109 protein-coding genes and 2 pseudogenes are annotated in these 109,342 nt (G+C 66.8%); 54 read left to right on the forward strand and 57 right to left on the reverse strand.

Annotation, left to right across the window (positions count from 1 at the left end; translation table 11 throughout):
- Positions 1 to 210 precede the first annotated feature (210 nt).
- Positions 211 to 1,194 (forward strand): aldo/keto reductase, encoded by a 984-nt coding sequence (locus AB4Y67_RS11235; RefSeq protein WP_441405855.1) that lies wholly within the window; start codon positions 211 to 213, stop codon positions 1,192 to 1,194.
- A 20-nt stretch (positions 1,195 to 1,214) separates the two neighbouring features.
- Positions 1,215 to 1,865, forward strand: a complete 651-nt coding sequence (locus tag AB4Y67_RS11240; protein WP_441405856.1) for a uracil-DNA glycosylase — start codon at positions 1,215 to 1,217, stop codon at positions 1,863 to 1,865.
- 26 nt (positions 1,866 to 1,891) lie between these two features.
- Here AB4Y67_RS11240 and AB4Y67_RS11245 read toward each other — a convergent pair whose 3' ends face one another.
- The 4 genes from AB4Y67_RS11245 to uraD form a co-directional block, all read right to left on the reverse strand.
- Positions 1,892 to 2,614, reverse strand: a complete 723-nt coding sequence (locus AB4Y67_RS11245) for an SDR family NAD(P)-dependent oxidoreductase (RefSeq protein WP_441405857.1) — start codon at positions 2,612 to 2,614, stop codon at positions 1,892 to 1,894.
- Positions 2,615 to 2,733: 119 nt separating this feature from the next.
- Positions 2,734 to 3,387 (reverse strand): nicotine blue oxidoreductase, encoded by a 654-nt coding sequence (nboR, locus tag AB4Y67_RS11250; RefSeq protein ID WP_441405858.1) that lies wholly within the window; start codon positions 3,385 to 3,387, stop codon positions 2,734 to 2,736.
- 147 nt (positions 3,388 to 3,534) lie between these two features.
- On the reverse strand, positions 3,535 to 3,876 hold the full coding sequence (uraH, locus tag AB4Y67_RS11255) for a hydroxyisourate hydrolase (protein WP_441405859.1): 342 nt from the start codon (positions 3,874 to 3,876) through the stop codon (positions 3,535 to 3,537).
- Positions 3,873 to 4,370: a 2-oxo-4-hydroxy-4-carboxy-5-ureidoimidazoline decarboxylase gene (gene uraD, locus AB4Y67_RS11260; protein ID WP_441405860.1), complete on the reverse strand. Its 498-nt coding sequence runs from the start codon at positions 4,368 to 4,370 to the stop codon at positions 3,873 to 3,875. Before uraD ends, uraH begins: the two co-directional genes overlap by 4 nt.
- A 92-nt stretch (positions 4,371 to 4,462) precedes the next feature.
- Between uraD and AB4Y67_RS11265 the strand changes: the two genes are divergently transcribed.
- The 3 genes from AB4Y67_RS11265 (at position 4,463) to AB4Y67_RS11275 (ending at position 5,974) form a co-directional block, all read left to right on the forward strand.
- Positions 4,463 to 4,705, forward strand: coding sequence for a hypothetical protein (locus AB4Y67_RS11265; RefSeq protein WP_441405861.1), 243 nt, complete (start codon positions 4,463 to 4,465; stop codon positions 4,703 to 4,705).
- A gap of 75 nt (positions 4,706 to 4,780) precedes the next feature.
- Entirely contained in the window at positions 4,781 to 5,785 is a 1,005-nt protein-coding gene (locus AB4Y67_RS11270; protein WP_441405862.1) for a serine hydrolase, read from the forward strand.
- Between the two features lie 45 nt (positions 5,786 to 5,830).
- On the forward strand, positions 5,831 to 5,974 hold the full coding sequence (locus AB4Y67_RS11275; protein ID WP_441405863.1) for a hypothetical protein: 144 nt from the start codon (positions 5,831 to 5,833) through the stop codon (positions 5,972 to 5,974).
- A 151-nt stretch (positions 5,975 to 6,125) separates the two neighbouring features.
- On the opposite strand, the gene AB4Y67_RS11280 is transcribed toward AB4Y67_RS11275, so the two are convergent.
- Positions 6,126 to 6,962 (reverse strand): alpha/beta fold hydrolase, encoded by an 837-nt coding sequence (locus AB4Y67_RS11280; RefSeq protein ID WP_441405864.1) that lies wholly within the window; start codon positions 6,960 to 6,962, stop codon positions 6,126 to 6,128.
- Between the two features lie 178 nt (positions 6,963 to 7,140).
- Here AB4Y67_RS11280 and AB4Y67_RS11285 point away from each other — a divergent pair, with 178 nt between their 5' ends.
- Entirely contained in the window at positions 7,141 to 7,308 is a 168-nt protein-coding gene (locus tag AB4Y67_RS11285) for a hypothetical protein (protein ID WP_441405865.1), read from the forward strand.
- A 97-nt stretch (positions 7,309 to 7,405) separates the two neighbouring features.
- Here AB4Y67_RS11285 and AB4Y67_RS11290 read toward each other — a convergent pair whose 3' ends face one another.
- Positions 7,406 to 8,314: a serine hydrolase gene (locus AB4Y67_RS11290; RefSeq protein WP_441405866.1), complete on the reverse strand. Its 909-nt coding sequence runs from the start codon at positions 8,312 to 8,314 to the stop codon at positions 7,406 to 7,408.
- Positions 8,315 to 8,594: 280 nt separating this feature from the next.
- On the opposite strand from AB4Y67_RS11290, the gene AB4Y67_RS11295 reads away from it, so the two are divergent.
- The 7 genes from AB4Y67_RS11295 to AB4Y67_RS11325 all read left to right on the forward strand — a co-directional run bounded on the left by AB4Y67_RS11295 (position 8,595) and on the right by AB4Y67_RS11325 (position 17,488).
- Positions 8,595 to 9,515, forward strand: a complete 921-nt coding sequence (locus AB4Y67_RS11295) for a 2-hydroxyacid dehydrogenase (RefSeq protein WP_441405867.1) — start codon at positions 8,595 to 8,597, stop codon at positions 9,513 to 9,515.
- Between the two features lie 106 nt (positions 9,516 to 9,621).
- Positions 9,622 to 10,431, forward strand: a complete 810-nt coding sequence (locus tag AB4Y67_RS11300; protein WP_441405868.1) for an MBL fold metallo-hydrolase — start codon at positions 9,622 to 9,624, stop codon at positions 10,429 to 10,431.
- A gap of 150 nt (positions 10,432 to 10,581) precedes the next feature.
- Positions 10,582 to 11,607 (forward strand): DUF808 domain-containing protein, encoded by a 1,026-nt coding sequence (locus AB4Y67_RS11305; protein WP_441405869.1) that lies wholly within the window; start codon positions 10,582 to 10,584, stop codon positions 11,605 to 11,607.
- Between the two features lie 318 nt (positions 11,608 to 11,925).
- Positions 11,926 to 12,321, forward strand: a complete 396-nt coding sequence (locus AB4Y67_RS11310; RefSeq protein WP_441405870.1) for a hypothetical protein — start codon at positions 11,926 to 11,928, stop codon at positions 12,319 to 12,321.
- Between the two features lie 39 nt (positions 12,322 to 12,360).
- Positions 12,361 to 13,545, forward strand: coding sequence for a cation:proton antiporter (locus AB4Y67_RS11315; protein ID WP_441405871.1), 1,185 nt, complete (start codon positions 12,361 to 12,363; stop codon positions 13,543 to 13,545).
- A gap of 182 nt (positions 13,546 to 13,727) precedes the next feature.
- Positions 13,728 to 15,467 (forward strand): ABC transporter ATP-binding protein, encoded by a 1,740-nt coding sequence (locus AB4Y67_RS11320; protein WP_441405872.1) that lies wholly within the window; start codon positions 13,728 to 13,730, stop codon positions 15,465 to 15,467.
- Positions 15,464 to 17,488 (forward strand): ABC transporter ATP-binding protein, encoded by a 2,025-nt coding sequence (locus AB4Y67_RS11325; protein WP_441405873.1) that lies wholly within the window; start codon positions 15,464 to 15,466, stop codon positions 17,486 to 17,488. The genes AB4Y67_RS11320 and AB4Y67_RS11325 overlap by 4 nt, the downstream gene beginning before the upstream one ends.
- Before the next feature lie 457 nt (positions 17,489 to 17,945).
- On the opposite strand, the gene AB4Y67_RS11330 is transcribed toward AB4Y67_RS11325, so the two are convergent.
- The 6 genes and pseudogenes from AB4Y67_RS11330 to AB4Y67_RS11355 form a co-directional block, all read right to left on the reverse strand.
- Entirely contained in the window at positions 17,946 to 18,668 is a 723-nt protein-coding gene (locus AB4Y67_RS11330) for a hypothetical protein (RefSeq protein WP_441405874.1), read from the reverse strand.
- Positions 18,669 to 18,674: 6 nt separating this feature from the next.
- Positions 18,675 to 19,223: a helix-turn-helix domain-containing protein gene (locus tag AB4Y67_RS11335; RefSeq protein WP_441405875.1), complete on the reverse strand. Its 549-nt coding sequence runs from the start codon at positions 19,221 to 19,223 to the stop codon at positions 18,675 to 18,677.
- 119 nt (positions 19,224 to 19,342) lie between these two features.
- Positions 19,343 to 20,140, reverse strand: a complete 798-nt coding sequence (locus tag AB4Y67_RS11340; RefSeq protein WP_441405876.1) for a TIGR04255 family protein — start codon at positions 20,138 to 20,140, stop codon at positions 19,343 to 19,345.
- A 786-nt stretch (positions 20,141 to 20,926) separates the two neighbouring features.
- Complete coding sequence (locus tag AB4Y67_RS11345) at positions 20,927 to 21,547, reverse strand: hypothetical protein (protein WP_441405877.1); 621 nt, start codon at positions 21,545 to 21,547, stop codon at positions 20,927 to 20,929.
- A gap of 117 nt (positions 21,548 to 21,664) precedes the next feature.
- A pseudogene (locus AB4Y67_RS11350) lies at positions 21,665 to 22,365 on the reverse strand (SCO1664 family protein).
- 13 nt (positions 22,366 to 22,378) lie between these two features.
- The gene (locus AB4Y67_RS11355) at positions 22,379 to 23,044 is read right to left on the reverse strand and encodes a histidine phosphatase family protein (protein ID WP_441405878.1); all 666 of its coding nucleotides are present in this window, start codon (positions 23,042 to 23,044) and stop codon (positions 22,379 to 22,381) included.
- 92 nt (positions 23,045 to 23,136) lie between these two features.
- Here AB4Y67_RS11355 and AB4Y67_RS11360 point away from each other — a divergent pair, with 92 nt between their 5' ends.
- The 6 genes from AB4Y67_RS11360 to AB4Y67_RS11385 all read left to right on the forward strand — a co-directional run bounded on the left by AB4Y67_RS11360 (position 23,137) and on the right by AB4Y67_RS11385 (position 29,370).
- Positions 23,137 to 24,525 (forward strand): sigma 54-interacting transcriptional regulator, encoded by a 1,389-nt coding sequence (locus AB4Y67_RS11360; protein WP_441405879.1) that lies wholly within the window; start codon positions 23,137 to 23,139, stop codon positions 24,523 to 24,525.
- Positions 24,526 to 24,550: 25 nt separating this feature from the next.
- The gene (locus AB4Y67_RS11365; protein ID WP_441405880.1) at positions 24,551 to 26,563 is read left to right on the forward strand and encodes a vWA domain-containing protein; all 2,013 of its coding nucleotides are present in this window, start codon (positions 24,551 to 24,553) and stop codon (positions 26,561 to 26,563) included.
- A gap of 187 nt (positions 26,564 to 26,750) precedes the next feature.
- On the forward strand, positions 26,751 to 27,047 hold the full coding sequence (locus tag AB4Y67_RS11370; protein ID WP_441405881.1) for a hypothetical protein: 297 nt from the start codon (positions 26,751 to 26,753) through the stop codon (positions 27,045 to 27,047).
- Positions 27,048 to 27,162: 115 nt separating this feature from the next.
- Positions 27,163 to 27,573: an NAD(+)--rifampin ADP-ribosyltransferase gene (gene arr, locus AB4Y67_RS11375; RefSeq protein ID WP_441405882.1), complete on the forward strand. Its 411-nt coding sequence runs from the start codon at positions 27,163 to 27,165 to the stop codon at positions 27,571 to 27,573.
- 133 nt (positions 27,574 to 27,706) lie between these two features.
- Positions 27,707 to 28,366, forward strand: a complete 660-nt coding sequence (locus tag AB4Y67_RS11380; RefSeq protein ID WP_441405883.1) for a dihydrofolate reductase family protein — start codon at positions 27,707 to 27,709, stop codon at positions 28,364 to 28,366.
- 128 nt (positions 28,367 to 28,494) lie between these two features.
- Positions 28,495 to 29,370, forward strand: a complete 876-nt coding sequence (locus AB4Y67_RS11385; RefSeq protein ID WP_441405884.1) for an aminoglycoside phosphotransferase family protein — start codon at positions 28,495 to 28,497, stop codon at positions 29,368 to 29,370.
- Between the two features lie 191 nt (positions 29,371 to 29,561).
- On the opposite strand, the gene AB4Y67_RS11390 is transcribed toward AB4Y67_RS11385, so the two are convergent.
- The 5 genes from AB4Y67_RS11390 to AB4Y67_RS11410 all read right to left on the reverse strand — a co-directional run bounded on the left by AB4Y67_RS11390 (position 29,562) and on the right by AB4Y67_RS11410 (position 35,703).
- A complete protein-coding gene (locus AB4Y67_RS11390) occupies positions 29,562 to 30,950 on the reverse strand; it encodes a DUF3100 domain-containing protein (RefSeq protein WP_441405885.1) in 1,389 nt (462 codons plus the stop codon).
- Positions 30,947 to 32,173 carry an amidohydrolase gene (locus AB4Y67_RS11395; protein ID WP_441405886.1) on the reverse strand — a complete coding sequence of 409 codons (1,227 nt, stop codon included), beginning with the start codon at positions 32,171 to 32,173 and terminating at the stop codon, positions 30,947 to 30,949. Before AB4Y67_RS11395 ends, AB4Y67_RS11390 begins: the two co-directional genes overlap by 4 nt.
- Positions 32,174 to 32,214: 41 nt before the next feature.
- Positions 32,215 to 33,762: an aldehyde dehydrogenase family protein gene (locus tag AB4Y67_RS11400; protein WP_441405887.1), complete on the reverse strand. Its 1,548-nt coding sequence runs from the start codon at positions 33,760 to 33,762 to the stop codon at positions 32,215 to 32,217.
- Between the two features lie 27 nt (positions 33,763 to 33,789).
- Entirely contained in the window at positions 33,790 to 34,734 is a 945-nt protein-coding gene (locus tag AB4Y67_RS11405) for an NAD(P)-dependent oxidoreductase (protein WP_441405888.1), read from the reverse strand.
- A 69-nt stretch (positions 34,735 to 34,803) separates the two neighbouring features.
- The gene (locus AB4Y67_RS11410) at positions 34,804 to 35,703 is read right to left on the reverse strand and encodes a MurR/RpiR family transcriptional regulator (protein ID WP_441405889.1); all 900 of its coding nucleotides are present in this window, start codon (positions 35,701 to 35,703) and stop codon (positions 34,804 to 34,806) included.
- 145 nt (positions 35,704 to 35,848) lie between these two features.
- Here AB4Y67_RS11410 and AB4Y67_RS11415 point away from each other — a divergent pair, with 145 nt between their 5' ends.
- A complete protein-coding gene (locus AB4Y67_RS11415) occupies positions 35,849 to 36,517 on the forward strand; it encodes a GOLPH3/VPS74 family protein (protein ID WP_441405890.1) in 669 nt (222 codons plus the stop codon).
- A 135-nt stretch (positions 36,518 to 36,652) separates the two neighbouring features.
- Here the strand turns inward: AB4Y67_RS11415 and AB4Y67_RS11420 are convergent, their stop codons facing one another.
- The 4 genes and pseudogenes from AB4Y67_RS11420 to AB4Y67_RS11435 all read right to left on the reverse strand — a co-directional run bounded on the left by AB4Y67_RS11420 (position 36,653) and on the right by AB4Y67_RS11435 (position 40,145).
- Positions 36,653 to 37,795: an amidohydrolase family protein gene (locus AB4Y67_RS11420; protein ID WP_441405891.1), complete on the reverse strand. Its 1,143-nt coding sequence runs from the start codon at positions 37,793 to 37,795 to the stop codon at positions 36,653 to 36,655.
- Positions 37,795 to 38,556: pseudogene (locus AB4Y67_RS11425) on the reverse strand (glutamine synthetase family protein); the annotation flags it as partial. The gene AB4Y67_RS11420 and the pseudogene AB4Y67_RS11425, both read right to left, overlap by 1 nt.
- A gap of 18 nt (positions 38,557 to 38,574) precedes the next feature.
- Positions 38,575 to 39,159: a hypothetical protein gene (locus AB4Y67_RS11430; protein ID WP_441405892.1), complete on the reverse strand. Its 585-nt coding sequence runs from the start codon at positions 39,157 to 39,159 to the stop codon at positions 38,575 to 38,577.
- Positions 39,160 to 39,443: 284 nt separating this feature from the next.
- Positions 39,444 to 40,145, reverse strand: a complete 702-nt coding sequence (locus AB4Y67_RS11435) for a FadR/GntR family transcriptional regulator (protein WP_441405893.1) — start codon at positions 40,143 to 40,145, stop codon at positions 39,444 to 39,446.
- Between the two features lie 264 nt (positions 40,146 to 40,409).
- Between AB4Y67_RS11435 and AB4Y67_RS11440 the strand changes: the two genes are divergently transcribed.
- Genes AB4Y67_RS11440 through AB4Y67_RS11460 form a run of 5 tightly spaced genes read left to right on the forward strand, consistent with a single transcriptional unit; the run spans position 40,410 to position 44,957 of the window.
- The gene (locus AB4Y67_RS11440) at positions 40,410 to 40,637 is read left to right on the forward strand and encodes a lipoyl domain-containing protein (RefSeq protein ID WP_441405894.1); all 228 of its coding nucleotides are present in this window, start codon (positions 40,410 to 40,412) and stop codon (positions 40,635 to 40,637) included.
- A 4-nt stretch (positions 40,638 to 40,641) separates the two neighbouring features.
- Positions 40,642 to 41,640 (forward strand): thiamine pyrophosphate-dependent dehydrogenase E1 component subunit alpha, encoded by a 999-nt coding sequence (locus AB4Y67_RS11445; RefSeq protein WP_441405895.1) that lies wholly within the window; start codon positions 40,642 to 40,644, stop codon positions 41,638 to 41,640.
- Entirely contained in the window at positions 41,637 to 42,647 is a 1,011-nt protein-coding gene (locus AB4Y67_RS11450) for an alpha-ketoacid dehydrogenase subunit beta (RefSeq protein WP_441405896.1), read from the forward strand. The genes AB4Y67_RS11445 and AB4Y67_RS11450 overlap by 4 nt, the downstream gene beginning before the upstream one ends.
- Positions 42,644 to 43,561, forward strand: a complete 918-nt coding sequence (locus tag AB4Y67_RS11455; protein ID WP_441405897.1) for an NAD(P)-dependent oxidoreductase — start codon at positions 42,644 to 42,646, stop codon at positions 43,559 to 43,561. The genes AB4Y67_RS11450 and AB4Y67_RS11455 overlap by 4 nt, the downstream gene beginning before the upstream one ends.
- A 52-nt stretch (positions 43,562 to 43,613) precedes the next feature.
- Positions 43,614 to 44,957, forward strand: a complete 1,344-nt coding sequence (locus AB4Y67_RS11460; protein WP_441405898.1) for an MFS transporter — start codon at positions 43,614 to 43,616, stop codon at positions 44,955 to 44,957.
- A 197-nt stretch (positions 44,958 to 45,154) separates the two neighbouring features.
- Here AB4Y67_RS11460 and AB4Y67_RS11465 read toward each other — a convergent pair whose 3' ends face one another.
- From AB4Y67_RS11465 to AB4Y67_RS11480, 4 genes are all read right to left on the reverse strand, one after another.
- Positions 45,155 to 45,418 carry a hypothetical protein gene (locus AB4Y67_RS11465; protein ID WP_441405899.1) on the reverse strand — a complete coding sequence of 88 codons (264 nt, stop codon included), beginning with the start codon at positions 45,416 to 45,418 and terminating at the stop codon, positions 45,155 to 45,157.
- Positions 45,419 to 45,642: 224 nt separating this feature from the next.
- Entirely contained in the window at positions 45,643 to 46,467 is an 825-nt protein-coding gene (locus AB4Y67_RS11470) for an SDR family NAD(P)-dependent oxidoreductase (RefSeq protein ID WP_441405900.1), read from the reverse strand.
- A complete protein-coding gene (locus AB4Y67_RS11475; protein WP_441405901.1) occupies positions 46,464 to 46,598 on the reverse strand; it encodes a hypothetical protein in 135 nt (44 codons plus the stop codon). The genes AB4Y67_RS11470 and AB4Y67_RS11475 overlap by 4 nt, the downstream gene beginning before the upstream one ends.
- Entirely contained in the window at positions 46,595 to 48,469 is a 1,875-nt protein-coding gene (locus AB4Y67_RS11480) for a Na+/H+ antiporter (protein WP_441405902.1), read from the reverse strand. Before AB4Y67_RS11480 ends, AB4Y67_RS11475 begins: the two co-directional genes overlap by 4 nt.
- Positions 48,470 to 48,629: 160 nt before the next feature.
- Between AB4Y67_RS11480 and AB4Y67_RS11485 the strand changes: the two genes are divergently transcribed.
- Positions 48,630 to 48,935 (forward strand): hypothetical protein, encoded by a 306-nt coding sequence (locus tag AB4Y67_RS11485; RefSeq protein ID WP_441405903.1) that lies wholly within the window; start codon positions 48,630 to 48,632, stop codon positions 48,933 to 48,935.
- 72 nt (positions 48,936 to 49,007) lie between these two features.
- Here AB4Y67_RS11485 and AB4Y67_RS11490 read toward each other — a convergent pair whose 3' ends face one another.
- On the reverse strand, positions 49,008 to 49,373 hold the full coding sequence (locus tag AB4Y67_RS11490) for a hypothetical protein (protein WP_441405904.1): 366 nt from the start codon (positions 49,371 to 49,373) through the stop codon (positions 49,008 to 49,010).
- A 100-nt stretch (positions 49,374 to 49,473) separates the two neighbouring features.
- The gene (locus tag AB4Y67_RS11495; protein ID WP_441405905.1) at positions 49,474 to 50,097 is read right to left on the reverse strand and encodes a PadR family transcriptional regulator; all 624 of its coding nucleotides are present in this window, start codon (positions 50,095 to 50,097) and stop codon (positions 49,474 to 49,476) included.
- A 219-nt stretch (positions 50,098 to 50,316) separates the two neighbouring features.
- Between AB4Y67_RS11495 and AB4Y67_RS11500 the strand changes: the two genes are divergently transcribed.
- Positions 50,317 to 51,753 (forward strand): MFS transporter, encoded by a 1,437-nt coding sequence (locus AB4Y67_RS11500; RefSeq protein ID WP_441405906.1) that lies wholly within the window; start codon positions 50,317 to 50,319, stop codon positions 51,751 to 51,753.
- Between the two features lie 70 nt (positions 51,754 to 51,823).
- Entirely contained in the window at positions 51,824 to 52,603 is a 780-nt protein-coding gene (locus AB4Y67_RS11505) for an ion transporter (protein WP_441405907.1), read from the forward strand.
- A 7-nt stretch (positions 52,604 to 52,610) separates the two neighbouring features.
- On the opposite strand, the gene AB4Y67_RS11510 is transcribed toward AB4Y67_RS11505, so the two are convergent.
- The 5 genes from AB4Y67_RS11510 to AB4Y67_RS11530 form a co-directional block, all read right to left on the reverse strand.
- Positions 52,611 to 54,053, reverse strand: coding sequence for an SLC13 family permease (locus AB4Y67_RS11510; RefSeq protein WP_441405908.1), 1,443 nt, complete (start codon positions 54,051 to 54,053; stop codon positions 52,611 to 52,613).
- 154 nt (positions 54,054 to 54,207) lie between these two features.
- The gene (locus AB4Y67_RS11515; RefSeq protein ID WP_441405909.1) at positions 54,208 to 55,326 is read right to left on the reverse strand and encodes an ABC transporter substrate-binding protein; all 1,119 of its coding nucleotides are present in this window, start codon (positions 55,324 to 55,326) and stop codon (positions 54,208 to 54,210) included.
- Entirely contained in the window at positions 55,323 to 57,131 is a 1,809-nt protein-coding gene (locus AB4Y67_RS11520) for an ABC transporter permease (RefSeq protein WP_441405910.1), read from the reverse strand. Before AB4Y67_RS11520 ends, AB4Y67_RS11515 begins: the two co-directional genes overlap by 4 nt.
- Entirely contained in the window at positions 57,131 to 58,216 is a 1,086-nt protein-coding gene (locus AB4Y67_RS11525; RefSeq protein ID WP_441405911.1) for an ABC transporter ATP-binding protein, read from the reverse strand. Before AB4Y67_RS11525 ends, AB4Y67_RS11520 begins: the two co-directional genes overlap by 1 nt.
- Positions 58,217 to 58,248: 32 nt before the next feature.
- A complete protein-coding gene (locus tag AB4Y67_RS11530) occupies positions 58,249 to 59,391 on the reverse strand; it encodes a PrpF domain-containing protein (RefSeq protein ID WP_441405912.1) in 1,143 nt (380 codons plus the stop codon).
- A 142-nt stretch (positions 59,392 to 59,533) separates the two neighbouring features.
- On the opposite strand from AB4Y67_RS11530, the gene AB4Y67_RS11535 reads away from it, so the two are divergent.
- On the forward strand, positions 59,534 to 60,487 hold the full coding sequence (locus AB4Y67_RS11535; protein ID WP_441405913.1) for a LysR family transcriptional regulator: 954 nt from the start codon (positions 59,534 to 59,536) through the stop codon (positions 60,485 to 60,487).
- A 101-nt stretch (positions 60,488 to 60,588) separates the two neighbouring features.
- Here AB4Y67_RS11535 and AB4Y67_RS11540 read toward each other — a convergent pair whose 3' ends face one another.
- Positions 60,589 to 62,799 carry a hypothetical protein gene (locus AB4Y67_RS11540; protein WP_441405914.1) on the reverse strand — a complete coding sequence of 737 codons (2,211 nt, stop codon included), beginning with the start codon at positions 62,797 to 62,799 and terminating at the stop codon, positions 60,589 to 60,591.
- Between the two features lie 1,120 nt (positions 62,800 to 63,919).
- On the opposite strand from AB4Y67_RS11540, the gene AB4Y67_RS11545 reads away from it, so the two are divergent.
- Together AB4Y67_RS11545 and AB4Y67_RS11550 are read left to right on the forward strand one after the other, a co-directional pair.
- Positions 63,920 to 64,261: a YciI family protein gene (locus AB4Y67_RS11545; protein WP_441405915.1), complete on the forward strand. Its 342-nt coding sequence runs from the start codon at positions 63,920 to 63,922 to the stop codon at positions 64,259 to 64,261.
- 17 nt (positions 64,262 to 64,278) lie between these two features.
- Positions 64,279 to 64,602, forward strand: coding sequence for a hypothetical protein (locus AB4Y67_RS11550; protein ID WP_441405916.1), 324 nt, complete (start codon positions 64,279 to 64,281; stop codon positions 64,600 to 64,602).
- On the opposite strand, the gene AB4Y67_RS11555 is transcribed toward AB4Y67_RS11550, so the two are convergent.
- From AB4Y67_RS11555 to AB4Y67_RS11580, 6 genes are all read right to left on the reverse strand, one after another.
- Positions 64,500 to 65,408, reverse strand: a complete 909-nt coding sequence (locus AB4Y67_RS11555; RefSeq protein WP_441405917.1) for a class I SAM-dependent methyltransferase — start codon at positions 65,406 to 65,408, stop codon at positions 64,500 to 64,502. The genes AB4Y67_RS11550 and AB4Y67_RS11555 overlap by 103 nt on opposite strands.
- A 72-nt stretch (positions 65,409 to 65,480) precedes the next feature.
- Positions 65,481 to 66,656 (reverse strand): cytochrome b/b6 domain-containing protein, encoded by a 1,176-nt coding sequence (locus tag AB4Y67_RS11560; RefSeq protein WP_441405918.1) that lies wholly within the window; start codon positions 66,654 to 66,656, stop codon positions 65,481 to 65,483.
- A 593-nt stretch (positions 66,657 to 67,249) separates the two neighbouring features.
- Positions 67,250 to 68,233, reverse strand: a complete 984-nt coding sequence (locus AB4Y67_RS11565) for an electron transfer flavoprotein subunit alpha/FixB family protein (protein WP_441405919.1) — start codon at positions 68,231 to 68,233, stop codon at positions 67,250 to 67,252.
- A 12-nt stretch (positions 68,234 to 68,245) separates the two neighbouring features.
- Positions 68,246 to 69,022 (reverse strand): electron transfer flavoprotein subunit beta/FixA family protein, encoded by a 777-nt coding sequence (locus tag AB4Y67_RS11570; protein WP_441405920.1) that lies wholly within the window; start codon positions 69,020 to 69,022, stop codon positions 68,246 to 68,248.
- Positions 69,023 to 69,772: 750 nt separating this feature from the next.
- Positions 69,773 to 70,252 carry a sensor histidine kinase gene (locus AB4Y67_RS11575; protein ID WP_441405921.1) on the reverse strand — a complete coding sequence of 160 codons (480 nt, stop codon included), beginning with the start codon at positions 70,250 to 70,252 and terminating at the stop codon, positions 69,773 to 69,775.
- Between the two features lie 92 nt (positions 70,253 to 70,344).
- Positions 70,345 to 71,595 carry an MFS transporter gene (locus AB4Y67_RS11580; RefSeq protein WP_441405922.1) on the reverse strand — a complete coding sequence of 417 codons (1,251 nt, stop codon included), beginning with the start codon at positions 71,593 to 71,595 and terminating at the stop codon, positions 70,345 to 70,347.
- A 74-nt stretch (positions 71,596 to 71,669) separates the two neighbouring features.
- Between AB4Y67_RS11580 and AB4Y67_RS11585 the strand changes: the two genes are divergently transcribed.
- Positions 71,670 to 72,212, forward strand: coding sequence for an ArsR/SmtB family transcription factor (locus tag AB4Y67_RS11585; protein WP_441405923.1), 543 nt, complete (start codon positions 71,670 to 71,672; stop codon positions 72,210 to 72,212).
- Positions 72,213 to 72,216: 4 nt separating this feature from the next.
- Here the strand turns inward: AB4Y67_RS11585 and AB4Y67_RS11590 are convergent, their stop codons facing one another.
- Positions 72,217 to 72,849 (reverse strand): DUF998 domain-containing protein, encoded by a 633-nt coding sequence (locus tag AB4Y67_RS11590; RefSeq protein WP_441405924.1) that lies wholly within the window; start codon positions 72,847 to 72,849, stop codon positions 72,217 to 72,219.
- A 169-nt stretch (positions 72,850 to 73,018) separates the two neighbouring features.
- On the opposite strand from AB4Y67_RS11590, the gene AB4Y67_RS11595 reads away from it, so the two are divergent.
- The 5 genes from AB4Y67_RS11595 (at position 73,019) to AB4Y67_RS11615 (ending at position 76,995) form a co-directional block, all read left to right on the forward strand.
- Positions 73,019 to 73,507, forward strand: a complete 489-nt coding sequence (locus AB4Y67_RS11595; RefSeq protein WP_441405925.1) for a histidine kinase — start codon at positions 73,019 to 73,021, stop codon at positions 73,505 to 73,507.
- An 89-nt stretch (positions 73,508 to 73,596) separates the two neighbouring features.
- Positions 73,597 to 74,442, forward strand: a complete 846-nt coding sequence (locus AB4Y67_RS11600; protein WP_441405926.1) for a DUF4097 family beta strand repeat-containing protein — start codon at positions 73,597 to 73,599, stop codon at positions 74,440 to 74,442.
- Between the two features lie 32 nt (positions 74,443 to 74,474).
- Entirely contained in the window at positions 74,475 to 75,419 is a 945-nt protein-coding gene (locus AB4Y67_RS11605) for an ATP-binding cassette domain-containing protein (RefSeq protein WP_441405927.1), read from the forward strand.
- On the forward strand, positions 75,416 to 76,252 hold the full coding sequence (locus AB4Y67_RS11610; protein WP_441405928.1) for an ABC transporter permease: 837 nt from the start codon (positions 75,416 to 75,418) through the stop codon (positions 76,250 to 76,252). The genes AB4Y67_RS11605 and AB4Y67_RS11610 overlap by 4 nt, the downstream gene beginning before the upstream one ends.
- A gap of 68 nt (positions 76,253 to 76,320) precedes the next feature.
- Positions 76,321 to 76,995, forward strand: coding sequence for a DNA alkylation repair protein (locus tag AB4Y67_RS11615; protein ID WP_441405929.1), 675 nt, complete (start codon positions 76,321 to 76,323; stop codon positions 76,993 to 76,995).
- A 54-nt stretch (positions 76,996 to 77,049) separates the two neighbouring features.
- Here the strand turns inward: AB4Y67_RS11615 and AB4Y67_RS11620 are convergent, their stop codons facing one another.
- The 3 genes from AB4Y67_RS11620 to AB4Y67_RS11630 all read right to left on the reverse strand — a co-directional run bounded on the left by AB4Y67_RS11620 (position 77,050) and on the right by AB4Y67_RS11630 (position 80,729).
- Positions 77,050 to 78,396, reverse strand: coding sequence for an MFS transporter (locus AB4Y67_RS11620; RefSeq protein WP_441405930.1), 1,347 nt, complete (start codon positions 78,394 to 78,396; stop codon positions 77,050 to 77,052).
- Positions 78,397 to 78,498: 102 nt separating this feature from the next.
- On the reverse strand, positions 78,499 to 79,521 hold the full coding sequence (locus AB4Y67_RS11625; RefSeq protein ID WP_441405995.1) for a zinc-dependent alcohol dehydrogenase family protein: 1,023 nt from the start codon (positions 79,519 to 79,521) through the stop codon (positions 78,499 to 78,501).
- A gap of 128 nt (positions 79,522 to 79,649) precedes the next feature.
- Positions 79,650 to 80,729 carry an NAD(P)-dependent alcohol dehydrogenase gene (locus AB4Y67_RS11630; RefSeq protein WP_441405931.1) on the reverse strand — a complete coding sequence of 360 codons (1,080 nt, stop codon included), beginning with the start codon at positions 80,727 to 80,729 and terminating at the stop codon, positions 79,650 to 79,652.
- 167 nt (positions 80,730 to 80,896) lie between these two features.
- Between AB4Y67_RS11630 and AB4Y67_RS11635 the strand changes: the two genes are divergently transcribed.
- Positions 80,897 to 81,136, forward strand: coding sequence for a hypothetical protein (locus AB4Y67_RS11635; RefSeq protein WP_441405932.1), 240 nt, complete (start codon positions 80,897 to 80,899; stop codon positions 81,134 to 81,136).
- A 48-nt stretch (positions 81,137 to 81,184) separates the two neighbouring features.
- Here the strand turns inward: AB4Y67_RS11635 and AB4Y67_RS11640 are convergent, their stop codons facing one another.
- Positions 81,185 to 81,568 (reverse strand): VOC family protein, encoded by a 384-nt coding sequence (locus AB4Y67_RS11640; RefSeq protein WP_441405933.1) that lies wholly within the window; start codon positions 81,566 to 81,568, stop codon positions 81,185 to 81,187.
- Between the two features lie 134 nt (positions 81,569 to 81,702).
- Here AB4Y67_RS11640 and AB4Y67_RS11645 point away from each other — a divergent pair, with 134 nt between their 5' ends.
- The 4 genes from AB4Y67_RS11645 to AB4Y67_RS11660 are packed head-to-tail and all read left to right on the forward strand — an operon-like array spanning position 81,703 to position 84,907.
- Positions 81,703 to 82,491 carry a phosphatase PAP2 family protein gene (locus tag AB4Y67_RS11645; RefSeq protein ID WP_441405934.1) on the forward strand — a complete coding sequence of 263 codons (789 nt, stop codon included), beginning with the start codon at positions 81,703 to 81,705 and terminating at the stop codon, positions 82,489 to 82,491.
- Positions 82,492 to 82,501: 10 nt separating this feature from the next.
- On the forward strand, positions 82,502 to 83,233 hold the full coding sequence (locus tag AB4Y67_RS11650; RefSeq protein WP_441405935.1) for a DedA family protein: 732 nt from the start codon (positions 82,502 to 82,504) through the stop codon (positions 83,231 to 83,233).
- A gap of 1 nt (position 83,234) precedes the next feature.
- Positions 83,235 to 83,909, forward strand: coding sequence for a response regulator transcription factor (locus tag AB4Y67_RS11655; protein ID WP_441405936.1), 675 nt, complete (start codon positions 83,235 to 83,237; stop codon positions 83,907 to 83,909).
- Between the two features lie 14 nt (positions 83,910 to 83,923).
- Positions 83,924 to 84,907: a sensor histidine kinase gene (locus tag AB4Y67_RS11660; protein ID WP_441405937.1), complete on the forward strand. Its 984-nt coding sequence runs from the start codon at positions 83,924 to 83,926 to the stop codon at positions 84,905 to 84,907.
- Positions 84,908 to 85,015: 108 nt separating this feature from the next.
- Here the strand turns inward: AB4Y67_RS11660 and AB4Y67_RS11665 are convergent, their stop codons facing one another.
- From AB4Y67_RS11665 to AB4Y67_RS11675, 3 genes are all read right to left on the reverse strand, one after another.
- The gene (locus AB4Y67_RS11665) at positions 85,016 to 86,341 is read right to left on the reverse strand and encodes an MFS transporter (RefSeq protein ID WP_441405938.1); all 1,326 of its coding nucleotides are present in this window, start codon (positions 86,339 to 86,341) and stop codon (positions 85,016 to 85,018) included.
- A 105-nt stretch (positions 86,342 to 86,446) separates the two neighbouring features.
- Positions 86,447 to 87,175: a FadR/GntR family transcriptional regulator gene (locus AB4Y67_RS11670; RefSeq protein ID WP_441405939.1), complete on the reverse strand. Its 729-nt coding sequence runs from the start codon at positions 87,173 to 87,175 to the stop codon at positions 86,447 to 86,449.
- Positions 87,176 to 87,256: 81 nt separating this feature from the next.
- Positions 87,257 to 88,615, reverse strand: coding sequence for an NAD(P)H-dependent oxidoreductase (locus tag AB4Y67_RS11675; protein ID WP_441405940.1), 1,359 nt, complete (start codon positions 88,613 to 88,615; stop codon positions 87,257 to 87,259).
- A gap of 84 nt (positions 88,616 to 88,699) precedes the next feature.
- Between AB4Y67_RS11675 and AB4Y67_RS11680 the strand changes: the two genes are divergently transcribed.
- Both AB4Y67_RS11680 and AB4Y67_RS11685 read left to right on the forward strand, forming a co-directional pair.
- The gene (locus AB4Y67_RS11680) at positions 88,700 to 88,879 is read left to right on the forward strand and encodes a VOC family protein (RefSeq protein ID WP_441405941.1); all 180 of its coding nucleotides are present in this window, start codon (positions 88,700 to 88,702) and stop codon (positions 88,877 to 88,879) included.
- Positions 88,880 to 88,953: 74 nt separating this feature from the next.
- Positions 88,954 to 89,805: a GPP34 family phosphoprotein gene (locus AB4Y67_RS11685; RefSeq protein ID WP_441405942.1), complete on the forward strand. Its 852-nt coding sequence runs from the start codon at positions 88,954 to 88,956 to the stop codon at positions 89,803 to 89,805.
- Between the two features lie 221 nt (positions 89,806 to 90,026).
- Here the strand turns inward: AB4Y67_RS11685 and AB4Y67_RS11690 are convergent, their stop codons facing one another.
- Positions 90,027 to 90,230, reverse strand: coding sequence for a hypothetical protein (locus AB4Y67_RS11690; RefSeq protein ID WP_224047615.1), 204 nt, complete (start codon positions 90,228 to 90,230; stop codon positions 90,027 to 90,029).
- 397 nt (positions 90,231 to 90,627) lie between these two features.
- Between AB4Y67_RS11690 and AB4Y67_RS11695 the strand changes: the two genes are divergently transcribed.
- Positions 90,628 to 91,311 carry a hypothetical protein gene (locus AB4Y67_RS11695; RefSeq protein WP_441405943.1) on the forward strand — a complete coding sequence of 228 codons (684 nt, stop codon included), beginning with the start codon at positions 90,628 to 90,630 and terminating at the stop codon, positions 91,309 to 91,311.
- A 103-nt stretch (positions 91,312 to 91,414) separates the two neighbouring features.
- Here the strand turns inward: AB4Y67_RS11695 and AB4Y67_RS11700 are convergent, their stop codons facing one another.
- The 3 genes from AB4Y67_RS11700 to AB4Y67_RS11710 form a co-directional block, all read right to left on the reverse strand.
- Positions 91,415 to 92,329 (reverse strand): alpha/beta fold hydrolase, encoded by a 915-nt coding sequence (locus AB4Y67_RS11700; protein ID WP_441405944.1) that lies wholly within the window; start codon positions 92,327 to 92,329, stop codon positions 91,415 to 91,417.
- A gap of 132 nt (positions 92,330 to 92,461) precedes the next feature.
- A complete protein-coding gene (locus tag AB4Y67_RS11705) occupies positions 92,462 to 93,757 on the reverse strand; it encodes a cation:proton antiporter domain-containing protein (protein ID WP_441405945.1) in 1,296 nt (431 codons plus the stop codon).
- A gap of 233 nt (positions 93,758 to 93,990) precedes the next feature.
- Positions 93,991 to 94,563, reverse strand: coding sequence for an MOSC domain-containing protein (locus AB4Y67_RS11710; protein WP_441405946.1), 573 nt, complete (start codon positions 94,561 to 94,563; stop codon positions 93,991 to 93,993).
- Positions 94,564 to 94,779: 216 nt separating this feature from the next.
- Here AB4Y67_RS11710 and AB4Y67_RS11715 point away from each other — a divergent pair, with 216 nt between their 5' ends.
- The gene (locus AB4Y67_RS11715; protein WP_441405947.1) at positions 94,780 to 95,160 is read left to right on the forward strand and encodes a nuclear transport factor 2 family protein; all 381 of its coding nucleotides are present in this window, start codon (positions 94,780 to 94,782) and stop codon (positions 95,158 to 95,160) included.
- A 77-nt stretch (positions 95,161 to 95,237) separates the two neighbouring features.
- The gene (locus AB4Y67_RS11720; protein WP_441405948.1) at positions 95,238 to 95,597 is read left to right on the forward strand and encodes a DUF6221 family protein; all 360 of its coding nucleotides are present in this window, start codon (positions 95,238 to 95,240) and stop codon (positions 95,595 to 95,597) included.
- A 46-nt stretch (positions 95,598 to 95,643) separates the two neighbouring features.
- Here the strand turns inward: AB4Y67_RS11720 and arfB are convergent, their stop codons facing one another.
- Together arfB and AB4Y67_RS11730 are read right to left on the reverse strand one after the other, a co-directional pair.
- Positions 95,644 to 96,066 (reverse strand): alternative ribosome rescue aminoacyl-tRNA hydrolase ArfB, encoded by a 423-nt coding sequence (gene arfB / locus AB4Y67_RS11725; RefSeq protein WP_441405949.1) that lies wholly within the window; start codon positions 96,064 to 96,066, stop codon positions 95,644 to 95,646.
- Positions 96,067 to 96,156: 90 nt separating this feature from the next.
- Entirely contained in the window at positions 96,157 to 96,957 is an 801-nt protein-coding gene (locus AB4Y67_RS11730) for a DeoR/GlpR family DNA-binding transcription regulator (RefSeq protein WP_441405996.1), read from the reverse strand.
- A gap of 170 nt (positions 96,958 to 97,127) precedes the next feature.
- Between AB4Y67_RS11730 and galT the strand changes: the two genes are divergently transcribed.
- Both galT and galK read left to right on the forward strand, forming a co-directional pair.
- On the forward strand, positions 97,128 to 98,282 hold the full coding sequence (gene galT, locus AB4Y67_RS11735; RefSeq protein ID WP_441405950.1) for a galactose-1-phosphate uridylyltransferase: 1,155 nt from the start codon (positions 97,128 to 97,130) through the stop codon (positions 98,280 to 98,282).
- Complete coding sequence (galK, locus tag AB4Y67_RS11740; protein WP_441405951.1) at positions 98,279 to 99,451, forward strand: galactokinase; 1,173 nt, start codon at positions 98,279 to 98,281, stop codon at positions 99,449 to 99,451. Before galT ends, galK begins: the two co-directional genes overlap by 4 nt.
- Before the next feature lie 175 nt (positions 99,452 to 99,626).
- Here galK and AB4Y67_RS11745 read toward each other — a convergent pair whose 3' ends face one another.
- Complete coding sequence (locus AB4Y67_RS11745) at positions 99,627 to 100,658, reverse strand: LacI family DNA-binding transcriptional regulator (protein WP_441405997.1); 1,032 nt, start codon at positions 100,656 to 100,658, stop codon at positions 99,627 to 99,629.
- A gap of 206 nt (positions 100,659 to 100,864) precedes the next feature.
- Here AB4Y67_RS11745 and AB4Y67_RS11750 point away from each other — a divergent pair, with 206 nt between their 5' ends.
- The 4 genes from AB4Y67_RS11750 (at position 100,865) to AB4Y67_RS11765 (ending at position 106,530) form a co-directional block, all read left to right on the forward strand.
- On the forward strand, positions 100,865 to 101,821 hold the full coding sequence (locus tag AB4Y67_RS11750; protein WP_441405952.1) for a carbohydrate ABC transporter permease: 957 nt from the start codon (positions 100,865 to 100,867) through the stop codon (positions 101,819 to 101,821).
- Between the two features lie 12 nt (positions 101,822 to 101,833).
- Positions 101,834 to 102,769, forward strand: a complete 936-nt coding sequence (locus AB4Y67_RS11755; protein WP_441405953.1) for a carbohydrate ABC transporter permease — start codon at positions 101,834 to 101,836, stop codon at positions 102,767 to 102,769.
- A 54-nt stretch (positions 102,770 to 102,823) separates the two neighbouring features.
- Positions 102,824 to 104,161, forward strand: a complete 1,338-nt coding sequence (locus AB4Y67_RS11760) for an ABC transporter substrate-binding protein (RefSeq protein ID WP_441405954.1) — start codon at positions 102,824 to 102,826, stop codon at positions 104,159 to 104,161.
- A gap of 131 nt (positions 104,162 to 104,292) precedes the next feature.
- Positions 104,293 to 106,530, forward strand: coding sequence for an alpha-galactosidase (locus AB4Y67_RS11765; RefSeq protein WP_441405955.1), 2,238 nt, complete (start codon positions 104,293 to 104,295; stop codon positions 106,528 to 106,530).
- A gap of 69 nt (positions 106,531 to 106,599) precedes the next feature.
- On the opposite strand, the gene AB4Y67_RS11770 is transcribed toward AB4Y67_RS11765, so the two are convergent.
- The 3 genes from AB4Y67_RS11770 to AB4Y67_RS11780 all read right to left on the reverse strand — a co-directional run bounded on the left by AB4Y67_RS11770 (position 106,600) and on the right by AB4Y67_RS11780 (position 108,178).
- Complete coding sequence (locus tag AB4Y67_RS11770; protein ID WP_441405956.1) at positions 106,600 to 106,947, reverse strand: DUF202 domain-containing protein; 348 nt, start codon at positions 106,945 to 106,947, stop codon at positions 106,600 to 106,602.
- Between the two features lie 2 nt (positions 106,948 to 106,949).
- Positions 106,950 to 107,465, reverse strand: a complete 516-nt coding sequence (locus tag AB4Y67_RS11775) for a YidH family protein (RefSeq protein WP_441405957.1) — start codon at positions 107,463 to 107,465, stop codon at positions 106,950 to 106,952.
- A gap of 107 nt (positions 107,466 to 107,572) precedes the next feature.
- The gene (locus AB4Y67_RS11780) at positions 107,573 to 108,178 is read right to left on the reverse strand and encodes a TetR/AcrR family transcriptional regulator (RefSeq protein ID WP_441405958.1); all 606 of its coding nucleotides are present in this window, start codon (positions 108,176 to 108,178) and stop codon (positions 107,573 to 107,575) included.
- A gap of 84 nt (positions 108,179 to 108,262) precedes the next feature.
- Here AB4Y67_RS11780 and AB4Y67_RS11785 point away from each other — a divergent pair, with 84 nt between their 5' ends.
- Complete coding sequence (locus AB4Y67_RS11785; protein ID WP_441405959.1) at positions 108,263 to 109,042, forward strand: SDR family NAD(P)-dependent oxidoreductase; 780 nt, start codon at positions 108,263 to 108,265, stop codon at positions 109,040 to 109,042.
- Positions 109,043 to 109,342: the final 300 nt, after the last annotated feature.

The following is a 109,342-nucleotide window of genomic DNA, read 5'->3' on the forward strand; positions in this document are numbered from 1 at the left end:
CCCAATCCCCCAATCCGGGCAGATGCTTCCTTGACCGACACCCCCTGCCGCAGAAGCGAAAAGAACTCATCCTTCAGCGCATCCGGCGCCCGAAAACCACTCGGCATGGCAACCTCCAAAAAATCAGATGTTGCAACGACCGTATGATTCTGCGGGGCCCTAATGGGCCGGATCTGACCCCGCGTTGCCGTCCCGGCCTATAGTCGGATGATGGAACAGCGCATCTTGGGCAAAACCGGACGGAACGTCTCCATTGTCGGGCTGGGGACCTGGCAGCTGGGCGCGGACTGGGGCAACGTGGACCCCGCGCAGGCGCAGGCCATCCTGGCCGCCTCCGCGGAAGCCGGGGTCACGTTCTTCGACACCGCCGACGTCTACGGCGACGGCCGCAGCGAGCAGGCCATCGGAAAATTCCTGGCGGACAACCCGGGCCTGGACATCACGGTGGCCACCAAGATGGGCCGCCGGGCGGAGCAGCTGCCGGAGAACTACAGCCTGGCCAACTTCCGCGAGTGGACGGACCGGTCCCGGCGCAACCTGGGGGTGGAACGGCTGGACCTGGTCCAGCTGCACTGCCCGCCCACCGCCGTCTACAGCAGCGCCGAAGTCTACGACGCGCTGGACACCTTGGTGGCCGACGGCGCCATCCGGAACTACGGCGTCAGCGTGGAGCGGACCGACGAAGCCCTCGAAGCCATGCGCCACGACGGCACGGCCACGGTGCAAATCATCCTCAACGCCTTCCGGCTCAAGCCCCTCGACGAGGTGCTGCCCGCGGCGGAGGCGGCCGGCGTTGGCATCATCGCCCGCGTCCCGCTCGCCTCGGGGCTGCTCTCCGGCAAATACAGCGCGGACACGTCCTTCGCCGCGGACGACCACCGGAACTTCAACCGCACCGGATCGGCGTTCGACGTCGGCGAGACCTTCTCCGGAGTGGACTTCGGACAGGGCCTCAACGCGGTGGCCGAGTTCGAGGAACTGGTGCCCGACGGCGTCAGCACCGCCCAGGCGGCCCTCGCCTGGATCGCGGCGCAGGACGGCGTCAGCACGGTGATCCCCGGCGCCCGCAACGTGGGCCAGGCCCGCTCCAACGCCGAAGCGGCGCGGGTCAGCGGGATTGATTCAACGTTCGACGTCGGCGTCCACGAAATCTACGACCGCTACTTCCGCGCATCGATCCACCCGCGCTGGTAGCAGTTCCGGACGGGCCGCTCATGACTGCACCGTCCATCGACGGCTTTGTTGACCGGCTCGCGGCCGTGGCAACGGGGCCGGCGTGCAACAACTTCTTTGACCACTCCGTCCCCGGCAATGCGCAGCGCCGGCGGAACCTGGCGATCTACCTGCAGGAAATGCTGGACCGGCGCCCGAAGGTGCTGCTGGTGGGGGAGGCCCCCGGATTCCGGGGCATGAGGATCACCGGCGTTCCCTTCACCACCCGCACGATGTTCGAGGGCCCTGCCAACGGATTCGGACTGTTCGGGCCGGGCAAGGGCTACGTGCTGCCGGCGGAAGCCGCGGGAGTTGCGGCCGAGCCGACGGCCACCGTGATGTGGGAGGTGCTGGCCGAGCTGGAATTCCTTCCCCTGCTCTGGAGTGCCTGCCCCTGGCACACCCACCGGCCCGGGCAGCCGCTGTCCAACCGCACGCCCAATGCCTCCGAAGCAGCACTCGGGACTCCGTTCTGGCGGGCGCTGACGGAGCTGTTCCCCATCGACACGGTGGTGGCCGTGGGCAATGTGGCGCACCGCAGCCTGCAGCGCAGCGGCCTGGACGTGCCGAAGATCCGGCATCCCGCCCACGGGGGCCGGTCCGGATTCAAGCTCGGGCTGGAGGAATTACTGGCCGCGGGGATGGAGCAGTAGGCCGGCGGCGACGTGTCTTGACCGGGTCAGAGCCGGGCGCCCGTTTCGTCGGCAAGGGCTTTCAGGAGCTGGTCCTGGAACGTGTGGTCATTGACGGCGCGGTGTGGCTGCTGCCTTTGCTGGTGGTACCAGTACCCGCCGCTTGTGAGCGCCTCGGGCTGATCACTTGCCGCGAGCCATGCCTGGGTTTGATGTCCCAGTTCCAGATCGTCCGGTGCGCCCGGCCCGCCCATCTTGGTGGGCACCCAGCCGGGGTCCACGGCGTTGCTGAACAGCTCCGGACGCAGCCGGGCAAGGGCTGCCGCGAGCGTGGTGACGAACAGTTTGCTGTCCGCGTACGACCCGGGCGTCGTGCCCTGCCAATCGACGCCGGCCAGCGAGGGCTGCCCGCCGAAATGCGAACCGCTGCTCAAGTACACGTGCCGCCGCGGCCCGTCGAGCAGGGCCGTGAGGAGGTAGGGCGCGATGATGTTGACCGGCATGACCGCCCGTCCGCGCCAGACCCCGGCGTTGTGGATCACCGCGTCGAGCGGATCCCGGCCGTTCAGCTCTGCGGCGATGCGCCGTACGGCATCGCGGTCAGTGAAGTCGCCCACCACGATGTCCGCACCGCGGTCCACGAGGGCGGCGAGGCTGGCCGCGCGGTCCTGGTTGCGAGCATGCAGGACGACGTCGTGGCCGCCAGACAGCAGGGAATCCGCTGCGGCCCGTCCAAGGCCGTCCGCGGAACCTGTGACAAGGATTCTCATGATTGCTGGTTCTCCTTAGGTTGGCGGGGAGCTGCGGCTAAATCCAACGCGGGGTCAGATCCCGCCCATGTTGGGCCCGTTATTTGGACCGTAAGTGACCCCGCGTTGGGGGTGCTTTGTCAGTCGAGGAGGTGCAGCTGGGCGGGAGTGTCGAGGTCCTCGCCGCCGGCGAGGTCGCTGCAGTCCACCAGATCAACCAGGTCCGGGTGGGCCTGCAGGAAGTGCCGCGCCCCGGCGTCGCCCGTCGCTGATTCCGCAGCCTCATTACGAAGGGTGGCATCCAGGAGCAGGGGATGGCCGCGCCGCAGCTTTCCCTCGGGTCCGCGGTAGGCGGCCGCGGTCACCCGGCCGGGCCGGTGGGCTGCCAGTAGCCGGGCGACGGTCTCCGCTGTCAGGCCGGGCTGGTCCACCAGCGCCATAAGCACGTGGTCCGCCGGGGCCGCCGCGGCGACGCCGAGCCGGAAGGAGCCGCCCATTCCGGTGGCCCAGTCCGGGTTGTCGATGACCCGGTGCCGGCTAAGGTCGGTGGCGGCGCGGACTGTTGCCGCGTCCGCGCCGAGGACGATCACCACGTCCCGGCAGCCGCCAGCGAGGAGCACGTCGGCGAGAACTTCCACGAGAGTGCGGCCGCGGAAGGGGAGCAGCGCCTTGGGCCCGAGTCCCAGCCGTGTCCCGGCGCCGGCAGCGAGCAACACCGCCGTCGTTGATCCCGCAGTCGTTGTTCCCGCAGTCGTTGATCCAGCCGTCGTGAGCCGTTCCGGTGAGTCAGCCATGGCCCCAGCCTATGCATCCAGTTGGCAGTTGACGGCAGTCGCGGGCCGGAACATTGCCGTCAACTGCACACTCGGTGGGTTCAGGACGTTGTAGCCCACTCGCGCTAGAAACCAAGGGTCTGCGCGCCACGTCGAATCCTGGCGGGCTCAGCTGCCCCGGTAGGTGGAATAGGCGAACGGGCTGAGCAGAAGCGGTACATGGTAGTGCGCCTCCGACTCCACCACGCCGAACGTGAGGATCACCTCGGGGAAGAACGTCTCGGTGGCGCTGGCCGCGAAGTACTTTCCCGTGTCGAAGGCCAGACGGTACGTTCCAGTGGGCAGTCGCTCCGGACCCAGTTGTTTGACGCGTCCGTCGGCGTCGGTGGCGCCCTCGGCGATCTGGACCCAGCGCTCGCCGTCGAGCCTGTGCAGGGTGACCGGGACGTCCGCCGCCGGCTTGCCGGAGCCGGTGTCGAGTACGTGGGTGGTGACGTGGGACATGCTCATTGGCCCATCAGTCCTTCGAGTCGGAGCACTGCGATTTCCCGCAGCTGCTGGCCAATTATTGTCTGTTCTTCCCCGGGCGTGTGGGCGAGCCTGGTGTTGAGCGCGGCCAGGATCTCCTGGCGGCTGCGGCCGGCTGCCCGGATCAGGAACACCTGCCCGAACTTCTCCTCGTAGGCCCGGTTGCCGTCCGCCAGGGCCTGCGCGACGGCGGCGTCCGCCTCGCCGAGTCCGGCCTGCTCCGACTGGGACAGCCTGGCCTCCACACTGGTGCCCGGTGCCCGCTCGCCGATCCGCGGGTGGTGGGCGAGGGCCGCCTCAATCTCCGTGGGAGTGAACGGGTCGGCTGCGCCGCGGCCCGCCTCAAGCAGCGCCGCGAGGCCGGAGTATGGCCGCGCGTCAACAAGTTCGTCGATCCAGCGCGGGATGTCCAGGCAGGGGCGCAGGGCAGCGGCGGCCCCGGTGCGGCTGGCCGAGTTGAACTGTTCAAGGTGCATGGGACATGTCCTAGTGAGCGGCTGCTGGATTCACGGTCTAGGGCCCACGTTAGTCTGGGAAAGGATTCAATCCACGGACGAAAGGCAGTGTCATGAGTGATCCCAACGAACCGGGCACCGATCCCGCGGACCTCCGCGGGCCGGGCGACCCGGACGCCGTCGAAGCCCGCCAGCCGCACGCCGAACCCGGCCAAGCCGGCAATATCCGCGAGGAACAGCAGACCCGGGCCGCAGGAACGGTGCCCGCCGCCTATGTCGGGTCCGGCGACTCCGAAGCGGAGGACAAACCGGAAGACGCTGCCGCGGACACCGGCATGTGGGACGACGAGACCTGACATTGACGCCCTGCTGGGTGGGGTGACAGCTGATTCATAGGTCCGGCATAGCTGGCGTGGCTAGCTTGGGCAACTATGGAACAGCGCACGCCCCGGCAGCCCAGCCACCGTCGAGGCGGCACTGCGCCCCGGCCGCGCTCCCGCACGTTCCGCCGCACCCGGGCGGTCATCTTCGCGCTGTGCGCCGCGGTGCTGGCCGTGGCGGTGGGTACCGGTGTCCACTCCGCCGCGCAAGCCCGTCCGACGGCGGCCGTACAGGCGGGGAGCGTGACGGACGGCCCGGCGCCGGTGTCGACGTCGAACGGCCAGGCGCCCGCTGCGGCGGCCACCACGCCGGCGGCCACGGAAACCGCCGCGCCGGCCCCGCCGGCCGCAGGAGTCATCGACGCGGAGCTGGACGCCAGGATCAACGCCATCATCGACGCCAACAGCGAGTACCAGCTCGGCGTCGCGCTCGTGGACCTGTCGGACGGCGCTGATTTAACCGCTGTCCACGAATACGGCGTCCAGGCGGCGTTCGTCGCCGCCAGCACGGCCAAGGTCCTGGCCGCCGAGGCCTACTACCACCTCGTCGAAACCGGCAGGGCCTCGCTCGACGATCCGCTGGGAGCCTACACCGCGGATTTCCAGCTGCAGGCGATGATCCAGCAGAGCGACAACGACTCCTGGTCCCTGATCATGGACGCGGTGGGCTACGCGGAGCTGACGGACTACGCAGCCTCGATCGGGGTGGACTACGCCCCCACCAGCAACACGCTCACGCCCGCGGAGATGGCCCGCATCCTGGCCGGGCTGTACTCCGGGACGCTGCTGGAACCCGCGCACGCCGCGCAACTGCTGTCCTATATGCAGGACACCAACTATGAAACGCTCATCCCGGCTGCCGTCCCCGCCGGCATCACTGTCTTCCACAAGTACGGGCTGCTGGCCGGGCAACTGCACGACGCCGGCATCCTCGCCCAGGACGGGCGCGCCTACGCCCTGGTGATCTACACCAAGGGCGCCGGCCTGGGCAGCGTCCCCGAGCGGACGGACGTCATCCACCAGGTCACGGCGGCCGTGGCGGAGGGTTTGTTCTAGGTTTGGGTTGTCCGGCCGCCGTATTGGTCAATATAGAGTCGGCGCATGACGGTAAAGATTCAGGACGGCGCGACGTACACGGTCGTGAAGCGCGCCCACCCTGCTGCCGGGCAGCGGACCTACTACCGGCTGGGCGATAACGGGCAAGAGCTCGAACTCACGGATGAAGAGGCCGCTGAGACCCGCTAGGGCCACCTGCCCCACACCGTGTCGGTAGCCTTCGGTCCGGGGGCACTTTGCCTGGGTCCGGCGTCGTATGGGACGACGGCGGCCCGGCGTTTCGTGTCGAAGTGCCCCCGGACGGGGCGGACTCCGTGCCCAGGCCGGCCCGCTGAGGGGCCTACTTCCCCAGGAAGCCCAGCAGCGCCTCGTTGACCTCGGCGGCGTGGGTCCAGAGCATGCCGTGTGGGGCGCCCTCGATCTCCACGTATTCGGCGCTGGGCAGGTCCTTGGCGAACCGCCTGCCGGTAACGTCGATCGGCAGGATCTGGTCCGCGGTGCCGTGGACAATCAGGGCCGGGACGTCGATCTTGGGGATGTCGGCGCGGAAGTCAGTGAGCCAGGTGGGCTGCGCGGCCACCGACGCCGTGGGGCCGCCCGACGTCGCGAGGTTCCAGCCGGCCCGCATCACTTCCTCGGACAGCCTGGGTGTGCCCAGGAACGTGTCGCTGTTGTAGAAGTTCTTGAAGAACTCGGTGAAGAAGGCGTAGCGGTCGGCGGTGACAGCCTCCAGCAGGCCGTCGAACACGGACTGCGGGACGCCGTCGGGGTTGTCGTCGGTCTGCAGGAGGTAGGGCTCCAGCGAGCCGAGGAACACGGCCTTCGCCACCCGGGCCGAACCGTAGGTGCCGAGGTAGCGGCCCACCTCGCCGGTGCCCATCGAGAAGCCCACCAGCACGGCGTCGGTCAGGTCCAGGGTGGTGAGCAGGGTGTTGAGGTCCCCGGCGAAGGTGTCGTAGTCGTAGCCGTCGGTGGGCTTGCTGGACTGGCCGAAGCCGCGGCGGTCGTAGGTGATGACCCGGTAGCCGGCGCCCAGCAGGGCCGTGGTCTGCTTCTCCCAGGAGGATCCGTCCAGCGGGTAGCCGTGAATCAGGACTACCGGCTGCCCGGTCCCGTGGTCCTCGTAGTAGAGCTCGATGTCGGTGCTGTTCTCGGTTCCAACCTTGATGTAAGCCATGTCAGCGGTCCTCTCGGTACGGTTCGGAAGTCAGTTCGTGCGGGAGCGGCGCAGCGCTGGTGCCACTGTACGGAACCAACACCGGCAGGCAACAGGGTGTTCCCGCGGGCGCTTTTTCTGACGGACATACCCCTGGGGGTATAGTAAACGCAGCAGACCCACCAATAAGGAGAACCAGATGTGCCGACAGGTTGCATGCAAGAAGTGCGGAAAGACCACCTGGGCCGGATGCGGCCAGCACGTTGGCCAGGTCATGCGGGGCGTCAAGAGCGCCGACCGCTGCAAGGGCCACGAGGGTGAAGTCAGCACCAAGACCGGCTTCTTCGCCAAGCTCTTCGGCCGCTAGCCCCGGTCCTCCGGCTGGAACAGAGCCCCCGTTGCACAAGGTGTAGCGGGGGCTCTCAGGGTTAACCCGGCCGCGGGGCCGGCAAGAAAGCGCCGGTCTACTCCCGCAGCGCCCTCGCCACCACATCCGTCAACTGGTGGATCACGGCCAGGCGTTCCTCGCTCTCGCCGTCCTCGCCCCAGGTGTAGATGGCCAGCGCGTAGGAGCGCTCGCCGGAGCTCAGGAGGGCCGCGTCGTGGACGTAGCCTTCCAGCTCGCCGTATTTGTGCTGCACCGTGATGTCCGGGCCGACGGCGGCCGGGATGAGGCGTTCGTTGTTGGTCTGCTGCATGTAGCCGAGCAGCTCCTGCGTGTGCTCCGCGTTCATCAGCTTGCCGCTGGAGAGCTGTTTGAGCACCTCCGCCATCTCGGCCGGGGTCAGCAGGTTCTGCTCCGGGTCGTAGCTGATCCCGATCGACGCGGCGTACTCGATCAGCTTCGGGTAGCCGATGTCCTCCATCAGCAGCAGCCAGGCGTCGTTGCTGCTCGCGTTGACCATCGCCTTGACCTGGAACGCGGCGTCGTAGCTGCCCAGCGGCACGTCCAGGGACTTTTCGCCGGTCTCCACCAGGTGGTAGTAGGCGGCCGCCGTAATGATTTTGGCGGTGCTGGCGGCCACGAACTCGGTCCCGTCGCCGTAGCTGCGCGGCTCCCCGCCGTGCGTATCCGCGAGGACGACGCCCACCCGGTAGCCGGGGTTCTCGGCCAGGATCCGTTTGATCTCGGTGTCGACATCGACGGCGGCCCGCGGGACCGACGCGGCGGGGGCCGGCGCTGCCTCGGGCTGCCCCTCCCACTGGCTCTGCAGGCTGGCGAGGAAGTCCGTCCTGGGTGCCGGCCCGGTGCGGACGACGGCGGCCGTCACCATGCCCAGCAGCACCAAGACCGTGGCCGCCCAGACCAGAAGCAGCTTCCCGCGGGCATTGAGGGATTTTGCGGCCGGACGGGATGATCCCGAGGTGTTCATGGTGCAGGACCTTCCAGGTCGAGAGGCGGAGGGGTCTCCTGCAATGTATGCCCGGCCGCGGGGCATGTCCAAAAGACGCGCGGCGCGGCGCGGAGGTGAGGGCAGACTCCCGGCTGTGCCCGATGCCGCGGACACGTGCGTTTCCCCGTCGACTGCTCCATAACTGCCGTTATGAGGCCCCAAAAGGGCGGTTATGGAGCGGCCGATCAGGGATTCGCCGTCTCGTTTGCCGGGCGCCGCCATCACCGCCCGGGCCGCCGGCCGCACTAGGCTGGCAGCTATGCCGAGGAAAATAACTGTGAGCCTGCCGGACCCCACCCTGCGCGAGTACCTGACGCCCCACCCCGACGTCACCGTCCTCGAGTGGGACCTGACCGGGGAGCCTCCCGTGACCCGCCTCGATATCGTGGTCCAGCCGTACATGGGCGGCACGGAGGTCCTGCGCGCCCTGGAAGCGGTGGACTCCGGGCTGGTGCAGAGCCAGTCGATCGGGTACGACGGCGTCGCGGCCTCACTGCCGCCGGGCCGGGTGTTCGCCAATGCCGCCGGCGTCCACGAGACCTCCACCGCCGAACTGACCCTGGCCCTGATCCTGGCCAGCCAGCGCGAGTTCCCCCGGCTGCTGCAGAACCAGCGGGAGGGCCGGTGGGAGACCCGGCCCACCGCCAGCCTCGCCGACCGCCGGGTCCTGATCGTCGGCTACGGCGGCGTGGGCAAGGCGATCGAGGACCGGCTCCTGCCGTTCGAGACCACCGTGACCCGGGTGGCCAGCAGGGAACGGACGGATCCGCGCGGCCACGTCCACGGCATCGACGAGCTGCACACCCTGCTGCCCGAGCACGACATCGTGATCGTCGGGGTGCCGCTGAGCGCCGCCACCCGCCACCTCATCGACGACGCTTTCCTCGCGGCGATGCCCGACGGCGCGTTGCTGGTCAACGTGGCGCGCGGCCCGGTCGCGGACACGGACGCCCTGGTGAAGCACACCGGCTCCGGCCGGATCCGCGCCGCCCTGGACGTCACCGATCCCGAGCCGCTGCCGCAGGACCACCCGCTGTGGGGGACTCCCGGCGTCATCATCAGCCCGCACGTGGGCGGGGCCAGCTCGGCCATGCGCCCGCGGATGGGAAAGCTCCTGCAGCGGCAGATCGACTTGATGCTGGCGGGCGAGCCGCCGGTGAACGTGGTGCTGGGCGGCTAGGTAGCGGGAAGGCGGGTCACTCGCCTCGCCCGGAGTGCTTGCCATCGACTAACGCCAGGGAATACCGTCCCAACCAGCGGTTGAATTCACTAGCGGAAGGCATTTGATGCTGAAGCAAGTCGCTGAGGGCGTTCTGGTTCACGAGAGCGAGTTCATCCAGAGTAACTCCGTGGTTGTGCAGGGCCGGGCCGGTGTGTTGCTCATCGACCCCGGCATTACGAGCAACGAATTGGCCGACCTTGCGAACGACCTTCGCGAGCTGGGCCAGCCCGTCGTGGCAGGCTTCTCCACGCATCCTGATTGGGAACATCTGCTCTGGCACGCGGCCTTCGGCGACGCGCCCCGCTACGGTACAGCCCGCTGCGCTGCCTCCATCCAGGATCTGCTGTCGCACGCGGACTGGCAGGCCCGCGTCGCCGAGGGGCTGCCACCGGAGTACGCCGAGGAGATCCCGATGGATCTGCTCGGACTCATCACGGGTCTGCCCGCCGGGTCGGCCCAGATTCCCTGGGATGGCCCCATTATCCGGATCATCGAGCACCGGGCCCATGCCCCGGGCCATGCGGCGCTGTTGATCGAGGAGCGCGGCGTCCTCGTCGCGGGCGACATGCTCTCCGACATCCTGATGCCGTTCCTCGACCTGGAGGCCGCGGATCCGCTCGAGGACTACCTCACGGCGCTGCGGCTGTTCGAGAGCGTTGCCGACGGCGTTGATGCCGTCATCCCCGGCCACGGCTCAGTCGGCGGAGCCGGCCAGCTGCGGGCACGGATCAAACAGGACCGCGCGTACCTACAGGCCCTGCTCGACGGCGGTGATCCCGACGACCCCCGCGTCGGTCCGTCGGCGTCGTTGGAATGGCTGCCCGACGTGCACCAATGGCAAGTACAGCGGCTCACCCAAAGAGAACAGGACTAGACGCCAGCGAACGTGCCCCCGTCCCGGCTAACGCACGCCACTCCCGCCCGCGGCCTGCCCGCCACCGTATAATCCGAACATGCCAATCACCCGCCTTGACCGAGGCAACCCCGCCCAGCCGTCCGCCCTCAAGCAGTACGGAAGCGGGCTGTGAGCGGCGGTCTGGTCGCCCTGCTGGACGACATCGCAGCCCTGGCCCGCATCGCGGCCGCCTCGGTGGACGACGTCGCGGCCGGGGCAGCCAAAGCGGGGGCCAAGGCCGCCGGCGTCGTCATCGACGACGCCGCCGTCACCCCGCAGTACGTGTCCGGGGCGGACCCGTCCCGCGAGCTGCCGATGATCAAGCGGATCTTCTGGGGCTCGCTCCGCAACAAACTGCTGATCATCCTGCCAGCGCTGCTGCTCATCAGCGCCTTCATCCCGGGCGTGATCCCGTTCATCCTCATGCTGGGCGGCACCTACCTCTGCTACGAGGGTGCCGAGAAGGTCTGGCACAAGTTCTTCGGCCACCACGAGGCCGAGGAAGACAAGCCCGCGGTGGACCGGGGCCCCGAGGCGGAGGCCAAGGTCACCAAGGGCGCCATCACCACCGACTTCATCCTCTCCTGCGAGATCATGGTCATCGCCATGAACGAGGTGGCCGCCGAGTCCTTGTGGGTCCGCGCCATCATCCTGGTGGTCGTGGCGCTAGTGATCACGGTGGCCGTGTACGGCGCCGTCGCACTCATCGTCAAAATGGACGACATCGGCCTGCACCTGGCAGCCAAGGACTCCGCGGGCGCCCAGCGCTTCGGCGGGCTGCTCGTCAGGGGGATGCCCGCCGTGCTGGCCGCAATCACCCTAATCGGGACGATCGCCATGCTCTGGGTGGGCGGTCACATCATGCTGCAGGGGGCCCACGACCTCGGCTGGCACCTGCCGTACGACGTGGTCCATGTCCTCGAGGCTCCGTTCGCCGGACTCCCGGTGGTGGGCGGCTTCCTTGCCTGGCTCGTGAACACCCTGTGCTCGGCCGTCCTCGGCCTCGCCTGGGGCCTCGTCGTTATGGCCGTCCTGGTCCCGCTCCTCAAGGTACTGCCGTTCGGCAAGAAGAAGGACGGCCACGACGAGGGCGGCGTCCGCGCCGCCGTCGACGGCCATCAGCCGGCGAAGCACGACGCCGATCCTGCCTCCTAGCTTGTAACCCGCGGCAGAAAAGAGAGCCGCTGTCGTTTCCGAGTGCCGCGACACTGCGGTCACCGGTTATCTGCCTCGGCTGCGCCGTAAATCCCAGGGGTTTGTCCGGCTAGGACCTGCCAGAGTCGACTCGGCTTTCAGGGCTTCCGCACGATACAGCAGCGCCGCCGTTGACCGCTCGGAACGTCCTGAGTACTGTGATTCCACTATCCATCCGCGCCGTGGAGGCAGCAATGGGCGGCAACTCCAGGAGCAGCTCTGACTGCGAGGTCAAGACTGCGTGCGGCGACCTGGACGGTACCGGCAGGATCACAACGCATGGCTGACGAAAACAAGGACGAGGTCCTCTGGTTGCCGCAGCCTGAAGAGCAAGATTTTCCGGGCGCGGCGGCTTATCTTTCCTTACTAGCATCCGACGATGTCGTTGCCCCCATTGTCGCGTCGCTCAGGTCCGCGCCAATCCAGCATCGCAAGGCGAAGGATATCCTCCGAGCCGCGAGACTGGAGCTGCTGCCCGATCACAACCCCCACGTGGCCTCGGACCTGAAGAAGATCAAGGAAGGCAAGAAGCTCTCGCCCATCCTTATGGTCAGGGGCGACCTGGCACGGGGCATTCCCGCGCAGGTGGCCGATGGCTACCACCGGGTGTGCGCAAGCTACTACACGGATGAAAACACCGACATTCCACTCAAGCTGGTTGACGCGCCGCGGTAACCTCCGCAAGCCAACCGCACTGCCGGCTGAAGGAGGAACGTGTCGTTCTATCAGCTCGCACTGATCGCCGCCGTCGCGCTCCTCGGGCCGCTGCTGGCGCTGCCCGTGAAGTGGCACCTTCCCGTGGTGGCGGGAGAGTTGCTGGCTGGTATGGCCATCGGGCACACGGGTCTGAACCTGGTGGATGCCTCGGATCCCACGTTCACCTTCGTGGCCGACGTCGGGTTCGCCCTCATCATGTTTGTCGCCGGGACGCATGTCCCTGTGCGGGACGCAGCCATCCGCCCCGCGCTGGGTGGTGGAGCCCTCCGTGCCGGCATTGCCGCAGTGCTCGCGTGCGCCGTCGGAATCATCATTGCCTATGCTTTTGGCACCGGGCATGCACCCCTTTACATCGTTCTCCTCGCTTCCTCTTCGGCAGCATTGGTCCTGCCGATCGTCGATTCGCTGCGGCTGAGGGGGCCAAAGGTCCTGATGACAACTGCACAGGTTGCGGTAGCGGACGTTGCCTGCATCGTGGCACTTCCGCTTGCTGTTGACCCACCCCATGCGCTGAGGGCGGCCCTCGGGGCAGCGCTGGTGGCGGTGTGCGCTGCGGTCTTGTTCTTTGTGCTTCGCTGGCTGGAGCGCAGCGGAACGCGCGGACGGGTGCATGATATGTCCGAGGACCGGAAGTTCGCCTTGGAGCTGCGGATCCAGCTTGCTCTGCTGTTCGCCCTCTCGGGGCTTGCCGTCGCAGGCCACGTGTCCATCCTGCTGGCCGGGTTCTCCTTCGGCCTGGTGGTCGCAGCGGTGGGCGAACCCCGGCGGCTGGCTCATCAACTCTTCGCCGTCACGGACGGCTTTCTTGGGCCGGTGTTCTTTGTCTGGCTGGGCGCATCGCTCGATCTGCGCATCCTTGCGGGCAGCCCCAGGATGATTCTCCTCGGGATTTGCCTTGGCCTGGGAACCCTGGTGGTCCATGGAAGCCTGCGGCTCCTCGGCCAGCCGCTGTCGCTTGCGGTGCTGGCAGCGTCCCAGTTGGGAGTGCCGGTTGCCGCCGCCACTGTTGGCTCGCAACTGCACTTGCTGGAACCTGGAGAAGCCGCGGCGATGATCCTCGGTGCGCTCATCAGCATCGGGGCGAGCACCATCGCGGGCTCACGGGCGGCGCGCACGTTTTCGCAGCCCGCCGCGACGCCGGTGGGCAAGCCACCTGAGGGCGGCCCGACCGTGGCTGCTTAATTCGCCCAAGTCGGCGGCAAGCCTTGCCGGTGCAGGGAGTCCTCACCAAGCACTAACGGCCCGCTCGCCGTGCCCGGCACAAACACACAGGATTCGCCCTGAGAGGAACCCGTTCCACTCCAAGCCTGCGGACGTAAACTGACCTTCGGATTACTCGGCGGAACACGTGGCTGGGAGTACGGATGCTCTGGAAACTGCTGGTTGAATACCTGACACCGCAACGCAGGCTGCTGCTCGCCGTCGTCGTCTTCCAGCTGGCGCAGTCCATCGCGTCGCTGTACCTGCCCACCCTGAACGCGGACATCATCGACCAGGGCGTGGCCAAGGGGGACACGGACTACATCCTGCACACCGGCGGCGTGATGCTGCTGGTCACCCTGCTGCAGATCGCCTGCGCCATCGCGGCCGTGTACTTCGGGGCGAAGGCGGCGATGGCGATGGGCCGGGACGTGCGCGGGGCGATCTTCAGCCGGGTGGCGGCCTTCTCCGAGCAGGAGGTCACCCGCTTCGGCGCGCCGAGCCTCATCACCCGCTCCACCAACGACGTCCAGCAGGTCCAGCAGCTGGTGCTGATGTCCGCCACCCTCATGGTGGCCGCGCCCATGCTCTGCATCGGCGGCGTGATTATGGCGATCCGGCAGGACGCGCAGCTGTCCTGGCTGATCGCCGTCAGCGTGCCGGTGCTGCTGATCGGGGTGGGGCTGATCATCACCCGGATGGTGCCGCTGTTCCGGCTCATGCAGACCCGGATCGACACCGTGAACCGGGTGCTCCGCGAACAGCTCACCGGCATCCGCGTGGTCCGCGCGTTCGTCCGCGAGGACGTGGAGACCGCCCGCTTCTCCCGGGCCAATGAGGACGTCACGGACACCGCCCTGCGCGCCGGCCGGCTGATGGCGCTCGCGTTCCCCGTGGTGATGCTGGTGCTGAACGTCTCGTCCGTGGCGGTGATCTGGTTCGGCGCGTTCCGGATCCAGGACGGCTCCATGCAGGTGGGCACCATGATCGCGTTCCTGAGCTACCTCATGCAGATCCTGATGTCCGTCATGATGGCCACGTTCATGGCGATCATGATCCCGCGCGCGGCGGTCTCCGCGGACCGGATCGGCGCGGTGCTGGGCACCGAATCCAGCGTCCGCCCGCCGGAGCACCCGGTCGGCTTTGCCGGCCGCACCGGCCGCGGCGAGCTGGAAATGCGCGACGTCGGATTCGCCTACCCGGGTGCCGAACAGCCGGTCCTGTCCGGGATCAGCTTCACCGCCCGGGCGGGGCAGACGACGGCGATCATCGGCGCCACCGGTTCCGGCAAGACCACCCTGGTGAACCTGATGCCGCGGCTCTTCGACGCGACGTCCGGCTCGGTGCTGATCGACGGCGTCGACGTGCGGGAGCTGCACCCGGACCTGCTCTGGGGGCACATCGGCCTGGTCCCGCAGAAGCCGTACCTGTTCTCCGGCACGGTCCGCAGTAACCTGCTCTACGGCAAACCCGACGCCACCGAGGACGAACTCTGGCGGGCGCTGTCCATCGCGCAGGCCGAGGACTTCGTCCGGGAGATGGAGGGCGGGCTGGACGCGCCCGTCTCGCAAGGCGGCACCAACGTCTCCGGCGGGCAGCGGCAGCGGATCGCGATCGCCCGGGCACTGGTGAAACGGCCCGAGCTCTACATCTTTGACGACTCGTTCTCCTCGCTGGACACCGCCACCGATGCCCGGCTGCGGCAGGCGCTCAAGCAGCACACCGCCGGCGCCACCCTGGTGATCATCGCCCAGCGGGTCTCCAGCATTGTTGACGCGGACCAGATCCTGGTGCTCGACGGCGGCCGGATCGTCGCGCACGGCACGCACACCGAGCTGCTGGAGACCTCGGAGACGTACGGCGAGATTGTGAACTCCCAGCTCGCGGCGGAGGAGGCGGCATGAGCAAGGTCGAGTCCCAGACGCCCGGAACCGGCGCCGCGGGCGGCGGCCCCGGCGGCGCCACAAGGGAGGCCCCGCTGCGGATTCCCCGTCCGGCGGGCGGGCCGGGACGCGGCGGGCCGTTCGCCGGGATGAACGTGCCGGCGGAGAAGGCGATGAACTTCTGGCCGTCCGCCAAACGGCTGCTGGGCCAGCTGCGGCCGGAGCGGCTGTGGCTGGTGCTGGTCCTGCTGCTCGCCGTCGTGAGTGTGACGTTCTCGGTGATCGGGCCGCGGCTCCTCGGCGAGGGCACCAACCTGATCTTCGCCGGCGTCGTGTCCAAGCAGCTGCCGGCCGGGGTGAGCCAGGAGCAGCTGATCGCGCAGCTGCGCGCGGAGGGGCAGACCCAGCAGGCGGACATGCTCAGCGCCATGACGCTGACGCCCGGCGCGGGGATCGACTTCGCGGCGCTGGCCAGCGTGCTGCTGTGGGCGCTGGCGCTGTACGTGCTGGCGTCGGGATTTATGTGGATGCAGGCATATATCCTCAACGGCGTGGTGCAGCGCACCATGTTCCGGCTGCGCGAGCGGATCGAGGCGAAGATCAACCGGCTGCCGCTGCGGTACTTCGACTCGATCCAGCGCGGGGAGCTCCTGAGCCGGGTCACCAACGACGTGGACAACATCTCGCAGAGCCTGCAGCAGTCCATCAGCCAGGCGGTCACGTCGCTGCTGACCGTGCTGGGCGTGCTGGTGATGATGGTCATCCTCTCGCCCACGCTCGCGCTGATCGCGCTGGTCACCGTGCCGCTGACGCTGGTGACGACGGCGGTCATCGCCAAGCGCTCGCAGAAGCTGTTCGTGGCGCAGTGGAAGCACACGGGGGAACTGAACGGGCAGATCGAGGAGACGTACACGGGTCACGCGCTGGTGAAGGTGTTCGGCCGGCAGCGGGAGGTGGAGGAGCGGTTCCGGCAGAAGAACGCGGAGCTGTATGAGGCGAGCTTCGGCGCGCAGTTCGTGTCCGGGCTGATCATGCCGGCCATGACGTTTATCGGGAACCTGGTCTATGTGGGGATCGCCGTGGTGGGCGGGCTGCAGGTTGCCGCCGGAGCGATGCAGCTGGGCGACGTGCAGGCGTTCATCCAGTACTCGCGGCAGTTCACCCAACCGCTGGCCCAGCTGGGCTCGATGGCGAACCTGCTCCAGTCCGGGGTGGCATCGGCCGAGCGGGTGTTCGAGCTCCTGGACGAGGAAGAGCAGTCGGCGGATCCTGTGCCGTCGGTGGCGCCGAACGGCGGGCGGGGGCGGCTCGTGTTCGAGAACGTGTCGTTCTCGTATTCGCCGGACAAGCCGCTGATCGCGGACCTGAGCCTGGTGGCGGAGCCGGGGCAGACCGTGGCGATAGTTGGGCCGACGGGGGCGGGGAAGACCACCCTGGTGAACCTGATGATGCGGTTCTACGAGCTCGACGCTGGGCGGATCACGCTCGACGGCGTGGACGTCACCGAGATGTCCCGCAACGGGCTGCGCTCGCGGATGGGCATGGTGCTGCAGGACACCTGGCTGTTCGGCGGGACCATCCGGGACAACATCGCCTACGGCCGGCCCGGTGCTTCTGAGGCGGAGATCCTGGAGGCCGCTCGGGCGACGTACGTGGACCGGTTTGTGCGGTCCCTGCCGGAGGGCTACGACACCGTGCTCGAGGACGAGGGCGGCAACGTCTCCGCCGGCGAGAAACAGCTGCTGACCATTGCCCGGGCGTTCCTGGCCCGCCCGTCCGTGCTGATCCTGGACGAGGCGACGAGCTCGGTGGACACCCGCACTGAGGTGCTGGTGCAGAAGGCAATGAGCGCGCTGCGGAGCGACCGGACGTCGTTTGTCATCGCGCACCGGCTCTCCACCATCCGCGACGCCGACCTCATCCTGGTGATGGAATCCGGGCAGATCGTGGAGCAGGGCACGCATGCCTCGTTGCTTGAGGCGGGCGGGGCGTACGCGGCGCTTTACGCGGCGCAGTTTGCGGCGCCTGTGGCGGAGGTTTAGCTGTCCTGCTAGCCTGCCTGGCCGTCAGACGGGACCCACGAGAAGCCGATCCGAGGTGCGACAGGAGGCGGGACGGACTTCGCGCACTCTGCTGGCCTTTCCCTCCAGGCAGGGTGGCCCATTGGCGTATCCTCTCCCCGGCCAGAGATCGGCACCCCGGGTCTTCCAGCTCTTGGCTGTCCGGCTAAGGCATACCCCAACTGGGCGTCAGGGCAGGGGCGTGTCAGGTTAAGGTGCTACACCGTGTTTGGTGCCGTCTGCCAGCGGGGTTCTAGAGCCGAACCTGACACTCAACAGATGCGCTGACATGGGCGACGGTGACGGACGACGAAGTCGCTGCTAGGCCGTCACGCCGAAGCAGCACGGCACCTCCGCCGGAAAGTGATGAAGGTGACAGCGATGGGGTGAGAATGTTGCCCTCGATCCGTCGACCTCACGCAGCTTACTGCCTTCCAAGTTAGCGGCTGGCAAGGATGGCTTTTACGTGTTTCCGCATCGCCAGTCTGACGGTGCCGCGACTTTGAGGGTTCTCCAGCAGTTGCTGCCATGATTTGCCCTTTTCTGAAGAATCGCCTCGGAGCCACTCATGCGCGGCGGCGGTTTCCGCTGCGGTTTCCTGCGGTGTGGAAGCAAGGTCTTCACACCAGTCTTCGACCAAGTCAGCTTCCTCAAACTGCTCCGCCGTTACGTTCTGGTATTCGAACGTTGGGACGATCACTCGACTGTTGTGGTGCACCCACCGTTGCAGTAGGAGATTGACTCCGACCTGAGACATGCATGCGATTCGGTTTTCGATCTTAATTTCTGCTCGATCCACGAGGTAGGGCTCATGCATGTGAGCGGCGAAATGGGTCGATCCTTCCGCCTCCAGTTCCGGAAGAGGCATCAGCTTGAAACGGCCCTTCCAATCTCCCACTGGAATTGGAGTCGAGGTGCGCACCTCCGCGACGAGCAATCTAGGTACCAAGTCCACGCCGTTCGTCCGAAGTGCGCACGGGTGCTGCATGATGAGAACCGCCTTGTTCGCATCATCATCGGAAGATCCACACCGGGTATCCCGGAAGACATCGCCCGTGAACACAGGACGAGAGGCGGACACCTCCTCGCCTCGGGCGCGATACAGGCTATTCCAATTGGGTGCATCGCGCGTTCCGGGCGCCTCAAGGTCGCGATCTGACATTCGGAGCTAGCCCTTCAGCCGGATAGATAGTTGACCGTCCTGGCCGCGGAACGTCTCGAACTGCGATTCGTACGTTTCTCGCCACGACGGGTCGAAGCGATCGAGTACTTCCTCCGGGTTCAAATGTCCGCTAGCAAACTCCAGGACAAGAACGGCTTGGTTGGCAGACCACAGATCAATGGGCGTGACCGGAGCTCCGTCGATAATGGGCATTTCAAACCAAGAGCCGATGTCCTGAATATGAAACTGGGAGGCGATCAGGTCCATCGCTGCGATCAGCCCAGCCAGTTTGAGGCGGTTCTCTCCGGAAGACCTCTCACCTTTGCGCCATTTTTGGATTGCTGGCACGCTAACGCCGATCATGCGGGCTAGGTCCCGCCAGGCAAATCCTGCGTCTGCCAAGAGCTCTAACAAGTCTTTTACACTGAGCGCCGAACGGGTCTGCGTCCGAATACGCCACTCCAGTCCCAGCGCTTCGATGTGAGTTGTTCTGACGTCGTTCGTGAGCGTCGTTACCCGCGACACCAGAGAACTCGCTGTCTGGGTCTGTCGCAACGCAGAAATTGGAGTTGGCGTCGAAATCGATCTGAGAGCAGAACTGGAAGTGGGAGTGCCGGGATCCATTGCGGGCTCAGGGAAGGTCTGCGATCGAGTCGGAACCTGCGCTGGTTGAGTCATTTGCGGAACACCTCATTTCGTAAACGGTCTGTGATCATTTGCTCAAACATCTCACGAACCGGAGCATGGAGAGCCTCGCTTTGCGAAGTCAAAAGCGATTCTGAGAATTCCGGGACGCCGTCTTCTGGAACCCAGAAGCTGTCCACATCGAGCAGGAAGAAGGGGCCGGGGTACGACGGCGATTTCCGACGGAGCTCACCGTTGGGATCGGTAGCGAATCCCTCCCCTGATGCGTAACGAAGGACTAGTGATCGTCCTGCCTCAGGACCAAACGCTGCGACGCCTTGCCACTGGTTGAGAGTGAGACCGATGCCATTGTCCGATCGCGGCCCTAGCAGAGAGCCGTTCAGATACGACCCCCAGTCAGGAACATCAGTTCCGGGGACACGTATTTCGTCTATATATCTCAGCCCTATGCGCTCCACGCCATCAAAGTTTGATACCTCGTGCCTGGCCATGCAGGCAGCAACCACGATTTCACGAAAACCTTCCCATCCCGGGTATTGAGTGGTCTCGACAATGATGGAGTTCTTGTGAAGCGATACGGCCGTCGTATTTTCGCGGTCAAAGTACTTGGGAACTTCTTCGGTGCTAACCCGCTGTACGGGTCCGCTTGGTCCGAGGTCAATAGTTTGCACCGTCGATTGCTGTGTTCGCATTACCGGGAGATGCTGGCGAATCAGTTCCTTGAATAGGGACCGCTGTTTCGCGCTCAGAGTGTCAGACTCCGGGTGGCGTAGCTCGAAGGAGACTGAGACCAAAGGAGCGTTCGGGTAGATCTCACGCTGGTTCATGCCTTGATGATACTCATACAGAAACCAAAACGGTAACCAAAAGTTGATCTCACAGTCAACCCACAGGAAACCCGTCCTCAGCGACACCGCGGGACGCATTTCCGCAGCGAGTGCTTTGGCTGATGACGTCGAGGTAGGGGGCCGGCATTCGCGGCACGCTTCCGTCGGGTTGGCCGCAGGGCTACAGGCCTGGCTGGCAGAACACGACTCTTCCTGAGCGTGGGTGTCTGGTAAAACCCTAAGTCCCGCGGCATCAAGTTCCGCTCGCTTCGGGACGGCCTCGCCAGGGACCGGACGGCAAGATCGGGGGAGCGAAGGCGTAGGCCATGGTCATCGCACTTTCCGCCTACGCAAATTCAAGCGGATCAGCTCTCCGAGGCACGAGGGTCGGCAGGACAGCCGCTGCTGCCCACGGCCGCAGGCAGGACGACGGGAGGTCACAGCGGACTTTGAGAACGCAAAGCGCAGCACGACGCAGTCCATCGTGATGCGATCGCAGTCCGGAACCGTATGTAGAATCCGGGAGAGTCAGATTACGCGGCCCCACGGCACTGGATCAGCGGGGCGTTCCACCACGTCCGGTTCCAAGGAAGTGGGACGCTAACTCGCCGCGAACGTCTGCCTTCGGGATCCCACATCGACCGGCTCCGGAGCGTAACCGTTCTCCCAAAGAGTCAGTCCTGTGACGCGAATTTGCAGCTCCACCTTTCGGGTGCACTTCACCGCTAACTCTGCCGCCATTGCCCAGCAGGACTGCACAGGGCGTTGCCTCTCAACTGACTTCCATCAGAATTGCCAGTCATCTGGCACGGCTTGGAACTGGTCATATGCCCAGTCCTCCACGGCCTGCAGTGTGCCGAACTGCTCCTTGAATCGTTCAACTAGATCTGGGAAATCAACGTTGGTTTGGTGATCGGGGAGGTTCCCTGAGTAGCGAAAATAAGTTCCGGGCTCGTCCGCTTGGTGCATAAGAACGAGCAGTTTTTCGACCTCGATAGGAAACGGCTCGCTAAGCTGCAGGGCCGTGTAATGACCGATCAACTCTTGAAGGAGTGGCGCGAGCTTGTGGCCAACGTCCCTGCTCCGGAGCTTCTTTGCAATTGCCTCCGTGCTGAGATCAGGATTGTTGGGTTCGCGGTGCTTTCTCCGCATCGCGGCCAGATATTTCGTGAACGACTTCAGCTGAAGCTCGAAAGCTTGCCTATATAGCATGAGAAACGGCAGCAGTATCGTGTCATCTATTGGCCGGCCAGAAAATGTTGATGCGAGGCGGTTGGCGGATTCGGAGTAGAAGAAGGCCAAGTCGCGGTCGGTCTGGTGGGGCCACTGGATGACTAAGCGTTCGTAGACCGTGCTTGGTACAGAGTTGAGCAGATCCCATGTGACGGACTGAGACGGATTATTCATTCGCGCAGACTATCAGTCTGTACCACAGGCTAGGCCGAGGCCTTCTCCTCAACAGCAGGTTCGGGCGGAAGAGAGCCTTTGGCCCAAAGTAGCTATCGGCGGGCACGAGGGGGGCGCTCACACGAGCGGCCAGGGGTACCGCATTCCCGTCCGGTCCACCGGCAGGACGCCTGTGACCAGCAGGCGCTGGACGCGGCGCTGCAAGGCGGTGACCTCGTCGTCGTCGAGCAGTTCCGCCAAGTCGGCAGGGACGGCATCGGCGAGCGGGGTGATGTCCTCGATCAGGGCACCGGGGATGGGATCGCCCGCGAAGTCCCAGATCACGGTGCGCAGTTTGAAAGAGGCCGAGAAGCACAGCCCGTGGTCGATGCCCCAGATCCGCCCGTCCTGCCACGTAGTACGTGGCCGCTCTTGCGGTCGGTGTTGTTGGCGACGTAGTCGAACACGGCGATCCGCGCCAGCTCGCGGTGGGTCTCGGGCGCATCCTCGTACAACGTGAAGTAATGCTCCTGGAAGTCGCACTCGACAAACCACTGCAGCGAACCGACTCCCAGCGGCGCCTCCTCGCGGATCACGGTCGGCGGGACGAAGCCCCAGCCCAGCGATTCGCTGAGCAGGTAGGCGACGCGCTCGCGCTTGTAGAGCCCGGGCTCGAAGTCGGACAGCGGCCGTTCCCCGGCCTCCGGCTTGTAGACCGCATACGCGGAGTCATCCGCGCACGAGACCTGGACCAGGAACGTCTCGTTGCTGCTGCGCGGGATGCGCCCGAGCAGCTCGACGCTGCCCTCGGTGAGCCGTCTCAGCTCCCGGCCGGACACCGTCTGCCCCGTTTCACGGCGCCCTCAGCCCGCTGAGAGGTTCGGACGTCGAAGTCACCATGAGCACGGCGGGGTCCTGGCCCTCCACAAACGAGATGGCCGACACGGAGCCCGGGCTGATGACGATGCGCTGGAAGAGGTCCAGAGGCGTGCTTAGGGCGTGGGCGACGGCGGCCTTGATGGGATCGGCGTGGGAGAAGCACACCACAACGCCCCCAACGTGGGCTGCGCACAGGGCCTCGATCGCCCCGACGATCCGCGCCTGCATCTCCGGAAAGCTCTCGCCGCCCGGGAAACGGAATTCGGACGGGCTGTGCTGCACGGTCTGCCACTCTGGGAGGGACGCCAGCTCGGCGATCGCGGCTCCGGTCCACTCGCCGAAGTCGCACTCGAGCAGCCCGTCGTCGTGCTTCACGTCCAGTCCGGTGCGGGCCGCCGTCGGCTCCGCCGTCTCGCAGGCGCGCTCCAGCGGTGAGGAATAGAGGGCATCCACCGCAAGGCCCGCGAGCCGTTCAGAGACCCGTTCCGCCTGGGCGCGGCCCCGCTCGGACAGGTGCAGTCCCGGCGCCCTGCCCGGCAGCACCGTGCCCGTCGTCGGCGTCTCCCCGTGTCGCACCAGAAGCAGGAGCGTGCCCCGCTGCGGGGGCTCCAGTGAAGGTCCAGGCGCTGCTGCAGTCATCAGGATCCAGCGTAAGACGCACTCCACCTCAACGCGCAGGAATCTCGAGAAATCCCTCGATTCCCCGCCCAGCGGAGGTCTACGGTGGAGGGGTGAGCGATCGCCCCGATATCTTCACTGTTGGTGAACTGCGTGCCTCCGGCCACGTGCACAAAGACCTGCGCCGCGAAATCCGCGACAACCTGCTCGCCGCGCTCGCCGCCGGCCGCGACCCCTGGCCCGGGATGTACGGCTTCAGCCGCACTGTCCTACCCCAGCTCGAACGGGCCCTGCTCGCCGGGCACGACGTCGTCCTGCTCGGCGAACGCGGGCAGGGCAAAACCCGGCTCCTTCGCACCCTGGCCGGGCTGCTGGACGAGTGGTCGCCGGTGATCGAGGACTCGGAACTGAACGAACACCCGTACGAACCCATCACCGAGCACTCCCGCGCCCTTGCCCTCACCGAGGGGGACCGGCTCCGGGTGGCGTGGCGGCACCGCTCCGAACGGTACGTCGAGAAGCTCGCGACGCCGGACACCTCCGTCGCGGACCTGATCGGCGACGTCGACCCGATGCGCGTGGCCGAGGGCCGCCGCCTGGGCGACCCGGAAACCATCCACTACGGCCTGGTCCCGCGCTCCAACCGCGGCATCATCGCCATCAACGAACTCCCCGACCTCGCCGAGCGGATTCAGGTCTCCATGCTCAACGTGATGGAGGAACGCGACATCCAGATCCGCGGCTACGTGCTGCGGCTGCCACTGGACGTACTGGTGGTCGCGTCCGCCAACCCGGAGGACTACACGAACCGCGGCCGGATCATCACGCCGCTGCGGGACCGCTTCGGCGCCGAGATTCGCACGCACTACCCGATCGAGCTCGACGACGAGGTGGCCGTCATCCGGCAGGAGGGGCACCTGGTGGCCGGCGTCCCGCCCGTCATCCTCGAGATCCTGGCTCGCTACACCCGGGCGCTGCGGCAGTCCCCGGCGGTCAACCAGACCTCCGGGGTGTCCGCGCGGTTCGCCATCGCCGGCGCCGAGACCGTCGCCGCGGCCGCCCTGCGCCGGGCCAGCGTCCGCGGCGAGGACGAGGCCGTCGCCCGGATCATCGACCTCGACGCCGCCGTGGAAGTCCTCGCGGGGAAGATCGAGTTCGAGTCCGGCGAAGAAGGCCGGGAACAGGACATCCTGGACCACCTGCTGCGCGTGGCCACCGCGGAAGCTGTGCGGGCGCACTTCCACGGCATCGACATGGGTGAACTCGTGGCCGCGCTGGACGGCCACACCACGGTGACCACCGGGGAACTGGTCACGGCGCGGGAGTTTCTCGAAAACCTCCCGTCGCTCAACGGATCAAGCCTCTACGACGACATTGGTGAGCGCCTGGGCGCGACGAACGACGGGCAGCGCGCCGCCGCCGTCGAGCTGGCGCTGGAAGGCCTCTACCTCGCCCGGCGGATCGCCAAGGAGTCCGACGACGAGGCGACGGTCTACGGGTAGGCGCCGCTACGGCTAAGGAGGGCCCATGACCGCTCACCACCGCTCCCGGTACAGCCGCTACGCGGGAGGGCCGGATCCGCTCGCCCCGCCGGTGGACCTGGCGGAGGCGCTGGACGCCGTCGCCGAGGACGTGATGGCCGGCTACTCGCCCCGGCACGCCCTGCAGGAATACCTGCGGCGCGGCGGCCGCAACCGCGAAGGGCTCGACGACCTCGCCGGCCGCGTGCAGCAGCGGCGCAGTGAGCTGCTGGGCCGCCACCGGCTGGACGGCACCCTCAACGAGGTCCGGAAACTGCTGGACACCGCGGTGCTGGAGGAGCGCAAACAGCTGGCCCGCGACGCCATGATGGACAACACCGACCGCGCCTTCCGGGAGATGCAGCTGCAGAACCTGCCCAAGTCCACGGCGGCCGCGGTCAACGAGCTCGCCGCCTACGACTGGCAGTCCAGCACCGCCCGGGAGGCCTACGAGCAGATCAAGGACCTGCTGGGCCGCGAGATCCTGGACCAGCGGTTCGCCGGGATGAAGGAGGCGCTGGAGGACGCCACGGAGGAGGACCGCGCGGCCGTGGCCGGGATGCTGCAGGACCTCAACGAGCTCCTCGACAAGCACCGCCGCGGCGAGGACACGGACGCGGACTTCCAGGAGTTCATGGCCAAACACGGCCAGTTCTTCCCGGAGAACCCGCAGTCGGTCGAGGAGCTGGTGGACGCCCTCGCCCAGCGCGCGGCCGCCGCCCAGCGGCTGCTGCAGTCCATGTCCGCCGAACAGCGCGAGGAGCTGATGCGGCTCTCCGCGCAGGCGTTCGGCTCGCCCGGGCTTATGGCACAGCTGGGCCAACTCGATGCCAACCTGCAGGCTTTGCGCCCCGGCGAGGACTGGTCCGGCTCCGAACGCTTCGAGGGGGAGGAGGGGCTGGGCCTTGGCGACGGCACCGGCGTGCTGCAGGACCTCGCCGAGCTGGACGAGCTCGCCGAACAGCTCTCCCAGTCCTACAACGGCTCCCGCCTGGACGACCTGGACCTGGACGCCCTCGCCCGCCAGGTGGGACAGGACGCGGCGGTCTCTGCACGGACGTTGGCGGAGATCGAACGGGCCATGCACGACGGCGGCTTCCTGCAGCGCGGCGCCGACGGCGACCTCCGGCTCTCCCCGCAGTCCATGCGGCGGCTCGGCCGGGCGCTGCTCCGGGACACCGCCAAGCAGCTTTCCGGCCGGCAGGGCCGCCGGGACACCCGCGTCGCCGGGGCCGCGGGGGAGCAGACCGGCTCCAGCCGGCCGTGGGAGTTCGGCGACGCCGAACCGTGGGACGTCACCCGCACCATCACCAACGCTATCCGCCGCACCATCGCCGACGGCGGCGACCCGCGCCACGGACTCCGCCTGGCCGTGGACGACATCGAGGTGACGGAAACCGAGGCGCGCACGCAGGCCGCCGTCGCGCTGCTGGTGGACGTGTCCTTCTCGATGGCGGCCCAGGGGCGCTGGGTGCCGATGAAGCGCACCGCGCTGGCCCTGCACCACCTCGTGTCCACCAAGTTCCGGGGCGACCGGCTGCAGCTGATCAGCTTTGGCCGCTACGCGCGGACCATGGACATCGGCGAGCTCACGGCCCTGCCGGCCTTCCGGGAGCAGGGCACCAACCTGCACCACGGGCTGCTGCTGGCCGGCCGGTTCTTCCGCCAGCACCCGTCGATGCAGCCGGTCCTGCTGGTGGTGACCGACGGCGAACCCACTGCGCACCTGCTGGCCGACGGCGAATCATGGTTCGCGTATCCGCCGGAACCGGAGACCATCCGCGTGACGGTGGCCGAGCTGGATCGGCTGGATCGGCTGGGGCGCACCGGCACGCAGGCCACGTTCTTCCGGCTGGGCGATGACCCGGGCCTGGAACACTTCGTCGCCCGGATGGCCCGCCGGATCGACGGCCGCGTCGTGGCGCCAGACACCGGGGACCTGGGCGCCGCCGTCGTCGGGGAGTACCTCCGCGCGCACTTCCGCGGGCGGGCGTACGGCGAGGATGACGGGGCGAAGTAGACGAACGTACCGGACCCGCCGGATGGGGCAGAGGCCACCTGCGCCCCAGCTCGGATGCCGCACGAGGAACCCCGAGTATCCCGCAGCGCCAGCGGCCGTGGGTCCGCGCCAAACCCGTTGACATCCAGGGTGAAGGGGGTCTATTGGTTGGCATATCCAACACATTCAGACCGGCCTAGGAGCAGAAATGGAAGCCGCGCCCTACGGAGTCGTGCACTTTTTCGCAGGAGCCACGAAGGACCAGTACGAAGCCTCAATAGCCGCTGTTCACCCGGGTGAGGGGCTGCTGCCCGAGGGCCAGATCTTCCATGCCGCTGGCGCTTCTGCCGGTGGCTGGACGATTATGGCTGTCCATGAGTCGAAGGAGAGCTGGGAGAAATTCCGCGACGGCATCCTGCTTCCCCGGATGCAGCAGGGGATCGAGGGAGGATTCTCGTCGCCGCCCGAAGAGACCGTCATCGATCTGTACAAGGTCCTGCCTTAGCGTTGTGGGACGGCGCCGCTGACCGGTGTGAACCGCCGCGATGGGTGGCGTCCCCACCGCCCTAAATCGCGCGTCTGGCGGCCGCTCGGCGATGTAGTCGGCTTAGGCTGTAACTATGGGTCAACCGCTGGACGAGGGTCCGTTCTTTCACGGCACGAAAGCCAACCTCCGGGACGGTGATCTCCTTCGGGCGGGTTTCAGGTCGAATTACCGTCCGGAAGTAGTGATGAATCACATCTATTTCACCGCTCTTCCGAACGGTGCGGGACTGGCTGCGGAACTCGCGCCGGGTGACGACGCCCCGCGCGTCTACGCCGTCGAACCGACCGGGGCGTTCGAAGATGACCCGAACGTGACCGACAAGAAATTCCCCGGCAACCCCACCCGGTCCTATCGCAGCAGTGCCCCGCTCAGGGTCGTCGGCGAAGTCACCGATTGGACCCGGCTGGAGCCCGAGGCGCTGCAGGCGTGGAAGGAGCGCCTGGCAGTACTCCTTGCGGACGAGCGAGGCGAAATCATCAACTGACCGCCGATCGGCGTCGTACCTCGCGCTATACGGTTCCATGTGCACAGCGGCTGGATCCTCCCGCCGTCGGTCTTGAGCCGTTGGATTCGATCACCATAGGGTGATGCCAACAACAAGCACTTCAGGAGATGACATGTCCCTCGTCCGCGTGCATAACTTCTCGGTCTCCCTCGACGGCTTCGGCACCGGCGAGGGCCAGCAACTCGACGCACCGTTCGGTCACGCAGGCTCACGGCTGATGGAGTGGGCTTTCGAGACGCGCACCTTCCGCGAGATGGGCATCCACGGCGAATCAGAGGGATCCCTCGGAGTCGACGAGGCGTTCGCCAGTGCGTGGGGGCCCGGAATCGGCGTGGAGATCATGGGGCGCAACAAGTTCGGCCCGCAACGCGGTCCCTGGGAGGACGAGGAATGGAAGGGATGGTGGGGCGATAATCCTGTCTTTCACACCCCTGTCGTCGTCCTGACACACAATCCCCGGCCGGTCCTCCAGATGGACGGCGGAACAACCTTCCATTTCGTTGACGCCGACCCCGTCACCGCGCTCGAGCAGGCCCGCGCCCTGGCCGGCGACCGCGACGTCCGGATCGGTGGCGGCGTCAGCACGATTCGGCAGTTCCTTGAGGCCGATCTGATCGACCACATGCACATCGTCCTCGTGCCGATCGTCCTGGGCCGGGGCGAACGGCTCTGGGATGGACTGGAAGGACTCGAACAACGTTTCGTCATCGAAGCGACCCCGTCTCCATCCGGAGTTGTCCATCTGATCTTCACTCGTCGCGCGGGCCGGTAAGCCCGCTTGGGGGCGATCGCCCGTGATCGTCGCCGTTCCGCGCCCCGCCCGCTGAACTATGGTCGGGCAAGGGAAAAGATCGGGCCGTATTGGCGGCACTAACGAAGGCAGGTTTCTGAATGGCGGTAATGCCACCAGCCACGCTGGAAGTGGATGACGCCGTCGTCCAGGGCCTTATCCGGGACCAGCGGCCCGACCTCGCCGGCCGCCCTCTGGTCCGGGTCCCGAACGGCTGGGACAACGCGACCTTCCGGCTCGGCGACGACCTGGCCGTCCGGCTGCCGCGCCGGGCGGAGGCCGTGCCGCTGATACTGCATGAGCAGCGCTACCTTCCCGGCATAGCCCGCCGCTCCCCGGTGGCGGTTCCCGTCCCCGTCCATGCCGGCCGGCCGACGCCGGACTTTCCCTGGCCGTGGAGCATCGTGCGGTGGGTCCCTGGCACCGCCGCGGCCGACGTCGGCCCCGCAGGCCGCGGGCCCGTCGCCGAAGGCCTGGCCGGGTTCCTCATCTCCCTGCACGTGCCCGCGGACACCGGTGTCCCGGTGAATCCCTTCCGCGGCGTGCCGCTGCTGGAGCGTGACGCCGCGGTGGTGGAACGGCTCGGGGACCGCGACCGCTACCCGCAGGCGGCAGCGCTGAGCGCGGTGTGGGCGCAGGCCCGCGCCGCCAAAGCCTGGGACGGTCCGCCGACGATGCTCCACGGGGACCTGCACCCCGGCAACATCCTGCTGACGGACAATGGTTCCCTGGCGGGTGTCATCGATTTCGGCGACGTCGGGGCAGGGGACMCGGCTGTGGATCTTGCGGTGGGATGGCTGATGTTCGACGCCGGCGCCCGCCGCCGCTTCATGGGCGCCTTGGGCCCCGCAGCGGACGGGGACACCTGGCTGCGGGCCCGGGGCTGGGCCCTTATCCTGTCCACCGCCCTGCTGAGCAACTCCGACGACAACCCGCGGATGTTCTCCGTGGGGGAGTTCGGGATCAGGCAGCTCCTGGCAGGCTGACGTTGCCTGTGACTCTGACACCGGCCATCGCGGCGTAGGATCGCGCTCCGTGCTCCCGCCGATTGCCCTCCGCACGTAGCAACCTTCCTGCCCACCGGACGGCGGCGGGCTCCCGCCTCCCTCGAACGCCAGCGGACGACGGCGGGAGTACCCGCCGTCGTCCGCTCACTGCCGGCCGAGCGGCGTCAAAGCTAGTGCCAGAGCCCCAGTGCGAATTCTGCGATCACGGTGGAGAGCAGGAAGGACGCGGTGATGGCGACCAAGCCGACGGGAATGATCTTCCAGCCAATCGTCTTCAGCAGCGGAATGTCCTTGCCCAGGGACAGGCCCGCGAGCGTCAGCATGACCGTGGCGATGGACAGGAAGTCCACGGACTTGATGATTGTGGTGAGGGCTGCCGCGCCGAAGAACCACGGGCTCGAGATATAGGCGCCGATGGTGGTGATGTAGACGATCGCCGAAATCTTCTTGGTGACCTTCGCCAGTGCGATGCTGACCAGGACCAGGGCGAGCATGATCGCGTACCCTTCGACGATGGTCAGGCTGAAGCCCTTGGCCGCCACCGAGGCGGTGCTGATGCCCAGGACCGTGAGGACGGACAGTGACAGCCACAGCGGAAGCCTGATGGGTGCCGCGGACTCGGCCACCTGTTCGCGGAACCGGCGGTTTTCTTCGGCCTGCGCCTCGTCCCGCTCGACGTCGGCCTGGCCGCGCTCCGCGGTGGCGCCTGCTGCCGCGGCCCCCGCGGCGACGGTCGCGGCTTCGCGGCTCTGCTTGCGGGTAAGGACCCGGTAAAAACGGTCGGCCAGCGGCAGGGCGATGTAGATTCCGACGTACACGCCGAGGATGGTGGTGATCAGGTTGGACACTGCCGCCATGCCGAGGATCGCCTCCTGGTCGGCGGGGTAGGCCGCGATGATGCTCGCCGAGGACGCCGCCATCATGGAACCGGACCCCACGCCGGCGCCCATGGCCAGGGCCAGGGGATCGAAGATCTTCCAGTTGGCCACCAGCGAGGTCAGCAGCGTGATGAACACGGCGCCGAAGAGGGTGCCGAAAACGTACATGGCCAGCACGCCCCGGTACTGGTCCGAGTCGGGACCGTACTTCTCGGAGACCATGGCGAAGGACGGTTCGCGGTCCAGGGAGAACGTGGCCCCTACCGTTGCCTTGCCCATCCGCAGCAGGACGGCCAGGGGGAGGGCCAGCGCGATGGTGCCGAGCAGGTGGCCCACTTCCTGCAGCAGCAGGGCGGGCCCGGCCTTGAGCAGGCTGGGAAGGCTGGGTCCGATGTTGAACGCCAGCCTGGCCACCAGGAGCAGAACGGCCACGCCCACCAGGGCCGCGGCGATCCGCTGCAGGTCCAGGCCCAGGGGCTTGAACTTCTGGATGGAGACCAAAAGTCCCAGGATGAGGCCCCAGACCATGGGGAAGATGACGATCGCGCCGATCCCGACGTCGATCTTGGCCTGGCCGATCAGCTGGACGGCGACGGCAATGACGAAGGCCAAAGCGGCGATCGGAAGCGTCAGCCGGGCACCAGCTTTGTCTATCCGCGCGGTTCCGGTGCTGGTAGTCATGATGTGCCTTCCTGGGTGAATGTGCGACGGCGGTATGCCGCTTTGGTGAAGCGCGCCCGTTCGGTGGGGTTTGAGGCTGCGCCGGCGACGGTCCAGGCCAGCGCGGTGGCTGCCTCGAACATCACCGCGTACGCCTCCGGGGAGTCGGCAAGCGCGGCAAACGCGTGGGAGTGGATGGGCACGTCCGCGCCGGGAATGCTCAGCCAGGGATGCAGGGACGGGATGACCTGGGAGATGTTGCCCATGTCGGTAGAGCCGCCGCTGAGGCCGGCCGAGGGCGAGATGTCCTTGCCGAACGTCTCCATCGCCTCGGTCCAGTGCGCTGCCAGTTCGTTGTCCTGGAGCAGGGGTTCGTAGAGGGGTTCCGTTGGCTCCATGGCCAGCGTCGTGCCGGTGGCGAGGGCTGCCCCTTCGAAGCAGCGGCGGACGCGTTCCAGCAGGGCCTCGTATTCCGGAAGCGTGAAGGCCCGGCACTCGAACTGGACCACGGCGCGTTCCGGAATGATGTTGGTGACGTGTCCGGCCTCGGCGACGTACAGGGCCACGCGGTGGTCGCTGGGGATCTGCTGGCGCAGCAGTCCGACGGCCACCTGGCTCAGCACGGCCGCGTCGGCGGCGTTCACGCCCTGGTGCGGGGCTGCTGCCGCGTGCGCCGCCTTCCCGGTGAACGTTGCCTTGTACCGGCCCACGGCCTGCGCGCTGGTTCCCGCCGGGTTGTAGGTCACGCCGTCCTGGACGGGGTGGACCATCAGAGCCAGGCCGACGCCGTCGAACGCGCCCTGTTCCAGCAGGATCGCCTTGCCGCCGCCGTGCTCCTCGGCCGGTGTTCCGATCGCCTTCAGCGTGATGCCAAGCTGGTCCACGTAGGGCTGCAGGGCAAGGGCCGCGGCGACGGAGGCACCCGCAATGAGGTTGTGCCCGCATGCGTGCCCGATGTTGGGGAGCGCATCGTATTCCACGCACAGGGCCACCGTCAGGTCGCCGTTGCCGGCGCTCGCGGTGAAGGCTGTGGGCAGGCCGCCGGTGCCGCGTTCAACCTCGAAGCCGCCGGCTTCCAGCAGCGCCGCCGCCGCTTCGGCCGAGCGGACCTCCTCGAAGGAGATCTCCTTGGCGGCGTGGATGTCCCGCGCCAGGGCCAGGACCTGCGGTTTCCAGTCGTCGACGCCGTCCGCGAGGGCGGCGCGGAGGGCCGCCAGGGCGGCGGTTGTGTCTGTCAGTTCCATGAGTATCTGCCTGCTCTAGTAGGGCGCTGTAGTCGGTCGCGTTAGTAGGACAGCGACGGGAAGGGCGAGCCGGCCGCCCGGGTGGGGACCCAGATGGCCTTCGTCTGCGTGTACTCGTCCAGGACTCCGGGACCGGACGAACGGCCGTGGCCGGAATCGCCGAATCCGCCGAACGGAACCGCCACGTGGATGGTCTTGTAGGAGTTGATCCAGAACGTTCCGGCCTTGACCTCGCGGGCGATGTGGTGCGCGCGGGAGACGTCGGAGGTCCACACGGCTCCGGCCAGGCCGAAGCTGGTGTTGTTGGCGCGGGCGATGGCCTCCGCCTCGGTGTCGAACGCGTCGGCGCCCACCACGGGGCCGAAGACCTCCGTGGTTTCGAGGCGGTTCTCCGGCGTCACCCCGTCGAGCAGGGTCGGCATGACCCAGTGTCCGCCCGCCAGCCCGGACCCGGCGACGGCATCCGGAAGCGTGGCCCCGGTAACCCGGCGTCCGCCGTCGCTCAGTCCTGCCTCGATGAGGGAGGTGACGGTGGCGAACTGCTGGGCTGTGATGATGGGGCCCACCTCGGTGTCCGCGCTCAGCGGGTCGCCGACGCGCAGCAGCGCGGCCTTCCCGGCCACCAGCTCAACGAAGCGGGCGTGCACGCTGCGCTCCACCAGGAGCCGTGATCCGGCGACGCAGGACTGCCCCGCGCCGGAGAAGATCGCCGAGATGGCGCCGTCGGCGGCACGGTCCAGGTCCGCGTCGGCGAACACGATGTTCGCGCTCTTGCCGCCGAGTTCCAGCAGGGCGGGAATCCCGGCCTGCGCGGCCGCGACGGCGACGCGGCGCCCGGTGGGGACGGACCCGATGAAGCTGACTTTGCCGACGCGCCGGTCGGTAGTGAGGGCGGCGCCCACGGTCTGGCCCAGTCCCGCCGCGACGTTGAACACGCCGGCCGGCAGGCCTGCCTCGTGGGCCAGCTGGGCGAGCCGGATGGACGAGGCCGGGGTGAATTCGCTGGGCTTGATGATCACGGCATTGCCGGCGGCCAGCGGTGCGGCGGAGTTCCAGCCCGCGGTGAACAGGGGGGCGTTCCACGGGGTGATGGCGACGACGACTCCCCACGGGACGCGTTCGGTGTACGTGTGCCACGCCCCGGGAACGGGAATGGTCTGACCCGTCAGCTTGTCCGCCCAGCCGGCGTAGTAGCTGAACATCTCGGCCACTTTGGCGGCTTCGACGCGGGCGTCCCGGATGGGCTTTCCCGTGGTGGCGGACTCCAGGATGGCGAGTTCCTCCGCGTGGGCTTCCACGGCGCGGCTGACGTTGCGCAGGATGGCGGCCCGTTCGAAGCCGTTCATGCCGGCCCAGACGGCCGCCCCCGCCGTCGAGCTTTCCAGGATGGCGTTGGCGCCCTCGGCTCCGGGGTCGGCGTAGCTGGCAAAAGGTTCCCCGGTGGCCGCGGCCGTGAGCGTGATGCTCTCTCCGCTGCCGGTAACGGTCCTGCCGTCAAGGAAGGCGCCGAGGCCGGACGGGAAGGCCGCGTCCAGGACCGCCCGGGCGGTGGCGGCTGAGGAGGAGGTGGGTGCTGTGGTGATGCTCAATGTGGTGTTCCTTTGGGGCTGGGGGGCTTAGGCGACGGCGTTGCCGTGTGTGGTGTCGCTTTTGGCGGCGTTTGTCGTCTCAGGTGCGCCGGCGGGCGTGATGGCCGGGGCGACGGTCCTGGCGATTTCGGTGAAGTCTGCCCGCGGTCCGAGGACGGCGAGGGCGTTCTGCCACTGGCCGGACACGGCCGCCAGCAGGGCCGGGGTTTCGCCGATTTGGGCGGCAACGTCCACGGCGAGGGCGGCGTCGCGGGCCATGAGGCCCAGGGAGAAGCCGGAATCGTGGGTGCCGGTGAGCACCCAATTCGGGTACATGTTCGCGGAGACCTTGCTGCCGCCGGAGGCCTCGCTGATGCTGGCGGCCGCCGTGGCGGGGTCGATTCCGTAGGCCTTGGCGACGCCCAAGGCCTCGCCGACGGAGACCAGGTTCGCCGCGGCGAGGACGTTGTTGAGGAGCTTGACCACGTTGCCGCTGCCGGGGCCTCCGATGTGGCTGTACTTGCCGCCCGTGAGTGCGAGCAGGACAGGCTCTGCAGCGGCAAGCGCGGCCTCGGTTGCCCCGACGAACGCGCTCAGGGATCCCGTTGCTGCGCCGTCGCGGCCGCCGGAGACCGGCGCGTCCACGAAGGCTGCCCCCTGTGCGTCGGCGAGGGAGGCCATCTGCTGGCTGGTGGCCGGCTCGGAGGTGGTGGTGTCGATGATCGCAACAGTTCCCGGTGCCGCGAGGAGCTGGGGCACGGTGGCTTCCACAACGCTGGCCGCGGGCAGGGAGAGGACCGCGTACGGGGTCCCGGCGAGATCGGCCAGGTTGGCGGTGGTGGGGATGCCCGCGTCCGCGGCGCCGGCCCGGGCTGCCTCGGAGGGGTCGAAGCCGGTGACGGCCCAGCCGGCCCGGTGCAGGGTGGCGGCCATCGCTCCGCCCATGGCGCCGAGGCCTATGACGGCGACGCGGCGGTTGATGCTGGTGTTCATGAGGTACTCCTGGAAAGGGGATTGCGGGTCTGGGGCGGGGCAGGGGTGCTGGGCTCTGGGGTGCCGGGGTCAGTCGAGGTAGATGTCCAGGTCTTTCCACAGCTGCTGGGTGCGGCGGATCGCGGCGCGGCTGCGTTCGGGGTGCGCCGCCTCCATCCCCGCGAGCAGGCCGTAGACCAGGGAATTTGCGGCGGTGACGGACTGGAAGAAGGAGATTCCTTCCGAGGCCACCACCAGGAGGTGGTCCGCCGCAGCCGCCAGGCGGCCGCGGCGCATGTCGCTGATGGCAATCACCGTGGCACCTGCCTGCTTGGCGGCTTCGGCGGTGACGATGATCTGCCGGATGGAGCGCCACATGTTGATGACCACCAGGACGTCCCCCGGGCCCAGGGTGTTGGTGCTGGAGGCGAGGTGGACGCCGGCGCGGTTCTCCAGGGTGATGGGGTAGCCCATGGTGGAGCCGAGGTGTGCCATCACGCTGGCGGGGCCTGCGAAGGAACCGAGCCCGACGACGGTGATGGACTTGGCGGCGGCCATGGCAGCGATGGCGGCCTCGGCGTCGTCGGCCGTATTGGAGTCCAGCGTCAGGCGGAGGTTCTCGATGTCGTGATTCAGCGCGTCATGGAGCGGGCTGCGGTGTTCGCCATGCTCGGTCAGGGTGTCCTCGGTGGAGATCATCACGAGGTACCGGGAGCGCAGCTCGCGCTGGAGGTCGGGCCAGCCCCGGTAGCCCAGGTGCTGGGCCGCCCGGACCACCGTGGAGTTGTTGACGTCGGCGCGCTGGGCGATCTCGGCGATGTCCGCATAGGAGGAGAGCTGCGGGTTGCGGCCGATCACATCGACCACCCGGCGCTGGGCTTTGGACAGCGGAACGTCGGGAAACACGTCACCGAGCCAGGCATGGGAAATGTTGCCGGCGCCATTGCCGCTGGCCGCGTTGGCTTCCAGATCGACCGCGTTGGTATTCAAGTCCGGACCTCTTCTGTAATCTGGCTCACTCTGCAAGTGCGATTGCATCAAATGTACTCTGCAATTTTGTTTGCGGCTAGGGGTTTGCGGTTCCCGCTTGTAAATCGTCGTTGTGGTGGCCGCCGGACTGCGCCACCATGATCGTATGAACGCTGAAACACCGAAGGCGGAGGAGCTGAACCTTCCCCAGGCTGTGCTCCTTCTGGCGACGAACGACAAGGACGGCGAGCCCGTCGTGCCGCAGACCGTGCTCCGGGCCGCCGTCGCCGGGGCGATACTGGCCGAGCTGGACCTGATCGGCGCCGTCGAGCTGCAGGGCAAGCACGTGAGGACCACGGGGACCGTCCCRCCGACGGACTTCCACCACCAGCTGCAACTCATCCATGACAAATCCCGGCCGCACACGCCGAAGCGGTGGGTCTCGATGCTGGAGAGCCGCGCCGAACTGCACCGGATCTACGAGGGGATGGCGTCGCTGGGTGTGGTGGCCCATGTCGGCGAACGGCACCTGGGCCTGTTCCGGACCACGCGGTACCCGGAGAAGGATCACGCTCCGGAGGCGGCGCTCGTGCAGAAGATCCAGACCGGACTGAGCGCTGCACCGTCCGGTTCCGCGTCAGGCGATGCCGGGCCGCCGGATCCCCGGACCACAGCCCTGATCGCTCTGCTCTACGCGGCCGGGCTGCTCGCGAAGATCGCCCCGGCGGCGGAGCAAAGCCGGGCAAGGGAACTAGCGACCAGTTATTGGCCTGCCCGCGCCTTGGCGGACGAACTTCGCATGATCAAACTCGCGGAGGCAGAAGCAGTCACGTAGCGGACCGCCGTCGGCTGTTGCTCAACGCTCCCTCATGTCCGGCGGCCAATTGCTCAACGCTCCCTCAGGTCTGGCGCCCCGCCGACACGATTGTCACCGCTACCCGACGCTCCGACTCGGGATCTGGCCAGACGCTCAGGCGAGCCCGTACACACGGCGGGCGTTGTCGCGCGCGACGAGCTGCACGATCCTGCGGGCGTCCGCCTCGGAACAGTCGTCGTCGTCGATCCATCCGCCGACCACTTTGGAGATGGCGTTGCGCCACAGTCTCGCTCCGAGGTAGTGCAGTTCGGCCGGGCCGAACGCGTCGGAGGAGTACAGGACTTTCGTGAAGGGGGCCAGCTCGAAGGAACGGGCCACCAGGTCCCTGCTCCGTGTCCCGGTGTAGTTCACGGCCAGGCCCACATCGAGGTAGACGTTTTCAAAGGCGTGGGCCAAATAGCCGGCTTCACGCTCAAACGGATAGCAGTGGAGCAGCATGATGGGTGTGTCCCGCACATCGGGGGACCGCAGAAAGTCCAGAAGGTACAGGGGATTGGTCTTGTGGAGGTCGAGGTCGCGGTCACCTAACCCCACATGGAACTGCAGCGGAAGCTTCATCGACACGGCCGTGTGGATCCCGTGGGCAAGGAGGGGCACATCGGTGAGCCTCACGGGGGTGCCGGCGCGCAGGTTCTCCTGCCAGCGGCGGGCCGCTTCAACCACCGCGGCCGGTGTGGGCCGGCTGAGATCCTGGTCAAATCCCGCGCGGTAGGCGAGTACTGTTTTGAAGCCCACGGCGCTGCGGGTCAGCTCTTGAAGCCGCTGGCCGAACTCTTCGACGTAATCGCCAGGGTTGTCGATCTCCTGGATCAGCGACTCGGCGACCAGTTCCAGCCGAACGATCTGGTGGCTCCGCCCACCCGAGACCTCGGCCATGCCCGCCATGCCGAGGTAGCCAGGCGCATCAAGACCAGTATCGATCAGCCAGTCGCTCACGCCGGCAGCGCGGGTCATGCGCGTGCAAACCTCGAGTTCGCCAAGCTCGGAGCGCCGGCTCCAGTAGTCCGCCGGTGAGGCGTGCCGTGGCAAATCAAGAATGCCGCTGCACCAGCGTCGGATGGCGAGCCCGATTTGGGTGTTGTACGCGTCCCCGGGGTGGGCCAGCGGTTCGGTGCTTCCCTCGTTGAGCGCGTTTTGGAAGCGGGCCTCGTCGCCGTCGGCGCGAAACGCGCCATGCACGTGGTGATCGATGAGGCTGACGTGGTCAACGAAGTCCGGGAAGGACCCGCCGGCCATCAGATCGACCAGGCAAGTCGAAAGCGTCCCGCCAGCTCTTCCGGCGGGAGTCCCGCGGAGATCCGCTGTTCGTAGCGCCGGACGGCCACCGTGGCATCGACGATGGCGTCGCCGAGCAGCCCGCGCGCCAGGCGTGACGTGTCCAGCGTGTCGATGATGTCAGCGGGGGAGTCCGGGAGCAGCCGGATGTTGGCCCGGCGTCGCTCGTCTTCGGAGAGCCGGCCGGGGTCGCCGGGGATCTGTTGCGGAAGCCTGCGCCCGTGGCGGATGCCGTCGAGGGCGAGCGCAAGGATGGCTGCGGACGCGAGATACACGTTCGACGACGGGTCGATGATTTTCACCTCGACGTTGGCTCCGTGCGGGTTGCTCTCGCCCTCCTCCAGGAACCGCACCGAGGCCTCCCGGTTTTCCAGGCCCCAGCACAGGTAGGCTCCCGACCACGTGCCGGGTGCCAGGCGGCTTCCGGACAAGACTGATCCCGTGAGGAAGCCCTGGATCTCGGGGAGTCCTGCGATGATGCCGCCGATGGCCGCGCCGCCCTCCTCGCGGATGCCGTGCGGTCCGCTGCCGCCGGAGAACAGCGGCACGCCGTCCTTGTGGAGCGAAAAGTGCTGGTGGGCGCCGTTTCCGACCGTGCCGGCAAAGGGCAGCGGGGAGAACGAGGCCTGCATACCGTGGGCCCGGGCCGTGATGCCAACGATGAGCTTGGACAGGACCACGGTGTCCGCGGCCTGAACCGGCGAAGCAGGAGGGAGGGAGAACTCGAACTGGTTTCTGCCCTACTCGGCGTGGAGCTGCTCTGCCGGAACGCCGGCCTGGTTCAGTGTGGTCAGCAGGTCATCGAGGAATTCCGCCCGGTCCAGCAGGCCGGTTGCCCCGTACGGAACCCAGAGTGTGGTGTCCAGCGCTGAACCGTCCGAGGCGACGAGGACGAATTCCAGTTCGTGGCCCACGAGTGCCCGGTACCCGGCTGCGTCCAGGCTCCCGTCGACGTCGGCCAGCAGTCCGCGGGCGCAGGCCGGAGATGCGGTTCCGTCTTGTTCGAAAAGGCTGCCAGGCGCCCAGGCCCGGCCGCCCGGCAGGATGCGGAGCCCCTCGATATCGATCTTCAGGCGCAGATCGCCCACGGTGGTGATGGTGTCCGTGAACGCTATCCCGCCGTCGATCGCGAAGACATGCCAGACGGGGGCGGCGCCCATCCCGGACTGGTGGAAGGCGCCGAGCCGGGCCAGCGGGACGCTCTTGGCCAGCGTGATGCCCGAAGCGTTCACCACCGTGCCGATCACGGTGCGGACGCCGGCCTCCTGGAGCTCGTGCTGAGCCTTGGCGACAGCGGATTCGTCCGCTGATGCGATGTACGCCATGCGCTCATCATGCGACGCATGCCAACCCCAATGAAAGAGTCGAAGGATGCGCCGGCTTTTGGCTTGCACCGTGGGTGCGGCCGCACCAGCGTCAACGGCGCCATCCACGCGTTCGCCGCCGTTCGACGACGCCGACTGGGCCAAAGAGGCGGCCGAAGTGAAGGCGAACAGGCCCCAGGAGGACTCCCGGGCGCCGGCAAGTCCAGCCGAAGATCAGGGGTACCTTGGGCATCCGAACCTGCTCCTGATACTTCGGCGTTCGTACGGCGGGGCCACGGCGGTTGTCAGGGCAGGGCCGACGAACCCGGCTTGGTGACTTCCACCAACTCGCCCGCCCTGTCTATCCGCGCAAAATGTTCGTCCATGGCGTTCATTGCCTCGCCCGGACTCCCTGATTTGAGCGCGTCGAGTATGTTCCGGTGCAGGCTGCGGAGCACCTCGGCGTCGGAGGACAGCGTCCGCATCCGGGCTCGTCGTTCGGTAACTGACTGCGCGATGAGGTCGCCAACTGCCTCCGACAGGAAGATGAGGGCAGCGTCTCCAGATGCCTGGAATAGTGCCGTGTGAAACTCCAGGTCGGCCGCGTAGAGCTCATCAGGGTCGGTGGCAGCTTCCATCCGCAGTACGGCCTCCTCCACATGCGCGATGGGGACGGGCTTGCCTACGGTGGCAGCCAATCGGGCGGCTTCCCGTTCCAGGGCCACGCGTACGGATTGGAATGCCGTCGCCGAGGACAATGCCGACGCGTGGAGGCCGGTCCGCAATGCCACTGCCACGTCCTGAGGCTTCATGACACGGGTGTATGTCCCACCCGCGCCTTTGCGCTCCAGGGCACCCATCGCCTCAAGCATCCGCAACCTGTCCCGCAGGGCGGTCCGGGAGCATCCCCAGCGCTCAGCGAGGTCGCGCTCCGAGGGAATTCTCTGGTCCGGCCCAACTTCGTCAACAAGTTCCAGCAGGCGGTCCAGCAGGTTGTCGTCGGACACTGAAAGCCTCAATTCACGTTCGATTCGCGATGCCCGGCACAAGTGTGGCCGATGGTTCATCTCATCCTATCTTGGACCTACCAAGCGTGTGGTCCGGGGAGGCTGCCCGCTTGGGTCGGCCAAAAGAGTCTCGCCAAAAGACTGGACTCTTGGTAAGACCAAGATTACTATTTGGAGTGACCTAGATTATATCCGGTAGTTCCACCGTCCCGTCGATAAGCACGAGATGCCGTTGGCACACCACCCCGATCGGAAGGAAGCCCTGTGGACGTTGTAGTCAACCAGGACATTCTTGGCAGCGAAACTGAAGCCGACATCAGCGAATGGCTGATCGAAGACGGCAGCGAGGTGACGGCGGGCCAGGCTTTGGTGGAATTGGAAACCTCAAAAGTGCAGGTTGAGGTCACCTCCCCCATGGCGGGAGTCATCACCCTCATCGCGGCGGAAGGCGACGTCATCGAGCCCGGCGCCATTATTGCCAGGATTGCGTAAACCCATGGCCACTCCTCAAACAACGGAGCTGAACGTCTTCGATCCGGCTGCAGACGGTACGGCGGCGCTCAAATCAATGACCGCCATCCGCGAATTCGAATCGCGCCTCCCCGGCTATTCCCGAGAAGGACTCATCCGCGGCTCGACCCACCCCTCCGTGGGGATGGAAGCCATCGCGGTCGGCGTCTCCCACTCCCTACGCGCGACAGACAGCATTGCCAGCAACCATCGCGGCCACGCCCACTGCCTGGCCAAGGGTGCCGACGCGGGCCGTACCCTTGCTGAAATCCTTGGCCGCCGGGACGGCTACTGCGGAGGCAAGGGCGGCTCTATGCACATCGGCGTGAAGGAACTTGGGATCCTCGGTACCAACGGCATCGTTGGAGCTGGCATTGGTCTGGCAACGGGAGCTGCTTTGGCGGCGCAACAACAAAACAGCGGCGACGTCGCCGTCGCGTATTTTGGCGACGGCGCCAGCAACCAGGGCGTATTGGCAGAAAGCTTCAACTTGGCCGCCATCTGGAAGCTTCCGGTGATCTTCGTCTGCGAAAACAACCACTTCGCCCAATCCGCAACCCTTGAAGAAATGGTGGCCCAGCCCGAGCTGCGCCGCCGCGGCGAGGCCTATGGGGTCCCTTCGTATGACGTCGACGGCATGGACGTCGAAGCCGTCGCAAACGTCACCGCAGAAGCAGTGGAGCGCGCCCGCCGCGGGCTCGGCCCCACCTTCATCGTCGCCGACACGTACCGATACCTCGGCCATATGGCGGACGACACGGAGATCTACCGTACGCGGGAGCAGGTCGAGGCGTGGAAGGACCGTGACCCGATCGCCAAGCTTGCCGCCAAGCTTGTGGATCACGGGACGCTGACCCAGGAGGACGTTGACGCCATCGCCGCAGAAGCGGAAGCCGCCGTCGATGCCGCCGAGGCATTCGCGAAGGCCTCGCCCTTCCCCGACATTTCGCAAGCTTTCACCCAGGTCAGTGAGGATCACCGATGAACAAGCCGGCACAGCAGTTGACGATATGGCGCGCACTGAACGCGGCCCTGCATGACGAATTCACCGAAGACCCGGACGTGATGATCATGGGGGAGGACATCACAACCTGGGGAACCGGGGGCGGCATATACGGCGTAACCCGGAAAATGGCGGAGACGTTCGGCAAGCATCGCGTGCGGGACACCCCCATCAGCGAAGAGGCCTTGATCTCCGCAGGAGTCGGTGCTGCGATGGCGGGAACCCGGACCATTGTGGAAATCATGTACTCCGATTTCAGCCTTCTCGGCGCAGATGGCCTGATCAACCAGGCAGCCAAGTCCCGGTACATGTTCGGCGGCCAATTCGCCACGCCGCTGGTTCTCCGCACAAATGGCGGATCAGGTATCGGCAAGGCGGCCCAGCACTCCCAGTCGCTGGAGACCCTCTATGCGCACATTCCCGGCCTCGAAGTCGTCGTGCCATCAACAGCGAACGACGCTTACGGACTGCTGCGTACCGCAATCAAGAGCAACAATCCAACCATCTTCCTTGAGCACAAGGGCCTGTACTACGACAAGGGTCCGGTTACCAAGGAACTCATCCCGTTCGGACAGGCCCGGACCGCCCGTGAGGGCAAAGACATCACGGTCGTCGCCACCCAGCTCATGCTCAGCCGCTCCCTCGAAGCGGCAGAAGAGCTTGCGGAACGCGGCATCGACGTGGAAGTCATTGATCCTCGCACGCTCTACCCCCTGGACATGGATTCCATCTACGCCTCCGTCCAGAAAACGCGCCACCTCGTGGTGGCACACGAAGCCGTCCGGGACTTCGGGTGGGGCGGGGAAATCATTGGCAATGCTGTTCAGGAGTGCTGGAACGAGCTGGATGCGGCCCCTCGGCGGCTCGGAGCCGCCCGCACACCCATCCCCTACAGCGAGGAGCTGGAAAAAGCCGTCATTCCGAGTACCGGAGCTATCGTCGCGGAGATCCTCGCCGCTCTCGGCAGCAAGGTGGCCCAGCCGGCATGACCAGCGCATCAGCCACGCCCCTCGTCGGTTTTCTCGGCATCGGCGCCATGGGCCTGCCCATGGCCCGACGTATCCATGAAAGCGGCCAGCGCGTACGCGCAGTGGACTTGAATCCGGGCCAGGTTGCCAAGGCTTCAGAAATGGGAATCGCGGCGTCCACGGCCCTCGACGATCTCGCCGCCGCTGACGCACTGTTTGTTGTCGTCGCGACAGGCGACCAGCTCCGGGGACTCCTCGACTCCGCCCTGCTGTCAGGGACCGGCAACATCAAGACTGTCGTGGTGCTCAGCACAGTGGGGGTCGACGCCGTGACGGACTTTGCCGGCAGGCTTTCCGACCGCGGAATCAGCGTCATCGACTGCCCCGTCACCGGCGGAGTCAGCGGCGCGGTTGAAGGCCGACTCAGCCTCTTTGTTGCCGGCGACCCGGCGGATGTCGATGCCCTCCGAGGCCCGCTGGAAACCATGGGGGCAGTTCAGGATTGCGGAACCAAGGCAGGCGACGGGCAGGCCTACAAAATGGTCAATCAGCTGCTGGCGGCGTCACATCTCGCCATCGCCGGGGAAGCGCTCGCGTTTGCGCACGCGCTGGGACTCGATCAAGGAAAGGCGCTCAAGGCAGTCAGCGGGGGCGCCGGAGGATCCTGGATGCTGTCAGATCGGGGTCCCCGCATGATCCAGCCGCCGGAACAACGCCCCACCCAGACCCACCTGTCCATCTTCCTGAAGGACACCAGCCTGGTGAAAGCCGCAGCGGCAGGGGCCGGATTCGACGCCAGGATCCTGAACGCCGTGGCCCGGGAATTCGAGCGAGCCTCCCAAGGAGGACTCGATAGGGCAGATGACTCTTCGATCGTGGATGTCGTACGGAGCCTGCCTAGCAATGCCGAACAGAGCCCTCGACAGCGGGCTTAATCAACTCCAGCAATTCATGCCGTTCCCCCAGAACTCAAAGAGGAGATCTTCAGTGGCAACCCAAATCACATCTGATCAGGGCGCCTTGCGCGCCTCCACCCGCCGCAAAGTACTTTGGCGCATCATGCCGTTCCTCATGCTGTGCTACTTCGTGAACTACTTGGACCGAAGCAATATCGGCTTCGCCGGGCCGAACGGGATGAACGAGTCCCTCGGGCTGACGGCCACGGCCTTCGGATTCGCGTCGGGCATCTTCTTCATCGGCTACATCCTGCTTGAAATTCCCAGCAACTTGGCCTTGCACCGCTTTGGAGCCCGGAAATGGATGGCGCGAATCCTCGTCTCCTGGGGCATCGTGGCTGCCCTGACGGCGTTCGTCCAAGACGCCACGATGCTCTACGTCCTTCGTTTTCTGCTCGGGGTGGCGGAAGCCGGATTCACGCCGGGCATCCTCCTGTACCTGACGTACTGGTTTGTCCAGAAGGATCGGGCGCAGGCGTACGCAATGTTCCTCATTGGCATCCCACTCTCGTCAGTCATCGGCGCTCCTTTGGCCTCGGGCCTCATCCAGTGGGGAAACAACCTGCTCTTCGGCCTCGACGGCTGGCGCTTCATGATCCTCATCACCGGCATTCCGGCGATCCTGTTGGGTGTCATGTGCTTCTACTACCTCACGGACAAACCGGACCAGGCAAAGTGGCTGACCGAGGAGGAACGTACGCTGCTTGTCCGCGACCTCGCCGACGAGGAAGGCACTTATGTCCAGCACAAGCTGCGCGGCGTCCTGCTCAACGGAAAAGTCTGGCTGCTCGGCCTTGGCTACTTCGGCCTGGTGTTTGGCCTCTACGCCATCGGTTTCTTCCTGCCCACCATCATCAAAGACTTCCAGCAAACATTCGGTATCAAATACTCCGTCATCGAAATCGGGATGCTCACGGCTATCCCGTACGGTTTCGCCGTTGTTTTCACGATCCTCTGGTCGATGCACTCCCGACGCACGAATGACATCGCGGGACACGTCGCCGTCTCTGCTTTGATGGGCGCCGCCGGCATCCTGATCGCGGTCTGGGCGCCGTCGTCGATTGTTACGCTGATCGGCATCAGTATCGCGGCGATGGGACTCTGCTCCGGGATTCCGCTTTCCTTCGGACTGCCTACAAAGTTCCTCACCGGAGTGGGCGCGGCGGCCGGGCTGGCCCTCATCAACACCATCGGCAACCTGGGTGGCTTTGGCGGACCGTTCATCTTCGGCTGGTTCCGCGACCTGACAGGCACCACCAGTGCAGGCCTCTACGTCATTGCCGGCCTGTGCGTGGTGTCAGCCATATTGGCTGTGCGCACAAAACGCTGGACAACCGAGGTTCGGACTGAACGGGTCCCCTCGCGCGTCGGTTAGCAATAGGGCGTGGTTCGAGAGTACGACTACGTAAAACTCCAAGCGGACGACGGCGGGAGGCCGCCGGCGTCGTCCGCTTGGCAGGGTCCTTTCCGGGCGCTAAGGTTCCAGCGGACCCGGATGGCCTCGGCAATCGGCCGGCTGTGACGTCAACCGGGAAAGCAATGGGCGCGGTTTTTGTCACTCCGATGACCGAGTCAGGGCTCGACGAGCATCAGAATTGTTTCCGGACGGACGCCGTCGAATTTCATCGCTTCGGCCGCCTCCGCGGACTCCATGATCCGCTGGAAGGTTTCCATGTCGGGGACTTGGGCGACCAGGCCCACACGGTTGCTCTTCGCCGGGTCGATGAATGTCCGGACCGTGATGCCCAGCGGCCCGAATACCTCTTCCCGTTTTGGTGAGCTGAGCCAGCGCTCAACGTCGTCGACTTCGTGGAAAATCATCAGTGTTGGCATCATTTCCTCAGCTTTCTGGGGTGGGGCCAGGAGCCGGGCTGGTCAAGGGGCCGCGTCGGGACATCCTGATTACGCTGAACGTACCACGGCCCCGAATGCGGCGGTAGCGGGGAAAACTGGCAGTTCGGCCCCGCCATATGGGGGCCAGCCGGGAAGACAGGCAAGGCGTCGGTTGGCCGTAGACGAGTGAAGGACGACGGCCACGACGACGGCCGGGGCCAACTCGTTTAGAGCCCGTCCCGGATGTCCCCAAGAGTGAGGGCCGGCGGCGAACTTCCGTCGGTGTCCAGGACGCCGAACTCCTTCGCAACCGCGGCGGCGACTAGCACCTGGCCGGTCCGCGCCATCAGGTTCGGATCGTGGAATAACGCACTGATCACGCGGCCGATGAACTCGGGGCTCTCGCTGGTCGAGAGATCGAACGCGCCACTTTCCGCCGCCGCCAGGACCGCCTCGGTTCGCACCAGGCCGGGGTAGAGCGAGATGACCGGAACGTCGAACGGTTTCAGCTCGACTGCCATGTCGGACGTCATCTTGTCCGTCGCAGCCTTGGCGATGCCGTAGATCGTGTTGCCGAGATGACGCTGAGCGGCCCAGAAGCTGATGTTGACGATCAGCCCGCCGTTCTGCGGCGTCATCAGGCGCGCCGCGTGCGCCGAACAAACAAATGCCGCGCGGACGCCGGCGTCGATCATCCCGGTCCAGCGGTGCATGGGCTGCTCCCAAAACGGCGCAGGCCACGTGAACGCGCCGCCTTCGACCATCTTCTCGTATCCGCCCCAGGCGCAATTGACGAGGAGATCCAGGCGCCCCTGCTCGGACCGGAGCACTTCATACACGTGCGCCGTCTCTTCGTCTTTGAGATGGTCGCAGCGCAGGCGCCGGATCTCCCGCGGCAGATCCGCCTGGTCGATCGAGCGGCCCGTGCCGTACACCTCAAACCCCGCGGCCAGGAGACCCAGGGCGATGCCCCGGCCTACCCCTCGGCTCGCGCCGGTCACGAGTGCAACGTTTCCCGCTGGCACCTCGTCGCGTCCGCTCACGTGGTTCATGCCCGGGCGCTGCGCTTCCAGCGGACCCGGAGGGCTCCGGCAATTGGACCGGCAATAGGGCCGGCGGTGACGTCGACGGTTACAGTGTGCACGGTGACCTTCCCGGTGCTGGAAGAGACGTTTTGAGTCATCCCAGCAGGTCGTCCTCATAACACCAGCGCCAGTCTTCGCCCGGCTCGATGCTCCGCATGACAGGGTGCCCGGACGCTTCGAAGTGCCTCGAGGCGTGGCTTCCGGGTGAGGAATCACAGCATCCCACCTTGCCGCACGCCAGGCACATCCGCAGGTGCACCGTCGTCGTGCCCTCCTTCCGGCAGTTGACGCAGAAGGGGTCCCCGGGTACCTCCGGAGACCGCGCCGACTCGAGGTGGGCACATACTCCGCCCGGCCTCGCGATCCCTTCCCCACCGCCCTCGCCGGAGGTGTCCACCTCGTCCAACGCCATGTCCAGCATGGATTCTTCAACATCCAGCCGGTCCAGCACCTCGCTGAGGACCTCCTGCGCGTACTCGCCGCCGCGCCGCAGTTCCAGTACCTTGGCCCGTTCCGCATCCAGCATGGCCAGCCGCAGCCAGGCGTAGCGCGCGCTGGGGGTCGCCGTTTCCGCCGAGGGGCGGCCGAGCCGTTCCCAAGCAGCCAGCCCGCGCTCCTGGGTGCGCCGTTTCAGCATGGCCACCACCTCTGGCGGATCGTTGTCCGTGCGCAGTTCCTGCAGGCGGGCAACTCCGGCGGCCGTGGCCAGCTGCATCAGCGAAGCCTGGTTCAGCGCGTCTTCGCGCTGGTCCGGGCCTTGGATATTCAGGAGGCGGACCAGTCCCGGGAGCGTGAACCCCTGCAGCGTCAGCGTGCCGCCCACCACCACAAGGGCGGCCAGAATCAACACCGAACGGTGCTCCAGATCTGCGGGCAGCACCAGCACCGCGGCCAGGGTGACCACCCCCCGCATCCCGGCCCAGGAGACAATCGCCGCGAACTGCCACGGCGGCGCCGGGTCATTCCGCCGCACGGCCGTAATCAGGCGGGGCAGGTAAGTGGCCGGGAAAACCCACACCGGCCGGAGCACCAGCACCGCCAGCAGGATCACGGCGCAGCCGGCCCAAATCCGCCCGGCGCCCAGGGAGTCGTCCTGGACGCCGTCGATGATGGTCCGCACCTGCAGCCCGATCAGCAGGAATACGGCATTTTCCAGCAGAAACTGCACAGTGTTCCAATTGCTGCGCTGGCTTAGCCGGGCGGCGCCGTTGGGCATGGACGGCGCCTTGGTGCCCATCACCAGCCCGGTAACGACGACGGCGAGGACGCCGGACGCGTGAATCGCCTCCGCCGGAAGGTACGCGACGAGCGGGGCTATCAACGACGTCGACGTGTTGATGGCGACGTTCCGGGTCCGCTTGCGGAGCTCGGTCAGCACGTAGGCGGCTGCCATGCCCACCACCACTCCGCCCCCTGCCGCGAGCAGGAAGTCCGCGGCGATCCCCGTCAGGGACACCGACCCCGCGATGGCGGCGATGGCAGCACGAAGGCAGATCAGGGCGGTTGCGTCGTTGACCAGGGATTCACCCTCCAGGATGGTGACGATCCTGCGTGGCATCCTCACCTTCCTCGCGATGGCGGTGGCCGCCACAGCATCCGGTGGCGCCACGACCGCGCCGAGAGCGATAGCGGCAGCAAGAGGGATTTCCGGGAACAACCACCAGACCACAAAGCCCACTGCGAAGGTTCCGAAGATGACATAGCCCACCGAGAGCAGTCCGATGGCGCGGCGGTTGGAGCTGAAATCGAAGAGCGAGGTCCGCAGCGCCGCGGCGTACAGCAGCGGCGGCAGCAGTCCCACCAGGACGACTTCAGGGTTCAGCTCAATGTGCGGGACGAACGGAAGGAAGGAGCCCGCCACGCCGGCCACCACCAGCAGCAGCGGCACCGAAATGTTGAGCTTCCGGCCCAGCGCGCTACCGGCGCAGACCACCGCGACGAGAACCAGGAGTCCCAGCGCAATGTCCATTGGGACATTGTCTCAGCCGGAGGCAAAGGTGTCCGGGCCAGCCGGGCATTTTCTGCGGCCTGCGCCGCGCGAGGCGGGCAGAAGGCCGCCTTCCGGCCCTACCGGGAGGCCGCTGGACGTCCTATCGTGGTCCTGAATCAGCCCGAGGAAAGGAACGACGATGTTCACCCTTCAGATTGGCTATCAGGTCCGGGACTACGAGGCGTGGAAGAAGGTCTTCGACAGCGATCCCGCAGGCCGCGCGGCCTCAGGCGCCCGGTCTGTCCGGGTGTTCCGGGATGCCGAGGACCAGAACAGCATCGCCGTGCTGCTGGACTTCGACACCAAGGACGCGGCGACCGTCTTTCTGGAACAGCTCCGCAGCAAGGTATGGGACAAACCGGAAGTGATAGGGCAACTGGTGTCGGCGTCGCCGACAGCCAGAGTCCTGGAGGAGGTGGCCCGCGAGGGCCAGGGCGCCGGCTGACCCAGTAGGGGAGCGGCGCCCAAGCGCAGACGGACGACGGCGGGAGGTCCCGCCGTCGTCCGCTCAACAGGTTCAGTCCTGGGCGCTGAGGTTCCAGTGGACGCGGATGGCCTCGGCAATGGGGACGGCGGTGACGTCGACCCGGAAAGCAACGGGTGCGGTTCCTGTCTCTTCGATGACAGAGTCACGGTATACGCGGCCGCAGGAGGGACACAGGGTGTGGAGATCCTCATCGGGAGGCCATTCCGCCAGCCCGGCGGGGACCGGGGTGGTGTCTCCGAGATGGACGGGGACGCCTTGTGAGTTCGCCTGGATCAACCCTTCCTTGCTGACGGTGTTGCCGCACACGCAAGTGATGGTGGTGACATCATGATCGATTACATCGGCGGTTTCAGAGTCCACGGTGACCTCCCCGGTGATGGAAGAGACGTTGTCCAATTAGCTTAAGCCTGCTGATCCGGGCGGAGGCCCAGGAATTAAATCCCAGAAATTAAATCAGGCCGGCCGCGCCACCCTGGCCCCGGGTCCCGTTCAGGTGCTAGTCGGCGAGGATCTGGTACAGCGAGCGCCGGGTTTCATCGATTTTTTCCATCGCTGCCTTGCGTTGCTCCTCGGAGGCCGAGAAGCGGAACTGGTGGATCACGCCCATAAGCTTCCCCACGCTCTGATGAAACGCCGGGCCGGACCCCTGGGCGTCGGTGTTCCAGGCGTCCGCGAGCTCCTCTGCGTGGTCGGCGACGTAGGCCCTGCCCGCGTCGGTAAGGGAGAACTCGGTGCGCCGGCCGTCGCTCTCGGGCGCGATGAGTTCCTCGTCAACGAGCTGCTGCAGCGTCGGGTACACAGAGCCCGGGCTGGGACGCCAGGCGCCGGACGTCCTCTCGGCTATTGCCTTGATCAGGCCGTAGCCGTTGGACGGTGCTTCGGCCAGGAGGGAGAGGATGGCGGATCGAACATCGCCCCTGTTTGCCCGGCGTGAACCGCCCGGACCAAATCCGGGGCCGAATCCGGGACCGAACCCTGGCCCAAACCCGCGGCCCGGCCCGAAGCCGCCCCCCGGTCCGAAGCCGCCGTGTCCGTGGGGTCCGCGGCGACCTCTGCCGCGGCCGAAGCGTCCCGCGGGGGAGCCGCTTTCTGGGAATTTGTCGTCGTTTATGCCTTTCATAGCGGCATCGTCCTTCCTCTGGGAGTCATTCATTTTGTTGGTCACCGAACCTATCGGCGATAGTTAACGATATATCGGTAAGCATCGTTGAGCAAGAGTCTATTCAAAGTGTTTGCGGTCAAATCCGGGACTAATTCGGCGGAGGGTGCAGTTATGCAATCGGAATAGGAACCGGTTTTGCCGGCAACGCGCTTTGGGCCCCGACAGGAATGGGACGACGTGACGACAACGCATGCTGACGGTGTGGGCTTCCGGTCCAAACGCGGACCGGTCCTCATCGCCCTGATGCTCTCCACCGGACTGGTGGCGATCGATGCCACGGTGGTGGCAACAGCGGTGCCTTCGATCGTGGACGACATCGGCGGTTTCACCTCGTTCCCGTGGCTGTTCTCCGCCTACCTGCTGGCCCAGGCCGTGTCGGTCCCTGTCTACGCGAAGCTCTCCGACACCATCGGCCGCAAGCCCATCATGCTCATCGGAATCGGCCTGTTCCTGCTCGGCTCCATCCTCTGCGGAGTCGCCCGGAGCATGCCAGCGCTCATTGCATTCCGCGTGGTGCAGGGCCTGGGCGCCGGAGCAGTCCAGCCCATGGCCATCACCATCGCCGGCGACATCTATACGCTGGCCGAGCGGTCAAAAGTGCAGGGCTACCTTGCGAGCGTATGGGCCGTCTCCTCGGTCGTCGGTCCAACGCTCGGGGGAGTGTTTGCCTCCCTCGGCATCTGGCGTGGCATCTTCCTCGTGAACATCCCGCTGTGCATCGTGGCCGGGTGGATGCTGGTGCGGTCGTTCCACGAGAACATTGAGCGCGTGAAACACCGCGTCGACTATCTGGGGGCGGGGCTGCTGACGGTCTCCCTGACTTTGCTCATCCTCGGGGCCCTTGAGGGCGGCCAGGCGTGGGCGTGGAACTCTGCCGCCAGCTACGGAGTGTTTGCCGCCGGTGCGGTTTTGTTCGCCGCGTTCATCTTCGTCGAGCGGAGGGCCGCGGAACCGGTCCTGCCGCCGTGGGTTGCGTCCCGCCGGCTGCTGGCGACGACGGCGATGGTGTCCTTCGGCGTCGGAGCCGTCATGCTCGGCCTCACTTCCTACGTTCCCACGTTCCTCGAGGGTGCACTCTCCACCTCCCCGATCCTCGCCGGGCTCGCCTTGGCCGCGCTCACTATCGGCTGGCCGATCAGTGCATCCCAGTCGGGGCGCCTGTACCTTCGAATCGGGTTCCGCAGGACCGCCCTGATCGGCGTCACGGTCACCGTCATCGGCACGGCGGTCCTTGCGTTCACCGCCTTTTCGCCGAACATAGCGATGGTCGCGGCCAGCTGCTTCATTGTCGGGCTGGGACTGGGGCTCGTGGCGACCCCGACCCTCATTGCCGCCCAGTCGAGCGTCGAATGGAACGAGCGCGGCGTGGTCACCGGTACCAACCTTTTCGCCCGATCGATCGGCAGCGCAATCGGCGTCGCCGTCTTCGGGGCAATAGCGAACGCCGTCTACGCCGGCACGCCAGACGGCGGCACGGATCCACACACGATTGTGGCGGCCTCCGCCGCCGTGTTCCTGGCCGTCATGATCGGTGCCGTCCTCACGGTCGTCGCCGTGATCGCGATGCCCGCCACAAAAAGCGTCCACCAGGCCCACGCCGCCGCGCGGTCGTAGTCACCAAAATCCCTCCAGGACCGGGCGAAAAAGTGTCGGCACGCAGCTTCTTGCGTGCCAGAATCCTCACATGGCCAAGGAACGCAGTGAACTGAAGAGCATCGGTTACGAGATCTTCATCGGTATCCTTTCGATTTTGTCGATCGTCAATCTGGGGCTCCTGTATGCCGCGCAGGAGAAGTCGATCGATACAGTGCTGACGGCGATGAACGCCCTCTTCAGCGTGATCTTCGTCGTCGACTTCCTCTACCGGATTGTCACCGCGCCATCGGCGGGCGCCTATTTCTTCAGGCACTTCGGCTGGGCCGATCTGTTGGCCAGCGTGCCGTTGGCGCAGTTCAAGATCCTGCGTGTCTTCCGGCTGATCCGCGTGTACCGGCTGCTCCGCGATGTCGGCACCCGCACCGTCCGCCGTGCTCTGATCAAAGATCGGGCCGGCAGCTCCCTCTACACCCTGCTGATCATGGGCATTCTCGTGCTGGAATTCGGAAGCCTCACGATGCTCACCGTCGAGGAGGGCGCCCCGGGGGCCAACATCACGACCGCCTCGGACGCCATCTGGTTCACGATCGTCACGATATCGACGGTCGGATACGGTGACCAATATCCGGTCACCGATGCGGGCCGCATGATCGGCGCAGGCATCATCATTGTCGGTGTCGGTATCTTCGGCACCTTCACCGGCTACCTGGCCAACTTCTTCCTGTCTCCCAAGAAGAAGGAATCCGCACCGCCCGTCCATGCGACGGACACGAGCGCCACAACGGTCGAAAGGCTTCGACTGAGCCTCGAAGAGTCCGAAGCAAAGCTCGCCGAGATCAGAAAGCTGCTTGCCGGGCCGGCCCAGTGAAGGACTGTCACATGACGCCGGTGGGTACCAGCAGGGCCCAGGCCAGGGCCGGGGCCACCAGCACCACTCCTCCGGCATAGACCATCAGCTGGCGGTAGACGCGGTGCCGGTCGTTCGCCCGGGCGTTGGCGACAACTAGCGCGCCGTCGGTGGAGAACGGGGAGACATCCACGACGGTGGCGGCGATGGCCAGTGCCGCCACCGTTCCGGAGGCGCTGAGAGAGCTGGTGGCCAGCAGCGGACCGGCCAGCGGGATGAACGCGGTGAGCAACGCCGTGGAGGAGGCGAAGGCTGAGCCGACGCCGATCACGTAACAGAGGACCAGCGCCACCAGCAGCGGTGCACCCAGCGCCAGTGCCATCTCGGCGAGGGTGTCGATGACGCCCACGTGCTGGAGCAGGGAGACATAGGTGATCATGCCCGCGACCAGCAGGACCGTGGACCAGGAGACGCCGCCGATAAAGGTTTGATGTTCCTTGATGTTGACCAGCGCGAGCAGGAGTCCGGCCGAGAGGGCCACAAAGCCGATCGGCATATGGAAGCCCAGGGTGCACACGAGCATCACGGCGATCAGCACGAGCGTGAGGATCTGCTGGCCGTGGGGACGGCCGGTCCGGGTGTCCAGATCGGCCTGCTGGCCGCCCTCGCCGTCGCGCAGCTTGCCCAGCAGGACGAACAGGACGATGGTCAGCACGGAGAGAATGAGATTGATGGCGAAACTGGCCAGGAAGAGTGCGCCCTGGGAGATGGGAAAGCCGTTCGCAAGCGCGACGTCGTGCACCAGCACGCCGGCCACGGACAACGGTGAAAAGCCGCCGGCATGGGCCCCGTTGATGATGAAAGCCCCCATTAGTACCGGATGGATACGGGACTCGTAGGCGAAGGCGATGGCCGCCGGGGCCAGCAGTGCGACGGCGGCGGGGGAGAAGGTGCCCAGTGCCGTCAGTGCGGCTGCGAGCAGGAAGAACACCCAGGGCAGCAGCAGGGTCTTGCCCCTGACGAGGCGCACGCAGTTCTGGACGATGATGTCGATGGTGCCGTTCCGCTGGGCCATGCTGAAGAAATAGGTGACCCCGATGATCGTCAGGACGATGCTGGCGGGGAAGTCCTTAAGGATCTCCTTGTCGGTCATGCCGAGCAGGAAGTAGCCGACGCCGAAGGATGCGACCAGCCCCATGACCCCGATGTTGAGTGGCCACCTCGTGGCGACGACAAACATCACGACAAGAATGACGAGCGGGATGATCTGGACAGCGGTCATGGTCTGCTCCGGTTGCGTGGTGGCCGCCGGGGCAAAGATGTCACCGCCCAGCAGAAGGGCGGCCAGACCCAGGAACACGAATCCGGCCACCGCCAAGATTAGAGTACGGCGGCGACGGCGAGGACGGTTGGGACCGTCGTCCAGGGTCTCGCCCGCTGGGGCAGGGGCGCGGTGCGCAGTCTCAGTCATGGGGGTCTCCTCAGGAGTAGCACTTGCGAGGGAGGCCGTGGCGGCACTGCCGGAGGCCTCGGGGAGGTGGCGGTGAAACAGCGGGGCGGCCGTCGTTGCGATGAGTCGGCGATCCGGGTGATCGCCTTGGCCGCCCCGCTGTAGTCTGCGGAATTCAGCCGATGTAGCCGAAGATCCGGTTCCAGGTTTCCTGGTCGTCTTTTCCGTGGCGGGCCAGGTCCTCGGGCATTCCACGGTGCGGGAGCCCGGTGTTCATGGCCGGGAGCTGGACATCCATCACCTTGGGAGCCGGGGCGGAGGAATCGGCCGGGTATTCGCCTATCTGGGAGAAGACGCTGGCTCCTCGTTTGCTGAGGTTCCAGTTCATGAACAGCTGGGCGGCGGCCGGGTGTTTGGCCGTGGGCGTCATGCCCAGGAAGTAGTCGTAGAGCGCGAATCCTTCCTTGGGGACCACGAACTTCACCGGCGCGTTGTTGTTTGCTGCGATGTTGACGCTGCTGACCACTGCCGTGGCTACCTGGATTTCACCGCGAGACAGGCTTTCCTGCTGCGCGCCGGAGGAATCGAAGATCCGTGGCTGCTGGGCCGCGTAGCCCTTGAGGTAGTCCTCGCCGAGGGCGTCGAGCTGGAAACGGACCAGGGATGCCGAGCTGCCGCCGGCGCCGACCTGCGTGGTGCCGATCTTCCCTTTCCATTTGGGGTCCAGGAGGTCCTGCCAGGACTTCGGGGCGTCCGCCTCGCTGACCAGGGCCGTGTTGTAGGCGAACGTGAACGCCGGGTCGAAGACGCGGTAGAACTTCCCGCCGTCGTACTTCACCGTGTCATCCAGCTGGTCGAAGTTGGGGACCTTGTGCGGCGCGAAGGTGCCGGCCTTGTTCATGGCTGATACCGAGGAGAACTCGGAGGTGCGGATGACGTCGGCCCCCAGCTTGTTGGCGCCCTGTTCGCTGAGCACGCGCTCCAGCAGTCGGTTGGGTACCAGCCGGACCAGGTTTACCTTGATGCCGGTGTCCTGGGTGAAGGCCTTGATGACTTCCTTCTCGCTGTTTTCCACGTAGCCGCTGTAGAGGCTGATGGACCCTTCGGCCTTGGCCTTGGCGAACAGCTCGCTGTCAGCCACGGTCTGCCCGTTGATCACGAGGTCGGAGGTGGCGGAGAGGGATTCGGCCTTGCTGACCAGCGTGACGGTCTTCGGGGCGCTGCAGGCGCCGGCGGTGACCGCCAGCACGGCGGCGGCCAGCACCGACGTCGTTGTCTTGAGGATGTTTTTCATCGTGCTTCTCCGTTGGTTGCGCGGGCGCCGAAGGCTTTCGCGATGACGACCAGGGCCAGGATGACCAGGATGTAGAGCAGGCTCGTCGAGGCTGCGGAGCGCAGCGCCCCGTTGTCGTAGTTGTCAAAGACCACAATCGCCAGGAGCCGGGTGTTGGAGGTGAACAGGAACAACGCGGCGGAGAGTTCCCGCATCGCCAGCATCAGCAGCAGCAGGACCGTGGACATCACGCCTGTCTTCATCAGCGGCAGGGTCACATAGGACACCGCGCGCGCCCTCGTGGAGCCCAGAAGCACTGCGCTGTCCTCGAGGTCCTTGTCCACCTGCAGGATGCTGGCGGACATGCCCCGGTACCCCTGGGGCAGGTAGATCGCGATGAAGGCGATGATCAGCACCACGATGGTTCCGTACACGGGCAGCGGCAGTACCAGCCAGGTCCAGAGCAGGCCCAGGCCCATAACGATCGCCGGAATGGCGAGCGGGAGCATGGCGACGAACTCCAGGCTCTTCCGGCCCGGGGTCTTGGTCCGGTACACGAGGTAGCTGAGGTAGAACGCCAGCCCGGCACCCAGGATTGCGACGCAGACGGCGACCATCACGCTGTTCCGTGCCGCGTCGAGGAAGGTGGACGACTGCAGCGTCTGGAAGAGCGACCAGAAGGAGAGTGCATCTTCGCCGAATAGCTGGCCCAGGTTGGAGACGTAGGGCGAGGACTGCAGCGAGGCCAGCAGCAGGGCTATCACCGGCAGCACGATTGCCAGGGCGAAGTACGCCAGGGCGAAAGCCAGGCCCACGCCGCGGAGCTTGCCGATGTCCATCATGCGGGGCTTCATGCCCTTGCCGGACACGGTGGTGAAGTTCCTTTTCATCACCACGCGCTGCTGGATTGCGGTGACGGCTATCAGGACGACGGTCAGGACGACGGCGACCGCGGCGGCTTCGTTACCCCTGGCCGGTGCGGAGTTCATCAGGCGGTAGATGAAGGTGGGCAGTGTTTCAATCTGGCCGGGGGTGCCGATCATCTGGGCGACCGGGAAGTTTTCCATGGTCAGGGCAAAGATCAGCACGCCGGAGCCGAGAATCGCCGGTGTGACGAGAGGGAAGGTGACGGTTTTCAGGATCTTGCCGAGCGAGCCGCCGTGGACGCTGGCGGCCTCCTCCAGATCGGGGTTCATGAGGGTCATGGCGCCGTGGATCAGCAGGAACGCATAGGGGGCGTAGTACAAGGCCAGAACCAAGATCAGGCCGGGCATCGTGTAGACGTTGAAGAGGTTGCCCAGGCCGATGCCGCGGGTGAGCAGGTTCAGGTAGCCCGTGGCGGGTCCGGCCAGGAGGGACCAGGCCAGTGCCCCCACCAGGGAGGGCAGGAACATCGGCGCGATGCCGATGAAGTAGATGACGGCCTTGCCCCAGATGTTGGTCCTGGCCGCAAGGAAGGCCAGGGTTCCGCCGATAAACATGGCCAGCACTGAGGCGGATGTTGCCACCACCAGGGAGTTGGTCAGTGCGGTGACCGACTGGTGGGAGGAGAGGATCTTGAAGTTCTCCAGCGTCAGGCCGCTGAGTCCGATCGAACCCGGCCGGGGTGTGGAGCTGCTGAAGGCAGAGATCAGGATCAGGGCCATCGGCATGAGGATCAGGAGGGCCAGGAGGGCCAGCATCAGCCACGTGGGCATGGACTTCCTGAGCTGGTGGCCGAGCTGGCCGCCGGTTCTGCGTCGGGGCTGCGGGGCCGGTTTCTCACGGGGCGGTGTGCCCGGCTGCTGATCCGGCCGCTCGCGGAGGTCTGTGGTGGCGGCGGACATCAGGCCACCTCGGCGGGGAGGACCTGGATGTCGGAGGGGTTCGCCGTGACCCAGACCCTGTTGCCTTTTCCGGCGGGCGGGCCGTCGCGGCGGGAAACTAGGGCCTCGATGGCGGGGCCGCCGTCGAGCTCGATCAGGTAGCGCACGTTCGAACCCTGGTAGCTGGCCACGGCGACCTCGCCGGCCCAGTTGTTGGAGTCGGCCTCTGGCCGGTGTGCGGAGACGATGACGTCCTCCGGCCGGATGCACGCCTTGATGGCATCGCCGCCGAGGGTGTACTCGACCGTGGACAGTTCGAGCTTGTGCTCCGCCATCTTGTACGTTCCGGGGTGGCCGTTCTTGAGCACCGGGAAAATGTTGGTGACACCCAGGAAGTCCGCGATCGAGGCGCTCGCCGGGTTTTCGTAGATCTCGCCGGGACTTCCCACCTGCGCGAGCCTGCCGTTCTGCATGAGCGCGATCCGGTCCGCGAGGGCCAGGGCCTCACCCTGGTCGTGCGTGACGTAGACGCTGGTCAGGTTGAGCTTCTGCTGCAGTGCCCGGAGTTCGATCCGCAGGCGGTCCCGGAGCCTTGCGTCAAGGTTGGAGAGCGGCTCGTCGAGCAGCAGGACGCTGGGGCGCATCACCAGGCTGCGGGCCAGGGCAACCCGCTGCATCTGGCCGCCGGATAGGAGGCTGGCGCCGCGCTTCTGGAACCCGTCCAAACCCACCAGCTGGAGTGCCTCGTCGACGCGCTCCGTGACTTCCTTTTTGCCCAGTTTCTTCATTTGGAGCGGAAAGGCGACATTTTCGAAGATGGTGCGGTGCGGCCAGACGGCGTAGGACTGGAAGACCATTCCCACGTTGCGTTTGTGCGATGGGACGTTGATGTTTCGTTCGCTGTCGAACACCACCTGATCCCCGATGGTGATCCTGCCGCGGACGGGTGTCTCCAGCCCGGCGATGCAGCGCATGGTGCTGGTCTTGCCGCAGCCGGACTTGCCCAGCAGCACCAGGGAGTGCCCGTCCTCGATTTCGGCGTTGACGCCCTGGACGGCGTAGGTATCGCCGTATTTCAGGTCGATGTTCTCCAAAGTGACTTTCATGTCAGACTCCTTTGTCTTGGTCTTTTATGCGGTTAGGCGCTGGCCCGCACAGGGGCGGCGGCGCGGGTAAAGATGATGGATTCGCTGATGACGCGGGCGGCCCGCTCCAGGCCGATCCGGGCAGGCCGCCCGAAGGGATCCACGTTGGCGACGGTGCCGATGATGCCGGCGGCGGTGCCGATCCGGAGGTGGGCAACGGCGTCGGGAGCTGTCTGGATCGCCCCGCCGGGCAGGGCGGCGTGGACCACGGTGCCTGCCGTGAGGGCGGCGGTGGCGATCCCGACGGCAGACGTCAGCCCGATCGCAGGGTGCGGGGCGTGCATGGAGAGGGTCCGGATCGAGACGTCGTAGGCCGAGCCGCTGATGTGCTGGCCGCCGGTGGTGACGAAGTCCGTGGCGGGGCCAACCACGCCCACCTTGGGCACCGCGTGGTCAACCGGCGAGCCGGCGGCCCTGAGCCCCATGCGCACCGCGGCCGCGCTCCGGATGCGGGTGAGCAGGGGCACGAATTCCGAGAGTTCCGCCAGGCTTTCGGTTCCGGTCAGGCCCAGGCTGTCGGCCGCCACCAGGACCATCGGTGCGCCGGCGTCGATCATGGAGACCAGATAGTTCCGGCCGTCTACCGTCAGTTCCTCGCGGGCGTGCCGGGTGGGCAGTGCAGCGCCGGTGCTGCCGCCGGCGGGGTCGAGGAAGGCCAGGGTGACGGGCACTCCGGTGGCCAGGGTGCCGGGGACCTGCGCGTCGCCGAAGGCCGGCAGTTTCCCGTCCGGGGTGGCGACGTCGGCTTCGAGCCGGGTGCCGGTGTTCAGGTTGCGCATCCGGACGAGGGTGGTTCCCGGGGTGGGCTGCACAAAGCCGTGGCTCACCGCGTAGAGGGCGATGGCCGTTGCGCAGTTTCCGCAGTTGCTGCCCCATTCGACGCGGCCCTCGCCGATGCCGACCTGCGCGAAGAGGTAGTCAACGTCGACGTCGTCATCGGGGGCGGCCGAGACGACGGCCGCCTTGGAGGTGGTGGACGTGGCCCCGCCGACGCCGTCGATCTGGCGCGGGTCCGCCGCGTTGAAGGTGTCGATCAGGAGGGCCTCGATCTGGTCCCTCGACGCCGGAAGGTCCTGGCCGTCGAACAGCCAGCATTTGCTGGTTCCGCCCCTGACCAGGGTTGCTGGGATTCTCAATGGATTCTCGATTCGAAAGTAGTTGGTGTCCGGGCCGCCACGGCGCCTGTGTGGCCTCGGTCATATCTACTTTCGGGGCTGCCAGTGTTGAGCACAATGTTCGTTTTCTTTGACTGCCTTAACTTCAACTACACTCTTTGGTATGGAGCTTGATGTTCGCCGCCTCTTCCTGCTGGCTGAAATAGCCGAGTACGGGTCCCTGACCGCGGCCGCCGAAGCGATGATGTACACGACGTCCGCGGTCTCCCAGCAAATGCGCCGGCTCGAGGCCGAGGCTGGGCAGACCCTGTTCGAGCGGCACGCCAGGGGAGTGGTCCTCACCGACGCGGGGGCAGCCCTGGTGGCCAGGGCGCGATCCATCCGGCGTGAGCTGGCCGGCGCCGAGTCTGATCTCGAGGCGCTGAGCGGGCTGCGGGCAGGCAGCCTGCGGATCGGGTCATTCCCCACGGCCTCCGCCTCCATTCTTCCGCTGGTCCTGACCCAGTTCGCGAGGGAGCACCCGGCCGTTTCCGTGTCCGTCAAGAGCGCGCTGCGGGACCCCCTCCGCGAACTGCTCCTCATGCGGGAGGTGGAGCTGGCCCTCCTTTGGGAATACGACTGGAGCCCGTTCACGGACGAGGAAATCGACACCGAAAAGCTCGTGGACGATCCCACCGTCCTGGTGGTGGCGGGGACCAGTGACGTGGGGCGGAGCGGGCCGGTGGATCTCAGCTCACTCGCCGCGGCGCGCTGGATCATCCGGGCCGACGGGCACCCCGTGGCGGATGTGCTGACCAGAAGCTGCCACGCGGCAGGGTTCGCGCCCGACATCTCCTATGACGCCCACGACTATCAGGAAGCACAGGCAATGGTCGCGGCAGGACTCGGTGTCGCCCTGGCCCCCCGGCTGTCGCTGACAAACCTGCGCGACGACGTCCGGCTGGTCCCGCTCGATCCGCGGATTCCCGTGCCGGTCCGCCGGATCCTGCTCGGACAGCTCAAGGGAAGGAAGCCGACGCCGGCCATGCTCGGCTTCCAGGAAACGCTGCGGGGCGCCGCCAGGGCGATGCCCCAGACCTTCGGCCGGCCGGGCCAGCTCGGCTCGGTCAACATCTGACCTGGCGCTATTGGCCTTCCCGCGCGGTGGAGGACGAACTCCGCATGATCAGGCCGGCGGAGGAAGAGCCCGGCATATGAGGCTGGGTCCGCCGGCCGGACTCATTCAGGTGACTGGCGTTTGATGGAAGCTGAAATTCGTTCCTCCATCGCCCGGACCCCGCCCACCGCCGCTGGACCCATCTGCTGCCTTGCGCGGTTCACCGCGTCGCGGACTTCGCGGCGCACCACGCGTTCATTCTGGCTCGACGACTTTTCCCTGGTTTCTCTTGCTAGATCGAGCAAAGCCTGCGGGGCGTAGTGATTGACGCTCATGTCCGTGAGCAGGGGCAACTGCACTCTCAGGTCCTGCTCGATGGCCGTGCGAAGGGGGCCCAAGCGCAGCAATTGCGTGAGAAAATCCGGGCTCAGGACGGGCGAAGGAGGCGCAAGAGGGCCAAGGCGCTCCCGGAGGTGGTCCTTCATTTTCATTGCTGTTCCATCGAACGTCAGCCACCAGGCCAGATAGCCCATGGGGGATGGGCCAATGGTCCGCCGGTACTCGATGACGCCGACAGAGTTTTCGACGTCGTGGGCAACCAGACGGGACCGCGTTCCCGGGTCGGCTCCGTAGTCACCCCTTTGACGCCTTCTCTCGTGGGTCTGATTCCACAGTTCCTGAACCGCGCCCCGGAGTTCGATCGATGCGGCGTCGGAGTACTCCAGGAGATTCCGGGTCTGGATGGAGAATTCGGCTGCGAGGTAGTCGCTGACGTCCTGCAACGGCTGTTCGCGTCCACAGATGTCCCGTTGCCAGTCCAGGAATTCATTCTCCGGACGGCCCGAGAGCACGAAGGCCGAGTAGAGGAAAGGGACTCTCCCGGCCCAAGTCGACGTTCTGTTGTGACCGTAAGCGACGGCCAGGTTTAGGTGCCTCTCAACTTCTTCTACGACCCCTTCCGTTACGAACAGCAGCAACCCGGCGTCGACCGCTGCCCGTATCAGGATCGTGAAGTGGCGCTCTTCAGGATCATCTATCAGGCTCTCCCCGATAAGCGGCAGGATCGCGGTGGTGTCCATCCAGATGTCGCCTTCACTGAAGACGTTGAGCATGACTTTCTGGACATCCGGGGTTTGTTTCAGGAACGCGAAAAGCGTGTATGCGTCAGCGAGCCGCCGAAGATGGGACTGTGTTTGAGGCGAAGGCTGCTCCAGGACATGCGCTATGGCAGCGGCCGCGGCATCAGAACCGAGCCCCTTGATGCCTCCATCCGCCGTGATCTTGTCCGCGATGGCGACAGGGCTGAGCTGGAACGGCTCTCCTGTTTCCACGGCTTCGGCAAAAGACTCACCCCGTTCCAGGAGTGTTTCGTCCAACGCCGTTCGCAGCTCCCGGGAAATCTCCGTCAACTGCGCCTCGCTCAGTTCCTGAGGTACTTCGAGGGCTCGTACCGCCACAACGAGCTCTGCATCCAGAGCAGCTTCGTCAAGAAGGAATCTGGCCGTCTGATCATTGATCCTCTTAGCCTCCTCAAAACTGAGGTGGTAGGTATCCTCAGGCCCGGAAACTGATTTGTGCTGCTTAACCGGCCCCTTCCGGGACAGGCGGTTCAACGCGCTCAGGGTCAGGGCATCGATTTGCCCTCGCTTCCCCACGGGCATACGGAGGGCGACGCCGTCCTGGATTTCGCTCAGGCTGAGCCTATTGTCTCTGCTCGAATCGTGAAGCGCCGCCAACACTAATGAATCGAAGCAGCTCTTGGTAAGACTCTCATCGGTCGCCTGATCTTCGTCGTCGAGCGCCAGGTGCAGCACGGCGACCTTGCTTTCGTCCGCTGTCAAGGTCGATATTCTGTCGATGACCCCTCGCTTGGACAAAAGCGGATCAACAAATCTCTTAGCCAGCTCTTCACTTGCCACTCGCCGTTGGGGATAGGACACCTCACGGTCCACAAACCACGACCGGTCCCGGATATCTACGGTTATGTTCCGGTCACGTCGGGACTCTTCCCTGAGTTCATCGGCGGCCGGACCAATCACCTGGTTGGTCAGGTAGATCATGGTGCTGACCGAAGGGAAATTCTTCTTGAGGGTGCCCAGCGTGCTCGTAATTTTCGTCTTCCAGCTCGGTGTGACCGAATATTGAAATGCGACTTTTGGCACGCCGTCAATCGTGAAGATTTCGGCGTCCCTTCCCTTGTCTCCGTTCGGCGCCGCCATCGTGCGCAGGGCCGGATATTCGACGGCTAAAAACTCCGACGCGAACTTCTCGAATATCTCCCAGTCTCCGGGGCGAATGCGTTCTAATGCGAGGGACAATCGCGGGTTCGGCATGACCGCATCATAACCACCACTGTCCTTTCTTGAACATCGCTGCGGGGGATCTGTGATCGACTCGTGTTTGGGGGAGCGGCGACCGGGTCGCAGTTTCGAGGCGCTCTGCCACCCGCCGGCCAGGAACAACAATTAATACTTATGCAAGCGCCTGCAAATCGATAATGAACGCTTCTACCCGCAGCTCGAACGTGGCGGATTTGGTGAAACTTCCACGCCGAATCAGCTGCAGACAGCCGCCGTTGACTTTCGCGTCTCCTGCGAGGACGATGACGAGTTAAGTCGATGATTGGGGGATAAATCAGACTCTGACCTGCCGAAATATGCATGTGTGCCGATAATTCCCGCGCTTGATGCTGCAGGGAGACGTCGCCGATCGTGAAGCTCACGCTTCCGCACTTTTTGCAGACTCCGAAGCTTGGGGATCAACGGAGAGAAAATGAGTAAGACTTCTTTTAGGCCGGCCGCAGACGCGCCCGGTGTATTTACAGTTGCATTTGTAAAATCCCGCAGGGGAGATTCAACTCGTGCGATGAAGCACGGTCGAGAAGCACTAATAACAGCCGACGGAAAAACACCAGCTCTAGTGGCTTCAACGCCGGCGAACCCGGGGTTGGACGTCATTGCGTTCAGATCGTCGAGTATATGGGACGCGGCCAAAGACCTCGCCGGTCGCATTGGGACGAAATCAACGAATTTCTGACTGATGAGGGCGGTGGCGGCGGTGCTTGCACGATAGTGGGCCCGGACCAGGCCGAAATCGTCACAGTGGCCCCGGCGCCGGCACTGTTCAGACCGAGATTCTAAACAATCCGCTGCGGTTGCGTTTGGACCCAGGGAAAGGGACCAAGTGCAGGCCACTGGCGGCGGCCTGCACTTGGCCAAACGGGGACGACCAAGGCGCCAGCCTCGACGACGCCATCCTCGCCTCCCGCGGCAGCAGGTCGGCGCTGCAGGGACATGCCCTCCGGCCATACCGCCCGGGCAGGTTCTGCGGGCCGGTCGGGACGATCGGCCTTGACTGCCTGTCGGGCCCCGGGGCCATAATCGGGCGGGGCGCCAGAGCGGTGCCGCAGAGAAAAGCCGACGGATGGCGCCGCCGGGGCAGAGGAGTCCTCGAATGACCAAGTACCTGATCTCGTTCCCCGGTGAGGCCATGGTGTTCCCCGCGGAAGACCTCGCGGCGGTGGCCGCAGCCGCGCACGCCGTCATCGACGAGGCCAAGGCAGCAGGCGTGTACGTCTTCGGCGGCGGGATCGATGAGGACGTGGCCCCGGTGCTCGTGGCCGGTGACGGCACCGTCACCGAGGGCACGCACCCGGGCCACAAGGTGCCCAACGGCGGCTACACCGTTCTCGAGCTGCCCTCGCGGGAAGCTGCAGTTGAGTGGGCAGCGAAGATCGCCGTTGCCTGCCGCTGCGCGCAAGAGGTCAGGCGGTTTCAGTACGACCCGGCCAGCTGACCAGGGCAACCACGGCCATGGAGCCCATGGATTGCCTGGTCATCTACGTCCCCAGCAAAGCTGCACACGCTGTCCGGCAGGCCATAGGCGACGCCGGGGCGGGCAGGCTGGGCAACTACTCGCACTGCTCGTTCAGCGTCGAAGGCACCGGGCGCTTCACGCCGCTGCCGGGCGCGAACCCGACCATCGGCGCCGTCGGTTCCCCCGAGGAAGTCCCGGAAACCCGGATCGAGGCCATTTACCCGCGCTCCCGGCGCGACGCCGTCGTCACCGCCGCACTGTCCGCGCACCCGTACGAGACACCGGCGTTCATGACCTTCCCTGTCGACGCCGGGGCATGACCGGTAGCCAGGAGAGCGACGGCGGGCAGAACGACCGCTCCGCCGCGGATCATCGGGGCTACGAGCCGTTCATACTCCCTGCGCATGAGGGACTGGGTCGCCGGCGTCTGGCTGGTCACGATCTTGCCGATCCCGCCCACGCCGCCTGCCGGTCCGGCCCACAGGTCGTCGGCGTCGATGCGGAACTCCCAGGTGAGGGTGGTTGCCTCGACGCCGGTCAAGCCCGCCCCGGCCAGCAGCTCCGCGAGCCCACGCTCCGTGCGGTCGAAATCCATCTCGGCCGACAAATGCTGAGGCGGCAGTGTCAGGGCGCCGCTGGCACTGACGACTTCTGCCCACAGGGCATTAATGGCTGATAGCGCCGACGGCCAGACGGTCACGCCAACAACCCCGCCGGGCGCGCAAACCCGCATGAGATCAGCGACCGCAGCCCGAGGATCGCCCACATGGTTCACGACGAAATTGGCGACCACAACGTCAAAGGTATCCGGCTCAAAAGGAAGGGTCGGGACGGCCCCAACGCACACCTCCGCGTCGGGTGCTCCTGAGCGGGCCAGCGAGAGCATCTCGGCGTCGGGGTCGACGGCAGTCACGCGCGCGCCACGGCCGGTCGCGAGGGCAGCGAGCGTTCCGGCGCCACATCCCACATCCGCCAGGTGTTTTCCTGCCAGCAGGCCTACGCCGTCTTCGACCGCGGCCAGCAGCGGTGCGATGGCTCCGGCGCACAAGTGCGCAAAGCTCTGGGCATACGCCGGGCCTGTGCCCGTCCAGTTGTTTGTGCCCCGTACATCTGAACTAGCAGGCATTAATCCATCCTTGCGTTGCTGTGTCGGATTGCCTTGGCAGTCCAAGGGTAGGTCCCGTGGAAGCCCCGAAGACTAGCGGCTGCTCACCTGACCAAACCGCTTCGCGATGGGTGCCAGCACCAGCGGGCGGGCGGCGTACCACCCGGCTGCCGTGACGGCGATGGCGGCCGCGAAGAGCCAGAACCCGGCCCAGTTCACTGCGTCGGTGCCGCCGTACATGTGGTTCAGGTTGCGCAGCGCACCGGTCGCGAACACCAGGAACACGTGGATCAGAATGAACAGCACGAAGAACAGCATGGTCGGGAAGTGAACCGCGCGCGCCGCCTCCACCGGGTAAACCTTGTTCAGCGTCTTCGCGTCCTTCGGCCAGAACTCGCTCATGCGCGCACCCGTGATCGCCGCGAGCGGGGCCGCGATGAACACCACGAGGAAGTACATGAGCTGCTGCAGGCTGTTGTAGTTCACCCAGCCGTTCTCCACCGGCCAGTCGAGGGTCATGTACTGCAGGAGCGCGGAGAGCGCATTCGGGAACACCTCCCAGCTGGTAGGCACAATCCGCATCCAGTGCCCCGAGGCGAACAGCAGGACCACAAAGATGAGACCGTTCACCAGCCACAAGACGTCGAGCGACTGGTGCAGCCACAGGTTGATGCTGATCTTCTTGCCGCCGCGCTTCGGCGTCCAGAACGCCGGCGGCTTCTGCTGCGTGCGCACCTGGTAGCCGGAGCGGATGATGAGCACCATCAGGAAGAGGTTCAGGAAGTGTGTCCACTGCGCCCACCACGGGAAGCCCGGCTCGGCGGCCTCGGGCAGGTGGTACTCGCCGGGGTACCGCTCGAGGAACTCCGGCACGCCCGGCAACGTGGTCACACCGCGGGCGGCGAGGACCAGGATCGCCGCGGCGGCCACGGCGCCGACGGCGAGGAGCACCACGCGCTTGATCCACTGGCCCAGGGTGCGCGAACCGTAAAGTTTGGCCTCGGCCTTCGGCCTCGCGGGCTTTTCCGCGGCGGCAGGCTGTGCCGCCGGTGCCGGGGCGGCAGGCTGTGCCGCCGGCGCTGGAGAGGCAGACTGTGCCGCCGGTGCCGGGGCGGTTACGACGGCGGCGGGTGCACTTGCGGGCGCCGGCGGCTCCGCCTCGGCAACCGTCTCCACGACGGCGGCAGCTGGGGCCTGTGTCTCGACGAGGGGTTCGGGAGGTGCCTGCCCGGCAGGGGCGGCGGCAGCCGCAGGAGCGACAGCGGCCACGGGAGCGAGTCCAGCCGGCGGCCACGGTTCACCACCGGGAACGCGGGGGAGCCCGCGACGCAGCGGCATGGTTCCCGTCGTCGGGGCGGCGGGTACGGTGGCGGGAGCAGCTAAAGGCGGTGGCGACGTCGTCACTTCCGGCACTACTTGCGCAGCAGCGTCAGCGGTCCGCGTCGGGGTCGGCGTGGCGTCAGCTGTCGTCGGCGTCGTGTCTGCGGCGGGGGACGCGGACAGGGCCGCCACTGCTGCCGGGGCCGCGCCCGCGGGCGGCCAGGGCTCGCCGCCTGGCACGCGTGGCAGGCCGCGGCGAAGCTGCCGCGCCCCCGCAGCGCCCGCGTTTACGGCAGCGACCGGTGCGGAGACCGCCGTTGTACCCGATGCCGTTTCCTGGGCAGCGGCGGGAGTGGCGGGAACATCAGGAACAGGCGCGGCGGCCGCAGGAGCGGCGGGGACCGGTGCAGCCGCGGAAACAGACTCTTCCGGAGCTTCCGCCGGAACAATGCGTGCGGGCGCCTCGCCGGCAGGAGGCCAGGGGTCGCCGCCTTCGACGCGAGGCAGGCCCCGACGGATGGACCGAGACAGAGTTGCCATGGCTACTTCTTCCGGGCCTCAAGGGCACTGATCAGCTGGGGGACAACCTGGAAGACGTCGCCCACCACACCGAAGTCGGCGATCTCGAAGATCGGCGCGTCCCCGTCCTTGTTGATGGCGACGATGGTCTTGGCGGTCTGCATGCCGGCCCGGTGCTGGATCGCGCCGGAAATGCCCAGCGCGATGTACAACTGCGATGACACGGAAACCCCGGTCTGGCCGACCTGTGCCGACTGCGGGATGAAGCCGGCATCCACGGCGGCACGCGAGGCGCCGACGGCAGCACCGAGGGTGTCGGCGAGCTGCCCCACGAGGGCGAACTGTTCCTCCGACCCGAGACCGCGGCCGCCCGCGACAACCTTCGCAGCGCCGCGCAGCTCCGGCCGTGAGGTGGCGGCTACTACCTCCTCGAAGGAATCGATGCGCGCGGCGGTCTTCCCGGAGGGCGTCACCGACAGGGTCTCCGATGCTTCCGGCTGAGCCGTGGCGCGTGCCTCGATGGAGCCCTGGCGGACCGTAATGACCGGAGCCCCGAACGTGGCCGTTGACGTCACGTTGTAGGCGCCGCCGTAGACCGAGTGGTGGGCCACGACGCCTTCGTCGTCACGCGACACACCGATCGCGTCGACGGAAACCGCCGCCCGCGAACGGGCAGCGTAACGGCCGGCAAGGTCGCGGCCGTTCAGGGAGTGCGAAATCAGGATCGCGTCCGGCTGCACCTGCTCCGCGGCGGCGGCCAGTGCGTCAACGCCCGGCACTCCAAGCGCGGACGGATCCGGCGTCTCGGCGATGAGTACGCGCGTGGCACCAAGGGCCGCGGCCTCCGCGGCGGCGGTGCTCCCGGTGCCGGGTGCGGCAAGTACCAGTGCCACCGGTGTGCCAGCGGAGGCGGCAGCGCCGAGGAGTCCGGCAGCAGACTTCTCGAGTTCACCGGAAGGCTGGGCTTCCACGACGACGAGGATTGCGTCACGAGGGAATTCAGTCATGTCCGTTGTTCCTTACGCCAGTCGGTTTTCGATAAGGAAGTCAGCGAGCTTCTCGCCGGCATCACCCTCGTCAATGATCTTTACGCCCGCCTCGCGCGGCGGCTTCTCTGCGACGGTCAGCATGATCGAGCGCGCCGCGTCGGGGTTGTCGGCCGTGACCCCGAGGTCCGCGAGGGTCAGCACCTCAACCGGCTTCTTTTTCGCGGCCATGATGCCTTTGAAGTTCGGGAAGCGCGGCCCGGGAAGCGCCTCGGTAATGGAAATTACTGCGGGCAGGTCCGCTGAGACCTGCTGCACGCCGGAGTCGACGGGCCGGGTGCCGGACACCGCGCCGCCGCTGATTTCCACGGAGTTGAGGCCGGAAGCCAGCGGCACGTCAAGCAGTTCGGCGAGCATCGCGGGAATCAGGCCGCCGGATCCGTCGGTGGAGACGTTGCCGGTGATCACCAGGTCAAAATCGCTGCGACGGATGGCGGCTGCGAGGGTTTCGGCAGTGAGCCCGAGATCCGCACCCCGGAGGGCCTCGTCGGAGATGTGGGTGGCGCTGCCCGCGCCCATCGCGAGCCCCTTACGGATAGTTGCCGTGGCACCCTCGGGAGCGAGGGAGAGGACCGCGACGTCGGTGCCTTCGTTGGCGTCGGCGTACGTGAGCGCCAGTTCCAGGGCCCGCTCACCGATCTCGTCAATGACTGTCTCGCTGGCTTCCCGGTCGGCGAGGCCTGTTTCCAGGTTCAGTTTTCGGTCCCCGTACGTGTCGGGGACTTCCTTTACTAGGACGACAATCTTCATCGATAACTCTTCCTGTGGCGGGCATGCCTCCACGGGGAGACACGTCGGATCTCCATAGAGTCTACGAAAGTGTGGCTCCCGCTGCGCCGGCGGGGCCCGTGTCGCGAGTTGGAGTGCCCGGCCCGGGCTGCACGAAGACCTCTCGCCAACCCCGGCGTCCGGACCGGGAGGGGCCTGTTTCGACGGCGCCGGGCGCCGTAGGCTATGGGCATCCATCACAGCGAGGAGGCACTCATGCGCACGGCAAATCCCACAGTGCAGGCCGATCAGGTCCGGCATCTTTCCGAAAATCTTTTGTCTCAGCTCACGAAGGGGCGGGAGTGGGCAACTCCCGGGGTCGAGGCGGCATTGCAAAAAGCGATCGCGGGACTCGATGACGGGATTGAATCTGCGTCCCCGAGGATCCAGGCCGGCCTACGGCGGCTCGCTGACGAGCTCGCCGGCGGAGTGGAAACTTTGGCTCCCCGTGTTCACGAGGGTCTGATGCGGGTGGCTCCTAAAGTTGCCCCGGTATCCGCCCGTGCGAAATCGAGGCGGACAGCGTCCGGGAAAGCCTGGTTCATTGCCGGGGCGGTAGCCGTTGCGGTGACCGTGGGACTCGCGGCCCGGAACTTTTTCCGGCATGCCGAAGAGGGGCCGAGGCCGCCCGTGAACGTCCGGCCAACCAGCGGCGCGAACCCCGACGCGGACGCCGGCCCCGCAGGGGCCCGGGACTGAGGCAATTCCGGGCCGGAATGCGGGCAGCCGGCGTTAGTCCAGGGGCAGCGTTACCGTCACACACGTTCCTGCGGCGGACGAATTGATGATCACTTCTCCGCCCGCAAGGCCTACGGCCATGCGCATGAGCCGCAGTCCCATCCCGGTGTGCCGGCCGACCATTGCTGCCGGCACGTCGAAACCACCGCCGTCGTCGGTCACTTTGAGCTGTACGCCGTGGCTCATGCCATGGGTGACGCAACCGAGCCGGACCGTCACAGCTGACGCCTGCGCGAATTTGTAGACATTGCTGAGGAGCTCCTGCGCCACCCGGTACAGAAGAGTTGCCGTGTTCCGGTCCACTTCCATCCCGTGGTGCGGAGGCTCCAGCTGCACCGCGGTGCCGCGGTTGCGGAGGGGGAGGGCCAGGCGGTCGATTGCGCCTGTGAGCCCAAGGGCATGAAAATCGACCGGGTGAGTATCGGTGAGGACGCCACGTACGGCGACGACTTCATCGCTGAGTAGTGATTTCATGTTCATACTGTGCGCTTGTGACGTTGTATTTTCCTGTGACGCGCCGAGGGCAGCGGCGGGAGTTCCCGCCGTCGTCCGCTTGAACGCCCAAGTCAAGATTCGACGTCGGCCGCGGCAATAGCTTTGTCCGTGAGGATGGGCATCATCCCGAGCAGCGCAAGAGTCAGGACTCCCATCATGCCGAACATGGCCTGCAGGCCCAGCCACTGGGCCAAGAGGCCGCCCGCCGCCGCCCCGAGCGGCATGGTGCCCCAGGCCAGCAGGCGGTACGCGCTGTTGACCCTGCCCAGCAGGCGGTTGGGGGCAATACGCTGCCGCAGGGATACGGTGATGACGTTCCACAGCACGATCAGCACCCCGCCCACAAAGAACAGCGGGCCAAGAACGTAGGGGTTGTCCGTCACGGCCGGCGCACCCACGAACAGCGCGCCACCGAAGATCGTGAGGGCCAGGGACCTGGACCGGCCCAGCTTTGCCTCCACCCGTTCGGCGAGGAACGACCCGACGAAGGCGCCGAGGGCGGAGGTCGTCAAGAGCACACCGAACCCCACTTCGGACAGTTTCATCGCCGAGGCCGGGCCCACGGCGAACAGCACAAAGACCGCGAATGCCGCGTTGGAGGCGAAGTTGAACACGCCGGTCATCACCGCGAGCGTGCGGAGGATCTTTTGGTTCCAGAGGAACCGCAAACCCTCGCCAATGTCGAAGCGCAGGGTGGTCTTCACCTCCCGCTCTGTCCGAAAAGCCCCCGGGACAAGGAGCAGGGCCCCGACGGCCGCAAGCCACAGTGCCGCCGGCGCCGCAAAGCCCGCGACCACGCCGATGGCCACCAGCAGCCCGCCCAGCGGGGGGCCAACGAACTGGTTCGCGGTGAGCTCGACGGCGTAGAGCCGGCCGTTGGCGCGCGACAGCTGGTCCCGGTGGACCATCTGGGGCAGGATCGACTGGGCGGAGGTGTCGTAGAGCGTTTCAGCCACACCCACCATCAATGCGACAACGTACAGGGCCCAGATGGAGCCCAAATCCAGCAGAATGCCGGCCACCAGCAGGGCGGGCAACAGCGCGCGGCCTAGGTTGGCCCACAGCATCAGCTTGCGCCGGTCCAGCCGGTCGGCCAGCGCCCCGGCGGTGAGCGCGAAGAGGAGCCAGGGAAGCGTCGCCGCGACACTCAGTCCGGCGATCAGCGTGGGTGACTGCGTGAACTGAATGGCCAGCAGCGGCAGCGCGATCTTGAAGACGCCGTCCGCGAGGTTGGACAGCCCGGATGAGGTCCAGAGTTTCCAGTAGGACGCACCCAGCGGCGCACCACTCTGTTCTTTCACCTGCGGAGCGGAACTAGTCATGGGTGAACCATTCCCTATCGATTGAGAAAATTCAAGGGGGTTGAATTAAGTACATCGGATCGTAGGATGGATGCATGACGGACGCGGAGCCGACGGGCGCGAACGAGAAGAAACCCGCCGCCAGCGCCCGGGAAATCAAAGCGCTGGCCCATCCGCTGCGCCTGAGGATCCTGCGCCTGTGCGGGCTCCACGAACTGACCAACAAACAACTCGCCGACCGGCTGGGCCAGGACCCGGGTACGGTGCTGTACCACGTGCGGCAGTTGCTCTCGGCCGGATTCCTTGAAGCCGCCGACGTCCGTGCCGGAGAAAGCGGCGCGCTGGAGAAGCCGTACCGTTCCACGGGGCGGTCCTGGAATCTGGACGCGGCACTGCGCGACGCTGGTCCCGGCGGCCCATTGGCGCCGATCGAGGCGTTCCGGGAGGAGCTCTCGGAAGCGGGACCGGACGCGCTCACCAGCCTCTCCCGCTTCGTCCTGCATCTCTCCGAACAGGACACCGAGGACCTCGTCGGGCGGATCGGCGCGGTGCTGGACGAATACACCGGCAGTGACCGGCAGCGGGCGGGCCGGCCAGCCTATGGCGGGATCTTTGTCCTTCACCGGTCGCCAGACTAGGGCTTCACAGAACCTGGATCAGTGTCAGGCCGCCGGCCAGTGCGACCCACGCTAGGTACGCCAGCATGTTGAAGCGATTGGGCCAGCCGACACGCACGTCAGGCTTCCCGACCGCGTCGGGCTGGCCGAACCGGACTGCAGCACCCAGGAACCAGGCCAGTCCCGCCCACGGGATGATCGCCGCCCACGCGAGAATTTGCCCGGCCGGCGAATACGTAGCTGCGCTAATTCCCGCACAGGTCGCGGCAACGGGAAATCCCAGGATAAAGAGCGAGCCGAGACCGGCGTGGACCTTGCTGCGGCCCGTGATCTCCGCACGCGGCGTCGTAACCGGGTCGGTGTCGACGAAGGCCGCCCCGATCGGCCCAAGCGCAACCACGGGAAGCCCGACAGCCAGCACGCCAGCAGGCTGCCACAAAGCGACACCGCATGCCGCGACGCCGGTTCCGCCGAGGATGAAGGCAATCCGCATGATCACGCCGTACCTTCCCAGCGAATATTCGCTGAGCATCCGCCAGGACGGGTCGAATTCCGGTTCGAGTTTGTGAAGCGCCATCACCAGGAGGATGGCAACCGCGACGGCACCCAGCGAGTAGCAGGCGGCAGACGCCGCCAGGGGGTGCGATAACGCCGTCATGCCTTGATTATCAGCCCCCGACGCCGGGAATTGCGCGGGTCCGGCTAGGGCCGGCTCGGGGCCCCGGAGGCGGGCCCGCGGGACCGGCTGGTCGTCACGAATGCCTGCGCGGAAACGAGTGACACCACAAAGTCTTGACGTGACACCACTATGGTGTCACTATGGTGGCATGGAACTCGGACAGTATGTCAGCGACCTGCAACGCCAGCTAGTGGATGCCGCGGAGAACGGCTCGGACGATACCCGCGCCGCCGCCGAACGGCTCGCCGCAGGACTGGACGCCGCCACGCGGCTTGTACTGCTCGACGTCCTGTCGGCCGCAGCCGGCGAGATCACCCGGGACCTCGCGCCCGGCTCGGTGGACCTGCGGCTGCGCGGACGCGACGTCGAGTTCGTCGTCACCCAGCCGAACACGGATCCTGACAACGACGATCGCCCCGCCGCACCCCTCGACCTCGACGACGCGAGCACCTCCCGCACCACCCTCCGCCTGCCCGACGCCCTCAAGGCGCGGGTGGACGAGGCTGCCGCGGCAGACGGACTGTCCGTCAACACCTGGCTGGTCCGTGCCGTGGCCACCGCCCTCCAGCCCAAGCAGCGACGATCCGCGCAGCGCACGCTGCGCACCGGCGACAACTTCGCGGGCTGGGCACGCTAACCCGCCACCCCAACCGCAACCACCTATCCACCAGCCACGCGAACCCCGCGGGGCCGGACAAACACACCCACAGAAAGGCAGACTTCGGCATGCCCACTTTCAACACCCCCGCCCCCGTCGACCTCGCCATCAACCTGCAAGTCGGCGCGATCGACGTCTTCGCCGGTGACCGCGCCGACACCGTCGTGACCGTCTCGCCCACCAACCCCGCGAAGGCGGTGGACCGCCGGGGCGCGGAGGAGACCACGGTCGACTTCGACGGCCAGCGGGTCACCGTCAAGGGCCCCCGGCCCCGGATCAGCTGGATCGGCCCCACCGAGTCGGTCGACGTCAAGATCGAACTGCCGGCGGGGTCGCGGTTTACCGCCGAGATCGCGGTGGGCGGCGTCCGCACCGTCGGACGCCTCGGCGCGACCCGCATCAAAAGCTCACTGGGCCGCGTGGATCTCGACACCACCGGCGACCTGTGGCTGCGCGCCTCGCACGGCAACGCAACCGTGGGTACGGCCGAAGGCGGCATCGAGATCACGGCCGACCACGGTCAGATCCGGATCGGCGCGGTCACCGGCGACGCGCTCCTCAAGGCATCACACGGCAGCATCCTGGTCGGGGAGTCCGGCGGCGACGTCGACGCGAAGCTTTCTTACGGCGACCTCGAGATCACGAAGGCACTCGCCTCCGTTGCGGCAAAGACCGCCTACGGCAGCATCCACCTGGGCGAGGTCTCCAGCGGTTCCATCCAGGTGGAGAGCGGCTTCGGCCAGGTCACCATCGGCGTCCGGCCCGGCGTCCCCGCCTGGCTCGACCTGTCCTCGAAGGACGGGCACGTGCGCAACGAACTCGGCGGCGACCACGCACCCGGCGCGTCGGAACAGGCCGTCGCCGTGCGTGCCCGCACCCGGGCCAGCGACATCAGCATCCAACGCGCCCGGTGACCCCGGGCAACCAGCAGAGGGGAACGAATCACATGAACATGCCAGCGATCCAAGTCCGCGGGCTGCGCAAGTCCTACGGCCAGAAAGTCGTGCTCGACGACGTCCACCTCGCCGTGGGCGCCGGCACTGTCACCGCGCTGCTTGGCCCCAACGGCGCCGGCAAGACGACCGCCGTGCACATCCTGTCCACGCTTGTCCGGCCCGACGGCGGCACAGCGGTCGTGAACGGCTGCGACGTCGTCCGCGATCCGGGCGGCGTGCGCGCAGCGATCGGCCTGACGGGCCAGTTCTCCGCGGTGGACAACCTGCTCACCGGCGAGGAGAACCTCCTGCTGATGGCCCGGCTGCGCCACCTCGGGACGAAGCGCTCAAAGACGCGGGTGGCCGAGCTGCTGGAGCAGTTCGACCTCATCGACGCCGCCCGCAAGCCGCTCGCCACCTACTCGGGCGGGATGCGGCGCCGCCTCGACCTCGCGATGACCCTCGTCTCGGCGCCCAGCGTCATTTTCCTCGACGAGCCCACCACGGGCCTGGACCCGCGCAGCCGGCACACCATGTGGGACATCGTGCGGAGCCTCGTCGCGGACGGCACCACCGTGCTGCTCACCACCCAGTACCTCGACGAAGCGGACGAACTCGCGGACCGCATCGCGGTGCTCGACGGCGGCCGCATCGTCGCCGAGGGGACGCCGGACGAGCTCAAGCGCCTGGTGCCCGGAGGCCACGTCCGGCTCCGGTTCGCGGATGCCGCGGCGCTCGACGCCGCCTCCCGCCTGCTTGAGGAGTCAGCCCGCGACGACGCCGGACTCTCACTCACCGTGCCGAGCGACGGCGGGGTGGGCGCGCTGCGCACCGTCCTGGACCGCCTGGACACGGCCGACCTTGAGGTGGACGACCTCAGCATCCACACCCCGGACCTCGATGACGTGTTCTTCGCGCTCACCGGCCGGGCAGACACGAAGGGAACCGCGTCATGACCACCATCACCACCCAACGCAAGACGACCCCTGGCACCGGCCGACCATCCCACGTCATCGCCGACGCCGTCACGATGCTCAGCCGCAACCTGCTGCACATGGTCCGCTACCCGGGCCTGTCGGTGTTCACCATCTTGGGCCCGGTGGTGCTCCTGCTGTTCTTCGTGTTCGTGTTCGGCGGCACCCTCGGGGCCGGCCTGCCAGGTGCGGATCCGGCCGGCGGGCGGGAGGCGTACGTCGCTTACGTGATGCCGGGCATCCTGCTGCTGACCATCGCCGGCAGCGCCGGAGGCACCGCGACGACGGTATCGATGGACATGGCCGAGGGGATCACGGCGCGGTTCCGCACCATGGCGATCTCGCGGGCGGCGGTGCTCGCCGGGCATGTGCTCGGCAACACCATCCAGGCGATGATCGCCGTCGTGCTGGTCCTCGGCGTCGGTCTGCTGATCGGCTTCCGCCCGACCGCCGGACCGGTCGAGTGGATCACCGCCGCCGGTCTGCTGGTGTTCATCGCGTTCGCCATCAGCTGGCTCGGGGTTGCCATGGGCATGCAGGCGAGGTCGGTCGAGACCGCGAGCAATCTGCCCCTCCTGCTGACCTTCCTGCCCTTCCTCAGCAGCGGGTTCGTGCCCACCGGGTCGATGCCGGAGTGGATGCAGTGGTTCGCGCAGTACCAGCCGTTCACGCCGTTCATTGAGGCCATCCGCGGGCTGCTGCTCGGCACCCCGCTCGGCTGGAGCCCTGTGCTCGCGATCGGATGGTGCGTGGTGATTGCGGCCGCCGGGTACGCCTGGTCGATGGCGCTCTACGAGCGGAAGTCGGTGCGCTGAGTACGTTGCCATAGGCTGTCTACAGTGACGGGCCGGTGGCTCGGCACATGAATGACCGGAAGGATGCCATGTCCCAGACGACAGTCGCCGAGCTGATGGCCGAGCTGGCCGCCCTCGAGGACCCGAAGGTGCGTGCGGTCAACGAGAGGCACGGCGATGACCACGGCGTGAATCTCTCCAAGCTGCGCGCCATCGCCAAACGCCTGAAGACGCAGCAGGACCTTGCCCGGGTGCTTTGGGCGACGGATGACACGCCCGCCCGGCTCCTCGCGCTGCTCATCTGCCGGCCCAAGGAGTTCGAACGCGGCGAGCTGGACGCCATGCTGCGCCAGTCGCGGGCGGCCAAGGTGCATGACTGGCTGGTGAACTATGTGGTCAAGAAGAGCCCGCACGCCGAGGAGCTGCGCACGGCCTGGACCGCGGATCCCGACGCGGTGGTGGCCAGCGCCGGCTGGGCACTGACCAGCGAACGAGTGGTGAAGAAGCCCCAGGGTCTGGACCTTCCGGGCCTGCTCGACACCATCGAGGCCCAGATGCAGGACGCACCGGATCGCCTGCAATGGGGGATGAACATGTGCCTGGCCCAGATCGGGATCCAGCACGCCGCGCACCGTGCCCGGGCGATCGACATCGGCGAGCGGCTCGAGGTTCTCAAGGACTACCCGACCCCGCCGAACTGTACGTCCCCGTTCGCGCCGGCCTGGATCAAAGAGATGGTGCGACGGCAGGGCGCCGCGAGCTGACCCAGGCCCGGCCAGGCAGCGGACGACGGCGGGAAGTCCCGCCGTCGTCCGCTGTCAATCGCGCGCGAGTGCTTCCTCGTCAGTAAGTTGTTGTTCCTCGGTCCGCACGCTTCTGAACTTCGAGCCAAGGAGCACCATGGAGGCCAGCAGAAGAAACGCGACGGAAACCCAGAGTGCGGTACCGGCGCCGGCCATGGTGGCTATGAGTCCGCCCAGCGGGGCGCCGATGACAATCATTCCGCGGTTCACGGAACGCATCGTGGCACTCATCCGGGCGATCAGGCGATCCGGGGTGACAGCTTGGCGAAATCCCATTTCCAGCGGTCCTTCGACGCCCATGGCCGCACCAAAGAGCAGCTGCCCTGCGCCGATGAGAGCGAAGGCGGCCCACATCTCCGCGGTCCACTGCAACGGGGAGCCATACGACTCTCCCGCGCCTGTGCCGCCGGCAATGACGGGCCCCAGGGCCACCAACGCGATCGCGACCGGCTGGGCCACCCGTGCCGTAACCATTGTCCGGCCCGTACCCCACCGGTGGCCCACTCGAGTGGAAACCGTCGTGCCGACGACAGCCCCAATCCCGGCACACCCCATGACCAGGCCCAGACCGACGGCGCCCATACCAAGATCGTTCAGGATCACGGCCGGCAGGACGGTTCCGAGGATGGACGAGCCGATAAACCAGATATGGGTGCTGCAAGCCAAGGGCGTCAGGTAAGGATGCCGGTAGACCCAGCGAAGGCCCTCCGCGACCTTCCGGTGAAGCCGTTGTGTGCTTGGGACCGGAGCCTGGGACGGCCGCTTGAGGGTGAGGAGGACCGCGGCGGAGAGGAAATACGAGAGGGCATCCAGCAGCAAGGCGAAGGGGGCTGTCACCAGTGCGACCAGGCCGCCGGCTACTGCACCTCCGGTGGTTTGTGCCACGGTATCGCTTTGCTGCAGCCGGGCATTGGCCTTGGTCAGGAGGGGTCTGGGGACCAGCTGCGGGAGGAAGCTCTGATGCGCGGCGTCACTTGTCAGTGCCAGTGTTCCAAAGGCAAAGATCAGCATTGCCAAGGCCGGAAGGGTGAGCAGGCCGGCCGCCGATGCCAGGGCCACGCCGGTCAGGATCAGGCCGCGGCCGAGGTCTCCGCCGATAAGTACTGTCCGGCGGGGAAGCCGGTCAATCCACACCCCCGCCACGAGACCGAAGAGTAGATACGGCGCCCACCTCGCAGCGTTGACCAGGCCCTGGTCAAGGGCTGTCCCGCTCATCGTCACCAGAATCAGGACGGAGAGGGCCACGGAAGTTATGTAGGTGCCAAAATCGGACACCGTCGAGGCCAGCCAGAACCGCACGAATGGCGGATAGCGGCGGAGCTTTTCCTCCATAACAACCGGGCTGTCGGCAGAGACTCCCACCTATCCCCCCATCGTCGTTGGCCTACAGCATACCGACGGCGATAGGCCCCTTCGGTGCGCTCTCTTCGCGCGGCGGGAGCGTCTCGCTGGGAGTGCCAAGGCTTAGACGGGTTCCTTGGCCGGCAGAAGGACGATCTTCCCGAACGGTCCGCCTTCGAGATGCCGGAGGGCGTCCTGCACCTGACCGGTGGAATAGGTGGAGTCGATCACGGGGACGACGCCGTGCTCTGCGATGAAGCGGGCCATCTCCTCGAACATCTCGCGGGAGCCGGTTTCAATGCCGTGGATCGTGACGTTCTTGGTGACGAACTCGTAGGTGTTGACCCGGGCGGCGGTCCCGGCGAGGAGGCCGATGAAGCTGATGGTTCCACCGATCCTGACCGCCCTGAGCGAGTGGTTGAGGTTCTCGCCGCCAATCGTCTCGATGACGTGGTCAACCCCTTCTCCTGACGTGAACGCCAGGACCTGGCCTGCGGGGTCCGGCGTGTCGGCGTAGTTGACGGTGTGGCGGGCGCCAAGTGCCAGGGCCCTCGCGAGCTTTTCATCGCTGCTGGACGTGATGATCGGGATTCCGCCGAGCGCGGCGGCGAACTGAAGCGCGAACAGGGCCACGCTGCCGGTGCCGTGGATCAGGACGGTCTCGCCCGGCTGGACGCGGCTTCGCCTCGCCACGGCGTGCCAGGCAGTGGTTGCCGCGACAGGCAGGGTGGCGGCATGGATGTCGCTGATTCCCGGCGGGATTTCCGCGGCCTGATCCTGGTGGACCGTGACGTACTCGGCCAGCATGCCGCGGTTGCACGGGCCGCCGGTCGGGTCCACGTAGGTCTCCCGGGTCAGCTGCCCGGTGTGCCACTTGGGCAGGAAGATCGGAGCGACGCGGCTGCCCACGCTGAACCGGGTGACGCCGTCGCCGGCTTCCACCACGGTGCCGGCAGCGTCGGAGAGCGGCACCACGGGCGCCGGGGGTTTCCAGCCGTCCCGCCCGTTGATCACCATCAGGTCCCGGTAGTTCAGGGAGAGCGCATTGATTCTGACCAGGATTTCCTCCGGGCCGGGGGCGGGCCGGGGCACCCGGGCGGCCGAGAGCTTGGCGATTCCGTCGCCGCGGGTGGTCCAGACGGTCATGAGTTCCACGGTGCCGGGTCCCTTCTGGTGTGTTCGCGGGGGAGTGGTTGCCAGCACGGTATCCGCCGGCAGGGTGCTGGCGATAGCCCCTGTTCCGGCTGCCCATAAGTACCGCCCCGGGGGTGGCCTTAGAATGTTCCGCGGTTCGGGGATTCGGTGGCGACCTGCACGATGACGTTGCCCCTTTTGACGCCGGTATCCACGTAGCGGTGGGCCTGCACTATTTCGGCAAGCGGGTAGGTCCGGTCGATGACGGCCTGGTAGCGGCCGTCTTCGGCGAGGCGGACGAGGGCGGCCAGGTCTTCCGCGGTGTAGTTGAGCTTGAGATCGCCGGCGGTGACGAGCTTTCCGCTCCGGCGGCTGTTGCCGGGTGCCTGCAGCATCCCCTTGAGGTCCGCGATGACCAGAAGCAGTGCACCGCCCGGGTTCAGGCTGGAAGCGACCCGGCTGAAGGGGGCATTGCCGACGCAGTCCATGATCACGTCGTAAGTCTGGCCCCCGGCGGTGAAGTCCTCAGCGGTGTAGTCGATCACACGGTCTGCGCCGAGGGAGGTCAGCAGCCCGCTTTTTCCGCCGCTGCAGACGGCGGCGACATGCGCGCCGCGGTGTTTGGCGAGCTGCACCGCAGCTGTGCCCACCGCGCCGGAGGCCCCGTTGATGAGGACGGTCCGGCCGGGTTCGACGGCGGCGCGCGCCAGGAACGCCTGGGCCGGAAGTCCGCCGAAAACAAGCGTGACGGCCTCCGCGAAGTTCATGCCGCGCGGTTTGGCGGTGATGGGCCCGTCCTGCCGGACTGTCACGTAGTCCGCATGTCCGCCGAACTTGGCCCCCAGCATGGCCACCACCTCGTCGCCGACCCGGAACTTGCTCACGCCCGGACCCGTGGCCTCGACAACGCCGGCAATGTCCATGCCCAGAATCCTGCGCCGCGGCCTGAAGGCGCCCAGCGCCAGGGCGGAGAGGACCTGCATGCCCGCCGGAACGGTGCGGCTGCGCGCCCGGCGGTCGGCTGCGCTGAGCGTGCTGGCGTGAACCCTGATGAGGACCTCGTCCCGACGCGGCGAGGGCTTGGGGACTTCCTCGACGCGGACCACCTCCGGGCCGCCAAAACGGCGGTAGGTTGCCGCCCTCATCGTGACGCCCGCATGACTGCCGGCGTCGCCTGCGCCGCGCGGAGCGTGGATACTGCCGGCCTGGACTGCGTTCACTTGAAGCTCCTACTCCTCAGGGTGTACGGCGTACACCTGTTGAATAAAGACTAGAGTGTACGGCGTACACCAGTCAAGGGTGGACACCGGGGATTGCTACTTCGTCGTGGCCCTGCTGACGGTCGCCGCCCGGGCGCCCGACACCATCGTGAATATGGTTCACGACAATGGCAACGGCACATACTCCGTTTCGTTTCACAGCATTCGCGAACGGCCTCGGAACGCCTGGGACCTCCAACACTGAAGGCAAGCTGGTGTCCGACCACTCCTACGCGCTGCTGGGCGTGAACTCCGCCAAGCAGACCGTCGTGGTGGGGAATCCGCAGGGCGGCCAATCCACATTGACGTTTGCGGCCTTCAAATCCACCAATATCAACCAGTACATCGCTATACCGGCCTACCGTTGATCTCAGGGTCCCGGACGCATGCGGATCCTGGACTGTCCCCCCTTTTGCTTACTTGCGCATGGCGGCCGGAGACGTTGCACCCTGGATGACCCAGCGGTTGCCGTCCGGGTCAGCGAAGTAGGCAAACTGCACCCCGCCCATGTCCTGGACCTCACTGATATCGGCGCCCCGGGCCAGGAGCTCGGCTCGGGTCGCACCGATGTCCGGCACGACGAGCTGCAGCCCTTCGAGGCTGCCCGGTGCCATGCTTGTCATTCCGGTTCCTATGACGACCGAAGCAGCCGAACCCGGCGGCGTCAGCTGCACCACCCGCATCCCGGGGATGTACTCAACATCGTGGTCGAGGACAAAGCCCAGCTTCTCGGTGTAGAACGACTTGGACCGGTCGACGTCGGCGACGGGTACCTGCACAACTTCAAGGCGCATCTCCATGCGCCTCACAGTACCGCTGCACGGCCGGGATTGCTGCTGGATGGGCCCGGTACTTCTTAAGCCATTCTTAAAGGCCGCACTGGAGAGTGGAAGCAGGCGCCGGACAGCGCCCCTGCCCCGATCCGTAGGACGCCATGCCTGGACCAGCCCCCGTTGACCGCACGACCGGACGGAACCCCGCCGCCACACCTCTGGCCGCCCGCCCGCAGTTCTGGGCTCTTCCGCAGGTCCGCCACTGGCTGCTGTGGGGCGCGCTGCTGTGCGCGGCCGTCCTCGCGCTCGGAGTGGCGGTGCAGCACGTGCCCGGCAGCAGCGCGGCCGAGCTCGTTGTCGACCAGGATCTCAGCCTGCACCACGCCGCATTGCTGACCGGCGTGGCAATGTTTCTGAACGTGGTGTTCGGCCCGGCGGCCGGCGTGGTCCTGGTGGCCGCCGTCGCGCTTTATCTCTGGGTGGTCCGCCGCTCCCCTGTGAAGGGCGTCGCATTCGGCCTCGTCGCCTGCTCCGGCTGGGTGGCCAGTGAGTTCTTCAAAATCGTCATCGCCCGCCAGCGGCCCAACCCCGCCCTGCTGTTCGATCCGCTTTCGCCCGAAACCGGCTCCAACAGCTTCCCCAGCGGTCACGTTTCCTTTGCGGTCGCGCTGGGATTTGCGCTGTACTTCCTGGCCCGCGGCACCCGTTGGGCCAAGGCCACTGCGGCTGCCGCCGTGGTGGTGGCCCTGGTGGTGGCATGGTCGCGGCTCTACATCGGGGTCCACTACCCCACCGATGTGACGGCCTCCTTCCTCGCGGCGAGTGCGGCAGTGCTGCTGCTCGGAGGCCTGTGGAACCGATTCGTTCCCCGCATCTTGGACCGCCTCCCGGCTGCGGCCTCGCCCCGAACAACCGGTTCAACCGGTTCCACCCGATCCACCCGATCTTAAGGACGTGACCATGCACGGCATTTACGCTTCAGCACTCGCCCCGGCATTAGCGGCCGGATCCCCGTCCCTCCTTGACCCCGCGGGCCTGCTCGAGGGCCTGGGCCCGGCGGCGCTCGGCGTCATTTCCCTGATGGTGTTTATCGAATCCGGCGTGCTGTTCCCCTTCCTGCCCGGGGATTCGCTGCTCTTCACCGCAGGCCTCCTGCATGAGCAACTGCACCTGACGCTGCCGGTGCTTATCGGCGTCATCACCGCCGCTGCGGTGGCCGGCGACCAGGTCGGTTACATGATCGGCCGCAGGTTCGGCCGCCGGTGGTTCAAGGACGACGCGCGGATCCTCAAGACGGCGCACCTGACCACCACGGAGGACTTCTTCCGCCGCCACGGCGGAGCCGCCGTCGTACTGGCCCGCTTTGTGCCCATGGTCCGGACGTTCGCCCCCCTCAGCGCCGGCATCGCCCGTTATGAGTACAAATCCTTCACGCTCTGGAACATCGCCGGGGCGCTGGCCTGGGGCTCGTCCGTGACGCTGCTCGGGACATGGCTGGGGCACTATGAGATCGTCGCCAACAACATCGACGTCATTGCCGTTGTTATGGTCCTCGTCTCCGTCCTGCCGTGGGTTATCCAGTTCCTGAAACGCCGCCGCCGGAACCGTGGAGCAGCTACCGAACCCGCAGCTGACTACGGCGACGCCGCAGGCGATCTGCCGGCGGAAGGCATGGCACGAGAGAATAGCTGACATGACAACCGCTGACGGCCGGCCGTCCCTGCTCCTGGTGGAGGACGACGCGACCCTGGGTCCGCTGATCGCAGAACTGCTGGAAACGGACTACCGGATCCGGCTGGCCACCGATGGCCTGGACGGCCTGCACCTGGCGCTCACCCAGAACTGGGACGTTATGGTGATCGACCGGGGCCTGCCCCTGATGGACGGCGTCGCGCTGATCACCGCGCTGAGGTCCAAGGGGGTCCCGACGCCGATCCTGATCCTCACGGCCCTCGGGGCCACTGATGAAAAGGTCAGGGGTCTGGATGCGGGGGCCAACGACTACATGACCAAACCGTTCGACGCCGGTGAACTCGCGGCGCGTCTGCGCGCCCTGACGCGCACCTTCACGCCGGAACCCGCGCCCGTAAGCATCGGAGACTGGGAACTCGATCCGGTGTCCCGTTCCGTGCGCTCGATCTACGGGCAGTTGGTCTCCCTCACCGCAAAGGAAGCCGAGCTGCTGGCCGCCCTGGCCGCCGAACCGGGCAGGGTATTCACCCGGGAGGAACTGCTCGGCGAGCATTTCCGGGCCGCCGACCAGCCCGGCCTGATCGACACGTACGTCCACCACCTCCGAAGGAAGATTTCCAAGGCCGTGGTCCGAACTGTCCACGGCGTCGGCTACCAGATCGGCGATGCCCCATGAATCGGATATCCCCGGTGACAGGCGAACCGGACCGCGACACACTTCGGCGGGCCTCGCTCAAAGTCGCTTTACGGACCAGTGCCGCCTGCGCGGTGCTTGTTCTTTGCCTCCTCGCCGCCGCCACCGCCTACCTGATGAACAAGCTGGCGCACCCCGACCTGCCTGGCTCCGTTGCGCACGGGGAGGCCTACACCTATCTCGATTCCAAAGACCTGATCGAAGCGATGATCATCGCAGGAGCGGCGGGAATCGTCCTGGCGGGTGCCGTCGGGTGGCTCAGCGCACGCAGCGCCATCCGGCCGCTAGGGGAAGCGCTTGCCCTGCAGCGGCGGTTCGTCCAGGATGCCAGCCATGAACTGCGCACGCCCTTGGCCATCCTGGACGCGCGCATCCAGCTCGCCCAGCGCGACGCCAACCCTGAATCCAAACCGGGCCGGGCCTTGGGCAAGATCCGGGAGGATGCGGCCACCCTGACCGGGATCGTCAACGAACTCCTGCTGGCGGCCACCGGAGCCGCGCCGGAGCCCGCCGCGGAGCCGGTGGAGCTCGCCGACGTCGCTGGGGCCGTCAGTGAAAGCCTGCAGGAACTTGCGGCGCGGCAGGAAGTCCGGCTGTCCTTCTCCGACGACGGCGGCCAGCCGCTGGCCCGCATCGACCGGAACTCCCTGCGGCGGGCGGTGCTCGCCCTGGCCGACAATGCCCTGGCCCACACGGGGTCCGGCGGGAGCATTATCATCAGGACAGGAACCGAAGGCAACCAGGCGGTTGTCTGTGTAGCGGACACCGGAACCGGAATCACGGACGTCGACCAGGCCCGGATCTTTGACCGCTTCGTCAGGACTGCCGGCCCGGACGGATCCGGGAGCCGGCGCAGTTTCGGCATCGGCCTGGCACTGGTCCGTGAAATCGCCACGGCCGCCGGCGGCTCTGTCGAGATTGACCGCACCGGACCAAGCGGTACGACGATGAAGCTCAGGCTTCCGCTGGCCCGGCGCTGAGAGCGGGCCGCGGTTCCTCACGTCGCTTGCGGCGCCGCGAAATTGACCCCGGACGCGGCTGTGGCCCGGGCGGGTGCCCGGGCCACAAACGGCGGATATCAGTGCGTGTTACTTGCCGGAGGCGACGAGCTGATCGACTTCCTGACGCTGGCGGGGTCCCCAGGTCTCCCGGGTTGCGATTGCCGCAATGAGGCCGATGGCGGCGCAGCCGATGTAGACGATGGAGACACCGGTCCATCCGAACGCTGCCGCTGTGGCCGCTGCGATGAGCGGGATGAAGCCGGAAAGGGCTGCCGAGAACTGGTAGCCGATGGATGCGCCGGACGTGCGGGTGTTGGCGTTGAACAGTTCGGAGAACCATGCCCCCTGTGAGCCGGCCAGCATGTCATGGAGGATGGGGAGGCCGATGATGTAGACGAGGACGACCAGGAACGGGACGGCCGTGTTGACCATCAGGAACATCGGGAAGGCGAAGAGGATCATGCCGGTGCAGCCGATCAGGTAGAGCTTGCGGCGCCCGATGCGGTCGGTGAGGCGGCCCCACAGGATGGTAGCCACAACGCCGATAGCGGCGGCGAGCACGAGTCCGGTCAGGCCGGTCTGGCGGTCGACGATCTTGTTCGAGGTGATGTAGGACAGCAGGTAGGTGACGATGATGTAGAAGCCGCCGGATTCGGCCAGGCGGAGCCCGATGACGCGCAGAATGGTGCGCCAGTCGTCCTTGATGACGGTCAGCAGGGGGTTCTTGACGAGTTCGCCGCGGGCCTTGGTTTCTTCGAACTCGGGCGATTCGCTGACCTTCAGGCGGATGATGATGCCGGCGATGATCAGGAGGGAGCTGGCCAGGAAGGGCACGCGCCAGGACCACTCGTTGTTCCAACCGGTGGTGGCCAGGAAGACGAGGTTGGCGAGCAGCAGGCCCAGCGGGACGCCGGCCTGGGGGATTCCGGTGTATTCGCCGCGCTTGCGCCACGGGGCGTGCTCGAAGGTCATCATGATGGCTCCGCCCCATTCGGCGCCGAATGCCAAGCCCTGGACGACGCGGATGCAGACGAGAAGGATGGGCGCGAGGACGCCGACCTGCTCGTAGGTTGGCAGGAGGCCGATCATGAAGGTGGAGGCGCCCATCACAAGAAGCGCGCCGACGAGGACAGGTTTGCGGCCGTACTTGTCGCCGAGGTAGCCGCCGATGAGTCCGCCGAGCGGCCGCATCGCGAATCCCACTGCCAAGGTGGCGAAGGCCAGCAGGGTTGCGGAGAGGGGATCGCTGCCGGGGAAGAACGCGGTACCGAAGTACAGGGCGGCTGCCGTTCCGTAGGCCAGGAAGTCGTAGTTCTCGATGGTGGTGCCGACGGCGCTGCCGATGGCGACCTTCTTTTTGTCGGGTGAACCGTGCTCAGCCTGCTGAGCCTTGGATTGCATAAGAGCGCTCATCTGCGTTCATATCTCCTTCGATATGGAACAGGGACTTTCCCTGCCCCGCGTTGCCGCAGGCGTTGCACTTGGGTGATTCCGGAGTCCGGCGTCACCGAGGTGGGTTCAGGCCTCGACGTTTTTTCCAATGTTGTAGAAGCTGCGGATGTGGTCGCCCACGGCCTGCCTCGCTTCCGTCGGTTCCCTGCGCTGGAGGGCGTCCAGGATGTGACGGTGTTCGCGGCGCACCACGGGGGCCGTTTCTTTCCAGTCTTCGAGCCGGGCGTAGGCCTCGATCATTTGCCGGTTGATGGCGACTCTCAGCGAACCCATCAGGTGGGATGCGAGTGAGTTGCCGGTGGATTCGGCGATCCGGACGTGGAACGCGGCGTCCAGCTTGTTGAACTCGGCCGTGGTGATGTTCGGGTCGTCCATCCGGTCCAGGATCAGGCCCAGTTCCCGGTGGTCCTGCTCGGTTGCCCGTACCGCGGCTTCCTCACAGCACCAGGTCTCGAGTGCAATGCGGGTTTCGAGAACCTCTGTTTGCTCGAACTGGCCGAGGGCCAGCTGAAGCTTGAGCAGGTTCACGAACCCCGATCCGGGCTCGCCCACCAGGACTGCGCCTCCTTCGACGCCGCCGCCGGGACGAATGTCCACGATGCCCAGGGCTTCAAGTACACGGAGTGATTCCCTGAGCGAGGGCCGGGAGACACCCAGCAGGGCGGAGAGGTCCCGCTCGCTGGGCAATTTGTCTCCGGCTTTGAGCCGTCCATCCAGGATCCGGTCCTCGATCTGGGCCATAACCTGTTCGTAGGTGCGAACCCTTTGTACCGGTTCCCATGCTTCTGCCGTCATGCCGACCACCTCATTGATTTCCTGCCGCCGGCACGCCGCCGGCGGCACTCCTATCCTAGTTTGTCGGCCTGATGGTCAGACCTAGCTGGGCAGCAGCATTTCGGCGCGGAATTCGCTCTCCAGCTGCCGCCGGATCTGTACAGCCAGGAGAGTCTCGTCGGCGTCGACGTCGTCCCAGGAAACTGTGCCGTCCTTGGGAACGTCGCGCTTGAGCTTCATCCCATGCGCCAGGCCCAGCGGGAGGGCGTTGCGTTCCAGCGAGATCTTCGCCGGAGCCAGCTTGCCGAAGGCGGTGTAGCCGCCCTCGCCGTCGAGCGTTTCGCCGGCCTTGAGGTCCTTCTTGGCCGTGGTCATGACGTCGCCGCGGAAGCCGGTCGGGGTTCCGGTGGCTTCGCCCCGGAGCACTGCAGAGGCGATGCTGACGCCGAGCTCCAGCCCGATCATGTGGTACGGCCGGTACAGGGAGCCGTAGCGTCCGGTGGAATCGGTCTTGACCCCGTACTCGGCAAAGCACTGCACCGCGTAGTCGGTCTTGGCCTCGAACGTGACGTAGACGCCCCAGCGGAGATCCCGCTCCACTTCGGTGCCGTCCCGGTTGAGGCTGGACGCGATCTCCACGGTGCCGCGCCGGGTGAGGATGCCGCCGACGGACTTCTCCCGGTAGACGTGGGGGAGGTCGTCGACTCCGGCGGGAGGGAAGAACAGGCCTTCGTCCTGCGGGATCAGGCCTGTCCCGTTGGCGACGGCCGCCATCTCGATGGCGGACTTGGTGCCGTCCAGGAACGAGTTGAACATCTTCGGGTTGAAGTCGCCCGAGGCCAGCTGCTCGTCGCTGAAGCCGTAGTAGTTCCACACGGTGTCCGGCGTGGAGTAGTTGTACTCGGGGAGGTATTTTGTGCCCTTGCCGGCAGCGACAATGTCGAATCCGACGGTCCGGCACCAGTCGACCATTTCGCAGATCAGCGCGGGCTGGTCGCCGTAGGCCATGGAGTACACGACGCCGGCAGCCTCGGCGCGGCGCTGAAGAATCGGGCCGACCATGCAGTCGGCTTCAACGTTGACCATGATGATGTGCTTGCCGTTGTCGATGCTCTGCACGGCGTGGGCGGTGCCCACGATCGGGTTACCCGTGACCTCCAGGATGACCTCGACCTGGGGGAGCTGGATCAGGTCGGATGAGCTGTCCGTGATGAACGTTGTGCCGTTGCGAAGGGCCTCCGCGAAGTTCTTCGCTGCGTAGCGCTCGGCCGGCCAGCCGGTCCGCTGCATGGCGCCCCGGGCTTTCGGTACGTCGATGTCGGCAACGCCGACGACGTGGATCCCTTCGGAGTTCAAAGCCTGCGTCAGGAACATGGATGCGAACTTTCCCGCGCCGATGACGCCGACGCGGATGGGACCCTGCTGGGCGGTGCGTTTCTGCATCAAGGAATACAGGTTCATGGGGCTACTCCTTTGTAGGAAACTAAAGTTTGAGACCTTGGCCAGCTGGTCTGACCATCTGATGTTTATACTTTCACATGTGACTTGAGTCATGTCAAGAAGTGGCCGTTTCGTGACGATTCCGTCTGTGCGCGAGCTCCAGGGGAGCTGAAGGCCAAAGGCGCGGAATTCTTTGCCGAGGCAGACGAGGAAACAGCGGGGCCGGCGAGCTTCATCGTCCTGGACCCGGATGGCAACCCGGTGCTCGTCGACCAGCACGTCTGATCCGGGGGTCATGCCGGCGTATGCGCCGGAAAATCTTCATTGTGGTGGCTGGCCAACTGCGCCACCATGATCGTATGGATGCTGAAAAACCTAAAGCGGCGGAACTGAGCCTTCCGCAGGCTTTCCTGTTGTTGGCGACGAACGACAAAGACGGCAAACCTGAAGTGCCGGTGTTCGCACTCAGGACGACTTTGGCAGGGGCAATCCTGGCCGAATTGGACCTGCTTGGTGCCATCGGGCTGGACGGGAAGCACGTCAAGGCTACGGGTGCAGCCCCGCAAACGGACTTCCAGCACGAACTGGAGCTCATCCGTGGCAAATCCCGGCCCCACACGCCCAAGCAGTGGGTTTCCATGCTGGAAGGCCGGGCCCAAGTGCAGCGTGTCTACGAAGGGATGGCGTCGCGGGGAATCGTGGAACATGTCGGCGAAAAACACCTGGGCATCTTCAAGTCCATGCGGTACCCGGAGAAGGACCACAGCCCCGAAGCTGCGCTCCTGGACAGGATCCAGGCGGCACTGAACGGTGCCCCGGCCGAATCCGCGAAGCCTAAGGCCGAGCCCGATGCCAGTGCGTCTGATGGGGCGACTGAATCCACGGCGGCCGCCGTCGAGCCAGATACAACGTCGGCTTCCACGGAGCCCGACGCCGGGCACGGCACCAAGCCCGATACGACGTCGGCTTCAACGGAGTCCGACGCCGGGCACGGCACCAAGCCAGATGCTCCGCCTGGTTCCAAGGAAACCGACGCCAGGATCACGGCGCTGATCGCCCTGCTTCACGCTGCGGGGCTGTTCGGCAAGCTCTTCCCGGCAGCGGATAGGGGCCGGGCAAGCGAGCTGGCGAAGGACTATTGGCCTTCCCGGGCGGTGGAGGACGAACTTCTGTTGGTCAGGCTGGCGCAGGAAGAAGCCGCAACCTTGTGACGCCGGCGGCTAGGAACGGTCTTCGTTGGCCATGCGCGCTACGTGGAGGGTGACGTACACGAGCAGCTTGTGTCTTCAATGGTGCAGATCGCCTGAGGCCGGATCAGAGGAGGGCTAGTTCGGCGAAAGTCGGCGGTCCGCTTCCCGGTGACCTTCGGCCGAAACGGGACGACGACGGCGGGAGACTCCCGCCGTCGTCGTGGTGTTGCGTGTGGGTAGTGCTAGAGGTTGACCGTCTCGAGGTTGGCTTCGCCGTGGTTCAGGCTGAGCGTAAACGTGCTGGGGCCGCTGGCGTGGACCGCGATGTTGCTCTTCGGGGTGTTGTGCCGGACCGAGAGATCGTGGATGAGGGCGTCGAGCTCGTGGTGCATCGTGGAGCGGTCCCAGAGCTTGTGGGTGACAGAGGTGGCAGTTTCAAACGTCATTGTTCAGTGCTTCCATTCGTGAATCCGGGTGTCCGGCTGCCGCACCGATGCGGAGCCGCCGTAGGGCCAAACCGGGAACGCTCCGGGACCGTTGGCGGCTCTGCGAGCTCACCGGTTTGGCCTCATTGCGTCCACCAGGATGGGTAAAACTGTTGCCGCCGGCCCTCTGATCCGCTGCGTGCGCGGGGCGTCGAAGGGGCCGTGGGCTGCTGCGGCGGGACTCTGACGTCCCTGCCGTGCCTTTCCATAGTGCACAGCGCGGCGCGATCGGCTCAAGCCGAATTGGCATTTATTGCCCGTGAGACTCGTCACAGGCGTTGGGGGATCGCAGCGTCCCCGCCCTCCCGGTTATGGTGTTGGAGCCGCGCAAGAGCCCAAGGGAACCTGAAGGAGCACGTTGTCCGCCGAAATGTCCGCTGCCCTCGCCGGGCTGGTCCTGATCGCCGTCGAGGTCATCCGGTCAGTACCCGCACTCCTGCGCGTGCAGCGCACCGGGACCAGCGACGGCGTCAGTGGCCTGAGCCTGGGCGTTCTGGCCGGCACGGGACTCGGCTGGCTGGCGCTGGCTGTGCTGGTCCAGAGTTGGTGGGTGCTGGCGGCCAACATCCTGTGGATCGTCATCCACGCCTTCCTGTGCCGGGAGGTCGCCAGGACCGACGCCCGGAAGAACCGCGAAATTATCCTGGCCGGCACCGGTTCGGCGGTAGCCCTCGTGCTTGCAACGGCCGGAGCCCGGTTCTTTTTGCCGGTTGAGGACGCCCTGGGTTTCATGCTGGGTCTATCGACTCTTTTCTACGCCGTCCCGGCGGCCTACGAAGGCCTGGTCAGCGCGTCAACCCGCGGACTGAGCCTGCTGTCCCTCGGCGTGAACACCGTGGAAGGGACCATCTATTTCCTGGCCGGAACCGCCGTCCTCACGATCGCCGAGGCGGGGGACCCTGTGTTCGGCTTCGCTTTCTTCGGGGCAGTCAGCATCGCCTCCAACGGCGTGCGGTTCGTGCGCGTCGCCTACCGGCGGGTCAAGGGCCTCGACTTGCCTCTGCCACCGGCGGCCGCGCCGGTCGCCGAGTCCCGGCCGTAGCGCCCCGGACGGACGGGGGAGCACGACGACGGGAGGCCCCCGCCGTCGTGCGCCTGGTTACCGGACTGGTCGTGATGGCGGCAGTGCCCGTCGCTGACGCGCCTCACGGTGACCGCAGGTCATCGAGCAGCTGTTGCACGTGGTGCGGCTGCTCGATGTTCGCGAAGTGGCCGCAGCGGGGGATCGTCACCATCCGGACGTGCGGGACCACATCGGCCAGCCGGGCCAGATCGGAGGGAGGCGTGAACACGTCGCTGTCCCCGCGGGTCGCCAGCACCGGGCAGAGGATCCCGCGCCACGGAGCAAAATCGTAGTGCGCCGCGGCCTCGGCAGCAGCGCAGAAGCCTGCGGGCCGGGCATTGCGGCCAAGGCCGCGGATCACGCTTTTGGAAAGGGCTGCGGGGTTCGCGAAGAACGGGGACAACAGCAGTCCCATCGCAGGCGTGGCACGGACTGCGCGGACCAGCGCCGACCCTGCCGGGCCGAGGGCCGTCACGGAACGCATGAGCAGCAGCATGCCGGCGAACGCCGGGAATCCGGACAGGCCGCGCAGCGGCCGACGGGCTGCTTCGGCCACGCCGAAGGTCGTAGCAGAGATGGCGGCTACGCTGGCGGTCCGCTCCGGCGACGTCGCGGCAATGTGCAACGCCAGGAACCCTCCCATGGAGTGGCCCACCAGGTTCCACCGCAGGTAACCGAGCGAGTCCAGCACGCCGGTGACAACGCTGGCCATCGCCTCGATGCTGAAGTGTTCGAGCCGCGCGCCCTTCGTGGATTCGCCCCAGCCCGGCAGATCAATCAGCACCCGCGTCCGGGTCTGCGCGCCGGCAAGCAGCGGGACGAAGTCAGCCCAGGATCCCGCGGCGCCGTGAAGGTAGACGTCGGGTGTGCCGGATGCGGGAGGCAGGCCTCCGGTGCCCTGCTGGACACGCACTGTGCAGGGACCCAATTCCGTGGGCAGGACATACCGCTGCAGGGCGGGCGCCACGTTCGGGCCGGTGCCCGGCTGAAGTCTCATCGTCACCCTCCGTTCGTGGTTTCCACACCTGATTCGGAGCCGCCGGCGTTCCGGACCGGTGTATCGCTGACCGCCTGGTGCCTGCGTTGGTGATGAATCCTGAACCAGCGGCACCGGCGGGTCCAGGGCACCCTAGGGGCGGGTGCGCTTCAGCCTGAGTTGCGCAGCCGGCGTGTGTTTGCGGCTCAGTCCCCGGGCGGGAGCGGGAGCCACCGGCACCGGTCCGCCAGGTTCCGGGCCCGCCGCGGCAGCGGCCCGCCCGTAGCGGGCGGCCAGCGGCGTGGCGCTGAAGCCATGGGCCACGACGCTGAGCAGGACGGTGGCCGATATGACGGCCACTGCCTCGTCGGACGCGGGCCCCAGGGTTTCCAGCGCCAGCAGCGCGAAGACGAGCGAAGCCAGGCCGCGCGGGCCGAACCACCCCACGAACAGGACGGTCTTCCGGTCGAGTCCTGCACCGATCGAGGCCAGTGCCACCGGCAGCATGCGCACCAGCGTGAGGCTGAGAATGGCGTATACGAGAGTCAGCGGGACGAAGTTCTCCACCATCGTCGGAACTGCGATGGCTCYGAACGCCAGCCACACGAGCAGGGACACCAGGCCGCCCATCTGCTCGACGAAGACCAGTTCCGCCGGCCCCCGCTGGCCGGCGCACGTGYCGAACGCCAGCCCGCCGCAGAACGCGGCGACGAACCCGTTGCCGCCAGCGGCGAGGGCGGCGGAGTAGGCGAGCAGGCTCAGGGCAAGGACCCCGATGCCGGCGAAGTCCTCACCGGCGGTCCCGCGCCGGCGGGCCGCCCGCAGCAGCCACCCGCCCAGGGCCCCGGCTCCCGCGCCGACGCCGGCACCGATGAGCAGCTCGACGGCGGCGCTGCCGGGACCGTGGGCGCTCTCCAGACCCGCCGCGGCGGCCGCGCCGGCAATCGCGACCATTACAACCGGGGTGGCGATGCCGTCGTTGAGGCCGCTCTCGACAGTGATCAGCTGACGGATCCGCGACGGCACCGCCGGATTCGTCACCACCGGGATCCCCAGCGCGGCGTCGGTGGGGGCCAGCGCCGCGCCGACGAGGAGGGCAAGCCACAACCCGAACGGAGGGAAGAACCATAGGGCCAGGGCCCACCCGAACACGATCGTCAGGGGCAGGCCCACCCCCAGCAGCCGCACATAGCGGCCCACATCCCGGCGCAGCTGCTGGAGGGGCAGGCGGGCGGCGTCGGAGAAGAGCACCCACACCAAGGTGACCTCGACCATCGGGGTGAGGCCAGCCGGTGGTGCGGCGCCGTCGACCAGCCCGGACAAGGCCAGTCCTGCGCCGAAAGCTGTAAACACAACGGGGGCAGTCAGGTCCGCCCGCTGTAGCCGCGCCGAAACCAGGGCCCAGGCGAACAGGGCCGCGGTGATGAGGACGATAGCCGTCAGCTCCATGACGGATCGGCGCCCGCTTCCGCGGTCTCCACTTCAAATGCGCCGGAACCGGCCATACTCAAATTTTAGGCGGGATGGGCCAGCCGGCGCCCCGGTCCAAAGTCCCCTTGATGGCCGGGAATGGCCGGGAGTGGCCGGGCGCGCGCCGGACTCGCCGGAAACCTGCGAGATCGCCGGAAGCCTACGGCGAAATGGCAGCTTTCCGGCGAAATCGGCGCTGGGCGGGTGCGGCGCTAAGGCAGCCGTGACGGCCGCAGCAGGCTGGGCGTCCCGGCGCGCGCGGGATCCAGCTCCACGGGGCTGACCAGCACGGCCGGACCCTGGTGCAGTGTGCCGTCGGAGAGCGGCTGGCAGCGCACCCCTCCCCGGCCACGCATGGCGGCGTGCGCGCCCGGGGCCAGCATCTGGTCCATCCAGGCGCAAGGGTGGGCCGGCCGTCCGGCCTTGAATCGCACCAGTTCCCCGCGCGATTCCAGCGCAAAGTCCCCGCCAATGAGGGGAGCCAGCTGGGCACCCCTGATGACCACGTTGCGTCGGGTCAGCAGCGGATCAAACGGTGCGGAGCCCAGCTCGGCGGCCATCTCCTCGAGGGCCTCGACGGCGATCAGGGTGACGGCCGCGTCCATGTGCGCGGCCTTGCCGAAGAACCGGTCGCCGACGATGCCCTTTCCGGCCACCAGCTCCACCCGGTCCGCGTCCGTCGTGGGGACGTCGGCTGCACCCTCGCGGGAGCGGCCGAAGTAGGCGTGGGCGGGCGACACGAGGAGGTGGAGGATCTCGACGTCGTACCTGTAGTTTGCCGTCATGTCCCCAAACTATCCTCCAAACCGGGGGAACCACAGGCGAAAACGGGCGACGGCGGACGAGATACGCGGATGCTGTGGCGGAAACCGGTGAGCGGGAGCAAAATGCAAGGAGCGTGAGAATCGGACCAGGCCGAGAGACCCGAGCGTGGCCTCGCTCCTCCGGAACCCGCGCCACGATGCAGCCAGTAGATGGTTCCTAGCGATGAGGTGAAGGCCATGGATGAATCCAATGCCAACGAGAACGTGGTCAACAGGCTGGTGTCCTGCATCAACGACCGTCGTGTCGAGCTCATGGACGAGCTCTTTCACGACGACGCCGTCATGCACTGGCCGCAATCCGGGGAACTCGTGCGCGGCGCGGAGAACCGGCGGGGAATCTACAACGCCTTCCCGCAACTGCCCACCATCACGCCCCGCAAACTGGTCAGCAGCGGGGACCTGGTGGTCCTGGAGGCGTCACTAGACTACGGCGGCCCGGCGTATGCAACGGTCTTTATCTTCGAATTCCGGGACGGCAAGATCGCCACGGAAACGGCGTACTGGAGTGAGGCCTTCGAGGCGCCGGCCTGGCGCGCCCAGTGGGTTGAAAAGGCCTAGCGGGGAAACCGCGGAGCGGCCTGCTCCCGTGGCGAACGTCTTCTGACGGGCGGAGTGCGGATGCAATGATGGTCGCCATGAACATTGTCGAGTTTCTGGAAGCGCGCATCGCGGAAGAAGAAGCAGCGATCCGGGACGGCATGTTCGTCGTCGGCACGTCCGAACTCCCAGAAGACGGAAGCGACGGCAAGGCGTCACTCGGTGAGCGGATGCAGGAAGAGTGCGCAGAGAAGAGGGCCATCATCGCCAGCTGGAAGGAAGCTGCCGAAGGCGAGGGAATTGAAGATCCCGGGGATGCTGAAGGGACCGTTGCCATTGCCCGCCGGGCAATGCTGACGATTCTTGCCGGGTCCTATCGTGACCATCCGGACTACGACCCCGGCTGGTCGCCCGAGCTGCCCAACGATGTGTCGGCTGAGGTACGCGCCGAACCCTGAGGCGGGGTGCCCGGGCGGGCGCTTGCCAATCTGGTCTTGCCGGGCGCTATTCGGCGGACGGCCGCTTGCGCTGCATTTTTGTAGCCGCCCGCTGTCCCTTTGCCGCGAGGCGGCGCTGGTTCGAGCCCCGGGTGGGTTTGGTCGCCCGCCGACGGGCGGCTTCGGGAGCGAGGCCCTCCGCCACAAGATTGGCAAGCTTGGCCAGGGCCAGCTCGCGATTGCGCAGCTGGGAGCGCCGTTCGGAGGCGGTCACGGTGATCACCCCGGCGACGAGGCGTCGTTCAAGGCGCGTGACCAGCCGCAGCCGTTGTCCATCCGAAAGTACTGCCGAGTCGGCGACATTCCAGGAGAGTTCAACGCGGCTGTCGGAGGTGTTGACGTGCTGGCCGCCGGGCCCCGACGAGCGCGAGAACCGCCAGCCGAGTTCCGACGCGGGAATCGTGAGCGCGGGCGACACCTCCAGATCCATGCCACTAGCGTTGCACGGTTTGGGTGGATCAAGGTCCCGGAGCGGCGAGCTGCCGCGCCGCAGCCGTCCGGCGTCGGCTGTCTGCCGGGTCTACCCCGCCTCGGCCGCGCGGGCCGCGGCGCCGACGGGCGCCAGCCGCAACCTGCCCACCCGCTCAGCCAGGATCCGCCGCGCCTCCCCGGGGAGGCCCTCGTCGCTGATGAGCTCGTCTGCCTCCTCCAGGCCGGCGATGGTGCTGATGCCGAAGGTGCCCCACTTCGTATGGTCGGCCAGGACCACTACCCGGCGGGCCGCGGCCACGAAGGCCCGGTCCGTCTCGGCTTCCAACACATTGGGCGTTGTGAAGCCGGCGTCGGCATCCACGCCGTGGACGCCCAGGAACAGCACGTCCAGGTGCAGCTGCTTGAGGGCCGACGTGGCCAGCGGACCCACCAGGGCATCCGAGGGCGTGCGCTCGCCGCCCGTCAGGATCACCGTGGACGGGGACGGGCTCTGGTGGAAGACGTCGGCCACGCGCACCGAGTTGGTAACCACGGTGATCCGGGGACCGGTGGACAGCAGCTGCGCCAGCGCCCACGTGGTGGTGCCAGCGCTGAGGCCCACCGCCATACCCTCGCGCACCTGGGCCGCGGCCTCATGCGCGATCGCCATCTTTTCTTCMTGCAGCTGAGTCGCCTTCAGCTCGAACCCCGGCTCGTGGGTACTGACCGCGCCGGGCAGCTTTGCCCCGCCGTGGATCTTCTCCACGGCGCCCGCAGCGTCCAGGGCGTCGATGTCCCGGCGGACGGTCATAAGGGATACGCCCAGCATCCGGGCGAGGTCCGCGACGCGGACAATCCGCTCGCGCTGGACCTCCGCGAGGATGGCGGAGTGGCGGGCTGCGGCGAGCATTCTGCGTCCTTCGTAGGGGTGCTGGCGGGGGATCCGGCGGGAGCTGGCGGCTTGGGCCACCGGGGCTTCCTCCAGCACAGCGTACCGCCAGCACCCACTAATCGCACACACTTTCTGCTTTGTTTTGTGCTCTATTGTTTGAAAATGTTTTCTCATGTACAACTGAAACCATGACGCGAACCACCATGACCCGCCTGGCCGACGGCCGGGAGATCCTCTACTTTGACGACGCCGGGTCCGCCGAGCGGCCCGCCGCCTCCCTCGTGGACCACCGCGAGCTGCCCGCCCGCCCGGAACCGGGCCAGCTGCGCTTCGATGCCCTCAGCGGCGAATGGGTGGCCGTCGCCGCTCACCGGCAGTCGCGCACGCACCTGCCGCCGGCGGACCAGTGCCCCATCTGCCCGACGACGCCGGCCAACCGGACCGAGATTCCGGCGCCGGACTATGACGTCGCCGTCTTTGAGAACCGCTTCCCCTCCCTGGGCCCGGCCACGCACGATGTCCCGCCGGCGCCGGGCTGGGGGACCGCCGCACCCGCCGTCGGCCGCTGCGAGGTGGTGGCCTTCACGCCGCAGCACGCCGGGTCCTTCGCCGAGCTGGGCTGGCAGCGCACCCGCACGGTGATCGACGCCTGGGCCCACCGCACGGAGGCGCTCAGCGCGCTGCCCGGCATCCAGCAGGTCTTCCCGTTCGAAAACCGCGGTGCCGAAATCGGCGTCACCCTGCACCACCCGCACGGGCAGATCTACGCGTACCCCTACGTCACGCCCCGCGCCGCGGTCCTGGCTGCCGCGGCCGGCGAATACGCCGCCACGTCCGGCGGCGGGGAGACGCTTACGTCCTCCCTGCTGCGGGCCGAACGCAATGACGGCAGCCGCATGGTGCTCGAGGGCGAACACTTCAGTGCCTACGTTCCCTTCGCAGCGCGCTGGCCGCTCGAAGTCCATCTGGTCCCGCACCGCCAAGTACCGGATCTCGCCGCCCTGAACGGCGCAGAGCGCGACGAGTTGGCCGGGCTGTACCCGGAACTCTTGAAGCGTTTCGACGCCCTCTACCCGACGCCAACCCCGTACATCGCGGCCTGGCACCAGGCCCCGCTGGAGCCTGCCCTGCGCCGGGACGGCCATCTGCACCTGCAGCTGACCTCGCCCCGCCGCGCCGCGGACAAGCTCAAGTATCTCGCCGGCTCCGAAGCCGCCATGGGAGCCTTCATTAACGACACCACCCCGGAATCCGTCGCCGCCCGGCTGCGGGAGGTGGCCGGCGAAGCGCCAGCCGGCTCCGCCCCGCTCACCACAGTGACCCCGGAAGGCGCGCCCGCATGAACACCACCACACGCGCGGACGCCGGGACCGGTGCCCTGGCAGACCGGTTCGAGGCCTCGTTCGGCGCAGCCCCGCACGGCGTCTGGGCCGCCCCCGGCCGGGTGAACCTGATCGGCGAGCACACCGACTACAACGAGGGTTTCGTCCTGCCCTTCGCGATCGACAAGCGGGCCAGGACCGCCGTCCGGCTCCGCGGCGACAGCAGCGTCCGGCTGCTGTCCACCTTTGGCGGCCAGGGGCTTGTCGAAGCCGACGCCGACGGCCTGGCGCCGGGCACCGTCAAAGGCTGGGTCAAGTACCCGCTCGGAGTGGTGTGGGCCCTGCAGCAGCGTGGCATCGACGTCCCCGGTTTCGACCTCCTCCTCGATTCCGACGTCCCGCTCGGGGCGGGGTTGTCCTCCTCGCACGCGATCGAGTGCGCCGTCGTCCTGGCCCTGAACGAGCTCACCGGCGCCGGGCTCACCGCGGAGGAAATGGTCATGCTCACCCACCATGCCGAAAACGCCTTTGTCGGTGCGCCCACCGGCATCATGGACCAGTCGGCGTCGCTGCGCGGGGCCAGCGGGCATGCGGTGTTCCTCGACTGCCGGGACCAGTCCGTGGAACTCGTTCCGTTCCGGGCGCAGGACGCCGGGCTCGTCCTGCTGGTGGTCGACACGAAGGTGGCGCATTCCCACGCCGACGGCGGTTACGCCTCCCGCCGCGCGTCCTGCGAGCTTGGCGCCGAGGTCCTGGGCGTCAAAGCCCTGAGGGACGTTACCGTCGCCGACCTCGAGGAGGCCGGCGGTCTGCTCGATCCGGTCACGTTCCGGCGGGTCCGGCACGTCGTCACCGAAAACGCCCGCGTGCTGCGGGCTGTGGACACCCTCCGGTCCCACGGCCCGGCCCGCATCGGCCACCTCCTCGATGCCAGCCATGCCTCCATGCGGGACGACTTCGAGATCTCCTGCCCGGAGCTCGACCTTGCCGTGGACACGGCCCGCGGCCACGGCGCCATCGGTGCGCGCATGACCGGCGGCGGCTTCGGCGGATCGGCCATCGCCTTGACTCCGGTGCGGGACGAGCGGCAGGTCCGCGACGCCGTCGTGCGCGCCTTCGCGGAAGCCGGATTCACAGCACCGGACATCTTCACTGTCACGCCGGCCGCCGGAGCAGAGCGACTGTCCTGACGTCGATTGCTCCCCACCGTCCCCCTTGCCGCGCAAGCTCGGCCAGGGAACCCTGCCGGCGTGGGCCCAACCGGCCCTTCTCGCCTCGCAAGCTCGGCCAGGGAACCCTGCCGGCGTGGGCCCAACCGGCCCATTAGGCCCCTCAAAAGGGCGGTAATGGAGCAGTAGATGGGGTTTAAGCGGGGCAGCCGCAGGACTGCCGGATCCGCAGTTCCGTGGGGAAGGTGCGGTGCTCCGCCGGTTCGCCGCGGCGCGCGCCGAGGAGTGCCCCGACGGCGGCTTCCGCCATCACCCGGACCGGCTGCTCCACGGTCGTCAGGGCGGGCCAGCTGTATTCGGCCTCGGCAGAGCCGTCGAAGGAAGTCAGGGCGATATCGCCCGGCACGCTCAGTCCGGCTTCGTGGATGGCGCGCAGGATGCCGATCGCCTGCATGTCCGAGCTGGCGAAGACGGCCGTGGGCCGGTCCGCCGAGGCAAGCAGCCTGCGGCCCACGGTGTACCCGCCTTCCCGGCTGAACGGTCCGCGGACAATAGGCCCCTCCGGCAGCCCTGCCGCCGCAAGCGCCTGCAGCCAGCCCTCTTCACGGAGGTCGTAATCGTGGCCCGTGTTGGTGCCCATGGCGAGGGCGATGCTGGTGTGCCCGTGCCCGATCAGGTGATCCACCGCTATCCGCGCCCCGGCCGCCAGATCCACGCCCACGCTGTTGAATCCGGGTGACTTGCCGCCATGGTTCAGGAGCACTGCGGGAATCTCGGCCGACTCGAGGGCCGCGAGGTCGGGTTCAAACAGCACGCTGGCGAGCACCACCCCGTCCACCTGGCGCGAGGCGAGGTTCCGGATGTTCCGGCGCTCCTTGGAGAGGTTGCCGTCGGAGTTGGTCAGCAGCAGGGCGTAGCCCAGCTCGGCCGCGGCGTCCTCGACGGCATGGGCCAGAAGCGAAAAGAACGGGTTCGTGTTGTCCGGGATGACCAGGCCAATGGTCTCACTGGAGCCCAGCTTGAGCGCGCGGGCGGCCGCGTTGGGCCGGTAGCCCAGAATGCGGATGGCATCCTGGACCTTCGCCTCGGTGGCCGGGGCCACCTTCTTCGGGCCGCCGTTGACGACATAGCTGACGACGGCGGTGCTGACCCCGGCGTAGCGGGCGACGTCCTTGCGGGTCACTGGGCCGCGGGGGGTGTGTACTGCCGAAGTCGTCATGGAGTCCATGCTAGCCACAGGGCCAATCGCTCACGGGTGCCTCTCGAGATGGACATTTCAGACAGTGTCCCATTGCTATCTACTCGAGTCAATCGTTACTGGCGGGTACAAGAAAACTGCGGTGAATGCTGGAAATATCTCTTGCCAGCCAAAATCTACTCGTGTAGATTCTGTTCCAGCTGTTACCCACATCACACCACCAGGAAGAGTCAACGATGACTACCATCACCAAACTTCCGGATCCCGTGGCTGGCGGATCCAAACCTCCGCACCGCGGGAACACCCTCCGGGCCGGCCGGGGACGCCGCCTGGGCGACCTCCGGATCGCCCTGCTGTTCATCCTCCCGGCCATGGTCGGCTTCGTCGCCTTCTTCCTGGTTCCCACGATCCGCGGCGTCTACCTCAGCTTCACCGAATACAGCGTCCTGGGGGATCCCACCTGGATCGGCACCCGGAACTACACCGCGATCTTCGCGGACGAGCTGTTCTGGAACGCCATGGCCGTCACCCTCCAGTACGTCGGCCTGAACATCGGTTTTCAGACTGTCATCGCCCTCGGGCTGGCGCTGCTGATGCACCGGGTGGCGAAATCCACGCTCATCCGCGGCGCCCTGCTGCTGCCGTTCCTCGTCGCCAACGTGATCGTGGCGCTCCTGTGGTTCTGGATGCTCGACTACCAGATCGGGATCGTCAACGAGATCATCAACTGGTTCGGCCTGCCCCGCATCGCCTTCTTCGGCAGCGAACAGTGGGCCATCCCCACCATCGCCGGCGTCAACGTCTGGCGGCACATGGGCTACACGGCACTGCTGATCTTCGCCGGGCTGCAGTCCATCCCCAGCCACGTCTACGAGGTAGCGTCCCTCGACGGCGCATCCCCCACCCGGACCTTCTGGAGCATCACCATGCCGCTCCTGCGCCCCGTGCTGGTGCTGGTCCTCGTGGTCACCGTGATCGGGTCCTTCCAGGTGTTCGACACCGTGGCCGTCACCACCGGCGGCGGACCCATCAACGCCTCCCGCGTCATCCAGATGTACATCTACCAGAAGGCCTTCGGTGAATCCGACTTCGGCTACGCCTCGGCCCTGTCCGTCATTCTCTTCGTCATTCTCGCCCTCGTGGCCTTCATCCAGATGAAGTTCCTCAAGGGCAACGAATCGGATCTGGACTAAGGAACCCCAGCCATGACAACCTCCGCCCTTTCCCGCAAGACATCCGCCAGAACCGCACACCGGAAGCCCGGGAAGCCGTTCAACTGGCGCCGCGCCGGCGCCTGGACCCTCGTCGTCGTCGCCGTCGTCGTGACCATCGCGCCGTTCCTCTGGATGCTCCGCACCGCGCTCTCCAGCAACGCTTCCCTCGCCTCCAACGCCAGCAACCTGCTGCCGGCCGACTTCAGCCTCGGCGCCTTCAAACGGGTCCTCGGCCTGCAGACCCCCGAGGAGGCCATCGCCGAGGGCGGCTCAGGCGCCGCCATCAACTTCTGGCTGTACCTGCGGAACTCCATCATCTTCGCCACGGTCACCACCGCCGGGCAAGTTTTCTTCAGCGCGATGGCCGCCTACGCCTTCTCCCGGCTCCGCTGGCCCGGACGGAACGTGGTCTTCGGCCTGTTCCTCGCCACCATGATGGTCCCGCCGATCTTCACCGCCCTGCCCAACTTCCTCATGATCAAGAACCTGGGGCTGCTCAACACGTTTGCCGGTCTGGCCCTGCCCTTCCTGTTCATGACCCCCTTCGCCATCTTCTTCCTGCGCCAGTTCTTCCTCTCCATGTCCCGCGAAGTGGAGGAAGCCGCCATGCTCGACGGCGCCAAGCACATCCGGATCTTCTTTCAGATCGTGCTGCCCAACGCAGCCGCCCCGCTGGCCACCCTGGCCCTGCTGACGTTCATCGGCCAATGGAACGAATACTTCTGGCCGCTGCTGGTGGGCCAGGACGAAAGCGTCCGGGTCCTCACCGTGGGCCTGGGTGTCTTCAAATCGCAGTCCCCGCAGGGCGCCCCCGACTGGTCCGGCCTGATGGCCGCCACCCTGATCGCCGCACTGCCCGTCCTCCTGCTCTTCATCGCCTTCGGCAAGCGGGTGGTCAACTCCATCGGCTTCTCCGGCATCAAGTAACCCGAACGCACCCCCGCTTACATGTCCACACCGCACATCCCTGAAAGGTCCACCATGAAGAAGACCCTCGGCGCCGTCGCTGCCGCCGCAGCCATCGCCCTCTCCCTGTCCGCCTGCGGAGGGTCCGCCCCCTCCGCCGAAGCCAAGGGTGAAATCAACTACTGGCTCTGGGACGCGAACCAGCTCCCCGCCTACCAGCAGTGCGCCGACGATTTCACCAAGGCCAACCCGGACATCAAGGTCAAGATCACCCAGCGCGGCTGGGACGACTACTGGACCACGCTGACCAACGGCTTCGTGGCCGGCACGGCCCCGGACGTCTTCACCAACCACCTCTCCAAGTACCCCGAGTACGCGGCGAAGAAGCAGCTGCTCTCCCTGGACGACGCCGTCGCGAAGGACGGCATCAAGCTGGAGAGCTACACCAAGGGCCTCCCCGAACTGTGGGTCGGCCAGGACGGCAAGCGCTACGGCCTGCCCAAGGACTGGGACACCGTGGGCCTCTTCTACAACAAGGCCATGGCCGACTCCGCGGGTCTCACGGCCGACAAGATGGCCAACCTGGACTGGAACCCGCAGGACGGCGGCAGCTACGAGAAAGCGATCGCGCACCTCACCGTGGACAAGAACGGCGTGCGCGGCGACGAGGCCGGCTTCGACAAGAACAACGTCGCGGTCTACGGCCTCGGCCTCGCGGGCGGCGGCTCCGGCCAGGGCCAGACCGAGTGGAGCTTCCTGACCGCCACCACCGGCTGGACCCACACGGACAAGAACCCGTGGGGCACCGAGTTCAACTACGACGATCCCCGCTTCCAGGAAACGATTGCGTGGTGGGCCGGCCTGATCGACAAGGGCTACATGCCCAAGCTGGAAACCACCGTGGGCGCCAGCCTCGCCGACAACTTCGGCGCCGGCAAGGCCGCCATCAACACCACCGGCGACTGGCTGATCGGGCAGTACCAGAGCTACAAGGGCGTGGAAACCGCGTTCGCGCCCACCCCCAAGGGCCCCGAGGGCAAGCGCGCCAGCATGTTCAACGGCCTGGCCGACTCGGTCTGGGCGGGCACCAAGAACCCCGCCGCCTCGGTCAAGTGGGTCGAATACCTCGGCTCCACCGCCTGCCAGGACGTCGTCGCCAAGAAGGCCGTCGTCTTCCCGGCCATCACCAGCTCCTCCGAGATCGCCGCCAAGGCCTTCGCGGACAAGGGCACGGACGTTTCCGCCTTCACCACCCACGTCAAGGACGGCACCACGTTCCTCTTCCCCATCGCGGACAAGGCAGCCAAGGTGGACGGCATCATGAAGCCGGCCATGGACGCGGTCCTCGCGGGCAAGAAGCCGGCCAGCTCACTCACCGAAGCCAACAACCAGGTCAACGCCCTCTTCAAGTAGGGCCCCGCCGCCCCGGATGCCGCCGCTACCTCCTCGCGGCGGCGGCATCCGGTTTCCCCTTTGCTTCACAAACTCCTGACCCGCGTTTCCGCCTCCCCGGACGCGCCCCGAACCACCGAAAGAGACCTGCCATGGATCCCCTGTACCTCCGCTCCGCCAGCACCAGCCTGGTGATCAGCTTCGACAGCGGAGAGGCCGAGGTCATCCACTGGGGTGCCGATCTGGGCGCCGCCCTTCCCGATCTGGCCATCCTCGGAGCGCCCGTCCCGCATTCCGCCGTCGACGCCGCCGTCCCCGCCGGGCTCCTCCCGCAGGCCTCCTCCAGCTGGCGCGGCCGCCCGGCCCTGCGCGGCCACCGGATCGCCGACGGCGTCCCCGGCTACGACTTCTCCGTCCGGCTCCGCGTGGCGGAGGTGACGGCCGGCGCCGTCGGGAACGCCGCGGTGATTGTCCAGGACGACGCCGACGCCGGGATCCGCGTGTCGTCCGCGTTGGCCCTGCACGACGGCGGCCTGCTGGAACTGCGGCACACCGTCACCAACACCGGGACCTCGCCGTACCAGCTCGACGAACTGGCCACGGTGCTCCCGGTGGCGCCGGACGCCGTCGAACTCCTGGACCTGACCGGCCGCTGGTGCCGGGAACGCCACCCGCAGCGCCGAGCCATCGAGCAGGGCACCTGGGTGCGCACCGGCCGGCACGGCCGCACTGGCCACGACTCCTCGCTCCTCTTCGCCGCCGGAACCGCCGGCTTCGGCAACCGCCACGGCAAGGTCTGGGCCACCCACCTGGCCTGGAGCGGCAACCACGAACAGTTCGCGGACAGCGCCGCGGACGGCAGGACCATGATCGGCGGCTCCGAACTGCTGGGCCCGGCCGAGGTGATCCTGGCCCCCGGCGGCAGCTACACGACGCCCGCCCTGTTCGCCGCCTACTCGGACCGCGGCCTGGAYGGCATCAGCGAATCCTTCTACGCCTGGTTCAGGAACCGGCCGCACCACGTGTTGCCCTCCGCGGCTGCCGCCGGACACCGCGCCGGCGCCGGGAAGCCCCGTCCGGTGGTGCTGAACACCTGGGAGGCCGTGTATTTCGACCACAATCTCACCACCCTGATCGAACTCGCGGACTCCGCCGCGGAGCTCGGCGTCGAGCGGTTCGTGCTCGACGACGGCTGGTTCCGAGGCCGCCGCGACGACCACGCCGGCCTCGGCGACTGGTACGTGGACGAGGCCCTCTGGCCGTCCGGCCTCACCCCGCTGATCGACGCCGTCACGTCCCGCGGGATGGAATTCGGGCTGTGGGTGGAGCCGGAGATGGTCAACCTGGACTCCGACGTCGTCCAGGCGCACCCGGAGTGGATCGCAGGGCCCTCGGTGCAGAGTTACAAGGATGGCGGACGGCTGCCGCTGGAATGGCGCCACCAGCACATCATTGACCTCGTCAACCCGGACGCCTGGCAGTACATCTACGACCGCGTGGATGCGCTCCTGCGCGAGAACAACATCAGCTACCTCAAGTGGGACCAGAACCGGGACCTGCTGGAGCACGGCCACGCCGGCCGCGCCTCGGTGCACGAACAGACCCTCGCCGCCTACCGGCTCTTCGACGCGCTCAAAGCCGCGCACCCCGGCGTCGAGATTGAAAGCTGCTCCTCCGGCGGCGCCCGGGTGGACCTCGGCATCCTGGAGCGGACGGACCGGATCTGGGCCTCGGACTGCAACGACGCCCTGGAACGGCAGACCATCCAGCGCTGGACCGGGCTGGTGGTCCCGCCGGAGCTGGTGGGCGGGCACGTCGGCCCCACCACCTCGCACACCACCGCCCGCACGCACGACCTGTCCTTCCGCGCCATCACCGCCCTGTTCGGGCACTTCGGGATGGAATGGGACGTCCGGCAGGTCGACGGCGTGCAGCGCGAGGAGCTCAAGCGGTTCATCGGCATCTACAAGGAGCACCGCGGCCTGATCCACTCGGGCCGGATGGTCCGCGCCGACCTGCCGGATGACTCCCTGATGCTGCACGGCGTGGTGGCAGGCCCGGCCGGTTCAGCCGGCGGTCCCGCGGGCGACATCGCGGTGAAGGGTTCGACGGCGGCGCTGTTCACCCTGGTCAGCACCGGCACGTCACCCGCTGAGCAGCCCGGCCGGATTGCCATCCCCGGCCTCGCCGCCGACGTGGACTACCGGGTGGAAGCGGTCTTCCCGGTTCCGGGCGACGCCGACTACGCCCGCACGTTCACACAGGTCCAGCCCCCGGCCTGGCTCGAGTCCGGGGCCACGGCGAGCGGCCGCTTCCTGGCCGAGGTGGGCCTGCCCATGCCGGTGCTCAACCCGGAGCACGCCCTGCTCCTGCAGGTCACCACCGCCTAGCCCACCATCGACTGCTCCACAACTGCCCTTTAGACCCCTCAAAACCGCAGTTGTGGAGCAGCCGATCCGTTAGTGCTGCAGCGGCAGGTACAGCACCGTGTAGATTCCCAGTGCGGCGAGGGCCACGACGCTGCCGGCAATGGCTGCCGTCGCCCTGACGTTCGCGGTCATCGCCGCTCCGCCGATGCCGCTGGCGGCGCGGCGGTAGCGGCGTCGCTGCGTGAGTGCGATGCCCAGGGCGACCAGCAGTGATGCCGCCACAAGGGTGCCCACAAACCAGCCGTGGTGGGGCATCCAGCGCAGGAAAATGCAGGCCGCCGTGATCAGCGTGAAGGAGGTCCGCCGCCAGGCGAGGTCCGTGCGCTCGGGCTGGAGCCCGGGGTCGTTGTGCACCGCCGCCGGTCTGGCTTTCGCCACGGCTACGCCCGCCCGATCACGAAAACGATCAGTACGGCTGCGACGATCGCCCCTCCGATTGCCAGGACCGGGGCGAGCACGGGAGCCGGCAGCGGAGCCTGGAGCCGCATGGCACGCTCCACGTTGAGCCAGCGGAAGAACGAGCCGCCGCCGGTCACCAGCCCCAGCAGGAGCAACAGCACGGCGACGGTCTTCCTCAGTTGCGGGTCAAACAGCTCCGAGGCGAAGGCCTCGACGGCGATGCCGCTGGCCACGAGCGCCAGTGAGGTCCGGATCCAGGCCAGGAATGTGCGCTCGTTGGCAAGGGTGAACCGGGGGTCCGGGTCGGTCCCGCCACCCAGGGATCGGGCCAGGAATCCGCGGCGGTTCCCGACCGACCCCGGGTCCTCCCCGACCGACCCCGCCGCGGTGCCGTTGGCGGCCGGGGTCAGGCCGCCCCGTGCCCCGCCTGTCTTCACGCGATCGGGGGCCTCGTGGCCGGCGTGTGACGTGTCGGGTGTCTCGTCGTGTGCAGTCATGGTGCTCTCAGGATGCCACCCCGCGGAATGATTCCGCATCGCAGCGTCCATGCCACGGCTGGCGCAGGCCACGCTTCGCGGCGAAAACCGCGCCGCTGGTCCGGGCGTTAGATCCCCGGAATGCGCAGCACGTCCACGGCAGCCAGCAGATAGGGCACCGGGTCGGGGTCCGTGCCCGCAGCCCACTGCATCCAGGCCTCGAAAGTCGCGGCCAGGTACGCCGCACACAAGTAGCCTGCGGCGTCCTCGCGAATCCCGTGGTCCAGAAGGTACTGCCGGGCCCGGTCGCGCTGGGGCGCCAAGGAACTGTAGCTCCGGCTGGCCAGTTCGGGATGATGCGCGATCAGGCGCAGGCGCCCCCGCGACACCGCAAGGTCGGGAATGACCGCCACTCCGGCGATCGCGGCGGCCCGCAATCCTGCCATGACGTCGCCGTCGGCCGAGCGCCGGACACGCGCCTCCTCGAGGACCAGCCCGGAGGCCCGGACAGCAGGTTCCATGCCGCCCCAGATGAGGTCGGCTTTGCTGGAGAAGTACCGGTACAGGCTCTTGCGCCCAATCCCGGCTTCGCGCGCGATGTCCTCCATCGAGGTTTGTTCGTAGCCGTTCTCGGCGAAGAGCCGCAGCGCGAGGCCGGCGATGGCATCCGGGTCGATGGTCGCCGGACGCCCGGACGAACGCGTGCTGGCTGGTCTGGAGTCTTGCGCGGGCATTCCACCAGTATTCACCCTTTCATAATGACACAGGGTGTCATAAAGTAGAAAGCGACAGTATTTCGAAACGTTCGGAAGGGCATCATGGGCAACGACGCATCATGGCAGGAAACCACCACCGCGGGCCGTTTCGCCGGCAAAACGGTCATCGTTACGGGCGCCGGTTCGGGCATCGGCCTGGCCACGGCCCTGCGCGTAGCCAAGGAGGGCGGCAAGGTCATCGCGGCCGACATTAGCTCCGAGCGGCTGGACGCACTGGTAGCCGGAAACGGCGGCCTGGACCTGGTCCCCGTGGCCGGCGACATTTCCACCGAAGAAGCCGTCGCCGCCGTCGTTGCCGCCGCCGGCGGGCGGGTCGACGCGCTGGCGAATGTCGCGGGCATCATGGACCACTTCGCCCCGATCCACGAAGTCGACGACGACACCTGGGACCGGGTCTTCCGGATCAATGTCACCGCCCTGATGCGCCTGACCCGTGCCGTGGTGCCGCTCATGCTCGAGGCGGGTTCCGGTTCGGTGGTCAACGTCGCCTCCGAGGCGGGGTTGCGCGGTTCCGCTGCCGGGGCCGCGTACACCGCGTCCAAGCACGCCGTCGTCGGCCTGACCCGGAACTCCTCGGTGATGTACGGGCCGAAGGGTCTGCGTTTCAATGCCGTGGCACCGGGCGCCACCATCACCAACATCGAGGCCACCTGGGGTTCCCAGCTGGCCGTGGAACGGCTCGGCCCGCTGATGGGTGCGAACATCCCCGCCCCCGCCACGGCGGCGCAGCTCGCCGCCTCCATCACCTTCCTGCTCAGCGACGACGGCACCAACGTCAACGGGGCAATCCTTGCCTCCGATGGCGGCTGGTCGGCGGTCTAACGGCATCCAAGAAGGACCGGAGCGGACGACGGCGGAAACCGTCCCGGTGGCTGCGCCGCTAATGCCACTACGCGGCTCTGGATGTGCCAGCGGATTGCATGTTCCAGCTGAACCGCCGTTCCTTTTATGCATCTAATTACCGTTTCCATGGCGTGCTTGAAGAAGCTTTCCGGCCGGAGCAATGCGCACCACTCTTTGCGGAAGTGAGCAGATCTCCTTTTCTATATTTGGGTAGTTCTTCTGTCTTTTCCTGGCAGAGAAGGAACTGTTATGGAATCCTCGATATGGCCCCCAGATGTC

This window comes from Arthrobacter sp. YAF17 (genome assembly GCF_052113365.1).
Taxonomy (GTDB): domain Bacteria; phylum Actinomycetota; class Actinomycetes; order Actinomycetales; family Micrococcaceae; genus Arthrobacter.

What these genes read in the sequence shown, in the direction of transcription:
- arr (WP_441405882.1), top strand. Translation starts at nt 27,163, where the DNA reads ATGGGTCAACCGCTGGACGAGGGTCCGTTCTTTCACGGCACGAAAGCC.
- AB4Y67_RS11655 (WP_441405936.1), top strand. Translation starts at nt 83,235, where the DNA reads ATGACAACCGCTGACGGCCGGCCGTCCCTGCTCCTGGTGGAGGACGAC.
- AB4Y67_RS11665 (WP_441405938.1), bottom strand. Translation starts at nt 86,341, where the DNA reads ATGAGCGCTCTTATGCAATCCAAGGCTCAGCAGGCTGAGCACGGTTCA.
- AB4Y67_RS11565 (WP_441405919.1), bottom strand. Translation starts at nt 68,233, where the DNA reads ATGACTGAATTCCCTCGTGACGCAATCCTCGTCGTCGTGGAAGCCCAG.
- AB4Y67_RS11405 (WP_441405888.1), bottom strand. Translation starts at nt 34,734, where the DNA reads ATGAACACCAGCATCAACCGCCGCGTCGCCGTCATAGGCCTCGGCGCC.
- AB4Y67_RS11645 (WP_441405934.1), top strand. Translation starts at nt 81,703, where the DNA reads ATGCCTGGACCAGCCCCCGTTGACCGCACGACCGGACGGAACCCCGCC.
- AB4Y67_RS11465 (WP_441405899.1), bottom strand. Translation starts at nt 45,418, where the DNA reads ATGATGCCAACACTGATGATTTTCCACGAAGTCGACGACGTTGAGCGC.
- AB4Y67_RS11300 (WP_441405868.1), top strand. Translation starts at nt 9,622, where the DNA reads ATGCTGAAGCAAGTCGCTGAGGGCGTTCTGGTTCACGAGAGCGAGTTC.
- AB4Y67_RS11550 (WP_441405916.1), top strand. Translation starts at nt 64,279, where the DNA reads ATGGAGCCCATGGATTGCCTGGTCATCTACGTCCCCAGCAAAGCTGCA.
- AB4Y67_RS11535 (WP_441405913.1), top strand. Translation starts at nt 59,534, where the DNA reads ATGGAGCTTGATGTTCGCCGCCTCTTCCTGCTGGCTGAAATAGCCGAG.
- AB4Y67_RS11640 (WP_441405933.1), bottom strand. Translation starts at nt 81,568, where the DNA reads ATGGAGATGCGCCTTGAAGTTGTGCAGGTACCCGTCGCCGACGTCGAC.
- AB4Y67_RS11755 (WP_441405953.1), top strand. Translation starts at nt 101,834, where the DNA reads ATGACAACCTCCGCCCTTTCCCGCAAGACATCCGCCAGAACCGCACAC.
- AB4Y67_RS11455 (WP_441405897.1), top strand. Translation starts at nt 42,644, where the DNA reads ATGACCAGCGCATCAGCCACGCCCCTCGTCGGTTTTCTCGGCATCGGC.
- AB4Y67_RS11525 (WP_441405911.1), bottom strand. Translation starts at nt 58,216, where the DNA reads ATGAAAGTCACTTTGGAGAACATCGACCTGAAATACGGCGATACCTAC.
- AB4Y67_RS11520 (WP_441405910.1), bottom strand. Translation starts at nt 57,131, where the DNA reads ATGTCCGCCGCCACCACAGACCTCCGCGAGCGGCCGGATCAGCAGCCG.
- AB4Y67_RS11635 (WP_441405932.1), top strand. Translation starts at nt 80,897, where the DNA reads ATGGCAACGGCACATACTCCGTTTCGTTTCACAGCATTCGCGAACGGC.
- galT (WP_441405950.1), top strand. Translation starts at nt 97,128, where the DNA reads ATGACGCGAACCACCATGACCCGCCTGGCCGACGGCCGGGAGATCCTC.
- AB4Y67_RS11670 (WP_441405939.1), bottom strand. Translation starts at nt 87,175, where the DNA reads ATGACGGCAGAAGCATGGGAACCGGTACAAAGGGTTCGCACCTACGAA.
- AB4Y67_RS11610 (WP_441405928.1), top strand. Translation starts at nt 75,416, where the DNA reads ATGACCACCATCACCACCCAACGCAAGACGACCCCTGGCACCGGCCGA.
- AB4Y67_RS11540 (WP_441405914.1), bottom strand. Translation starts at nt 62,799, where the DNA reads ATGCCGAACCCGCGATTGTCCCTCGCATTAGAACGCATTCGCCCCGGA.
- AB4Y67_RS11280 (WP_441405864.1), bottom strand. Translation starts at nt 6,962, where the DNA reads ATGGCTTACATCAAGGTTGGAACCGAGAACAGCACCGACATCGAGCTC.
- AB4Y67_RS11320 (WP_441405872.1), top strand. Translation starts at nt 13,728, where the DNA reads ATGCTCTGGAAACTGCTGGTTGAATACCTGACACCGCAACGCAGGCTG.
- AB4Y67_RS11495 (WP_441405905.1), bottom strand. Translation starts at nt 50,097, where the DNA reads ATGAAAGGCATAAACGACGACAAATTCCCAGAAAGCGGCTCCCCCGCG.
- AB4Y67_RS11275 (WP_441405863.1), top strand. Translation starts at nt 5,831, where the DNA reads ATGACGGTAAAGATTCAGGACGGCGCGACGTACACGGTCGTGAAGCGC.
- AB4Y67_RS11505 (WP_441405907.1), top strand. Translation starts at nt 51,824, where the DNA reads ATGGCCAAGGAACGCAGTGAACTGAAGAGCATCGGTTACGAGATCTTC.
- AB4Y67_RS11390 (WP_441405885.1), bottom strand. Translation starts at nt 30,950, where the DNA reads ATGACTACCAGCACCGGAACCGCGCGGATAGACAAAGCTGGTGCCCGG.
- AB4Y67_RS11775 (WP_441405957.1), bottom strand. Translation starts at nt 107,465, where the DNA reads ATGACTGCACACGACGAGACACCCGACACGTCACACGCCGGCCACGAG.
- galK (WP_441405951.1), top strand. Translation starts at nt 98,279, where the DNA reads ATGAACACCACCACACGCGCGGACGCCGGGACCGGTGCCCTGGCAGAC.
- AB4Y67_RS11510 (WP_441405908.1), bottom strand. Translation starts at nt 54,053, where the DNA reads ATGACTGAGACTGCGCACCGCGCCCCTGCCCCAGCGGGCGAGACCCTG.
- AB4Y67_RS11475 (WP_441405901.1), bottom strand. Translation starts at nt 46,598, where the DNA reads ATGACTCAAAACGTCTCTTCCAGCACCGGGAAGGTCACCGTGCACACT.
- AB4Y67_RS11450 (WP_441405896.1), top strand. Translation starts at nt 41,637, where the DNA reads ATGAACAAGCCGGCACAGCAGTTGACGATATGGCGCGCACTGAACGCG.
- AB4Y67_RS11760 (WP_441405954.1), top strand. Translation starts at nt 102,824, where the DNA reads ATGAAGAAGACCCTCGGCGCCGTCGCTGCCGCCGCAGCCATCGCCCTC.
- AB4Y67_RS11470 (WP_441405900.1), bottom strand. Translation starts at nt 46,467, where the DNA reads ATGAACCACGTGAGCGGACGCGACGAGGTGCCAGCGGGAAACGTTGCA.
- AB4Y67_RS11675 (WP_441405940.1), bottom strand. Translation starts at nt 88,615, where the DNA reads ATGAACCTGTATTCCTTGATGCAGAAACGCACCGCCCAGCAGGGTCCC.
- nboR (WP_441405858.1), bottom strand. Translation starts at nt 3,387, where the DNA reads ATGGCTGACTCACCGGAACGGCTCACGACGGCTGGATCAACGACTGCG.
- AB4Y67_RS11570 (WP_441405920.1), bottom strand. Translation starts at nt 69,022, where the DNA reads ATGAAGATTGTCGTCCTAGTAAAGGAAGTCCCCGACACGTACGGGGAC.
- AB4Y67_RS11370 (WP_441405881.1), top strand. Translation starts at nt 26,751, where the DNA reads ATGGAAGCCGCGCCCTACGGAGTCGTGCACTTTTTCGCAGGAGCCACG.
- AB4Y67_RS11430 (WP_441405892.1), bottom strand. Translation starts at nt 39,159, where the DNA reads ATGGCGTACATCGCATCAGCGGACGAATCCGCTGTCGCCAAGGCTCAG.
- AB4Y67_RS11365 (WP_441405880.1), top strand. Translation starts at nt 24,551, where the DNA reads ATGACCGCTCACCACCGCTCCCGGTACAGCCGCTACGCGGGAGGGCCG.
- AB4Y67_RS11715 (WP_441405947.1), top strand. Translation starts at nt 94,780, where the DNA reads ATGGATGAATCCAATGCCAACGAGAACGTGGTCAACAGGCTGGTGTCC.
- AB4Y67_RS11745 (WP_441405997.1), bottom strand. Translation starts at nt 100,658, where the DNA reads ATGGACTCCATGACGACTTCGGCAGTACACACCCCCCGCGGCCCAGTG.
- AB4Y67_RS11700 (WP_441405944.1), bottom strand. Translation starts at nt 92,329, where the DNA reads ATGAGACTTCAGCCGGGCACCGGCCCGAACGTGGCGCCCGCCCTGCAG.
- AB4Y67_RS11345 (WP_441405877.1), bottom strand. Translation starts at nt 21,547, where the DNA reads ATGAATAATCCGTCTCAGTCCGTCACATGGGATCTGCTCAACTCTGTA.
- AB4Y67_RS11290 (WP_441405866.1), bottom strand. Translation starts at nt 8,314, where the DNA reads ATGAACACCTCGGGATCATCCCGTCCGGCCGCAAAATCCCTCAATGCC.
- AB4Y67_RS11325 (WP_441405873.1), top strand. Translation starts at nt 15,464, where the DNA reads ATGAGCAAGGTCGAGTCCCAGACGCCCGGAACCGGCGCCGCGGGCGGC.
- AB4Y67_RS11710 (WP_441405946.1), bottom strand. Translation starts at nt 94,563, where the DNA reads ATGACGGCAAACTACAGGTACGACGTCGAGATCCTCCACCTCCTCGTG.
- AB4Y67_RS11270 (WP_441405862.1), top strand. Translation starts at nt 4,781, where the DNA reads ATGGAACAGCGCACGCCCCGGCAGCCCAGCCACCGTCGAGGCGGCACT.
- AB4Y67_RS11650 (WP_441405935.1), top strand. Translation starts at nt 82,502, where the DNA reads ATGCACGGCATTTACGCTTCAGCACTCGCCCCGGCATTAGCGGCCGGA.
- AB4Y67_RS11545 (WP_441405915.1), top strand. Translation starts at nt 63,920, where the DNA reads ATGACCAAGTACCTGATCTCGTTCCCCGGTGAGGCCATGGTGTTCCCC.
- AB4Y67_RS11780 (WP_441405958.1), bottom strand. Translation starts at nt 108,178, where the DNA reads ATGCCCGCGCAAGACTCCAGACCAGCCAGCACGCGTTCGTCCGGGCGT.
- AB4Y67_RS11685 (WP_441405942.1), top strand. Translation starts at nt 88,954, where the DNA reads ATGGATGCTGAAAAACCTAAAGCGGCGGAACTGAGCCTTCCGCAGGCT.
- AB4Y67_RS11785 (WP_441405959.1), top strand. Translation starts at nt 108,263, where the DNA reads ATGGGCAACGACGCATCATGGCAGGAAACCACCACCGCGGGCCGTTTC.
- AB4Y67_RS11515 (WP_441405909.1), bottom strand. Translation starts at nt 55,326, where the DNA reads ATGAAAAACATCCTCAAGACAACGACGTCGGTGCTGGCCGCCGCCGTG.
- AB4Y67_RS11615 (WP_441405929.1), top strand. Translation starts at nt 76,321, where the DNA reads ATGTCCCAGACGACAGTCGCCGAGCTGATGGCCGAGCTGGCCGCCCTC.
- AB4Y67_RS11265 (WP_441405861.1), top strand. Translation starts at nt 4,463, where the DNA reads ATGAGTGATCCCAACGAACCGGGCACCGATCCCGCGGACCTCCGCGGG.
- AB4Y67_RS11600 (WP_441405926.1), top strand. Translation starts at nt 73,597, where the DNA reads ATGCCCACTTTCAACACCCCCGCCCCCGTCGACCTCGCCATCAACCTG.
- AB4Y67_RS11445 (WP_441405895.1), top strand. Translation starts at nt 40,642, where the DNA reads ATGGCCACTCCTCAAACAACGGAGCTGAACGTCTTCGATCCGGCTGCA.
- AB4Y67_RS11580 (WP_441405922.1), bottom strand. Translation starts at nt 71,595, where the DNA reads ATGACTAGTTCCGCTCCGCAGGTGAAAGAACAGAGTGGTGCGCCGCTG.
- AB4Y67_RS11585 (WP_441405923.1), top strand. Translation starts at nt 71,670, where the DNA reads ATGACGGACGCGGAGCCGACGGGCGCGAACGAGAAGAAACCCGCCGCC.
- AB4Y67_RS11690 (WP_224047615.1), bottom strand. Translation starts at nt 90,230, where the DNA reads ATGACGTTTGAAACTGCCACCTCTGTCACCCACAAGCTCTGGGACCGC.
- AB4Y67_RS11485 (WP_441405903.1), top strand. Translation starts at nt 48,630, where the DNA reads ATGTTCACCCTTCAGATTGGCTATCAGGTCCGGGACTACGAGGCGTGG.
- AB4Y67_RS11340 (WP_441405876.1), bottom strand. Translation starts at nt 20,140, where the DNA reads ATGAACCAGCGTGAGATCTACCCGAACGCTCCTTTGGTCTCAGTCTCC.
- AB4Y67_RS11235 (WP_441405855.1), top strand. Translation starts at nt 211, where the DNA reads ATGGAACAGCGCATCTTGGGCAAAACCGGACGGAACGTCTCCATTGTC.
- AB4Y67_RS11330 (WP_441405874.1), bottom strand. Translation starts at nt 18,668, where the DNA reads ATGTCAGATCGCGACCTTGAGGCGCCCGGAACGCGCGATGCACCCAAT.
- AB4Y67_RS11380 (WP_441405883.1), top strand. Translation starts at nt 27,707, where the DNA reads ATGTCCCTCGTCCGCGTGCATAACTTCTCGGTCTCCCTCGACGGCTTC.
- AB4Y67_RS11285 (WP_441405865.1), top strand. Translation starts at nt 7,141, where the DNA reads ATGTGCCGACAGGTTGCATGCAAGAAGTGCGGAAAGACCACCTGGGCC.
- AB4Y67_RS11720 (WP_441405948.1), top strand. Translation starts at nt 95,238, where the DNA reads ATGAACATTGTCGAGTTTCTGGAAGCGCGCATCGCGGAAGAAGAAGCA.
- AB4Y67_RS11420 (WP_441405891.1), bottom strand. Translation starts at nt 37,795, where the DNA reads ATGGCCGGCGGGTCCTTCCCGGACTTCGTTGACCACGTCAGCCTCATC.
- uraH (WP_441405859.1), bottom strand. Translation starts at nt 3,876, where the DNA reads ATGAGCATGTCCCACGTCACCACCCACGTACTCGACACCGGCTCCGGC.
- AB4Y67_RS11240 (WP_441405856.1), top strand. Translation starts at nt 1,215, where the DNA reads ATGACTGCACCGTCCATCGACGGCTTTGTTGACCGGCTCGCGGCCGTG.
- AB4Y67_RS11575 (WP_441405921.1), bottom strand. Translation starts at nt 70,252, where the DNA reads ATGAAATCACTACTCAGCGATGAAGTCGTCGCCGTACGTGGCGTCCTC.
- AB4Y67_RS11395 (WP_441405886.1), bottom strand. Translation starts at nt 32,173, where the DNA reads ATGGAACTGACAGACACAACCGCCGCCCTGGCGGCCCTCCGCGCCGCC.
- AB4Y67_RS11480 (WP_441405902.1), bottom strand. Translation starts at nt 48,469, where the DNA reads ATGGACATTGCGCTGGGACTCCTGGTTCTCGTCGCGGTGGTCTGCGCC.
- AB4Y67_RS11245 (WP_441405857.1), bottom strand. Translation starts at nt 2,614, where the DNA reads ATGAGAATCCTTGTCACAGGTTCCGCGGACGGCCTTGGACGGGCCGCA.
- arfB (WP_441405949.1), bottom strand. Translation starts at nt 96,066, where the DNA reads ATGGATCTGGAGGTGTCGCCCGCGCTCACGATTCCCGCGTCGGAACTC.
- AB4Y67_RS11310 (WP_441405870.1), top strand. Translation starts at nt 11,926, where the DNA reads ATGGCTGACGAAAACAAGGACGAGGTCCTCTGGTTGCCGCAGCCTGAA.
- AB4Y67_RS11595 (WP_441405925.1), top strand. Translation starts at nt 73,019, where the DNA reads ATGGAACTCGGACAGTATGTCAGCGACCTGCAACGCCAGCTAGTGGAT.
- AB4Y67_RS11555 (WP_441405917.1), bottom strand. Translation starts at nt 65,408, where the DNA reads ATGCCTGCTAGTTCAGATGTACGGGGCACAAACAACTGGACGGGCACA.
- AB4Y67_RS11590 (WP_441405924.1), bottom strand. Translation starts at nt 72,849, where the DNA reads ATGACGGCGTTATCGCACCCCCTGGCGGCGTCTGCCGCCTGCTACTCG.
- AB4Y67_RS11625 (WP_441405995.1), bottom strand. Translation starts at nt 79,521, where the DNA reads ATGACCGTCTGGACCACCCGCGGCGACGGAATCGCCAAGCTCTCGGCC.
- AB4Y67_RS11355 (WP_441405878.1), bottom strand. Translation starts at nt 23,044, where the DNA reads ATGACTGCAGCAGCGCCTGGACCTTCACTGGAGCCCCCGCAGCGGGGC.
- uraD (WP_441405860.1), bottom strand. Translation starts at nt 4,370, where the DNA reads ATGCACCTTGAACAGTTCAACTCGGCCAGCCGCACCGGGGCCGCCGCT.
- AB4Y67_RS11605 (WP_441405927.1), top strand. Translation starts at nt 74,475, where the DNA reads ATGAACATGCCAGCGATCCAAGTCCGCGGGCTGCGCAAGTCCTACGGC.
- AB4Y67_RS11750 (WP_441405952.1), top strand. Translation starts at nt 100,865, where the DNA reads ATGACTACCATCACCAAACTTCCGGATCCCGTGGCTGGCGGATCCAAA.
- AB4Y67_RS11295 (WP_441405867.1), top strand. Translation starts at nt 8,595, where the DNA reads ATGCCGAGGAAAATAACTGTGAGCCTGCCGGACCCCACCCTGCGCGAG.